The 83,959-nt window shown below is 63.8% G+C and carries 75 protein-coding genes and 1 pseudogene; 33 read left to right on the plus strand and 43 right to left on the minus strand.

Going from position 1 to position 83,959, the window contains the following annotated elements; translation table 11 throughout:
* Positions 1-58: 58 nt before the first annotated feature.
* Positions 59-877 carry an alpha/beta fold hydrolase gene (locus M3G19_RS07285; protein WP_259901953.1) on the plus strand — a complete coding sequence of 273 codons (819 nt, stop codon included), beginning with the start codon at positions 59-61 and terminating at the stop codon, positions 875-877.
* Here M3G19_RS07285 and M3G19_RS07290 read toward each other — a convergent pair.
* On the minus strand, positions 874-2,559 hold the full coding sequence (locus M3G19_RS07290; RefSeq protein ID WP_259902020.1) for a VanW family protein: 1,686 nt from the start codon (positions 2,557-2,559) through the stop codon (positions 874-876). The genes M3G19_RS07285 and M3G19_RS07290 overlap by 4 nt on opposite strands.
* Positions 2,560-2,613: 54 nt before the next feature.
* Positions 2,614-3,741 carry a glycoside hydrolase family 3 N-terminal domain-containing protein gene (locus M3G19_RS07295; protein ID WP_259901954.1) on the minus strand — a complete coding sequence of 376 codons (1,128 nt, stop codon included), beginning with the start codon at positions 3,739-3,741 and terminating at the stop codon, positions 2,614-2,616.
* 73 nt (positions 3,742-3,814) lie between these two features.
* Between M3G19_RS07295 and M3G19_RS07300 the strand changes: the two genes are divergently transcribed.
* Together M3G19_RS07300 and M3G19_RS11900 are read left to right on the plus strand one after the other, a co-directional pair.
* A complete protein-coding gene (locus M3G19_RS07300) occupies positions 3,815-4,030 on the plus strand; it encodes a DUF2613 domain-containing protein (RefSeq protein WP_210573934.1) in 216 nt (71 codons plus the stop codon).
* Positions 4,031-7,078, plus strand: a complete 3,048-nt coding sequence (locus M3G19_RS11900) for an alpha-(1->3)-arabinofuranosyltransferase family protein (protein ID WP_311198340.1) — start codon at positions 4,031-4,033, stop codon at positions 7,076-7,078.
* Positions 7,079-7,142: 64 nt separating this feature from the next.
* On the opposite strand, the pseudogene M3G19_RS07310 reads toward M3G19_RS11900, so the two are convergent.
* Positions 7,143-8,138, minus strand: a pseudogene (locus tag M3G19_RS07310) (acyltransferase family protein); the annotation flags it as partial.
* On the opposite strand from M3G19_RS07310, the gene M3G19_RS07315 reads away from it, so the two are divergent.
* Positions 8,095-8,736: a DUF3068 domain-containing protein gene (locus M3G19_RS07315; protein WP_259901956.1), complete on the plus strand. Its 642-nt coding sequence runs from the start codon at positions 8,095-8,097 to the stop codon at positions 8,734-8,736. The pseudogene M3G19_RS07310 and the gene M3G19_RS07315 sit on opposite strands and share 44 nt — an antisense overlap.
* Positions 8,723-10,267, plus strand: coding sequence for a hypothetical protein (locus tag M3G19_RS07320; protein ID WP_259901957.1), 1,545 nt, complete (start codon positions 8,723-8,725; stop codon positions 10,265-10,267). The genes M3G19_RS07315 and M3G19_RS07320 overlap by 14 nt, the downstream gene beginning before the upstream one ends.
* A 67-nt stretch (positions 10,268-10,334) precedes the next feature.
* Here M3G19_RS07320 and M3G19_RS07325 read toward each other — a convergent pair whose 3' ends face one another.
* The gene (locus M3G19_RS07325) at positions 10,335-11,417 is read right to left on the minus strand and encodes a glycosyltransferase family 4 protein (RefSeq protein WP_259901958.1); all 1,083 of its coding nucleotides are present in this window, start codon (positions 11,415-11,417) and stop codon (positions 10,335-10,337) included.
* 40 nt (positions 11,418-11,457) lie between these two features.
* Between M3G19_RS07325 and M3G19_RS07330 the strand changes: the two genes are divergently transcribed.
* Entirely contained in the window at positions 11,458-12,213 is a 756-nt protein-coding gene (locus M3G19_RS07330) for a methyltransferase domain-containing protein (RefSeq protein ID WP_259901959.1), read from the plus strand.
* On the opposite strand, the gene M3G19_RS07335 is transcribed toward M3G19_RS07330, so the two are convergent.
* Entirely contained in the window at positions 12,210-14,024 is a 1,815-nt protein-coding gene (locus tag M3G19_RS07335; protein ID WP_259901960.1) for a phosphoenolpyruvate carboxykinase (GTP), read from the minus strand. The two genes, M3G19_RS07330 and M3G19_RS07335, sit on opposite strands and share 4 nt — an antisense overlap.
* Before the next feature lie 299 nt (positions 14,025-14,323).
* Between M3G19_RS07335 and trmB the strand changes: the two genes are divergently transcribed.
* The 7 genes from trmB to M3G19_RS07370 are packed head-to-tail and all read left to right on the plus strand — an operon-like array spanning position 14,324 to position 22,357.
* Positions 14,324-15,130, plus strand: coding sequence for a tRNA (guanosine(46)-N7)-methyltransferase TrmB (gene trmB / locus M3G19_RS07340; protein WP_259902021.1), 807 nt, complete (start codon positions 14,324-14,326; stop codon positions 15,128-15,130).
* Positions 15,127-15,798: an NYN domain-containing protein gene (locus M3G19_RS07345; RefSeq protein ID WP_259901961.1), complete on the plus strand. Its 672-nt coding sequence runs from the start codon at positions 15,127-15,129 to the stop codon at positions 15,796-15,798. The genes trmB and M3G19_RS07345 overlap by 4 nt, the downstream gene beginning before the upstream one ends.
* A 29-nt stretch (positions 15,799-15,827) precedes the next feature.
* A complete protein-coding gene (locus M3G19_RS07350) occupies positions 15,828-18,122 on the plus strand; it encodes an MMPL family transporter (RefSeq protein WP_259901962.1) in 2,295 nt (764 codons plus the stop codon).
* A gap of 11 nt (positions 18,123-18,133) precedes the next feature.
* A complete protein-coding gene (locus M3G19_RS07355) occupies positions 18,134-19,153 on the plus strand; it encodes a YbhN family protein (protein ID WP_259901963.1) in 1,020 nt (339 codons plus the stop codon).
* A gap of 25 nt (positions 19,154-19,178) precedes the next feature.
* A complete protein-coding gene (locus tag M3G19_RS07360; RefSeq protein WP_259901964.1) occupies positions 19,179-20,636 on the plus strand; it encodes an FAD-binding oxidoreductase in 1,458 nt (485 codons plus the stop codon).
* A 9-nt stretch (positions 20,637-20,645) separates the two neighbouring features.
* A complete protein-coding gene (locus tag M3G19_RS07365) occupies positions 20,646-21,968 on the plus strand; it encodes a class I SAM-dependent methyltransferase (RefSeq protein ID WP_396121762.1) in 1,323 nt (440 codons plus the stop codon).
* 26 nt (positions 21,969-21,994) lie between these two features.
* Positions 21,995-22,357, plus strand: coding sequence for a DUF3054 domain-containing protein (locus M3G19_RS07370; RefSeq protein WP_259901966.1), 363 nt, complete (start codon positions 21,995-21,997; stop codon positions 22,355-22,357).
* Between the two features lie 18 nt (positions 22,358-22,375).
* Here the strand turns inward: M3G19_RS07370 and M3G19_RS07375 are convergent, their stop codons facing one another.
* The 13 genes from M3G19_RS07375 to M3G19_RS07435 form a co-directional block, all read right to left on the minus strand.
* Positions 22,376-22,801 carry a hypothetical protein gene (locus tag M3G19_RS07375; RefSeq protein ID WP_259901967.1) on the minus strand — a complete coding sequence of 142 codons (426 nt, stop codon included), beginning with the start codon at positions 22,799-22,801 and terminating at the stop codon, positions 22,376-22,378.
* Positions 22,802-23,103: 302 nt separating this feature from the next.
* Complete coding sequence (locus M3G19_RS07380) at positions 23,104-24,645, minus strand: acyl-CoA carboxylase subunit beta (protein WP_259902022.1); 1,542 nt, start codon at positions 24,643-24,645, stop codon at positions 23,104-23,106.
* Between the two features lie 10 nt (positions 24,646-24,655).
* Positions 24,656-29,455, minus strand: coding sequence for a polyketide synthase Pks13 (gene pks13, locus M3G19_RS07385; protein WP_259901968.1), 4,800 nt, complete (start codon positions 29,453-29,455; stop codon positions 24,656-24,658).
* A gap of 80 nt (positions 29,456-29,535) precedes the next feature.
* Positions 29,536-31,317, minus strand: coding sequence for a FadD32-like long-chain-fatty-acid--AMP ligase (locus tag M3G19_RS07390; protein ID WP_259901969.1), 1,782 nt, complete (start codon positions 31,315-31,317; stop codon positions 29,536-29,538).
* Positions 31,318-31,342: 25 nt separating this feature from the next.
* Positions 31,343-32,275 carry a cutinase family protein gene (locus M3G19_RS07395; protein WP_259901970.1) on the minus strand — a complete coding sequence of 311 codons (933 nt, stop codon included), beginning with the start codon at positions 32,273-32,275 and terminating at the stop codon, positions 31,343-31,345.
* Between the two features lie 26 nt (positions 32,276-32,301).
* Positions 32,302-32,790 carry a DUF732 domain-containing protein gene (locus tag M3G19_RS07400; RefSeq protein ID WP_259901971.1) on the minus strand — a complete coding sequence of 163 codons (489 nt, stop codon included), beginning with the start codon at positions 32,788-32,790 and terminating at the stop codon, positions 32,302-32,304.
* Between the two features lie 5 nt (positions 32,791-32,795).
* Positions 32,796-34,769, minus strand: a complete 1,974-nt coding sequence (locus M3G19_RS07405) for an alpha/beta hydrolase-fold protein (protein WP_259901972.1) — start codon at positions 34,767-34,769, stop codon at positions 32,796-32,798.
* A gap of 219 nt (positions 34,770-34,988) precedes the next feature.
* Entirely contained in the window at positions 34,989-36,002 is a 1,014-nt protein-coding gene (locus tag M3G19_RS07410) for an alpha/beta hydrolase family protein (protein WP_259901973.1), read from the minus strand.
* 98 nt (positions 36,003-36,100) lie between these two features.
* On the minus strand, positions 36,101-37,837 hold the full coding sequence (locus tag M3G19_RS07415) for a hypothetical protein (protein WP_311198341.1): 1,737 nt from the start codon (positions 37,835-37,837) through the stop codon (positions 36,101-36,103).
* Positions 37,838-37,910: 73 nt separating this feature from the next.
* Complete coding sequence (locus M3G19_RS07420; protein ID WP_259901975.1) at positions 37,911-38,894, minus strand: decaprenyl-phosphate phosphoribosyltransferase; 984 nt, start codon at positions 38,892-38,894, stop codon at positions 37,911-37,913.
* Entirely contained in the window at positions 38,891-39,415 is a 525-nt protein-coding gene (locus M3G19_RS07425; protein ID WP_259901976.1) for a phosphatase PAP2 family protein, read from the minus strand. Before M3G19_RS07425 ends, M3G19_RS07420 begins: the two co-directional genes overlap by 4 nt.
* Positions 39,405-41,342 carry a glycosyltransferase gene (locus M3G19_RS07430; protein ID WP_311198343.1) on the minus strand — a complete coding sequence of 646 codons (1,938 nt, stop codon included), beginning with the start codon at positions 41,340-41,342 and terminating at the stop codon, positions 39,405-39,407. Before M3G19_RS07430 ends, M3G19_RS07425 begins: the two co-directional genes overlap by 11 nt.
* 882 nt (positions 41,343-42,224) lie before the next feature.
* Positions 42,225-42,458: a three-helix bundle dimerization domain-containing protein gene (locus M3G19_RS07435; RefSeq protein ID WP_259901978.1), complete on the minus strand. Its 234-nt coding sequence runs from the start codon at positions 42,456-42,458 to the stop codon at positions 42,225-42,227.
* Between the two features lie 325 nt (positions 42,459-42,783).
* Between M3G19_RS07435 and M3G19_RS07440 the strand changes: the two genes are divergently transcribed.
* Positions 42,784-44,055: a glycosyltransferase family 87 protein gene (locus M3G19_RS07440; protein ID WP_259901979.1), complete on the plus strand. Its 1,272-nt coding sequence runs from the start codon at positions 42,784-42,786 to the stop codon at positions 44,053-44,055.
* A gap of 119 nt (positions 44,056-44,174) precedes the next feature.
* Here the strand turns inward: M3G19_RS07440 and M3G19_RS07445 are convergent, their stop codons facing one another.
* Positions 44,175-44,747, minus strand: a complete 573-nt coding sequence (locus M3G19_RS07445) for a TetR/AcrR family transcriptional regulator (RefSeq protein ID WP_259901980.1) — start codon at positions 44,745-44,747, stop codon at positions 44,175-44,177.
* Positions 44,748-44,821: 74 nt separating this feature from the next.
* Between M3G19_RS07445 and M3G19_RS07450 the strand changes: the two genes are divergently transcribed.
* Together M3G19_RS07450 and M3G19_RS07455 are read left to right on the plus strand one after the other, a co-directional pair.
* Positions 44,822-45,496: a GAP family protein gene (locus tag M3G19_RS07450; RefSeq protein ID WP_259901981.1), complete on the plus strand. Its 675-nt coding sequence runs from the start codon at positions 44,822-44,824 to the stop codon at positions 45,494-45,496.
* Between the two features lie 85 nt (positions 45,497-45,581).
* Complete coding sequence (locus M3G19_RS07455; protein WP_259901982.1) at positions 45,582-45,773, plus strand: hypothetical protein; 192 nt, start codon at positions 45,582-45,584, stop codon at positions 45,771-45,773.
* Positions 45,774-45,982: 209 nt separating this feature from the next.
* Here the strand turns inward: M3G19_RS07455 and M3G19_RS07460 are convergent, their stop codons facing one another.
* Positions 45,983-46,939, minus strand: coding sequence for an ATP-binding protein (locus M3G19_RS07460; RefSeq protein WP_259901983.1), 957 nt, complete (start codon positions 46,937-46,939; stop codon positions 45,983-45,985).
* Positions 46,940-46,954: 15 nt separating this feature from the next.
* A complete protein-coding gene (locus tag M3G19_RS07465; protein ID WP_259901984.1) occupies positions 46,955-47,254 on the minus strand; it encodes a hypothetical protein in 300 nt (99 codons plus the stop codon).
* A gap of 41 nt (positions 47,255-47,295) precedes the next feature.
* Between M3G19_RS07465 and M3G19_RS07470 the strand changes: the two genes are divergently transcribed.
* Positions 47,296-47,646, plus strand: coding sequence for a hypothetical protein (locus M3G19_RS07470; RefSeq protein ID WP_259901985.1), 351 nt, complete (start codon positions 47,296-47,298; stop codon positions 47,644-47,646).
* A gap of 212 nt (positions 47,647-47,858) precedes the next feature.
* Here the strand turns inward: M3G19_RS07470 and glf are convergent, their stop codons facing one another.
* Positions 47,859-49,046, minus strand: coding sequence for a UDP-galactopyranose mutase (glf, locus tag M3G19_RS07475; protein ID WP_259901986.1), 1,188 nt, complete (start codon positions 49,044-49,046; stop codon positions 47,859-47,861).
* Between the two features lie 143 nt (positions 49,047-49,189).
* Between glf and M3G19_RS07480 the strand changes: the two genes are divergently transcribed.
* Positions 49,190-51,322: an N-acetylmuramoyl-L-alanine amidase gene (locus tag M3G19_RS07480; protein WP_259901987.1), complete on the plus strand. Its 2,133-nt coding sequence runs from the start codon at positions 49,190-49,192 to the stop codon at positions 51,320-51,322.
* Here the strand turns inward: M3G19_RS07480 and glpK are convergent, their stop codons facing one another.
* From glpK to serS, 5 genes are read right to left on the minus strand one after another with little or no spacing between them, the layout of a single operon-like run.
* Positions 51,323-52,843, minus strand: coding sequence for a glycerol kinase GlpK (gene glpK, locus M3G19_RS07485; protein WP_259901988.1), 1,521 nt, complete (start codon positions 52,841-52,843; stop codon positions 51,323-51,325). It lies immediately after the preceding gene.
* A 21-nt stretch (positions 52,844-52,864) separates the two neighbouring features.
* On the minus strand, positions 52,865-53,686 hold the full coding sequence (locus M3G19_RS07490; protein WP_210574576.1) for an HAD family hydrolase: 822 nt from the start codon (positions 53,684-53,686) through the stop codon (positions 52,865-52,867).
* A 6-nt stretch (positions 53,687-53,692) separates the two neighbouring features.
* Positions 53,693-54,427 (minus strand): 1-acyl-sn-glycerol-3-phosphate acyltransferase, encoded by a 735-nt coding sequence (locus M3G19_RS07495; protein WP_259901989.1) that lies wholly within the window; start codon positions 54,425-54,427, stop codon positions 53,693-53,695.
* Positions 54,427-55,287, minus strand: a complete 861-nt coding sequence (locus tag M3G19_RS07500; protein WP_259901990.1) for a 1-acyl-sn-glycerol-3-phosphate acyltransferase — start codon at positions 55,285-55,287, stop codon at positions 54,427-54,429. The genes M3G19_RS07495 and M3G19_RS07500 overlap by 1 nt, the downstream gene beginning before the upstream one ends.
* A gap of 8 nt (positions 55,288-55,295) precedes the next feature.
* Complete coding sequence (gene serS / locus M3G19_RS07505) at positions 55,296-56,558, minus strand: serine--tRNA ligase (RefSeq protein WP_259901991.1); 1,263 nt, start codon at positions 56,556-56,558, stop codon at positions 55,296-55,298.
* A 60-nt stretch (positions 56,559-56,618) separates the two neighbouring features.
* Between serS and M3G19_RS07510 the strand changes: the two genes are divergently transcribed.
* Positions 56,619-57,710, plus strand: coding sequence for a septum formation family protein (locus M3G19_RS07510; RefSeq protein ID WP_259901992.1), 1,092 nt, complete (start codon positions 56,619-56,621; stop codon positions 57,708-57,710).
* Positions 57,710-58,057, plus strand: coding sequence for a metallopeptidase family protein (locus M3G19_RS07515; RefSeq protein ID WP_210574574.1), 348 nt, complete (start codon positions 57,710-57,712; stop codon positions 58,055-58,057). Before M3G19_RS07510 ends, M3G19_RS07515 begins: the two co-directional genes overlap by 1 nt.
* Here the strand turns inward: M3G19_RS07515 and M3G19_RS07520 are convergent.
* On the minus strand, positions 58,054-58,683 hold the full coding sequence (locus M3G19_RS07520) for a histidine phosphatase family protein (protein WP_259901993.1): 630 nt from the start codon (positions 58,681-58,683) through the stop codon (positions 58,054-58,056). The two genes, M3G19_RS07515 and M3G19_RS07520, sit on opposite strands and share 4 nt — an antisense overlap.
* Positions 58,677-59,603: a prephenate dehydratase gene (gene pheA, locus M3G19_RS07525; RefSeq protein WP_259901994.1), complete on the minus strand. Its 927-nt coding sequence runs from the start codon at positions 59,601-59,603 to the stop codon at positions 58,677-58,679. Before pheA ends, M3G19_RS07520 begins: the two co-directional genes overlap by 7 nt.
* Before the next feature lie 24 nt (positions 59,604-59,627).
* Between pheA and M3G19_RS07530 the strand changes: the two genes are divergently transcribed.
* Both M3G19_RS07530 and M3G19_RS07535 read left to right on the plus strand, forming a co-directional pair.
* Entirely contained in the window at positions 59,628-60,341 is a 714-nt protein-coding gene (locus tag M3G19_RS07530; protein ID WP_259901995.1) for a CPBP family intramembrane glutamic endopeptidase, read from the plus strand.
* Between the two features lie 236 nt (positions 60,342-60,577).
* Positions 60,578-61,915 (plus strand): LCP family protein, encoded by a 1,338-nt coding sequence (locus M3G19_RS07535; RefSeq protein ID WP_259901996.1) that lies wholly within the window; start codon positions 60,578-60,580, stop codon positions 61,913-61,915.
* Here M3G19_RS07535 and M3G19_RS07540 read toward each other — a convergent pair.
* The 3 genes from M3G19_RS07540 to M3G19_RS07550 are packed head-to-tail and all read right to left on the minus strand — an operon-like array spanning position 61,912 to position 65,026.
* A complete protein-coding gene (locus tag M3G19_RS07540) occupies positions 61,912-63,291 on the minus strand; it encodes an amino acid permease (protein ID WP_396121763.1) in 1,380 nt (459 codons plus the stop codon). The two genes, M3G19_RS07535 and M3G19_RS07540, sit on opposite strands and share 4 nt — an antisense overlap.
* Before the next feature lie 16 nt (positions 63,292-63,307).
* The gene (locus tag M3G19_RS07545; RefSeq protein ID WP_259901998.1) at positions 63,308-64,222 is read right to left on the minus strand and encodes a DUF5926 family protein; all 915 of its coding nucleotides are present in this window, start codon (positions 64,220-64,222) and stop codon (positions 63,308-63,310) included.
* Positions 64,223-64,246: 24 nt separating this feature from the next.
* Positions 64,247-65,026 carry a glycerophosphodiester phosphodiesterase family protein gene (locus M3G19_RS07550; protein WP_259901999.1) on the minus strand — a complete coding sequence of 260 codons (780 nt, stop codon included), beginning with the start codon at positions 65,024-65,026 and terminating at the stop codon, positions 64,247-64,249.
* Positions 65,027-65,214: 188 nt separating this feature from the next.
* Here M3G19_RS07550 and M3G19_RS07555 point away from each other — a divergent pair, with 188 nt between their 5' ends.
* On the plus strand, positions 65,215-67,152 hold the full coding sequence (locus M3G19_RS07555) for an alpha/beta-hydrolase family protein (RefSeq protein ID WP_259902000.1): 1,938 nt from the start codon (positions 65,215-65,217) through the stop codon (positions 67,150-67,152).
* A gap of 8 nt (positions 67,153-67,160) precedes the next feature.
* Here M3G19_RS07555 and msrA read toward each other — a convergent pair whose 3' ends face one another.
* Complete coding sequence (gene msrA / locus M3G19_RS07560; protein WP_259902001.1) at positions 67,161-67,802, minus strand: peptide-methionine (S)-S-oxide reductase MsrA; 642 nt, start codon at positions 67,800-67,802, stop codon at positions 67,161-67,163.
* A gap of 40 nt (positions 67,803-67,842) precedes the next feature.
* The gene (locus tag M3G19_RS11945) at positions 67,843-68,409 is read right to left on the minus strand and encodes a CGNR zinc finger domain-containing protein (RefSeq protein WP_396121764.1); all 567 of its coding nucleotides are present in this window, start codon (positions 68,407-68,409) and stop codon (positions 67,843-67,845) included.
* Between the two features lie 274 nt (positions 68,410-68,683).
* Here M3G19_RS11945 and M3G19_RS07565 point away from each other — a divergent pair, with 274 nt between their 5' ends.
* The 3 genes from M3G19_RS07565 (at position 68,684) to M3G19_RS07575 (ending at position 71,244) form a co-directional block, all read left to right on the plus strand.
* On the plus strand, positions 68,684-69,028 hold the full coding sequence (locus M3G19_RS07565; protein WP_259902023.1) for an HPP family protein: 345 nt from the start codon (positions 68,684-68,686) through the stop codon (positions 69,026-69,028).
* A 160-nt stretch (positions 69,029-69,188) separates the two neighbouring features.
* Positions 69,189-69,791, plus strand: coding sequence for a superoxide dismutase (locus tag M3G19_RS07570; RefSeq protein WP_259902002.1), 603 nt, complete (start codon positions 69,189-69,191; stop codon positions 69,789-69,791).
* A gap of 229 nt (positions 69,792-70,020) precedes the next feature.
* Entirely contained in the window at positions 70,021-71,244 is a 1,224-nt protein-coding gene (locus tag M3G19_RS07575; protein ID WP_259902003.1) for an MFS transporter, read from the plus strand.
* Here the strand turns inward: M3G19_RS07575 and M3G19_RS07580 are convergent.
* Positions 71,201-72,718 (minus strand): TM0106 family RecB-like putative nuclease, encoded by a 1,518-nt coding sequence (locus M3G19_RS07580; RefSeq protein ID WP_259902004.1) that lies wholly within the window; start codon positions 72,716-72,718, stop codon positions 71,201-71,203. The two genes, M3G19_RS07575 and M3G19_RS07580, sit on opposite strands and share 44 nt — an antisense overlap.
* Before the next feature lie 94 nt (positions 72,719-72,812).
* Here M3G19_RS07580 and M3G19_RS07585 point away from each other — a divergent pair, with 94 nt between their 5' ends.
* Together M3G19_RS07585 and M3G19_RS07590 are read left to right on the plus strand one after the other, a co-directional pair.
* Entirely contained in the window at positions 72,813-73,451 is a 639-nt protein-coding gene (locus M3G19_RS07585) for a DUF6474 family protein (RefSeq protein WP_210574451.1), read from the plus strand.
* A 109-nt stretch (positions 73,452-73,560) separates the two neighbouring features.
* A complete protein-coding gene (locus M3G19_RS07590) occupies positions 73,561-73,875 on the plus strand; it encodes an Lsr2 family protein (RefSeq protein ID WP_259902005.1) in 315 nt (104 codons plus the stop codon).
* Positions 73,876-73,893: 18 nt separating this feature from the next.
* Here the strand turns inward: M3G19_RS07590 and M3G19_RS07595 are convergent, their stop codons facing one another.
* Entirely contained in the window at positions 73,894-74,532 is a 639-nt protein-coding gene (locus M3G19_RS07595) for a response regulator transcription factor (protein WP_259902006.1), read from the minus strand.
* The gene (locus tag M3G19_RS07600; protein WP_259902008.1) at positions 74,529-75,803 is read right to left on the minus strand and encodes a sensor histidine kinase; all 1,275 of its coding nucleotides are present in this window, start codon (positions 75,801-75,803) and stop codon (positions 74,529-74,531) included. The genes M3G19_RS07595 and M3G19_RS07600 overlap by 4 nt, the downstream gene beginning before the upstream one ends.
* Between M3G19_RS07600 and M3G19_RS07605 the strand changes: the two genes are divergently transcribed.
* On the plus strand, positions 75,802-76,425 hold the full coding sequence (locus M3G19_RS07605; protein WP_259902009.1) for a DUF2020 domain-containing protein: 624 nt from the start codon (positions 75,802-75,804) through the stop codon (positions 76,423-76,425). The two genes, M3G19_RS07600 and M3G19_RS07605, sit on opposite strands and share 2 nt — an antisense overlap.
* Positions 76,426-76,435: 10 nt before the next feature.
* Complete coding sequence (locus tag M3G19_RS07610; RefSeq protein WP_259902010.1) at positions 76,436-77,590, plus strand: SGNH/GDSL hydrolase family protein; 1,155 nt, start codon at positions 76,436-76,438, stop codon at positions 77,588-77,590.
* 2 nt (positions 77,591-77,592) lie between these two features.
* Here M3G19_RS07610 and M3G19_RS07615 read toward each other — a convergent pair whose 3' ends face one another.
* Both M3G19_RS07615 and M3G19_RS07620 read right to left on the minus strand, forming a co-directional pair.
* Complete coding sequence (locus M3G19_RS07615; protein ID WP_210574440.1) at positions 77,593-77,745, minus strand: hypothetical protein; 153 nt, start codon at positions 77,743-77,745, stop codon at positions 77,593-77,595.
* Positions 77,746-77,748: 3 nt separating this feature from the next.
* The gene (locus M3G19_RS07620; protein WP_259902011.1) at positions 77,749-78,543 is read right to left on the minus strand and encodes a class E sortase; all 795 of its coding nucleotides are present in this window, start codon (positions 78,541-78,543) and stop codon (positions 77,749-77,751) included.
* An 83-nt stretch (positions 78,544-78,626) separates the two neighbouring features.
* On the opposite strand from M3G19_RS07620, the gene yidC reads away from it, so the two are divergent.
* Positions 78,627-79,865, plus strand: coding sequence for a membrane protein insertase YidC (yidC, locus tag M3G19_RS07625; RefSeq protein WP_259902012.1), 1,239 nt, complete (start codon positions 78,627-78,629; stop codon positions 79,863-79,865).
* Here yidC and M3G19_RS07630 read toward each other — a convergent pair.
* From M3G19_RS07630 to M3G19_RS07645, 4 genes are all read right to left on the minus strand, one after another.
* Complete coding sequence (locus M3G19_RS07630) at positions 79,853-80,491, minus strand: TetR/AcrR family transcriptional regulator (protein ID WP_259902014.1); 639 nt, start codon at positions 80,489-80,491, stop codon at positions 79,853-79,855. The genes yidC and M3G19_RS07630 overlap by 13 nt on opposite strands.
* 173 nt (positions 80,492-80,664) lie before the next feature.
* Positions 80,665-80,934: a GlsB/YeaQ/YmgE family stress response membrane protein gene (locus M3G19_RS07635; RefSeq protein ID WP_259902015.1), complete on the minus strand. Its 270-nt coding sequence runs from the start codon at positions 80,932-80,934 to the stop codon at positions 80,665-80,667.
* Positions 80,935-81,070: 136 nt separating this feature from the next.
* Entirely contained in the window at positions 81,071-81,973 is a 903-nt protein-coding gene (locus M3G19_RS07640; protein ID WP_259902016.1) for a universal stress protein, read from the minus strand.
* 100 nt (positions 81,974-82,073) lie between these two features.
* On the minus strand, positions 82,074-82,220 hold the full coding sequence (locus M3G19_RS07645) for a hypothetical protein (RefSeq protein WP_259902017.1): 147 nt from the start codon (positions 82,218-82,220) through the stop codon (positions 82,074-82,076).
* 106 nt (positions 82,221-82,326) lie between these two features.
* Between M3G19_RS07645 and M3G19_RS07650 the strand changes: the two genes are divergently transcribed.
* Both M3G19_RS07650 and M3G19_RS07655 read left to right on the plus strand, forming a co-directional pair.
* On the plus strand, positions 82,327-82,788 hold the full coding sequence (locus M3G19_RS07650) for a hypothetical protein (protein ID WP_259902018.1): 462 nt from the start codon (positions 82,327-82,329) through the stop codon (positions 82,786-82,788).
* A 321-nt stretch (positions 82,789-83,109) separates the two neighbouring features.
* Positions 83,110-83,871: a pseudouridine synthase gene (locus tag M3G19_RS07655; protein ID WP_311198342.1), complete on the plus strand. Its 762-nt coding sequence runs from the start codon at positions 83,110-83,112 to the stop codon at positions 83,869-83,871.
* Positions 83,872-83,959: the final 88 nt, after the last annotated feature.

An 83,959-nucleotide genomic window follows, 5' to 3' on the forward strand; every position in this document is an offset into this window, starting at 1 on the left:
TCGTCGCCGGCTCCAATTTTCGCTCCAGGGCTTGCACGTGCACCTATGCTGTGGGGGTGTGAGTAAGACGCAGCGCAGCACGCTTATCGACGGACCACTGTCCACCCTCTCCCGCTGGACAGAACCGATTTTCAACCTTCCCGAAGACGAACTGCCGTCCGGGGAGCAGCTGAACGGTACAGAACCGAAGCACGAGGTCCCGGTGCTGTATGTGCACGGGATCCACAGCCGGGCAAGCGGGTTCCGCCGCAGCGCGCGGCACCTGCGAGATAACGGCTACTGGGTGTGGGGTTTCAACTACGGGAAGATGTTCCTGCCTGGGCTGTACGGGACGGGAAGGTTGGAGGATTCGCTGGATCAGTTGCGGGCGGACGTCGATAAGGTGCTCGCGGCAACGGGGGCGGACCAGGTCGATATTGTCGCGCATTCGCAGGGCGGGCTGCTGACGAAGCTGTTCATCGCTCAAGGCGGTGCGAACAAAGTGCGACGTGTGGTGGCGATGGGCGCGAATTTCCACGGCACGGATCTAGAAGGTGCGGCCCCGCGCGTGCTCCGGCGGTTCGACCGGCATCCGGGTCTGACGAAGCTTCTTCTCAGCCCGAGCGTGCCTCAGCAACTGGCGGGATCTAAATGGATGCGCGAGAACGCTGATCCTCTACCGGATACGGACCCGTCGGTGGTCTATACGGCGCTGTATTCCAGGCGTGACACGTTGGTCACGCCGAATAGCGCGTCGACGCTCACCGCTGTCGACGGCGCTGACGTGGTCAACAGGGAGATTCCCGGCGCGCCGCTGCACCAATTGATGATGCGCGACGCGGAGATCATCGAGCTCACTCAGTGGGGGCTAGAACGCCCGACGAAAACCTCTGCTTAACCGCACTGCACGATCGGCTGCGGGTTGTACACCGTGGTCTGGGTTTCGCGGGAGAGCTCGTTGCCGGACAGGTCGCGGATGATGCGGGTGTCGGAGGTGGTGAAGCCCTGGGCACCGCCGGAGGGGATGCACTCGCCACCGGAGACGGTCTTCGGGCTCGGGGAGGTGTACGCCCAGCGCCCGCCGTTGACGGATTCGACTTCGCGGTCCTTGACGCCCTTGAGGCGGACGGTGATCTCGCCGCCGCCGAAGGCGGTCTCGATCTTCACCGGGTGCGGGGTGTCGTTTTTGAAGGCGAGGTCGATGGCGCCTTCGTAGACGGTAGCTTCGCGGCCGGCCGGGTAGCGGGAGATGTAGTAGGAGTGCGGCGTGTGGTCGACGTCAGTCATGCCCGCGAAGTAGGAGGCGTTGTACAAGGTGGTGGCGAACTGCGAGATGCCGCCGCCGACGGCGTTGCCGGCGCGTCCGTCGATGATGATGCCGGAGGACACGTACCCCTGGGCGGTGCCGCGGGGGCCGGTGTAGCCGTTGAGGGAGAAGGTCTCGCCAGGGCTGACGACGGCACCGTTGACGGTGTCGGCGACGATCGAGATATTGGTGCCGGAGGCGGAGCTGTACCCGCCGGTGGTGAATTCGCCGACGACGTCGTCGAAGGTGGCCTTGTTGGCCTGTTCGGTGGTGAACGTGGCGGGGGTGTCGCGGTAGGTGGCGTCCCAGGTGCGGGATTCGTCGCCAAGCACGCGCTCGCCGAAGTCTTTCATGGTGTCGTCCCAGCGGATCTCGATGCCGTCGACGGACGGGGTGACATCGCCGGACGCGGAGATCGTGGCGTTCTTGCCTTCTTTGACGGTGTCTTTGAGTTGCTCGGCGAAGATGCCTTGGGCGGCTTCAGCGTTGACTTCAGGGACGATGCGGTGCTGCTCGGGGTCGTTGCGGAAGGTCACGATGTCGCCGATGCGCTCGGAGTCGATGACGGCGTCGGTGTCGTCGCGGCCTTTCAGGGTCAGCGGTCCGTCGAGGGCGCGGGCGGCGGGGCCGTCGACGGCGTCTTTGACGAGTTTCTCGTTGATCGCGGGCTCGGTGACGGTGGGGTCGACCGAGACTCCGTCGGGGTTGAGCCAGTTGGAGCTCATGGCGCGTTTGAGCTCGTCAGCGGGGACGTCTTGGCCGGGCTTGGGGTCCTTGACGTCGGTTTTGCCGTCTTTGATGGCCACTTCACCGTCGGCGGGTTCGACGGTGAGGTCTGTGGCGACGCGCTCGACGGTGGGCGCCAAGGCTGCTTCGTCGGCGGTGGAGACGATGTCGACTTCTCTGGTGCGGAACAGGCCCATCAGGCGGGAGATGGGGTTGGGGGATTCGGTGCCGGCGGCGTCGATGGTGGCTTGCCAGTCGGGGCCGAGGCCGGCGCTAGCGGGGACGAATTCGGTTTTCTCGTCGCCGGCGGTGACGGTGACGGGGTCGTCGTTGACGTCGCCAAGCTCTAAGCTCAGCTTATCGACGGCCGCCGCAGGTGCCATCCCCCCGACTTCCACCCCACCGACGGCGGTGCCGCGGGGAACATTTCCCCGGTTGAACGCGAGATCTGCCAGGTAGAGCCCCAGTAGGAGGACGACGAGTCCGACGAAGAACCCGGCGGCGACTTTCACGCCGCGGCCGCTTCCTGTCCCGCGTTGGGCTTGCACACTACTCACGGGCATTAAGAGTAATGGACAACTGGGAAAAGGGAAGAATGCGGGCTAGCTGGGGCCGTCGATAAGCTGCTGCTGGACTCTGCGCGCGGCGTCGTCGATGCGCGCGGGCGGGATCTCCCCTGCTTCGACGGCGGCGACGGTGCCGTCGATGGCCTCGCGCAGCCCGGCGCCGGAGGACCACAGAGCCTGGTCGGCGCCAGCGGCGATGGCGTGGCGGGCGGCCTCAGGAGTGGGCATGAGGTCGGTGATGGCGCGCATGCCGGAAAGATCGTCGGTGACGACGACACCGTCGAAGGGCTGGCCGCCGGGGTAGTTTCCTTCGCGCAGCATGGCGTACGCGTTGGGGTTGAGCGAGGAGGGCGAACGCCCGTCGCCGACGCCGGGCACGACCATGTGTCCGACCATGACGGAGGCGTGCGGGAATCTCGGCAGGACGGCGGCGTACGGGGCGAGATCGAAGGAGTTCAGGTCCTGGATCGGCGGAGTGTGGGCAAGCGTCTGGTGGGTGTCACCGCTGGCGCGCCCGTGGCCGGGGAAATGCTTGAAAGTGGGGATGACGCCGGCGTCGACAAGCCCTTGCGCGAAGAGCACCGCGACTTCCGCGACGCGTTCGGGGGACGAGCCGAAAGCGCGGTCGCCGACGACGTCGAGGCCGGCCGCGTCGACATCGAGCAGCGGAGCGTAATCGACGTTGATGCCGTATTCCGCGAGGGTACGGCCCACGTCGTAGCCTTTGCCGCGGATCACCTCGGGCGGTTCTTGCGCGAGCTCGCGCGGCGTCGGGAACGAGCCGAGGACATCGGAATGCCGTTGCACGCGGCCGCCTTCAAAGTCGATTCCGACGGAAAACGGGCGGTCGAATTCCTCCCGCAAAGCGTTGATATTGCGGCCTTTTTCGGTGAGCAGCCCCGGGTCGGACCAGCTCGGCAGGAACAGCCCGCCTGCGCCTTGCTCGAGCGCGGCGCGCGCCTCGTCGTAGTTTGTCACGCCGACGACCATCAGCGATGCGACGCGTTCGCGCAGGTCCTCGGGCAAAGCGGGCGGCGGGGTCTCAGTGACGGTGCGCGTCTGCGTCACTTCGACGGTGACGGGTTCCGGCGCCTCGCGGGGTCCCGCGCACGCGACGCACAACACGCACGTCAGCGCGCCGACGGCCGCAGCGACAGCACGCATCGCGGGCACCCCCCTTCTTTTTGCTTATCGACGTCTCCTTCCAGATCCTATCCCCCTGGTACCCTCAATTCCCATGACCTCCGTAATCCGCTCCCGCCGCTCCGGCCAGTCCTGGTCCCGCCGCACCCTCGGCCCCGTGCTGGCCAGCTCGGTGACCGGCATCGTGCTCGGTGTCGTGGGCGTGGTGGGCATCGCGTCGTTCTCCGGGCAGAACCAGGTCCCGTCGGGCAATGCCGTGCCCGCCGATGAGGCTGTGCTCGGCGGACCGGAGTACGGCTCCCGGCAGTAAATGCCCGCGCTGCGCACCCCTTTTCGGCAACATCTGGTCGGCTGGGTCGCACTGACGCTGCTGGCGTTTTTGCAGGCGCCCGGGCGCACGGCCGCGGACACCAAATTCGACCTCACCGCCGATCCCGGCGCGTTCCTGGCCGCGGCGACGCACGCCTACACCGACCGCTTCACCCTCGGGCAGATCCAGAACCAGGCCTACGGCTACCTCTTTCCCCACGGCGCATTCTTCTGGCTGACGGAACCGCTGCCGGACTGGGTGGCGCAGCGGATCTGGTGGTCGATCGTCATGGGGATCGCCTTCTCCGGGATGGTGGTGCTGGGAAGGAGGATGGGGTTAAAGGGGGCGTCGATAAGCGTTGCTGCTTTTCTGTACGCGCTGAGCCCGCGCGTGCTGACGACGCTGACCGCGATCTCTTCTGAAGCCTGGCCCGTGGCCCTGGTGCCGTGGACGATCGCTCCGCTGCTCGCCCCGCGGCTGCGTCGGGGCGATATCGCGGCGGCCGTGATTCCTGTCGCGCTGATGGGCGCGGTGAACGCGACTGCGACGATGATGGCGTGCCTGCCCGCATTCGTGCTGCTCATCTACCGCTTAGCGTGGAAGCCGCTCGCCGGCTGGCTGCTGGGCGTCGCGCTCGTGTCCGCGTGGTGGATCGGCCCACTGCTCGTGCTTGGCCGGTACTCGCCGCCGTTCACCGACTTCATCGAATCCGCGTACGTGACCACGCGCTGGACGAACCTCGCGGAAGTACTGCGCGGCACGACATCGTGGGCGCCGTTCGTGGACACGGAGCGTACCGCCGGGCACCTGCTCGTTACGGAACCCGTGTTCGTGCTGCTCACGCTCGCCGTCGCTGCGTTCGGGCTCGCGGGCCTTGCGCTGCGGGACATGCCGTGGCGCGGGTACCTCGTCGTGCTGCTGTGCTGTGGCGTCGGGCTGCTCGCCGCCGCGCACGGGCCGCTCGGCACCGCGTGGCTTTCGCTTCTCGACGGCCCCGCCGCCCCCTTCCGCAACCTCCACAAACTCGACCCGCTGGTGCGCCTCCCGCTGGCGCTGGGCGCCGGATACGTGCTGAGCCGCGCGCGGACGCCAGTCATGGTGGCAGGAGTGCTGGTCACCGTGCTTGCGACCTCGCCCGCGTGGACGCTGCGCCTCGCCCCGGAAGGGACGTGGACGGCGGTGTCGTCGGACTGGGACGCCGCTGCTTCCTTCATTGACTCGAATGCCGCTGGGACCCGCACCCTCGTTGTTCCGCAAGCGCAATTCGCGCGGCAGACCTGGGGCTGGACGCGCGACGAACCGATCCAGGGACTGACCTCCACCCGCTTCGCCGCGCGCGACGCCGTCCCGCTCGTCGACCCCGAAGCGATCCGCGGCCTCGACGGGCAAATGGCGGCGCTTTCCCCTGAGGCCATGCGCGCCATCGGCGTCGGCGCTGTCGTGGTACGCGATGACCTGGCCTCCGGGCCTGATGCGCCGACGCTCGACGAATCCTTCGGCGAGCCCGAACGCTTCGGCGGCATCTCTGTCTACCTGGTCGAACCGCAACGCGACATGATGATCGCCGATGCCGACCTGCCCACCGTCGCCGGTGGCGGGGAGGTCCTGCCACTGTTGGACCGCACCTTCGGCTACTCGCCGCGGGAGATCGTGAGCGCGAAAGACGCCGACATCGTCACCGACACCCCCGCCTTGGCGAAGCGCAATTACGGTACTTTGACCGGCCCCAGCTCTGCTCACCTGCACGATCTGTCGGAGGGCGGCGAGATCCGCAACCGCGTCACCGACTACCCGTCTTCCGCCCGGCGCGTGGCTGTGGCATCTAAGGGCGGGAGCGTGCGGGCGTCGTCATCGGCAGCCGATGCTACGTCCTTCGGCGGCGCGAAACCGGCGGAATCGCTCACCGCCGCCGTCGACGGCCTCGACGACACCGCCTGGCACCCCACTCCCGGCGACCGCTCCCCCTGGATCGAAGTCTCCCCCGAGACACCTGTCCGCGAGATCACTGTCACCGCGACCGAGGATGTCGACGCCACCGTGAGCTGGCCCGGTGGTTCCCGCGAGGTCTCTTTCGACGCGGGTGAGCCTCTCACTGTCCGTGTCGGCGACGCTGCCGGCCCCATTCGCGTCGCACTCGATGAGCCAGCGGGCATCAAGGAGATCGACGCCGGCGTGACGCGCATCGTCGCGGTGCCCGGGACCGGCGACACGTATTTCTTCCAGCGGCTCCTGCCTGCCGACGATGTCATCCGCCGCGCCTTCACCACCGACCACGCCGCGACCTGGGAGTTGACCCACGCAGCCGAAATCGACGGCGAACATCACGACAAAGGCCCGGTCGAGCTGCCTGCGGGCGATCACACCATCGTCACCGACGCGGAGACAGTCGCACTCACCCGCTCCGAACACTCCGCCGCGTGGTCGCCTTTCGACGGCACCGTCGACCCCGCCCCCTCCGACCGCCTCATTCTGACCACCCGGTCCTTCAACGACGGGCTGCGCGGAACTGTCAGCGGCCCGGAAGGCAGCACCGACCTCGAGCCCGTGCGTGTCGACTCCGGCATGCAAGCCTTCCGCCTCCCCGCCGGCACCCACGGCACATTCACAATGAGCTTTGCCGGGGAGGGCTTCTTCCGCGCCAGTCTCATCTTCGGTGGCGCGCTCAGTCTGCTGGTGCTGGGATTGTGCGTGCTGTGGAGTTCGTGGAGCCCGCCGGCACCGCGGACGAGCGCGCGCCGCGGGGATGAGTCTCGGGATCGATCCGCGCTGGTCGTCTCGGTTGCAGCGGCCGCAGCTGTGATCGCTGCCGGCGGACTCGCAGGCGCAGCAGCCTATGCAGTGACGTTCCTGATCCGCCGGTTCACGCTGATCCCGCCGTGGGCGCTCGGCGCTGGTGCAGCGGGGGTCATGGGCCTGTGGTTGGCGCGGGCACCGTGGCCAGCTGCGAATTATGCAGGGGATTCGCTGGCGGTGACGGTGGCGGGGTGCGTCGCGGTGAGTTGTCTCGCCGCCAGTGGATGGCGGGGGACTCGACAAGCTCGTAACTGATGTAGCTCACGGCCACTGACACGGCGATGGTGAAGGCGAGCACCAGCGCGAAGTCGACAATGCTTCCGGTAAACAGTTCGCGGCCGAGGACCGGGAACGCGAATTCCAGCACGGCGACGTGCCACAGGAAGATGGAATAGGACCAGCGCCCTAACGCGCGCATGACAGGGCTAGCCAACACGCCGCGGCCCGAGCGCTGGGGAGCCAGCGCGAAGGGGACGAGCCACAAAGCAGCGAAGACGGTGCCCAAAATGATCCGGGCGTTGAACTCAGACGGGCTCGGGTGCGTCAATCCGCGCGGACCGACCCACTCCTGGCCGGCGAGCCACGCGACAGCCAGCGCGAGCAGCGGAAATAGCCAGCGCACTGGGCCGCCGATGCGGAGGCGAACACCGGCACGCTCAAGCTCGGCGCACCCGAGTCCGACGGCGAACCACGGAGCATACGACGGCGGGAAGATCTGGAGGTTGACTGGCGCGTCGAAGCCGCGAATACACCACGGCCACGCCAACCCGAACGAAACGGCAACGACGAGCAGGACCGCACGCCCGCGCTGCCCGAGCACCAGATACGCAGGCAAGACGATGTAGAACGCCACTTCGATGCACAGCGACCACATCTGCGTCAGCCCGGGCACCAGCCCGTCGGGGACGTAGATCTGCACCAAAAAGAGGTTGGCCAGCACCTGCCGCCAATTCAGCCCGGACAGGCTCGGCAGCGCAGCCATGACCACCACCACGCACACGAGGTAGGTGGGGAGGATGCGGGTGAGGCGGTGGGAGGGGTACGTCGATAAGCGTGCTTTTCCGCGCGCCAACAGGAAAGCCGATAGGGCGAAGAACACGGCGACGAAGAAATCAAAGCGCTCGAATAGCGCGCTGCCCAGCCCTGTCTGGAAGGAGACGTGCGTGACCACGATCCCGAGGGCGGCGACTGCCCGCAGGCCCTCGAGTTCGGGGAGGATTGGGTGATGCTGCTTGCTAGTGTTCGAGATACTGCAAGTGTAAAGGAGGGCCATGAAGCGGCTGTACTGGTGCGTCGCCGTGTTCGTCGTCGGCATGGTCCTGGGAACGATGGTGGCGCCGCCGATCGTCACTGCGATGAAACCGCTGGATAACCGCGTGACGTCGCTCGGCTGGACCGGGCCGGCAGACATCGCTGAAGAAATCGAGGTCAGCGGCGCGAAGAAGGACGCGACCATCACGGTGCGCGGCCCGGGCGGTGAATTCCGCGACGAGATCTCCCGCTACACAGCTGAGACGTCGCGCGGCCTGGTCTTTCTCTTCCCCTTCGAGCCGGACCGCCGCAGCTTCCGCGTCTACGACCCGGTGGGCGGCGCGCAGGGCACCGTCGATTACGTGGGCCCGGGCACAGTCGACGGCCTGCGCACCTACGAATTTCACGGCACTTTCGAAGGCGAGGACTACCACGCCGAGCGCACATTCGTGGTGGAGCGCCGCACGGGAACGCTCGTGGGCGCGACGTGGGAGACAGCTGACGGTTCATTCACGCTTGACGACGGCACGCGGGCCACCCAACTCGCCCTCGCCCACGACCGCGTGCGCGTGCTCAAATTCCTGCAATTCTTCGCGTTCCTGGGCGCGTTCATGGCAGTGCTCGCCGCGGCCGTGGGAGTGGTGATCTTTGTCCGGCGGTAGCTGGTGGTCGCGCACCGCGCTTTCCGCGTGGGGCGTCTTCCTCATCGGTGCGCTGACCTGGCCGTTCCTTCTGGCTTTCACCTCGCCCGGCGCGGCATTGGCGCTGCGCGACATGATGGTGCTACCCCACCCGGCGCTCACTCACGCGGCGGTGGGTTTCGGCGATTTACCGGCGCGGAGTGCGCCGCAGGACGGGGTGCTGGCGGTCGTCGGCAAGCTGGTGCCCGCGACGTGGTTCGTCGCTGCGCTCATGGTCGCGGGCGCCGGTGCCACGGCGTGGGTCGGCGCGCGCGTGGCCGACCGGCCGTGGACGCGCGCCGCCGCGATGACGGTCGCGGTGTGGAACCCGTTCGCCGTCGAGCGCCTCCTGCAGGGCCAATGGTCGCTGGCGCTGGCCGCGTGGCTGCTGCCCGCCGTCGCGCTCTGCCGCGGCCCCGCGCAACTGCTCGCCATCTGCGGCGCCTCCCTTACGCCAACGGGCGGGTTGTTCGCACTGATCACAAGCTTATCGACGACCCGTCGCACCCCCATCCTCTTCTCCCTTTCCGCATGCCTGCCGTGGGTGATTCCTGCCGTGCTCAACGCCGGCGCCGGCACTGGTCCGGGAACCGCGTCCGCCGCATCCGCTGCCGCTTTCGCCCCGCGCGCGGAGACCTTCACCGGCACCCTCGGTGCACTGGTCGGCATGGGCGGCATCTGGAATGCCGACGCCGTGCCTGCATCCCGCTCCGCCGGATTCGCTGTGGCTGGCATCGTGTTGTTCGTGGTGCTGTGCCTCGCGTGGCGGCACGTGCCGCTCCGTCTGCTAGCTCTCGCAGCCTGCGGTTTCGCTGTTCCGCTCATCTCGTGGCTGCTGCCCGGCGCGATGGCGTGGCTCGTGGCGACCATCCCCGGCGCCGGCCTGCTTCGCGACGCCCAGAAATTCGTCGCCCTCGCCCTCCCCGCCTTCGTCGTCGCCGCCGCGCGCCTCGACCGCGTGGATCTGCGCTTGCCTGCCGTTGCTCTGCTGCTCGCCGTCGTCCAGGTCCCCGACGCCCCGCGCGCTATCGCCGCTCTCGCACCCGTGCACGTGGCTGTGCCTGATATCGACCACCGCGGCCGCGACGTGTTTTTCGACTCCCGCCCCCACCTGCTCACCCGCCCCTCCGACGGCATTCCCATCGTCGACCCCGCCACCAAGGCGATGAATGTCGTCGAATCCGGCGAACTCATCGTCGACGGTGTCCGCGTGGACGAGCCGTCGCCGCGCTGGCGTGCCGCGACCGATATCTTCGGCACGACACCCCGCCCGGAGCTTCCCTCCGACGCGGACTTTTCGGTTCAGCTTTATTATTCGGACCCGCAGGTCGCGCTCGTCGTGCACCCCGACGGCACGGTCGAGGACACCGGCTACCCCGCCCGCGCTCTGCCCCGCACCGGCATCGCGCTGCTGGTGTTGTGGTTTCTGTTGCCGCTTTTCGCGTTCGCGCCGTGCTTGCGCCGTGCTTGCGCCGTTCTTCGCGCCTCAGATCGCCGCAGATGTGAACCCTAAAACTTAGTTACCCCAGGTCGTGGTTTGAGAGTCAATATTGCCGACCTGGGGAAACTAATTTTTGGGGTTAACATCCTGGCTGGCCGACGACTCGGCGAAGCAGTGAGGCGAATTTCCGGCCGGTTTCCGGCCAGGAGTAGTGGGCGGCGCGGGAACGGGCGGCGTCGCCAAGCGATGCGCGGCGGGCAGCGTCCGCGACGAGGGTGCGGACGGCGGCGCGGAATTCGGCTTCGTCGTCAACGAGGATGCCGGTCTCGCCATCGACGATGGAATCGCGCAGGCCGCCAGCTTCGCGATAGCCCACGGTGGGCACGCCGTGCTGGCCGGCCTCGACGACGGCGATGCCCCACCCTTCCTTCGCGGACGGCATGAGGTGCAGATCGGACCGGGCGAGCAGGGCGTGTTTGAGGTCGTCGCCGACGTGGCCGTGGAAGATCACGCGGTCGCCGAGGTCCGCGGCGTACGTGCGTAGCTGGTCTTCCCACCAGCCGGAACCGACGATGTCGAGCACGACGCCGGGCAGGTCGCGGACAGTGTCTATGGCCTGCTCGATGCGCTTGTGCGGCACGAGGCGCGACAGCACGACGAGGTGGGTTTTACCGTCGGGCTGCAAAGCAGGAAGGTCGGCGGGGACGGGGTCGACGCCGTTTTCAATGATGGCGATGTCGTCGCGGTTCACGCCGAGCGCGACTAAGTCCGCACGCGACGCTTCCGACACAGTCACGTACTGCGCACCGCGGTACACCCAGGGCGCCAGTTTCGACTCGAGGAACCAGCCCAATCGCCCGATCACGGGACCAGCGACGGGCCATTGCTCCTTGTGGCAATGGTGGGTGAGCAGCACGACGGGTTTGCGCGTGAACAGCCGCGCGAAGAACGGAATGCCATTTTGCGTATCGACGACCACGTCCGCCCCACTCCCCCACACCGCGAAAGGCGCACGCAGATAGACCGTGTATTTGCCGCCGAAGCGTTGGAAACGGATGCCGTCGCGAAGCGAGCGGTGCGGCGCGTCCGTGTGGCTGGCGGTGCGGTAGATCACCTCGTGCCCCTGACTGGCCAAGTACGCACCGACGCGCTCTAAGTAGCGTTCGCTGCCACCGCCTTGGGGGTGGGTGGTGTCGCGCCAGCACAGCAAGAGGATCTTCATCCCGGCTGATCTTACGCGGGCAGGTGTTAGTGTCACTGGAATGGACATCCGGCTGGAACGCACGCGCAGCTTAGCCACGTTGGAGCGCGCGGTAGGTCTGTTGCGGTCGTTTCGCCTCGAGCAGACACGCCCGGACATCTTCTACCGCGAGCTCGCGAAAGACACGCATGCGCTAATCGACGCTTTAAGCCGCGACCTCACCCGCACCGGCATCACCAGCAAACGGATCTTGGATGTCGGTGGCGGGCCAGGCTATTTCGCGGAGGCGTTCGGGGATAGCTGGTATGTGGGGCTGGAGCCGTCGATAAGCGAAATGTCGGCGGCTGGTTTGAGCGGCTACGGCGCGGTGCGCGGCGATGGTGCGGCGCTGCCATTCGCAGACGACGTGTTCGACGTGACGTATTCGTCGAATGTGGTCGAGCATGTGCCGGATCCTGCGGCGATGTGCGATGAGATGGTGCGGGTGACAAAGCCCGGCGGGCTGGTCGTCGTGAGCTACACCGTGTGGCTCGGGCCGTTCGGCGGGCACGAGACGGGCCTGTGGCCGCACTATGTGGGCGGCGATTTCGCGCGGCGGCGCTACGAGCGCACCCACGGGCACCCGCCGAAGAATGTGTGGGGAAAATCGCTTTTCGCGGTCTCCGCCAAATGGGGGCTGGACTGGGCTGCGGCGAGCGGGGCAGAAAAAATCACCGCGTTCCCCCGCTACCACCCGAGCTGGGCCTGGTGGCTCACCTCGGTGCCGGTGCTGCGGGAGTTCGCGGTGTCGAACCTGGTGCTGGTCCTTAGGGCTTAGATCATCGAGCGGGACTTCTCCAGCTCGTCGAAGATCTCCTGCGGGACGCGGTCGCCGAGGGTGCCCAGGTACTCCTTGCCTTCCTCGAAGTCCGCGGCGAATTCCTCCGGGTTGACGGCGAGTGCTTCGCGGACGTCCTCGACCGGGGTGTCCAGGGCGGACAGGTCGAGGTCCTCGGCGCGGGCGACGTGGCCGGCGACGGTCTCATCAGCCTCGACGCGGCCCTCGATGCGGTCGACGATCCACTTCAGCACGCGGGAGTTCTCGCCGAAGCCCGGCCACAGGAAGCGGCCGTCGTCACCGCGGCGGAACCAGTTGACCAGGAAGATCGACGGCATACGGTCGCCGCCCTCGTTGCCACGGTCGATCCAGTTCTGGAAGTAATCGCCCACGTTGTAGCCGATGAACGGCAGCATCGCCATCGGGTCGTGGCGCAGGGAGCCGACCTTGGCCTCCAGCGACGCTGCGGTCTGACCAGAGGAGAGAAGGGAGCCGATCATGGTGCCGTGGTTCCAGTCGCGGGCCTGGGTGACCAGCGGGATGGTGGACGGGCGGCGGCCACCGAAGAGGATCGCGTCGACCTTCACGCCGCGCCAGTCGTCGAATTCGTCGGCTGCGGACGGGCACTGGGGGATCGGCACGCAGTAACGGGAGTTCGGGTGAGCGGCCGGGGTGGTGGACTCCGGCGTCCAGTCGTTGCCCTGCCAGTCGATGAGGTGCTCCGGCGTCTCACCGTCCATGCCTTCCCACCAGACATCGCCATCGTCGGTGAGCGCGACGTTGGTGAACAGGGTGTTGCCCGGCTCCATGGAGCGCATCGCGTTGGGGTTGGAGGCGTAGTTGGTGCCCGGGGCAACGCCGAAGAAGCCGTTTTCGGGGTTGACGGCGTAGAGGCCATCGTCGGCAAGCTTGAGCCATGCGATGTCGTCGCCGACGACCTCGGCCTTCCAACCCGGGATGGTCGGGGTGATCATGGCCAGGTTGGTCTTGCCGCAGGCGGACGGGAATGCGCCGGTGACGTGGTAGGCCTTACCCTCTGGGTCGATGAGCTTGAGGATGAGCATGTGCTCAGCCATCCAACCCTCTTCCTTCGCCATGACGGAAGCGATGCGCAGGGCGTAGCACTTCTTCGCCAAGATGGCGTTGCCGCCGTAGCCGGAACCGTAGGACCAGATCTCCTTGGTCTCCGGGAACTGGGAGATGTACTTGGTGTCGTTGCACGGCCATGCCACATCCTCCTGGCCCTCCTCGAGCGGAGCGCCGACGGAGTGGAGGCAGTGCACGAAGTCGCCGTCCTTGCCGATCTTGTCCAGGGCTTCCTGGCCCATGCGGGTCATGATCCGCATGGACATGACCACGTAAGCGGAATCAGTGAGCTGCACGCCCAGCTTCGGGTCCGGGTCGGAGATCGGGCCCATGCAGAACGGCACAACGTACATGGTGCGGCCCTTCATGGCGCCACGGAAGTGCTCGGTCATCTCGGCCTTGAGCTCGTCCGGGGCGACCCAGTTATTGGTGGGGCCGGCGCCGTCGGCGGTCTCAGATGCGATGAAGGTGCGGGACTCCACACGCGCCACGTCGGACGGGTGGGAGCGGGCGAGGAAGCTGTTCGGACGCTTTTCCTCGTTGAGCTTGATCAGCGTGCCCTTCTCCACGAGCTCAGCAGCGAGACGGTCCCATTCCTCCTGGGAACCGTCAGCGAAAACCACCTGATCTGGCTGAAACAGTTCGACTGCTTCGTTGATCCACTCGATCAACTGCTCATTCTCGGTGGGCGCTTGGCCCGAAAGCCCCTTCACTGCAGCGGTCATTCCTACTCCTCTATTCTTCGGCGGTTCCTTTATTCAGCGTATCGGAGTACCCCCGTTTCTCGCCCTAACTTGTTAACCTCCCATTTAAGCGCACTGAAACTACAAAGGAGCTACCCCCAAAAGAGTGTGGGTAGTCCCCCACTATTCATGCTCGTTCCCGCGATTAAGCTGCCCTTACTCGCACATGCCCGAGCACTGGCGGGGGTTGTGTGAACAGGCCCCCGCGCAGGAATACGGAAGTCCTTTTTCTTCCCCTATGCGGGGGGCATCACGCGTAACGAGGTGAGCTGGTGGACAATATGATCGTGAAAGAAAACGATCGCAGCCACGAAAGCAGAGAAAGCGGAGAGGGCAGGGACGCTCTCGGCGAGCTTCCGGCCGGCCGCCCGCCGCAAACCGAATTCGACACAGGCTTGGATTACCCGCGCCTGGGGTCGGTCACGTTCCGCCGCGGCACGCTGACGGACAACCAGCAGGCGCTTTTCGACGAAAATTGGCCCCGCCTCGGCACTGTCCTCGCACACTCAGACGACGAACAGTGGATTGACTACGACGAGTGGTTCGGTCGCACCGGCCACCCGACGATCGTGGAGATCGGTTCGGGCACGGGAACGTCGACGGCGGCGATGGCACCGCTGGAGGCTGACACCAATATCATCGCTGTGGAGCTGTACAAACCGGGTCTGGCCAAGCTGCTGGGATCGGTCGTGCGCGGCGGCATCGAGAATGTCCGTATGGTGCGCGGTGACGGCGTTGAAGTCCTGGCCCGCATGATCGCGCCGGAATCGCTCGACGCCGTGCGCATCTTCTTCCCGGACCCGTGGCCGAAGGCGCGACACCACAAACGCCGCATCATCCAGTCGGGCACGCTCAATCTCATCGCCACCCGCCTCAAGCAAGGCGGTGTGCTGCACGTGGCCACCGACCACGCCGATTATGCGGAGTGGATCGACGAGCTGGTTGAGGCAGAACCGCTGCTGGAGTACAAGGGCTGGCCGTGGGACGAGGCACCGATTCTGACCGACCGACAAGTGATCACGAAATTCGAGGGCAAGGGCCTGGATAAAGAACACGTGATCCGCGAGTACCTGTGGGTGAAAAAATGACCGATCTGCACGTTGCCACGCACCCTTACACCGCCGGGGCTGAGGCTGGGCCCGACAATCTGCTGCTCGTGTGGGATGCACCGAATTTAGACATGGGACTCGGTGCGATCCTCGGTGGGCGCCCGACTGCGGCGTACCGCCCGCGTTTCGACGCGATCGGCCGTTGGCTGGCCATGCGCGCCGTCGAGCTCAGCTCCGAGACCGGCGACAAGGTCGAGCCGGAGGCGACCGTGTTCACCAATGTCACGCCAGGCAGCGCCGATGCGGTCCGCCCGTGGGTGGAGGCACTGCGGAATGTGGGTTTCGCGGTCTTCGCTAAGCCGAAGACGGACGAGGACTCGGATGTGGACGAGGATATGGTGGAGCACATCCGCCGTCGTCAAGCGGAAGGCGTTTTGTGTGGCATCGTCGTCGCGTCCGCTGACGGGCAGAATTTCCAGGAGCTCCTTTGCGAGCTTGCCGACGACGGCCTGCCCGTCACCGTTCTCGGATTCCACGAACACGCCAGCTGGGCAGTGACCTCGCAGACCATTTCATTCGTAGACTTGGAGGACATTCCCGGGGTGTTCCGCGAGCCGCTGCCGCGCGTCAACCTGGACAAGCTGCCGGAGAAGGGCGCGTGGCTGCAGCCCTTCCGCCCGCTGTCTGCGCTGCTGAATAAGAGATAGCCCGACAGCCGAGAAGACAAGGAGGGCCCGTGTTCTATAAGTGGGGCCAGTTTGCTTACCGCCACCGCCGGATCATTCCGGTGGTGGTCATCGCGATCATTCTGCTGATGCAGGTGTTGTGGGGCTCCAAATTGGGTGACCGACTCTCCCAGGAAGGCTGGGAGGACCCGGGTGCCGCTTCCACCACTGCTGCCAAGGTGGAAGAAGAGGTCTTCGGACGCGACAATAACGGTGACGTGATCCTGCTGGTCAGTGGCAATATCAACGACCAGACCGTGATGGCCGAGGCGAACCGGCAGATCAGTGCTCTCAAGGAGCAATACCCGGAGCAGATCGACCACATCACCAGCTACTTCGAAAAGCCGAATCCGCAGCTCCGCTCGGCTGACGGGACGAAGGCCTTCGCCGCGATCGGCCTCAAAGGCGACGGCGAGCAGACGCTGAAGGACTACCGCGCCATCGAGGACGCTCTTTATGACATCGAGCTTCCTGCAGGCGCGGAAGTCCAGGTCGCCGGCGCCACTGCGATCGCAGGCGCGCTGGATTCTGGCATGGCCGATGACATCGCACGCGCGGAGAAAATCGGCCTGATTTTCGTGGCTGTCATCCTGCTTTTCGTCTTCGGCAGCGTCGTCGCCGCTGCGATGCCGCTGGTGGTGGGCATCCTGTCCATCCTCGGCTCGCTGTCCGTCCTGTCGCTTTTGGCACAGGTGCAGCAGGTCAACGTCTTCTCCCAATCCGTGATCACGCTGCTGGGGCTGGGCCTGGCCATCGACTACGGCCTGTTCATGGTCTCCCGTTTTCGCGAAGAGCTGGACCAGCGCGGGGATTCGCCGGAGGAGATCCGGGACGCGGTGGCAGAAACTACCACGACGGCGGGCAAGACGGTGTTCTTCTCCGCACTCATGATCGGCGTGGCGCTGTCGGGTCTGCTGATGTTCCCGCAGGCCTTCCTCAAATCGGTGGCGTACGGCGCGATCAGCGCGGTGGTCCTCGCCGCGATCATTTCGGTGGCGGTGCTGCCGGCGCTGTTCAGCATGCTGGGGCGCAATATCGACAAGTTCTCGGTGCGCCGCACCAGCCGGAAGGCACGCCGGATCGAGGACACCGTCTGGTACAAGATCCCGGCGTGGGCGATGCGCCACTCCAAGCCGGTCATCGTCGGTGTCGCCGGCGCGCTGTTGCTGCTCACGCTGCCGATCGTGGGCATCACGTTCGGCGGCATCAACGAGTCCTACCTGCCGCCGGCCAACCAGGTCCGCCAGGCGCAGGACGAATTCAACGAGACATTCCCCGCCTACCGCACCGACCCGGTCAAGCTCGTGGTGGAAGGAGCTGACAACGACCAGTTCGTCGACATCGTCTGGCAGACCCGCGGCATCACCGGCCTGGCCTCCCCGATGGAAAAGACCAAGTCCACACCGGACGGAACATTCGTCCTGGCGGGAACGCTGGCGGACAGGAACGGTGGGGCGGACGTCGTCAAGCAATTGCGTGCGATTGAGGCGCCGGACGGTGTGAAACTCCATGTCGGCGGCACCCCGGCGATGGAGGTCGAGTCCATCGAAGCGTTGCTGGAGCGCCTCCCGTGGATGGCTGTGTACATGGTGCTGGCCACATTCTTGCTGATGGCGGTGCTGTTCGGCTCGATGATCCTGCCGGTGAAGGCTGTGATCATGAATATTCTCGGCATCGGCGCCACCCTTGGCTTTCTCACGCTCGTCTTCGTCGACGGGCTGGGCGCGGGCGTGCTCGGCTTCACCCCGGGCCCGCTCATGAGTCCGGTGCTCGTGCTGATCATCGCGATTTTGTACGGCCTGTCCACGGATTACGAGGTCTTCTTGGTCTCCCGCATGGTGGAAGCGCGCAACAAGCGCGCGACAACGGACCAGGCTATCAAGTACGGCACGGCGCACACGGGCTCGATCATCACGGCCGCCGCGCTGATCATGATCGTCGTCGCCGCGGCATTCGCGCTGAGTGAGATCGTGATGATGAAGTACATCTCCTACGGCCTCATCATTTCGCTCGCGCTCGACGCGACGCTGATCCGCCTGCTCCTTGTCCCCGCGATCATGCACGAGCTGCGCGAGGACAACTGGTGGGCGCCGCGTTGGATCAAGCGCACCGCGGAATCGTTCGGCGAGGGCGGCGACGCCACAAAGCAGGAGCTTATCGACGACTCCCCTCTCCACCCCCGCACCGGCGAGATCCCCGTCGCGGGAACCGTCCCGGCCAACCAGCACGCCCGCTCGGGTGTGAGCGTGGACCAGGACACGCAGCTCATCCCGTTCGATGAGCTGATGCGTCGGCTGAACAGTTAGGTGCCGCGGACATGACCAACGCCCGCGCGTGGATCCGTTGGCTGGCACCCGTGGTGGTGCTGGTCATCATCGGCGTGGTCTTCCGCGACCAGCTGCCGTTTCTCGGTGAGGCGTTTCAGGCGCTGCGCCACTCCTCGCCTGCACCTGTCGCGGCGGCGGTGGTGTGCGCGGTGCTGTCCATCTTGGCGATGGCGGCAGTCATGCGCATCCTGCTGACCGCCGAGGGCGTGCGCGTGAACATGGGCAACACGACCGCCATCACTCTTGCCAGTAACGCCTGGTCCACGACCATTCCGGGCGGCCCGGCGATCTCCGCATGGCTGACGTTCCGGGTGCAACGCTCCTGGGGCGCGTCGGTGGGCCTGTGTGGCTGGTTCTTCGTGATTTCGGGCGCGCTGTCGACGGTATGGCTGGTGGTCATCGGCATCGCCGCGGTGATCTTTTTCGGCGCGCGCCTGTCCGTGTGGGCGCTTGCCGGTTCCCTCGCCGTTGCCGTCGCCGCCATCGCGGGTGTGTTCTGGGCGATTTACAACCCGGATGTGCTTCGTCGTTGGGTGCGCTACCTGCCGCAGCGCGTGCGCGTGAAGGTCGTCGATGTCGTCGACCAGCTCGCCGCCATCCGCATGTCACCGGGCGCATTTGTCGCGGCCGCCGTGTTCTCGCTGTTGAACCGGCTGATCGATGTCGCCACCTTCTACTTCTCCGTCACCGCCGTCACCGGCGCCCTGCCCGGCCTCGAGGCCGGGCTGAACGAGACGACCATTCAAGGTGTCGCCCTCGCCTTCATCATGACCAAACTCGCCGGCGCCGCCCAGGTGACGCCGGGCGGCATCGGCACCGTCGAACCCATCGCCACCGCGTCGCTCGTCGCTTCGGGCCTCACGCTTGTCGACGCCACCGCCGCCACCCTCATCTACCGCATCATCTCCTTCGCCCTCATCACCGCTATCGGCTGGATCATCTACCTGTTCGCCTATGCCGGAAAAGGGTTCATGCTTGGGCGTCCGGAGGTTGGACACCTGCCGAACTGATTGAAGAGGTCTATCGTGGCCTTATATGAACGCATTGGGTCGCAGTGTTGATTGGCAACGGGTCACTCCCGTGGCGTGGCATGGGCATGAACAGGGCGTCGAAACGCTGGTGCGCTCATTCGCCGCTGTTCCGGAAGGGCAACGCGTCAGGTTGGCGAAGAAGACGTCGAACTTATTCCGTTCCCGCGAAGCCGCCGAGGCGGGCCTCGACGTGAGCGGCCTCGGCGGTGTCATCGAGGTGGACCCGGTGGCAAAGACTGCGGATGTGCAGGGGATGTGCACCTACGAGGACCTCGTCGACGCGACTCTGCCCTACGGCCTGGCGCCACTAGTGGTGCCGCAGTTGAAAACAATCACCCTCGGCGGCGCGGTGTCAGGCATGGGCGTGGAATCCACGAGTTTCCGCAACGGCCTGCCCCACGAATCCGTTTTGGAGATGGATGTGTTGGTGGGCACCGGCGACATCATCACCTGCTCCCGCGAAGAAAATGTGGAGCTCTTCCGCGCGTTCCCTAATTCCTACGGTTCCCTCGGCTATGTGGTCAGGCTGAAAATCGAGCTGGAGGACGTCGCTCCGTTCATGGAGCTTGCGCACGTGCGCTACAGCGACCTGGCACAATTCCAGGACGCGCTGGCCGCCGCGGCCGCCAACGGCACGTGGGAAGACCGGGAGATTCACGGCCTCGACGCTGTCGCTTTCTCCACGGACGAGCAATACCTCGTGCTCGCCTTCCAGGCGGACAATGCGCCCGGAACTTCCGACTACACGCACGACGCGATCTTCTACCGCTCGATCCAGCACCCGGCAGGCACGAAGCACGACTACCTGACTATCCGCGACTACATCTGGCGCTGGGACACCGATTGGTTTTGGTGCTCCCGCGCATTCGGCGCGCAGAACCCCCAGGTGCGCAAGATATGGCCGCGGCAGCTGCGCCGCAGTTCCTTCTATTGGAAGCTCGTGGGCTTGGACAAGAAATACGACCTCGAATACCGCTTCCTGAAAAAACCGAAGAACCTGCCGCGCACCGAGCGCGTCGTGCAGGACATCGAGGTAACCGATACGCACCTCGCGGCATTCCTGGAGTGGTTCTTTGCCGCCAGCGATATCGAACCCGTGTGGCTCTGCCCAATCCGCCTGCGCCCCGGTGTGGAAGAGCTCTCGGGCGTGGGGCTGCCCGAATCCGCGCCGTGGCCGCTCTACCCGCTGGATCCGGGAACTACCTGGATCAATGTCGGCTTCTGGTCTGGTGTGCCAGCCGACCATGTCTCTGCGGCGCAGGAGCCGGGGGCCTTCAACAAACTCATCGAGCAGAAAGTCTCGGAGCTCGACGGGCATAAGTCGCTGTACTCGGAAGCGTTCTACAGCGACGAGAAATTCAAGCAGCTGTACGGCGGGGACCTGCCGGAACAGATGAAGCAGAAATACGACCCGGACAGAAGATTTCCGGGCCTGTACGACAAAACAGTGAATAACGCGTAGGAGATGAACATGATCATCGGTGACCGCAGCACACACTTCACACCCATGACCGTCGCAGAGATTGTGGACACGCTATTCCCCGCCGGCAACCCGTTCCGCTGGGAGGCGTTCGACGGTTCGAGCACGGGACCCGAAGATGCCCAGCACACCGTACGTGTGACCAGCCCTGAAGGCTTGTCCTACATCGCCACCGCCCCGGGCGATTTGGGGCTCGCCCGCGCGTGGGTCACCGACGGACTCATCGTGGAGGGTGAGCATCTGGCCCACCCGTACAGCATCTTCGACCACCTACGCACCCTGTACGAGAATTTCTCGCGCCCGGACGCGGCCACAGGTCTGCGCATCGCCCGCTCCCTGCGCTCCATGGGCGCCATTCAAATCCAGCCGATCCCGGAGGCGGAGCAGGCGTCATGGCTGGAGCGCCGCGTGCGCCAAGGCCTATCCCGCCACTCTAAGCAGCGCGACGCGGACGTCATTTCCTCCCACTACGACGTGGGGAACGAGTTCTACGAGCTCTTCCTCGGCGAATCCATGGCCTACACCTGCGCCTACTACCCCACCCCGGACGCGACCCTCGACGAGGCGCAGGAGAATAAATTCCGACTCGTCTTCGAGAAGCTGAATCTGAAACCCGGCGACCGCCACTTGGACATCGGCTGCGGCTGGGGCTCCATGGTCCGTTACGCAGCGCGGCGCGGCGTGAAGTCTCTCGGTGTCACCCTGTCTAAGGAGCAGGCCGAATGGGCGCAGGCCAAGATCGAGGAGGAGGGCCTCGCTGATCTCGCCGAAGTGCGCTTCCTCGACTACCGCGATGTCGAAGAGGGCGATTTCGACGCCATCTCCTCCATCGGCCTGCTCGAGCACATCGGTGTCAGCAACTACCCGGCCTACTTCGAGTTCCTCTCCGAGAAGCTTCGTGACGGCGGCGTGATGGTCAACCACTGCATCACCTACCCCGACAACCACAAGACCCGCAGCGGTGAATTCATGGACCGGTACATCTTTCCCGACGGGGAGCTCACCGGGTCAGGCACCATCATCAAGAACATGCAGAACCACGGTTTCGAGGTCTTCCACGAGGAAAATATCCGCTTCGACTACATGCGCACTCTCCACGACTGGTGCGAGAACCTCAAGGCCAACTGGGACAAGGCTGTCGAGCTGGTCGGCCAGAACACCGCCAAACTCTGGGGCATGTACATGGCCGGTTCCGAGTGGGGTTTCGAGCACGATGTGGTCGAGCTGCACCAAGTCGTGGGCATCAAGCTTGACGAGAACGGCTCCCGCGCCGGTACCCCCGAGCGGCGCTGGTGGAACGACTCGGTGTTCTAAACCGCCGGTTCACTAGAATTCACTCTATGAAGATTTCCACGCCCGTCGCTATTGCCCTGGACACTCTCGCCATCGCCGTCTTCGCACTGCTGGCACGCATCGCGCACCAGACCGACGAAATGCCACTGAATTTCACCGGCTGGCTGTCCACCCTGTGGCCGTTTTTGGTGGGCGTTGCTCTGGCCTGGGTGATCGTCACCCTCACGCGCAAAGGCGAAGGCAAGGCGGGCGGCGCGCTCATCTGGCTGATCACCGTCGCTACCGGCCTGATCATCTGGGGCATAAGAAATCAGCAGCTGCCGCACTGGTCCTTCATTGTCGTGGCCAGCGTGATGTCGGCGCTGCTGATGCTGGGGTGGCGCGGGATCGCGCGCCTGATCAAGCGTTAAGGCTAGCGGCCGCCGGATTCAGCTTTGGGCGAGCAGCGAGCGTACTGCTTGATCGTCCGGCCCTTTGAAGAAATTCGGGCCGTGCTTCGCCAACAAGCCACGGCAGTATTCGGCGGCGTCGGCGTCTCCGCGTGCGACTCGGATGCGAGCCTCGCAGTGGTCCATTGGTATATCCCCTATCGGGTCTCCGGTTGAGACGACCGCGTACGCGTCTCGGCCCCGAGCCAACCAACGTTCGGCAAGCGCCCAGTCCTGGATCTCAACGGCGTAATCGCATGCGCTCATGGCGATACTCTGCGGCCAGTAGTTCCATTCCAGACGCGGCTCGGGCAACATTTCCCAGGCCTCTTCCAACTGGGCGGTGTAGCCCTGAGGCAGCTCGTACTCAAGGTGTTTTTCGATCTGGTTGTCCAGATCGGCGGGCAGATCAGGCAGGCGGGACACGTTTCCTCCTTGGCTCGACACCACGGTGTCAGGTCGGATACTTGAATACATATCCGAGGATATAAAAACACGGTCACGTCTTGCGCGACCGTGTCTGTATACCCTAGACGCTCTTAGAACGGCAGACGGCCGCTGGAGATCGCGCGGAATGCCCACACGAGGTAGTTGATGAGCTCGGAACCGAGATCGAGTGCGCTGCTGAGCATGTTTCCTCCTGTCATTACCTATTGGAGATCGTTCAACTTTCTGTAGGGCTTATCGTGACGATCCTCAGGCACGTTACACAATCGTTACGGACAGGATTACAGCGGGTGAATATTGTGCTTCTTCGGTAGGTCAGCGTCGTACTTGGTGGACAGCTGGCGTAGTGCACGGCGCAGAGTGCGGCGGGTCTCCGACGGCTGAATCATGGCATCGAGGTAGCCACGCTCGGTGGCGACGTACGGGGAGGTCATATTCTCCTCGTAGAAGTCCATGAACATCTTCTTCATGGCGTTGCGCTGCGCTTCGTCCTCGATGGCGGCGAGCTGCTTGCCCTGGATCATGACCGCGGCAGCGGCAGAACCCATCACGGCGATCTGCGCGGTCGGCCACGCGAAGTTCAGGTCGCCGGAGAGGTTCTTCGAACCCATCACGGCGTACGCACCGCCGTAGGCCTTGCGGACGATGAGCGAGATCTTCGGCACGGTGGACTGCACCACCGAGAACGCGAGCTTGGCGCCGCGGTGAATCAGGCCGACCTTCTCCTGGTCCACACCGGGCAGGTAGCCGGGGGTGTCCACGACGAAGATGAGGGGCAGGTTATAGGCGTCGCAGATCTGGATGAACCGGGCACCTTTATCGGCGGCATCGGCGTCGATGCAGCCGGCGAAGTGCATGGGGTTGTTGGCGACGAAGCCGACGGGGCGGCCGTCGATACGCCCAATGGCGCAGATGAGATTCGGGGCGTAATTCTCCTGGATCTCGAGGATTTCCTCGTCGTCGCCGAGCTGGACCAAAAGGTCCATCATGTCGTAGCCGGCGTTGGTGTCGTCCGGCATGAATTCGTCGAGGGCGGAATCGTCCAGATCCTCGTCGGCGGGCGCCCACACCACCGGCGGCTCGTCGAACGCACTGGTGGGCAGGTGGCCGAGCAGGTCGCGAACGAAGTCGAACGCTTCCTCTTCGCTCGGCACGGTGACCGAGACGTTGCCGTTCTGCTCCTGCTGCATCGCACCGCCGAGCTCCGCGGAGGAGACATCCTCGCCGGTGACCTCGCGGATGACGGCGGGTCCGGTGACGTACATTTCGGCCTGACCCTCGACCGCGACGATGAAGTCGGTGGTCACTGGGGCGTACACTGCGCCGCCGGCGGACTTGCCCAGCATGATGGAGATCTGCGGCGAACGGCCCGACAGGGGCAGCTGGCGGCGGGCGATCTCCGAGTACATCGCCAGCGAGGTCACCGCGTCCTGGATGCGTGCGCCGCCGGAATCCTGGATACCGATGACGGGGCAGCCGACTTTGATAGCCAGCTCCATCACGTCGACGACTTTGCGGCCGAAGGTCACGCCGACGGAACCGCCGTAGACGGTCTTGTCGTGGGCATAAATGGCGACGGGGCGGCCGTCTATACGCCCATAGCCCGTCACCACGCCGTCGGAATAGACCGCGTCGTCATCACCGGGCGTGCGGGCGAGCGCGCCGGTTTCGACGAACGACCCTTCGTCGAGAAGCGCATTGATGCGCTGACGCGGCGTGGTCTGCCCGGCGTCGTCGCGGCGCTTGCGTGCGCGCTCGGAACCAGGATCCTGCGCGCGTTCGAGGCGGTCGCGTAGGTCGGCGAGTTTCTCTTCGGTCGTCATCGTCATTGTTCTAGTTCACCTCAGCGATCCACTCGGCGATGTGCTTGCCCACGATCCCCACCGCGGGCTCGTCCACAACCGCCAGGTGATCGCCCGGCAGCTGCACAATAGTCAGGTCCTCAACGATAGCGCCCCAGCCACCGTCCGGGTCGATCTCGGCGTAGGCGGGCTCGAGCATGATCGCCCCGTCGTGCATGCGCTCAGCGCGGAAGAGCAGGACCGGTTGGTCCACTTCAGCCCAGCGTTGCATGTCCACCTTGGCCAGGATCTGGTTGTCCACGAACGATGCGCGCTGGTGCTCCAGCACGCCCGCAGCCAAACCGTGCTCGGAAGCATCGGTGGTGGCGAGGAAATCGGCGAGCATCTGCAGCATCGCGTCCTCGCCCGCGGTCTCGAGCAGCTCGTACGGCACCTCGAAGTCGAGGCCGTAGGTGTCTTTCGCGAATGCGGCGTAGCGCTCCCAGCGCTTCTTCGTCTCCTCCGGGGTGTCCGGCGTCGGGTTCGACGGCTGGGTGGTGTCCAGCAGGGCGATGAATTTCACCGGGATTTCAGCGTCGGTTCCCTTCCGGCTCTGCAGCTGGTGCGCGACCTCGTAGGCCAGCGCGCCGCCGAAGGACCACCCGGCGAGCACGATCGGTTGGCCGTTGGCAAGGCGCTCGATATCCGCGATATAAGCCGCGGCGCGGTCTTCCAAGGTGCCCTCAAGACGCTCGATGCCATAGACCGGCACGTTGTCGGGCAAGCGGCGGGTCAGTGGCTGGTAAACCACGCTGGATCCGCCGGCCGGGTGGAAGACGAACACGGACGGTGTGGTCTCGTCAGTGCGCTCGCGCAGAACGCGGATATTGCCCTCGACCGGGCTTTCCAGACCTTCGCGCACGGTGTTGGCCAGTGGCTCGAGGGTCTCGGCGGCCAGCACGTCGTCGGCGCTGACCTCGATGCCGGAGCGCTCTGTCAGGTGCACGGCGATCTTCTCGGCCTGCTCGCGGTCAATCTCCGGCAGTTGCGAGGTCACGCCAGCGGCTGCTTTGCCTGCGTGCTTGGCCCAGGCGCCGAAGACCATGCGCTCGGATGCGTCGCGCGGTGCGACGCCGACACCGGTGCCCGCGGGCGCGCCTGCTTCCTTCGCCTGCTCCACTGCCTGGGCGGGATCGCGGTTCGGATCGTTCTCCGCCATCGGCTGCGGCGCATCGGACTGCCCGGCGACGGCTTCTTCGACCATCGCGATCACATCGGCCACGGAGGCATCGCGCAGCGCTTGGACCTGCAGCGGTGGGATCTGGAAGTCATTTTCCACCCGGTTTTTGATGCGCATGCCCATCAGGGAGTCAAGGCCCAGGTCGATCAGGGGCAGCTCATCGGGAAGATCGTCGACGTCGTAGCCCATGGACTCAGAGACGATGGAGCGCAGACGCTCCTCGACGGTCTCGGTCGCCGGGTCCCAGCGCACGACCTCCACGTCGTCGGTGGCACCGCGGATCAGCTGCTCGCGCGCGGCTTTCACCTCCGGCGTGGGCTGCGGAGCATCGGTCACGCCGGGAAGCGTCGTCTGGCCCAGGTCCAGCGTGGACGCGAAGCCCTCGGCGACGAGGATCGCACCGTTGTAGACGCTGATGGTCAGCCCACCGAGGCCGCGGCGGACCATGGTGGTCAGCTCACCGGCAGCAGGCAGCGGCGCACGCTCCTCAGCGGCAATGACGCGGGCACCAGCATCCACCTCAGCGGCAGCGAGCTCGACGACCTGCATCGCGGAGAAGATCTGATCGGCGGGCGCCGCGTAGACGATCGTGCCGTCCGGCAGCGTGACCTTCGGGCCGAGCGGGCCGGAGCCAGACGAGCTCGGGCGCGCCGAGGTCCACAGGTCGTTGCGGTGCAGCGGCGTGTGCGGGACATCTGCGCGCGCACCATCGCCAGCCAGCGCCGCGAAATCGACGGGCATGCCGGCAACGTACAGCTTCGCAGCGAGGTCCAGCAGCGTAGCCACCTCGTTCTCCTTGCGCTTCAAGGCGAACAGCAGCTGCGCATCGGGCTTGCCCACGGTGAATGCGGTATTCATCATGCCCATGATCGCCACCGGGTTCGGAGAGATCTCTACCAGCGTGGTGTGGCCAGCGGCGAGCGCAGCCTCCGTCGCGTCCTGGAAGAGCACCGGCTGGCGGGTCATGCGGATCCAGTAGTCGACGTCGTGAATCGTCTCGCCCGCACGGTGCGTGCCGTCAACGGAACCGAAGTGCGGAATGCGCAGCGGTTTCGCCTCAATGCCAGCAATGTCGCCAGCGAGCTCACCCAAAATCGGGTCGAGCATGCTCGTGTGGCCCGCGCCACGCACATTCAGCTTGCGCGCGAATTTGCTCTCTTCCTCGAGCGCCGCGACCAGGTAGTCCACGGCCTTTCCGGGGCCGCCCACCGTGGTCATGCCCGGGCCCGCGTACACAGCAGGTTCGACGCCAGCAGCCTCAGGATGCTTATCGACGAAGGCCTCCAGCTCCTCCCGCGACAGCTCCACCACGGCCATCGCGCCTTCTTGGTCGGTGCCTTGGACGGTCTTCTCGCCCTCACCCATCAGTCGTGCGCGGGTGCAGGCGATGAGCATCGCATCCTCGGCGCTGATGCCGCCGGCGGCGTACGCGGCGGCGATCTCGCCCATGGACATGCCCATCGTGGCGGCCGGGGTGATGCCGTAGCTGGCCAGCAGATCAGTCAGCGCGATCTGGATCGCGGTGACGGTGACCTGGCCAGTCTCGGTGTCGTAGGTCTTATCGTCGTCGAGAATGATGTCCAGCATGGACCAGCCGGATTCGAAGTCGACGACCTTGTCCAGCTCCTGCATCCGCGCACGGAATGCCGGGGAGAGCTCCACCAGCGGCTTGACCATCTTGCGGTGTTGGGAGCCGAAACCGGAATAGACGAACACAGGACCAGACGTCGACGGCGAATCCGCCGACGCGACTCCCTGCGTCACCTTTCCTTCAGCGACATAGCCCAGACGCTTGCGCGCCTCGTCAACGGAGGACGCAGCGACGACCGCGCGGGAACGGCCGTGATTGCGCGCGGCGAGCGTGCGCGCGACAGCCCGCAGGTCCGACTTGTCGGTCAGCGACTCGGCAATGGTGCTGGCCAGTTCCCGGCGGCGCGAGGGCAGCAGACCGGAGACCGGCAGCAAGACCAAATCCGGGTCAGCCGGGTCGATGAGTCCGGCGGCCGGTTCACGCTCGGGTACCTCGTAGTCGGAGGCCTTGAAATCGCTGACCACGACGTGCGCGTTGGTACCACCGAAGCCGAAACCGGAGACACCGGCGACGCGTCGACCGGAGTATTCAGGCCACTCGCGCGGGTCTTCCACGACCTCGATCTTCGTCGCGTCGAAATCGATGAACTTATTGCCTTCGGTGAAATTCGCCGTCGGCGGGACGGTGCCGCGGCTGAAAGCTTCGAGCACCTTGATCATGGCCACGACACCGGCGGCGGATTCGGAGTGGCCGATATTGGACTTTGCCGAGCCGAGCAGCAGCGGGTCCGCATCCGCACGATTCACGCCGAGCACCTGACCCAGGGCGGTCGCCTCGATCGGGTCGCCGAGCGCAGTGCCCGTGCCGTGGGCTTCGACCAGGTCCACCGTGGCGGGGTCGATGCCGGCGTCGGCGTACGCGCGGCGCAGCACGTCCACCTGCGCCTCCGGGTTCGGGGCAGTCAGGCCGTTGGAGTGGCCGTCGGAATTGGTGGCCGAGCCCTTGATCACTGCGAGGACCTCGTCACCGTCGGCAATGGCGTCCTCGACGCGCTTGAGCACGATGAAGCCGGCTGCCTCCGCGCGGACGAAGCCGTCAGCGTCGTCGGAGAACGCGCTGATCTTGCCGGTCGGGCTGATCACGCCGAGCTCGGCGAATGCCGTGGAGATGAACGGGGAGGCGAGGATATTCACGCCGCCTGCCAGCGCCAGATCAGCTTCGCCGCCACGCAGCGCGCGCACCGCGTGGTGCACAGACACCAGCGAAGACGAGCACGCCGTATCCACATTCATCGACGGGCCGCGGAAATCGAAGGCGTACGAGATCCGGTTCGGAATCACCGCGCTCGACGTTCCGGTCAGCGCGTACGGGTGCGCAGATGCCGGGTCGGAAGTGATGAGCATGCCGTAGTCATTCGAGGACGAGCCGACGAAGACGCCGACGGACTCGCCGCGCAGCTCATTCGCGGGAATGTGCGCATCTTCGAGCGCCTCCCATGCCAGCTCCAGCATGATGCGCTGCTGCGGGTCCATATTCTCCGCCTCGAGCGGAGACAGACCGAAGAATTCATTGTCGAAGCTGCGGATATCGTCCAGGTAGCCGCCCTGGACATTCTGCTCGCGCATCTTCGCCGACATCACCGGGTCCTGCGAGTACTCGCTCCAGCGGCCCTCCGGCAGCGGGCCGGTGACGGACTGGCCAGCAACGAGCATGTCCCAGAATTCATCGACATTCGCCGCCCCCGGGAAACGCCCGGCGCGGCCGACAATGGCGATATCGCCAGAGCCCATACCTGCGCTGCGTCGGGCGGGGGAGGCAGAACCAAACGTCGATAAGCTCGGCGCGGAGCCTGCCGTCGGCGAAAGCAGACCGTGCGCGAGCGCTTCCACCGTCGGGTACTGGTACGCGACCGTCGGATCGAGCTTGATATCCAGCAGGCGCTCGAGCTCGCCGGAGAGCACGACAACATCGCGCGAAGAAAGCCCGAGGTTATCGAGCGGGACGGACGGATCGACCGTGTCAGCCCCCGTCGCATCCGCGATCCACGACTGCAACCAGGTGGTGAGCTCACTTTCGGTCATGCTTTAGCCCTACGTCCTTTTCTCGATCGATTGATTCCTACTGCCTATCTATCGGGCACCGCGGCCAACGCGTTAACGCGTTAGTTTTCTTGCAGGAACTTCCCGCGATTGACCACGCGAGCAATCTTGCCAGAGCTGGAACGCGCGATCTCGTTCGGCGCGTAGAAACGGACCACGTCGGGGCTGATGCCGTGCTTATTCGTCACCGCGCCGCGAATCGCGTCCTCGGCGAGCGCGTCGGCGCCCTCGTCAGCACCCTCGACGCGCTCAACGAGCAGAACAAGCTTTTCGACGTCCTCTCCCGGCACCGCGAACGCCGCCACCGAATCGGGGCGCACGTGGTCGGATGCCTCCATGACAGTGGCCTCGATGTCCTGCGGGTAGTGGTTGCGGCCCGCAATGACGACCAGATCCTTGATACGGCCGGTGATATAAAGATGGCCCTGGTAGAAGGCAACGAGGTCGCCCGTGGCCAACCATCCGTCCTCGCCGCGCAAGGTGTTGCCGAAGGTCTGCTTGGTGTCGTCTTCGCGCCCCTCGTAGCCAGCCGCGACGTTGTCGCCGTGCAGCCAGAGCTCGCCGATCGCTCCCTCCTCGACCTCCTCGTGGGTCTCAGGGTCGACAATGGCATAACGCATGTCCGGCACCGGCTGGCCGTTGGAGGCGAACGGGATGCCGTCTTCTGTTTCGACGATGCGGCCTGCGCCGATCTCCTCGCGGTCGAAGCTCTTGAACAACGGGCGCTCCTCGGTCTGCGGCGTGGAGACGATCAGCGTCGCCTCCGCCAAGCCGTAGGACGGGCGGATGACCTGCGGGTCCAGCTTGGAATCGCGGAACGCATCCACGAAGCTCTCCACCGCTGCCTTCGTCACCGGCTCGGAACCGACGAGCAGGCCGTCGAGCGCGGAGAGGTCGTAATCGCCCGGGTTTTCCGGCGCCGCGTAGCGTGCGGCGAGGTCGAGCGCGAAGTTGGGCACGACGGTGTAGATGAAGGTCTCGTCCTCTTCGTCTTGCTCGCGTTTGGTGATCTGGTCGACCCAGCGCTTCGGCTGCTGAATGAAATCGCGCGGACCCATGAGCTCGAATTCAATCCCCATGATCGTGACAAAGACAGTGAGGATAATGCCCATGTCGTGGTGCAGCGGCAGCCACGTGGACAGGCGCAGCGGCATCTTCAGCTCCACCGCGTCGTAAATCTGCAGGACATTGGTCAAAATCGCGCGGTGGGTGAGCACCACGCCCGCCGGCAGACGCGTCGAACCGGAGGTGTACTGCAGGAACGCGACCTCGTCGAGCGGGTCGGAATCGACCGGCTCCTCGGGGGCAGTCCAAGACTCAGCCAGCGAATCCGGCAGCGCATCGACGACGAGGATGCGCGGGCGCTCCGAGCACGGGACCTCTGCGAAGAATGTGCGAGTCGCCTTGGCACCGGCATTATTGGTCAGCACCGCCGCTGCCTTCGAATCCGCGAGCACCGCGGTGAGCTGCTCGCCGTGGCCCGGCTCATTCGGGTCGTACAGCGGCACCGGCACCTGGCCCGCGTAGATCGCGCCCATGAAAGCGAAAATGTACTCCGGCGAATTCGCCGCCATGATGGCCACGCGGTCGCCCGGCTGCCCGGTCTGCTGCAGGCGCGCCGCCACCGCCTTGATACGGGTGATCACCTCGTCGCGCGTGTAGTCCACGGCCACGCCGTCGCGGTCTGAAGAGAAGTCCCAGTAGCGCAGCTGGTGCACCTCGCCGGTGCCCATCTCGGCGCTGCCCTGGTAGAGCATCTCGCACAGCTGGAACAGGGACAGTTCCGGCGGCAGATCGATCTTGTCGTCGTCGTAGAACTGATAGAGCAGCTGCTCGAGATCCATGGTGTGTGCGCTCCTTGGCTTCTAGTTAGTTTTTGCTGTCAATACTTTCGCGAATCCACTCTACGGCCCATTGGCTCGCGGTGGAGCCAGGAATCACGTCTGGATTCGATGCGTACATGGCATGCACGCCCGTGGCTTCCACGAGCTCGCGCGCGCGGCCCAGCGCATTGCCCACGTCTTTCGGCGCGTCGCACACGGTGTCCGCGGGCGAACAGATCTCGATCGCCCGGTCGTTGAGTGCCCCAAAGCCACCGTCGCGCGGGCCTCGCATCGTCGCTCCTGGCACGACCGCCTGAACGACGCGGTTGAGCGGCTGCAGCGCGATCTCCGCACCGATGCCGCCGACCGGGTTGCCCGGGTTGATGCCCACACCGTTTTCGCGGCGTCCATCGGCAATCATGATCGCACCACGAACCTTCTCCGGGGCGACCACGCCACGATGGTTGCCGATGTCGCTGGCGATATCGCCCACGATCACCGCACCCTGGGAGAATCCGGCGAGAATGAACTCGGTGGAGGGGCACGTCTCGTCGATAAAGCGCAGCTCCGCATTCATCCGGTCCGTGCCCTCGTTGCGCGAGTCGTCGTAGCTCATCTCTTTACGGCCGTGGGAGGTCTGGATGTTCTTGAACTGCGCGGTGTACGGCAACGTCCACACACGGACATGGTTGATGTCGTACTGCTCCTGCAGCGGCTTCGTGATGGACAGCATGAAGCTCTTCGGGTTCGCCTGCGGCGCGAACGGGTCATCATCCTTCGACGACTCCCACGTGCCCGGCGCGGAGATGACCTCCACCGCCGGGCACCAGTCCGGCTCCTTGGCCTTCGTCTTCTGCGGGCGGGGAGGAAAAGGCGCTTGCGGGCTATCGCCCGTGCCGAGCCATTGGGCCGCGCCGAATGCAATGACGCCGAGGACGGCGAGCGCGGCAATGATTGTGAGAACTCTACGGGTACGCACGAGCGTGCGGCCCTCCTTCTAGCTGCTTAGCAGAGGTTATCGCGTGCCGCGGTCTCGATGAGCTCGGACAGCTCTTCGACGTCGAGTTCCGTAGCCTGCTGCTCGACGAGCTGCCCGGCCACGGCGTCACGCGTGACGGTACTTCCGTCGCAAATGGTACGAGCCGTACCTACCAGTTGCTCCTCATTTCCCTCGACGTTGACTCCGCCTTCGCGTAGAGCTTCCAGGAATGCTTCGTCCTTCTCCGGGCGCATCGGTGCGGCGTCGGGGGTGTTCTCCACCTCGCTCGCCGCACCCTCGCCCGCTGCCGGGTCGTCGGCCGGCGCGGCAGGTGCTGAGGAGCTGGACTCAGTCGATGCTTCCGTGCTCGTCGCAGTGGTCGTCTCTTCCGCGGAGCTCGGCGCCGCCGGAGACTGAGTCTCCGTCACGTCGTCGCTGTCCACAGTCGCGCCCCCGCATGCGGCGAGGGTGAGCCCCGCCGCCGAAAGGAGCGCTGCGATCGCTGTTTTGCGCATACCGTTTAGTTCTTCCGCTCGCGGACCTGGCCGAAGATCTGGTCCAGGGTGCCGTTCTCGAAGGAGATGGTCAGGCCACCGGTCGGGATCTCCTTCATATCGGAGGTCGGCCAACCGAACTTGCCCTGCTCCCAGCCGTTCTTGCCCCAGTAATCGAAGATCTCACCGTGGTAGATCACGTGGGCACCGGTCTTCGGCGACCAGTAGATATTGCCCTTCTCGAATTCCTGGAAGAAGCCGCCCTTGATCTTCTTCTCGTTGCCCTTCGGGAAGCCCAAGTCGGAGCGGGCGCCGCCCATCTCGCCGTACTTGGCGCCGATGGCACCGAAAACGAAGAAGTGGTCGGTCTTGCCGTCCTTCTCCGGGTTGCGGGTCAGGTAGCCCTTCTCGAATTTCTGGACGTAGCCGCCGTCCGCCGGCTTGGCCTCCTCGACCGGGTAGCCCAGGGAGCCCTTCTCGTAACCGGACTTGCCCCATGCGGCGAACATATCGCCCGGGATCGCCTGCGCGCCCGTATCCGGGGTCCAGTAGACGGAACCGTGCTCGAAGTGGACGAAGCGTCCCTTGCCGTCCGGGGTTTTAAGCTCGCCGGTCTTCGGGAAGCCGAGCCAGCCAGCCGGACCGCCGAGTGCGTTGTACTTGGCCAGGATGGCACCGAACAGGACCTGCGCCCCGGTCTCCGGGGACCAGAATGCGGTTCCGCCACGGAATTCCTCGGCCTTGCCCTTGCCGCCGGCAACGTCGTACTCGTTGGTGACGCAGCTGCCGATCACGCCGCTCTTGGTGGCCTCGGCGATGGCGCCGACCGGCGCACAGTCCGCGCCACGATCGATCTCGGAGACCTCGAGGGCATCGGCGATGTGCGGCCATGCCTGGGTCATCTCGAACTGCCAGTAGTCCCAGGCGTGAACACCGGACGGGCGGTACTGCGTGATGATCGGCACGCCCGCCTTCTTCGCGTAGCGCTCGAAGGTCTGGGTGGACATGCGGGAGATGACCTCCAGGCCCACACCGGCGGGCACGGCCGGGCCGGTGGCAACGGAACCCGGCTGGCCATAGTCGTCCTGGCCGGAGCCGGCGGAGACGTAGACGGTCTTGCCCTTGAGGTTCTCGATGCCCAGCTTCGGGTCGTGGTCGACCCAGTCCTGGGACCCCAGCGGGCCCCACATCGCCTCGGAGTCGTAGCCGCCAGCATCCTTCTGCGCCGCCTTGATAGCCAGCGGCATGCCGGTGGTGGTGGTGTCCAGGTAGCCGGAGAAGGAACCGACGAAGTTGAACAGGTGCGGGTTGCGCTCCGCCAGGTTGACTGCGGCGGTGCCGCCCATGGACAGACCGACGACGCCGCGCTTGCCGTTGGAGCGGTACTGGTTGTTCAGCAGCGGGACGAGCTCCTTGGTCAGGAAGGTCTCCCACTTGTAGTTCTTGCCGTTATTGGGCTTCTGCCAGTCGGAGTAGAAGGAGGACTCGCCACCGACCGGAAGAATGACGTTGACGTTCTTGTCAGCGTAGAATTGCTCGATATTGGTCTCGATGGTCCAGCCGGAATCGTCCTCACGTGCGCGCAGGCCGTCGAGCGCCCACACCTCAGGGAACTTCGCCTGCGGATTGGAGTGCCAGTCGCGGGCCAGCAGGATCTGCACCTGGATCGGCTTGTCCGGCATCGACGGAGAATTGATGAACACGGCGACGCGGCGCTGCGTCAGCCACTCAATACGGTCGACGGACACGCCCTCGGGCAGACCTTCGATCTGCGGGTGCTCGTCAACCTCGATCGGCGTGCGCGGCGGCGGATCGGACGGGCGCAGGCCATCGGAGATGCCTCGGCCAGAGGACAGGGAGCTGGACAGGTCGGAGGAGCCGTTCTGCGCGACAGCCGGCACGACTGCTACCCCGACAGCGAGAGCTGTGGGAACTGCGGCGACTGCGAGCAACTGGCCTTTGGTGACCTTGCGGGGAGAACGTCGGGGTGTAAAGCGCATGTTAGAGAGCCCTTTTATTGCTTGACGGTATGGCGGACTAACGGGCGCTCCGCCCTGGGGGTTCCCCTCCCCCAGGCCGGGCCCGGTCTTCGTGATGAAGTTTAAGTTTCACTTGAGACTTTACCGCAGGGACACGCCGTAAACACAGAAAAACCCTGGGAAACAATGACCACAGCTGTATCTGTAGTCACCGTCACCCAGGGTAAATCTAGCGGCGATTTACCACGCGTTCATGTGCGTGAGCACGCGGCCCTTCGTCTTGTGCAGCTGGCTGCCGAACTGGTCCCAATTGTGCAGACCCTGCGCCGGGTAGTCGGAGGTGACGCGCAGACCCTGCGCACGCGCCTTCGCCTCCCAGACGCGGGTGGACACCATCGAACCGAACTCGAGCGCCATGCCCGCAGCGCGGTGCTGCGGCAGGTACTTCGCATCGACCGCACCCGGGGTGCCGGAGCCGGCGGAGACGTACACGTCGCTGTTGCGCAGGCCGCCCATGTTCAGGAACGGGTCATTGGCGAAACGGTTCGGGTTGAGCAGGGAACCGTACATCGCGTTCAGGTTGTAGCCGCCCGCGTCGAGCAGCGACAGACGCAGCAACGTCTGCATGCCCGGCAACGTGGTGGTCAGGTAACCGGAGAAGGACAGGACCTGACGGAACTGGTTCGGGTGCTTGGCCGCCAAATTCATCGCCGCCGTGCCGCCCATGGACAGACCGATGATGGAGTTATTGGACGGCGAAACACCGAACTGACGCTGCAAGTAGCCCGGCAGCTCACGGGTCAGGAAGGTCTCCCACAGGTACGACTTGCCTTCGCCGTACTTCGGGTCGTACGCCCAGTCGGCGTAGAAGGAGCCCTCACCGCCGACCGGCATGACCAGCGTGATGTTGGAGTTCGCGTACACCGCAGCAGCGTTGACGTCCTTGACCCATGCGTTGGTCTTTTCTGTCGCGCGGAGACCGTCGAGCAGGTACAGGCCCGCATTACCGCCACGTGCGGCCGGCACGATCTGCACCGGGATGGTGCGCTTCATCGCCGGCGAGTACACATCGCAGCGCTGGACCCAGTACTTGACCGGATCCCAGGTGCAGTGTCCGGTGGCATCGCGGCGCAGCCAGCCGCGGTTATCGGCAGCCTTGGCCCCTTCCGGAGTCGCCACCATCAACGTCATTGCTGCGGCGAGCGCCATGAGCAGGGCCAGCAGCGAACGACGGAGAGACTTAGTCGCGTTCATGTGTCCACCAATCAGATAAGTCAAAAAGTTTTAGGATTACACACAGGTGTATCGCAAAGCGTTACCGTGATGTTATCAATCTCTGAGTTTTAACTCTACTAGTCCGCTGGCCAGGCAACTCGCTGTCCAGATAGACCGACGTCTTCGCCGCGCTCAATGCGAGCTTTAGTTTCCTCATCGAGGTACACAGCCGGGTCCGAGGCGATTTCCAGGGTGCGCCCCTTCGTCAGCGCGAATTTCATGTTCGCCATGAATCGTTCGGCGCTCATCGGCTCGCGCGAGGTGGCCAGCAGTTCAGCGATGTCAGGCGTGCGCAACGCCGCGCGCGCTTCACGCACTTTCTGCTTATCGTCGTCGTTCCCCAGCAGCCCTTCCACGTCCACCGCCGTGTCCGCGAATTTCCAGTGCCCCGGCAACTGTTTGTCGTGGCCGATGCGGCCGTCCTCGATGCGCGGTTGGCGTGCCGCAAGCGGGGTGGCCAGCCCGACATCGTCAAGCACGCGCATCTCCAAGTCGGCATTCGCGCTGATCATTCCCAGGTTGATCAGGTAAGCCGTGGGCGCGATATTCTGCAGGTCCGAATCCTTCCCCACGCGATCCAGCGCCACCCAGTCGTAGACGAACGGGTCCTTCTGCTTCAGAATGATCGCGAGCGCACCCGCATTCTTGGCTTCGGCTTCTTCGACGCCTTCCGTCCACCCGTTCATCAGGTCGCTGGCTAGGAAGTCCTCTTTATACCGTGGCGGATCGCCCGACTCGCGCAGCAGCACCGCCGTCCAGAACTCCCGCTCGTCGACGATGGTCAGATTCTCCGGGCCCGCCTCGAACGGTTCGAAACCCAACTCGTGACCACGCGCGACCACGATGCCCGCCCACAGCGCCAGAGCCGCAGTACAGATGCCGCCCACCAGAGTTAGCGGCACCACCGCGACCGGCAGCAGCATCGCGAACAGTGGCAGAAGCACCATGCGGCCGTGCATGAAATCGCCGCCGACCCGCACGACATAGAGCAGGTGCAGCAGACCGCAGCCGACCGCGACCGCCGCCACGAGCTTCTCCCGGGAGGACAAACGCAGCGCCCAGTAGATGCCGAGCCCGACAGCGACGATCACCGGTGCCCACAGCGCATACGGGCTGACCGTGTCCCACACGTAGCCTGCACCAGTACCCCAATGAGCACCAGATGCCGACTTTGCCACGGCAGTGTGCGGGGTGAGAAGGCCGTAATAGCCCATGCGGAAGATCTGGTAGGCAGCCGGCACCGGCAATGCCGCCGCCAGAATCAGGCCGATCCGCTTCCAGTCTGTTCGCGCCGTCGCGAGCAGCACGATCCCGGTGATGCCGCCGTACAGCGCCAGTTCGGGCCTGACCAGCCATGACAGCCCGGACCAGAATGCAAGCCACAGTTCGGCCCGCCCGCCGGCCGACCACTTGACCAGCAGCGCCCACCACACACCGATCCAGGCCAGGGACAGTCCCCATTCCAAACCGGAGGTGGCGAAGTCCCGTGCCGGCGGCAGCGCCAAGTAGATGAGCACGCCGAACGGCGCGACCAGCCCTGGGTGCACGCGCTGCCACAGTGTGCCCGACGCCACCGTCGCCGAAACCACGCCGATCACGGTCAAGATGAGCGCCAGCCACATGGCCACGTCCTCGAGGCGCAGGCCAGGTACCCAACTGAACGCCACGATCAGGTACTGCCACAGCGTCGACGTGTTCGTTTCCACGCGCTCGCCGATATTGAATACCGGGCCGTTGCCCGCCAGGATATTGCGCACCGTGCGCAGCACGATCAGGCCGTCATCGCTGATCCAGCGGCGGGCCCACCCGCCCACAAATGCAAAAACGCCCGCAAGAGCTGCCGATACAAGCAGCGATATGCGGGCGCGTTTTTCCATGCGCGATATATTAACCCATCGCTGGCGCGACGTAGACAGCCATCACGATCGCGAGGATCCACAGCAGGGCGAGCGCCTGCAAGACGCGGTCCTCGAGCGCGATCTCGTCCGGCGCCCCGCCGTTGCCGCTATCCACCTCTGCGGCGTAGCGCAGGATCGCGATGATGAACGGCACCATGGAAATCTGGTACCACAGGCCCTGGCCTTCCTCGACCCCGTCGCTAAGCGTGAAGCCCCACAGCGCGTACGACATGACCACGGCTGTCGCGGAGAGTGTCCACACAAAACGCAGGTACGTCTGCGTGTAGCCCTGCAGGGACTTGCGGATTTTCGCGCCCGTGCGCTCCGCCAGCAGCAGCTCGGCATAACGCTTACCGGACGCCATGAACAGCGAGCCAAATGCGGCGACCAGCAGGAACCACTGCGAGAGGTCGATTCCCGCCGCCACGCCACCGGCCATCGCGCGCAGCATGAAGCCCGACGAGACCAGCGCGATATCGATCACCGGGATGTGCTTCCAGCCGAAGCAGTAGCCGAGCTGCAGCAAGATGTACACCCCGACGACCGTGGCCAGCGCGCGCCCGTCCGTAGCCAAGAACGACAGGCCGATCGCGAGCGCGATGAGCACAACAGCCATGACGTACGCGAGGTTGATCGGCAGCATGCCCGAGGCGATCGGACGGAAGCGCTTCGTGGGGTGCTCACGGTCCGCGTCGACATCGCGCGCGTCGTTGACCAGGTAGATCGAGGACGCGCCGAAGCAGAACACGATGAACGCCAGCGCGATATCGATGAAGGTGCGCGACGTGAACGCGTCTGCGCCCGCGGCCAGCGGTGCCGCGAGCACCAGGACGTTTTTGACCCACTGCTTCGGCCGCAGGCCTTTGATCATCGCGTCCGGCAGGTTCTTCGGAGCCGTTTTCTTCCGGTTGTAATCGACGCCCTCGGTGTGGGGCTCGGACTTCAGAAACGGCTCGTCTACAGGCTGTGTCACGCTGTTCGCCTCTCAATGTTGATTGCGGCTCGTGCCACCCCGATACCGAGCAGCGCGCCGGCCAGGGTGTCCGTGGGGTAATGCACCCCCAGGACCATGCGGGAGGTCATCATAATTGGAATTCCGACGTACGGAAGTTTCGACCCGGTGATGTCGGCAAGATGAACCATCGCAGCGCTTGTCGACGTCGCGTGCGAGGACGGGAAACTCATCTTCGACGGAGTTCCCACACCGATTTTCACCCGCGGATCATCGGGCCGGTGCCGCCGGACAATGCGCTTGAGCACCACCGACGCCGCATGGGAGGTGAAGGCACCCGCGCCCATGGCGAGCCATTTGCGCTGCCTTTGCTTATCGACGGCCGCACCCGCCCCCGCGATCCCCATCCACCCCAGGGCATGCTCGCCAAAGTGGCTCATGCCGCGTGCGGCGGGGAGGACGCACGGGGCGTCGAAAAGCGTGCTCTGAATGCGCTCGAGGACTTCCGCTTCCTTGCTATCCCACGAGTTCTTATTGCTCATTGAAGATCTTCTCCCAGTTCTCGTGGCTGGTCAGCTGCGGTTTCGCCTCCCGGTACGCGTGGGTGAGCTCCGGCCACCGCTCCTTGATCTGCTTGTGCAGGGCGCGCGTTTCAGCCATCAGGTCATGCGCGAGCTGCTTGTCGCGCTTGCGGAACGCCACGCCCGTGCCGCCCGCCGTGGACACCGTCGCCGAATCCACGCGCGAGAGCGTGTACCAACGTGCTTCCTCAGCCGTGAGGTTGAGCTGCGGTGCCTCCCAATGCGCGCGGTCTTCGTCCTTGCGCATGTGCAGCAGCGACTTCACTGCCCACGGGAGTTTCTTGACTTTGGCCAACCGTCCGCCGAGCTTGTTCGTGGGCACGCCCGGCGCGCCCGTCGGCGCCGGCAGATCCGAAGCCGACTCGATGATCTGCGCGTCCGAGTAGTCTTTGCGCACCCCCTGGATGCGCGGCAAGGAGGTCTCGAGAATGTCGAAGAGCTGGTCCGGCCCCGCGAGGAAGTCCTTGATCGCCTCGATCTGGATCGCCATCGTCGAGTACTCCATGCACATGAAGTGCTTGTAGCTCGAGCGCAGCATGGACCTGAGCAGGCCGTTCGGCTCGCCGTCCAGGTACATCGACGCAACGATCAGGCGGTTGCGCATGTGGAAATACGCCTGCCAGTCAATCGCGTCGTCCTTATCCGCCCAGGCCATGTGCCAGATCGCGGCACCGGGCCAGGTGACCGTCGGAAAGCCTGCTTTTCCTGCGCGCAGCGAGTACTCCGTGTCGTCCCACTTGATGAACAGCGGCAGCGGCAGACCCATCTGCTCTGCGACCACGCGCGGGAAGAGGCACATCCACCAGCCGTTGAACTCGACGTCGATGCGCCGGTGCAGCGGGCGCGACGTGGTCTTGCGCGGGTCGAGGTCCTCTTCCTCCGTGCCCACGTAGCCGAGCGGGTACTTGGCGAAGTCGTGGTCGTACACCGCGTGCGGCGCCGCTCCCCACATGAAGTCCGCGCGCTTGACCTGCTCACCCGAGGTGCGCAGCTGGCTGCGATCCTGGAGGTTGAGCATCTGCCCGCCCACCAGGATCGGGCTCTTTGCATAGCGCGCCGCCTGCACCGCGCGCAGGATGGAATCCGGCTCAATGGCGATGTCGTCGTCCATGTACAGGATGAATGGCGCATCCGTCTGGTGCAGCGCCTCGTACATGATGCGGGAATAGCCGCCCGAGCCACCGAGATTGCCCTGGCTGAAGATCTTCAACCGGCCGCCGAGGTTCTCCTCCGCCTCCGCGAAGTCCGGCTCGTCCGCCGGGTGCTGGTTGCCCTGGTCCGGCATGAGCACATCCGTGATCGCGCCAAGCACCAGCGGATCTTCCGCCAGCGCATGCAGCGCGTTGACCGCGTCGCGCGGGCGGTTGAACGTCGGGATGCCCACCGCGACCTTCATTTCCGACGGTTCGATCGTCGTCCCATCCGGCAGCACCTGCGGATCCGGTTCCTGCGGCGAGCACCAGCCCGCATTCGCGATCGTCGCGTCCGACTCAGCGTTGATGTCGAACCACAGCCAACCGCCGTCCTCGAAATTGGCCAGCTTCAGCGGGATCTCCACCCGCTCGTCCTGCGCCTCCACGTTGGTCACCGCGATGCGCACACCGTCGTGCTTGGAGCGGTACACCGAGATCGTCGCCGCACCCTCGACATCCATGGCCAGCACCACCGTGTCCAGCTGCGACCAGCGACGCCAGTAGCTCGCCGGGAACGCGTTGAAGTACGTCTGGAACGAGACCTCCGCCCCTTCCGACACGGTCACCCGCGTCCGGTCGGGCCAGCTCGCCCTCTTCGTGTTCTGCTCGGACTCGATCAGGTAGAGCATCCGCACATCGTGCGGCTCACCCTTCCGGGGCAGCAGAATGCGTTGCAGGACATCCACGGCTTTCATCTCAGTCACGGACTCAACGTTAATAGCTGGGCCAGAAATGCACTCCCCCGGCGCGCGGGACCGAGACCGTAATAACGACTAAAACGGCTCTTCCGGTTTCGGAGTGCATAGCGGGGTGAAATAGAACACTGCGGGTTTAGCGGGTCACCCGCTGGATCTTGCAGCGCCTTGCTACTTTCATTCGCCGTAGGTTTGAGGCAAGCCGGTGACCAGCCGGGCATCTTGGAAATCTGGAAAAGGGGTCATCATGTTCAAAAAAGGGCTGGCGTGCGTGAGCGCCACGGTGCCCTGATGTTGGACTTCTCAGAACAATAGCCGAACGATGTAATCCGGGTGGGGGGGAGACGACTAACCACACAAACCCGCGCTAAAACAGCGAACATGTATTTAGGAGGATGGCATTGATGTGTAAACAGAAAAGCGCAGCCTACTGGTGGAGCGTTACTGTCGTTGTAGTTCTGTTCATCGCAACGCTTGTAATCAATTATCTAGCAGGACTAAGTGCTGATGAATCATACTTTGGAGCACATTGGTGGCATCGTCTGGCATGGATTACGCCACTGTTGTTCTTGGCTTCTTTGATTTGGGCCTGGTTCGAGCACAGGAAGGTGCATCGGTATCCGCATTGACCCATATTTAGTAGCGTCGGGCGTGAATGAGAGCGGCACAGACACCAGATCCACTTCTTCAAGCGCGATAGCTCGGATTCCGTCCCGGACAATCACTCCATTACTCACCGCTACAACTCGGTGAAGCCGCGCCCAAAGCGATAGGAGTGAGTCGACGTTGACTCGGCCTCCGATTCCGCGAGCGGGCCTGTCAATGGATGATACGAAAAAGCCCCGTGCCAGCTGGGCTGGGACGGGGCAGATTCGGATCGCTTTATGCGGCAACCAGGGATCCGGAGAAGTCACCGGTATCGAGGGTGCCGTCTGCGAAGCGCGAGAGCTTTTCAGCTGCATCGCGGCCGGCGAGCACGGGAACCCAATCGGTCACGTTCGCCCGCTGCAGGTGCTCGCTCAGGGTGTCGCGGAAGATCGTCTCGACGATGTGTCCGCCGAGCTCCTCATCGAACCGAGCGTGCAGGTCCTTGGAAATGTTGTTGATTGCGATCATGGCATCCTCCTTTCGTATTGCTGATTGCCATGAAATTGAAGGTGCGCCCGAGGGGAACCCCGGGGCAAGGTCTCGAGCCTTCGCCCGTTGTTAACCTGGCGTTAACTTTAGCAGATGGTTGGTGAGCAACAAGCATTGATAACCTTCAAACAAATAACCGTGCCCTATGCAGGCACAATAGCGTGAATAAAAATAGATCGAATGTTGCCGCGGAAGCTGTGTTCATAGGTCGTTCACTTAAGGGCTTCAAAATGAACGCTCCTGTTAACCTTATGGTCATTTTGCGGGGCTCATTACTCTATTTCGGCGTGCTAATCTCCCGGCTGTGCTTATCGACGACTCCCCTGCGACCCGCCGCGCCACCGAGGCCGCGGGCGCACCGGTTCACCGCATCGCAATCCCGCTGCTCTACACACTGATGGGTTTCGTGCTTCTCCGCTCGGCGTGCATGATCCCGCTGATCAATCCGGGCACGGACTTCACGCCGATCTGGACCGCGGCGAACAAGTATTGGGCGGGCGAGCCGGTGTTCAATTCGGATTACACCATCGATATGCCCCACTATCTCTACAGTCCGGCGGGCACCGTCCTGATCTCACCGGTGGCGTTGTTCCCCACTGAGTCCATGGCCCGAGCCGTAATGGCTTATTTGGGCGCGGCATCAATCATTGGTGCGATCGCATTGGCGTCGTGGATGGTTTCCCGCCGCTGGTTCCACATCGCGTTCCCGCTCACTGTGTCCTTCTTCTTCATCACCCCGGAGCCTGTCCAGTTCACGTTGGCACTGACCAATATCAACGGCTTCATGCTGCTGCTTGAGGTGCTGTTCGTGTGGCTTTCGTTGCGCCTGCGTGAAAAAGGTGTCGGGTGGAAGGGGCACTTCAACCGCCCGGAGGCGTGGGCCGCCGGCATCGTGGCCGGCATCGCGGTGTCGATCAAGCCGCAGTTCGGCGTCCTTTTCATCGTGTCGCTGGCGTTCGCACAAGTCGCCGTCGTCGCAGTGGCGGCACTGGTCTCCATCGTCACATTCGCGATCGGCTGGTTCACCATTGCCGAACCCGAGCTGTTTTTCACTAACCTCGTCCCCTACTTGAGCGAGCCTCGCCCCCGATTCAACGGTTCCATCGGCGGCCTCGCGATCGTGCACGGCTGGTCGGATGCGACGGTAATGGCACTGACGGTGTTGACGGTCGTGGGGACGCTGGCGGCCGTCGTCACGCTCTGGCGCTGGAAGGAAGTCGACCCGGTGATGTTCAGCTTCACGGCGATCGCTGTGTGCTTCGCCGGCGGCTTCATGGTCAGCGGGCTGATGCAGAACTACTACGCGATCTGGTTCATCCCGTTCGTGCTCACCGTGTGCCGCCCGCGCTCCCCCATGCATTGGCCGGTCACTGTCCTGGCGCTACTGTTCACCGTGGCCAACCCGCTCTGGCCCGCCACCGGCAACGCCACGATCGACGAAATGGTCACGCACATGCCGGGCTTCATGTTCATCGCGTTGCCGCTCATCGTCGCGGCGTGGGGCGCAGTCCAGATCCTCAAAGACCGCAGCGAACCAGAAGCGGTTGTTGAATCGGAGAGTTTGCGGCCCAACTAGTCGAGCACGGAGTCAGCATCAGCTGGGCTGTAGCACCACCCGCGGCAGCCTTGCTGCATTTCGACGATTGCCTGTCTCGCATCTCATGTGCGTGAATGCTTTTCGGCAACACAAGGAAGCTATCCACCGAGAATTAAGCGAAGGCCTTCGCGGAGGTCGCCGACGACACGATCTGCTTCCGACTCAGGAGCTCCCAGGTTGTCAATGGTCAAGCCATTCACCAACGCCGTGATTAGTCGCGCCTTCCGCTCGGCGTGGTCCACGTCGCCCAGCGCCTCTACGACCGAATGCTGGAAATCGCGAAGCACCTGGCCGTAAAGCTCAGCTATCCAGTCACGCGTTGCCGAAGCCGAACCGTAAGTGACCCAGATCGCCGCATCCTCGAGGCGCTCGCCACCGAGGGGGAGAAGTTCAGAAAGCCTCACAACCCAGGCCTCGAATTCATCGTTGGGCACTTGCGCCCCGACCACGCGGGCGTTTTGCCGCTGAATAGAGCGAATGAACGCGTGAGCCAGCAGGATCTCTTTATTCGGGGCGTGGTACTGCACGGATCCCGCAGCGAATCCGGACTCCTTAGCCACTTCGCGCACACTGACCGCGTCGAGGCCGCGTGACGCGATGATCCTGATGGTCGCATCCGCTACGGCAGCAGCCGATTCTGAGAACTGATGGTCCAGCGAAAAGTCATTCATGGTTGCACACAAGCCTAGCCTGTCGTACGTTCGTAAGAGTCCCTTACGAACGTACGATAAAGAAGGTTCCCGCCATGCAGTCCCTCCTTCCGCTCGTCGGTTTAGCTCTGCTCGACAGCTTGAGCATCGGCACGCTCGTCATCCCTCTGGCACTCATTCTCATGTGGCGAAACGTGCGCGTGCCCGCACTCGCCGCCTACCTGCTCACCGTCGCGGCGGTGTACTTCGCTCTCGGAGTCGCCATGCTCCTCGGCTTCACTGGCCTCGGCTCGTACGTAGAACGAATCACCGACACGCCCGTCTTCCCCTGGATCACCCTCGTACTGGGATCAATTCTCGCCATCTTCGGGATCTTCGCGCCCGACCCAGTCAAACCCGCCCCGGGCGAGCTACCGAAGCAGCTAAACAAGCCCATCCAAACCAGCCTGCCCAAGATGATCATCTTGGGGCTGGGAGCCTCGCTGACAGAAGCAGCGACAATGCTGCCTTATATCGCGGCGATGGGAATCATCAGCGACTGGGACACCCCGATGGCAGGACAGGTAGCAGCCATCGCCGCGTACTGCGGGGTCATGATCGCGCCGACCGTGATCTTGGCGGCGATCGCGCTCGTTGCGGGACAGAGATTCTTCCCTCGCCTTGAGAAGGCCATTCCCCGCCTTCAGTACGAGGCCAAGGTGACGCTCCTCTGGGTCGCGGCGATTGTCGGCATCTACATGGTCATCAACAGCGTGGGCGCTATCCGCTAACCCCTAGTGCCCACGCGGCTGATCGGTGTGCCGTCTGCACTCCCCCATACACTGGCCGGTCACCGTCCTGACACTGCTGTTCACCGTGGCCAACCCGCTGTGCCCAGCGACGGGCAACGCAATGCTCGACGAAATGGTCACGCACATGCCGGCATTAATGTTCATCGCGCTGCCGCTCATCGTCGCGGCGTGGGGTGCAGTGCAGATCTTCAAAGGCCATTGCGAGCCGGACACAGTTGTTGAATCGGAGGCCGCGGGCAGGCACGCGCTGGCATAAGCCTCGCGCCGGCAGAGCCAAATAGAAAAGATAGTAAGAGATAGTAAAGAGTGGGCATGCCTGCAATCGCGTGACGTTTTCTCCTTGGGCACCTCCGAAACGCAAAAAGCGCGATAACCGCTTAGACCTTTTCAAGGCAACAGCTGCGGCAGCTAAAGGCCACACTTGGGTTACCTCCCTTCTAAGCTGCGGTGCGCCGCGCGCCATTGCTACGGTCCCAGCGCCCCGATCGGGACCACCGTGACGCCATCGTTGCGTCGGATGGCCGGGCCACCAGAAGTGATGACCACCAACGCCGGATCGTCCTCTAGCTGGCCAGCGAACCGTTTGAGCGTGTCGGCGGCGTGATCGATTACCTCGGGACTGTAGCCGAGCTTCACCTCGACGAGCACGTCCCGACCGCCGACGTTCGCGACCGCGTCTACCTCTAGTTTCGTGTTCAGACGAGCGTGGTAGACCGTTCTGCCCGTGAGCGCTCTCAGTTCGTGAACTACGAGGGACTCAAAGAGTTGGCCGAAGTAGGCGGGATCGCGCAGCAGGTACTCCGGACCGCGGTCGAGTGCAGCCATGGCGAAGGAGGGGTCTGCGAGGTGGCGCTTTGGTGACTTCCGCAGCGTCGCCTTCGAGCGGAGGTGCGTGAACCACGCAGGCTGATCTACGGAGACGAAAATGCTCGCCAGTGCGCTGAGATAGTCCCTTGTCGTTTCACGCGAGGAATCGGAATCGGTCGCAATGGTTTGCAGCTCAAGCTCTGTGCCGACACCGCGGGCAAGCGAGCGGATCATCCGCCTCACACGCTCAGAGTCACGATTCACGCCGTCAGGAGCATGGATGTCTACGTCCGCGACAGTCTGTACGTAGTCTCGGACGTTCTCTAACGCGTCTTCGAGCGGTAGACCAACGTTGTACGGCAATCCGCCTCGGCACACACGTTCAGCGAGTTCAGGCAGCGTTAACGAGGGAGTGGAAAACGGCAGCGAATCACCAGCGACCACTGCGGCAAGAGAAACCGACCCGTCGGATTCCCCGGTCTCGAACAAGGTCATCGTCGACATAGTTATGCGGGCAAATCGGCCTGCGCCCGAGTGGCTCGTCGCGTCCGCCCCGGGTGCCGTCGAGCCGGTGAAGATAAATTGCCCCTTCGCCTGGCGCGTGCCGCGATCCATCAGACCAGGCTCTCACTACCGAGACAGTGGCCGCCCTCGGTCATCGAGCCCCCTCGCACGAAGGTAACGCCTGGTACGAATGCCAGTTCGGACGCCGAGGATCGAATTCACGACGAACAGGAGCGTGATCGCTGCGTACACCACCGGCTGCCAGGGATCTGCCGCGGCATCCCCCAGCGCTTGGACAATGAAGTAGCCCCCGACGAGCACGGCGGCCACTGCGATCGCCACGGATCCCCAGATCAGGGTTCCTGGCGACATGTCATTGTCGAGCGTGCGACCCTGTTCGTCTTCAGTCGGCCACGGCTGCGTCATCTTGTCCTCCTCCGCGCTCGTGAGCTGCTGAGCGCTCGCCCGTGATCGACGTTATCGGCGTCGTCCAGGGCCGTGAGGTCGTCGAGGCGCTCCTCGAGGTCGTCGTCTGTGTAGACCGCATCAACGACCTGGAGATCATGGTGCGTGTCCGGCTTGGCGTCCTGATCGTCGATCTCGGCGAAGGGAGCGCGCTGTTCATTGAGTGCCGCGCGAAATCCCAAAGAAGCGGTTGCAGCTGCCATTCATCGATTAGGCGCGGCGTCGCGCCCTCTAACAACAGCCGCGGGTCCGTATCCATGGCAAGTGAGACACTGGGATCCGTCTCCACGTTGAGGAAACTCGCAGCTTGCCGCTTCGCCGTCTCTGTCTTCCCGCAACCTTTCGGCCCCTGAATCAGCACCCCGCCCTGCCGACGGAGCGCTCGCTCCAATTCTCCATCCGCAAGACGCGGTAGATACTCGCCAGCCATGGATCCATATCGTAGCAGCTAGTAGAACCAGGTTGGCGTTTTGAAAAAGGATTGCTTGGCGTTTTGAAAACGGTTTGCTTGGCGTTTGGGAAATTGGCTTAGGGTGAACCGTCGATTAGCAAAAATGCTCTAGCGCTAGTGCCCGCGCGGCTGATCGATGGGCTTGCCGTCTTCGAAGTAGGTGCGGACGTGGTTGTCGAAGACGGACAGGGCAGCACCGATCGCCATGTGCATGTCCAGGTACTGGTAGGTGCCAAGACGGCCACCGAACAGGACCTTGTTGTCGCGGGATTCGGCGGCGGCGAGACGTCGATAAGCTTCTAGCTTCGAGCGGTCCTCGGGCGTGTTGATCGGGTAGTAGACCTCGTCGTCGTCCTCGGCGAAGCGGGAGTACTCCTTGACGATGACGGTCTTGTCGTCGCCGTAGTCGCGCTCCGGGTGGAAGTGGCGGAACTCGTGGATGCGGGTGTACGGGACGTCCGCGTCGTTGTAATTCATCACCGGGGTGCCCTGGAAATCGCCGGTGTCGAGGACCTCCTGCTCGAAGTCGAGGGTGCGCCAGCCGAGGCGGCCTTCGGAGTAGTCGAAGTAGCGGTCGAGCGGGCCGGTGTAGACGACCGGGGCATCGGGGCTCTCGGCGCGCAGCTCGTCGCGGACGTCGAACCAGTCGGTCTCGAGCTTGACGTCGATGAGGTCGGAATCGGCCATCTTCTCCAGCCACGCGGCGTAGCCGTCAACGGGCAGACCCTCATACTTGTCGTTGAAGTAGCGGTTGTTGAAGGTGTAGCGCACCGGGAGGCGGGAGATGATCTCCGGCGGCAGGTCGGTCGGGTCCGTCTGCCACTGCTTGGCGGTGTAGTGCTTGACGAATGCCTCGTAGAGCGGCTTGCCGATCAAAGCGATGCCGCGCTCTTCCAGGTTTGTGGCCTCGGCCGGGTCCTTGCCCTCGCGCTGCTCTTCGATGAGCGCCTTAGCCTCGTCGGGGCTGTAGTAGCGGCCGAAGAACTGGTTGATCAGGCCCAGCCCCATCGGGAACTGGTATGCCGTGCCATCGTGCATGGCGAACACGCGGTGCTGGTAGTCGGTGAAATCGGTGAAGCGATTGACGTACTCCCACACGCGGTCATTCGAGGTGTGGAAGAGGTGGGCGCCGTATTTGTGCACCTCAATGCCGGTTTCGGGTTCAGCTTCAGAGTAGGCGTTGCCGCCGATGTGGGCACGCTTTTCGACGACAAGAACACGCTTGCCCAATTCGCTCGCTGCTCGCTCGGCAATGGTGAGGCCGAAGAACCCGGATCCGACGACGATGAGGTCATAAGTCATAGGCCCAAGGCTAGCGGGGCGCGGTCGGTGGTGGATGGCGCACACGCGACACGCCATGAAATCACATTAACCACAGTTGTCACATTCGTCGCTTAGGATCTAGATTAGTCACAGCTGTCACTATTTACTCAGGAGCGTTCACCGTGAAACAACGACGTCGGCTGAATCCGTCTTCTGCCAGGAAGACCCCGGTCCTCGCGGCCGTCACCTCCGTCGCGCTTGTCGCCGCAGGCGCATTCGGCGGCAACGAGATCCTCAAGACCCAAGACGTGGGCGGCGGCGAGGTGAATGTCACCAGCTCGTCTGCGTCCTTCGGCGACGGCGAAAACGTCGTGGTGCAGGATGCAGCCATCGCGACACAGGGCGAGGGCGACGAGCCCCGCACGGTGAAGGAATTCACCCGCGACGAAGAATTCTCCATCTTCGGCCTCACGTGGAAAGGCGAGCACGACATCGCGGCGTACGTCCGCGCCGAGCGTGCCGACGGCACGTGGTCGGAGTGGTACCGCATGGACCCCGAGCCCGGCCCGGAAGGAACCGAGGTCCAGGGCACCGAGCCGATCTACGTCGAACCGACGAAGAAGATCCAGGTCTCGACCGCCAACGTCGACCTGGGCGAGACGAACCTCGACATGGCCGAGACCGTCACTGACCAGGACGAGATCCCGGACGTGCCGGAAGAGCCGGCGCTTAACGACGAAGCCCTGCCGAGCTCCGAGGTCGTCGACCTGCCGACCGTCCCGGATCCGGGCACCCCGGCAGCACTAGGCGATGTGCCTCGCGCGCTGCCGTCCAACCTCGGCGACATCGCACCTGTCGCAGATGTCGAGGAACTGCCGGAGGAAGTTCCGGCCGCACCGGCCGCACCGGCGGATGCGCAGCCAACCAGTGCTGATGACCTTGAAGCTGTGTTCATCAACGGCGGCGAGGGCACGGTCGACGGCGAGATCGCGCCGGCGCAGTCCAACGCCAATGGCATGCCGCGCGTTGTCTCCCGTTCTTCTTGGGGCGCTGGCCGCAGCAGCAACCCGACCTACACCGAGCCGGTCAAGGCCGCGACTGTGCACCACACCGCGGGCTCCAATAACTACTCGTCGGCACAGGCGCCGGGCGTCGTCCGCGGCATCTGGCAGTACCACGCCGTGACCCGCGGCTGGGGCGACATCGGCTACAACGCGCTGGTGGACAAGTACGGCAATATCTACGAAGGCCGCGCAGGCGGCCTGGACCGCGCCGTCGAAGGCGCACACGTCGGTGGCTTCAACCAGCACACCTTCGGCGTGTCCATGATGGGCGATTACAACTCGGCCACCCCGAGCCAGGAAGCGCTGCGCGCCATGGGCGAGATCATCGGCTGGAAGGCCGCAGTGGCCAAGTTCGACCCGACCGGCAACTCTTACCTGCAGGCTAACTTCAACTTCAGCGGCTCCAAGTACGGGGCTGGTCAGGGCAAGACGTTCCCGAATATCAACGCCCACCGCGACTTCCACTACAACGATTGCCCGGGCGACAACCTCTACGCGCAGATGGACACCATCCGCCGCTACGCCAAGGAAAAGTACGACAAGACCAACGGCGGCAGCACGTCGTCGTGGCAGCCGTCGCAGCCGAGCAGTGACTCGAATGACTCGAACACTTCTGATTCGAGCACCTCTGACTCGAACACTTCTGATTCGAACAACACTGGGACTGTCGCGAATGAGGACGGATCGACGACCACGATCAACAACCTGACTAAGACCTCGAGCGAGATCTCCTTCGAGAAGGTGCTCTCGGGTGACCCGGCAGCGATTGCCGCCGCTGTCGGCACCGTCGCCGGTGCGCTGCTGCTCGCAGCGGCCTCGAACGACATGCTGCCGAGTCAGGTGCAGCACATCGCGAACCTCGAGATCCTGCCCGGCATGACGCTGAGCAGCATGCGCCCCGTGGTGGGCCAGGTCATCAACCTGGTCGGCAGCGAGGAAGCCAAGGACACCTGGGGCAAGCTCGAGCCGACGCTGGGCAAGCTCGACGGAGTTATCCAGGGCATGGGCGGCGACCAGTACGGTTTCTTCGAGAAGGGCATCGCAATCCTGACCGGTGACGGTGAAGAGATCGTCATGCCGGAGAAGATCGCCAACGCATGGCTCAAGCAGGGCATGGATCTGGGCCCGTTGGGTCGCCCAGTCAAGAGCGACGGCGCGGCGAATAATGGTGACGCACGCATCGAATTCGAACGCGGCAACATCACCTACTCGGCGAACACCGGCAGCGTGGACGTGAACGTCGAGAAGTAATTAGGCGAGGTCGAGGGAGCGGGAGACCGCTTCTTCCCAATGCGCGATGAGCCGGTCCCGATCGGGGCCGGCCATTTTGCTTTCCCAGGTCGTTTCCCCGCCGAGGCTGAGAGGTTTGTCCGCGAAACCGGCACCAACGCATGCGGCGCTCGCGGCACCCATCACGGTGGTCTCCATATTGTCCGGGCGGACCACATTGGCACCGAGGGCATCAGCCTGCATCTGCATGAGCAGGTCGTTGCCGGTCATACCTCCGTCGACACGCAAACTGTCCACCGTTATCCCGGAATCGGCTTCCATGGCACGAACGACCTCGACTGTCTGGAGACAGGTCGCGTCGAGAGCCGCGCGGGCGATGTGGCGGCGATCGGTAAACCGGGTGATGCCGGTGATCACGCCGCGGGCATCGGGACGCCAGCGCGGGGCGAACAGACCGGAGAAAGCGGGAACGATGACGACCCCCGCTGAGTCGTCGACCTGCGAAGCGAGCGCTTCCGATTCAGCGGCGGATTTCAAGACCCCCAGCTGGTCACGCAGCCACTGAATGAGCGAACCGCCGACGGCGACGGAGCCTTCCAGGGCGTAGACCGGCGGCTTGCCCGCCTCCTGGTACGCGACGGTGGTGAGCAATCCGTGGTCGGAGAACTGCGCCTCGTCGCCGGTGTTGAGCAGCATGAACAGGCCGGTGCCGTACGTCATCTTCGCTTCACCTTCGCCCAGGCAGCCCTGGCCGAACAACGCGGCCTGCTGATCGCCGAGCACACCGGTGATCGGCACATCACGCGTGCCCTTCTTGCGGCGCATCGCACCGAAAGACCCGAAGCTGGGACGAATCTCCGGCAGGATCGCGCGGGGCACACCGATCTCTTTGCACAGTTTCTCGTCCCAGTCCAGAGTCTTTAGATCCATGAGCAGGGTGCGCGATGCATTCGTGACATCGGTGACGTGCTGCACACGGCTGCGGGAGGTAAATAGGTCGAACATGCCGCCCTTCTTCCCTCCGTGCGCGCCGCCGGTGAGATTCCAGATCAGCCACGTGTCCACGGTGCCGGCGAGCAGCTCACCCTTCTCCGCGCGCTCGCGGGCGCCCTCGACATTGTCGAGGATCCACGCCCACTTCGGCCCCGCCGGATACGAGTTGGCCAGCAGACCGGTTTTGCGCATGTAGCGGTCCTTCGGCGCATCCTCGGGACCGAATTCCTCGGTGCGGGTGTCCTGCCAGCAGATCGCGTTGTAGATCGGCCGGCCGGTCCGTTTGTCCCAGATCACGGCGGTTTCACGCTGGTTGGTCAGGCCGACGGCGTCGACGTCTTCGAGCTCCAAGTCGGCGTCGACAAGCGCCTCTGAAAGCGCGCGCCGCGTATTGCGCCAAATCTGCCGTGGGTCGTGCTCGACCCAACCTTCACGCGGCATGATCTGCTCGTGCTCGAATTGCGCGGTGCCCACCACGTCGCCTTCGGCGGTGGTGATGTAGCAGCGGGTCGACGTTGTGCCTTGGTCGATGGCGGCGATGAACGGCATGGGGCTATTTAACCGTACGGGCTAGAACCATTGCTCGATGACTCGGGCGAGACCGAAATCATCGTTCGACGCGGTGGTCGCATCGGCGGCATCGTGCACGATCGGCGCCGCGTTTCCCATCGCCACGCCCATTCCAGCCCACGCGAGCATTTCGATGTCGTTGGGCATGTCGCCGAACGCCACGACATCCGACGGGTCGATGCCCAGCTCAGTGGCCACGATCGACACACCAGCCGCTTTGTTGATGCCCGGCGCGCTGATCTCAATCAGCCCGTCATTCATCGAATAGGTCACGTGCGCACGCGCGGGGTCCACAGCCGGAGCGATGAGGTCGAACAGCTCGGCAGAGGTCATCGCTTTGTGGCGCACGAGAATTTTCGCGGCGGGCACGGACACGAGTTCGTCGACGCCGACGACGCCGTATCCGATATCCCACAAATCCGTGCTGTAACCAGGGGTGATCAAAAAGCACTGGTCTTCCGGGTCGAAAGCGGAATCGCCGACGCGCTCGACGCCGAAGCCGTAGTCGGTGTGGCCCGCAAGCACGTCTATCGCTGTGTTCGCGAGGTCCGCGAGAGTCTCGGGGTCCAGCTCGTGTCGGTGCAGCACGTCATCGCGCGACGGGTCGTAGACCACCGCGCCGTTCGCGCAGACGCACATCGGGGTGAACGGCAGCTGGTCGAGCACCGGTGCCAGCCACCGGTGCGGCCGGCCCGTGGCCAGCGCGACCTTCGTCCCAGCGCGCACGGCACGAGCCAGCGCGTCACGCAGACGGGGGCTCACGCGACCATTGCTGTCCAGTAACGTGCCGTCGATATCGCTCACGATCAGCTTCGGCGCCACCACGTTCTACCTCCCAGTTTCAAGCTCGGCGTACAGCTTCCGCGCTTCAATCAGCAGCTTATCGACGGCCCCTTTCAGCCGCTCCGTCGCCTCCTCCGCCGTGCCTGAGACATCCACCGGTTCACCGATGACCGTGACCACGGGCAGGTGCGCACGCCCCATTTCTTTGCGGCCACTTTTCACCCAGAATTTCTGCGTGCCCCAGGTGGCGATGGGAATCAGGGGTACGCCGGAGGCCTGCGCGATGCGGGCCGCACCGGTCTTGAAGCGGCCCAACTCCAGCGATTCGGACAGGGTTCCTTCGGGGTAGATGCCGATGAGCTCGCCCTCCCCCAACCGTCGGACGGCTTCATCGACGCTGGCGGCGCCCAGCGACCGGTCGACCTCCACGTGACCGACCGCGCGTGAGACGGGCCCCATGAACCAGTGGTCGAAAAGCTCCTTTTTGGCCATGTACCGCGTTGGACGACGTCCCCGCAGCAGGCCGGGCAGTGCCCCGGAGATGAAGTCGTAGTAGCCGATGTGGTTGCCCGCCACGATCGCGGGCCCTTCGGCAGGCACATGCTCCAGGCCGTGGACGTAGAACCGCGCGCCCTGCAAGCGCAGCACCGTCGCCACCGTGGTCTTGATCAGCCGGTACATGTGCTCGCGGCGCCACCCGGGCTGCACCGGTGTGACCGGGGCGTCTTCCGGGACTAAGAAAACGTGGCTGTCAGCGCGGTATCCCTGGAGCGCATTCATCAGGAACCGCCTTTTGCCTGCTTTTCCTGCTTAGCCTCTTTCCGCTTGCGCTTCTCTTCGCGCTCGCGGGCGAGAATCTCATTCGCCTCCTCGAGCGTGGGAGCAGAGCCACCGCGGGAAGCCGGCATCCAGGCCTGACCGTCCGGGAACGGGCCGAAACGGTCCTCGTACTCGTCCCGGTTGGCGTCGAGAAGCTCTTGCATGGCGTCCTTGACGCGCTGCGTATCGCGCTCGGGATCGCCGGTCGCGGTCACGGGCTCACCGTAGGAGACGATGATCGGGGTGTGCGAGCGGCCGAGGTTCTTCTTCAGGCCCTTGGTCAGCAGGCGTTGGGAGCCCCAGATCACCGTCGGGATCATCGGCACGCCGGCCTCGTGGGCGATGCGTGCCGCCCCTGTCTTGAACTCGGCGAGCTCGAAGGAGCGCGAGATCGTCGATTCGGGGAAAATGCCGACGAAACCGCCGCTGCGCAGCCACTTCGTGGCCTCGACGATGGATGCCGCGCCAGCCGCACGGTCGACCGGGACGTGCTTCATGCCGCGCATGAGCGCACCGACGATCTTCATATCGAAGACTTCTTTTTTCGCCATGAACCGCACGAGGCGGTTGCCACGCAGGTGCGGGCCGATACCGGCGATGATGAAGTCGTAGTAGCCGGTGTGGTTGATCACGAACAGCGCGCCGTCCTCAGTGGGGACATTCTCAGCGCCGTTGACGTAGAACTGCAAGCCCTGGGCCTGCATGATCTTCTTGAAGCCGCCGATGATTGCCTGGTAGAAGCGCTCTTTCGATTCCACCGGGTGCGGGGCGGGACGCTCGAAATCATCCGGGACATTAAACAAACGGTGGAACCTGCGCATGGTGTGTTTTACCCCTTCTTCGGCGTCAGAACGTCTTTGCCCACCCAGGGACGAAGTGCTTCGGGAACAGCCACGGAGCCGTCGGCACGCTGGTTGTTCTCCAGGATGGCCACGAGCCAGCGCGTCGTCGCGAGCGTGCCGTTGAGCGTCGCCGCAGTCTGCGTCTTGCCGTCCGCGTCGCGGTAGCGGGTGCCCAGGCGGCGGGCCTGGAATGTCGTGCAATTCGAGGTCGACGTCAGCTCGCGGTAGGTGCCCTGCGACGGCACCCACGCCTCAGTGTCGTATTTGCGGGCAGCGGAAGAGCCGAGGTCACCAGCGGCGACGTCGATAATGCGGTACGGCACCTCGACGGCGGCGAGCATCTCGCGCTCGAGGCCGAGGAGCTTCTGGTGCATCTCTTCTGCGTCTTCCGGCTTGCAATAGGCGAACATTTCGAGCTTGTCGAACTGGTGGACGCGCAAAATGCCCTTCGTGTCCTTGCCGTACGAGCCGGCCTCGCGGCGGAAGCAGGAGGACCAGCCGGCGTACAGCAGCGGGCCGTCGGACAGGTCAACGATCTCGTCGCGGTGGTAGCCCGCCAGCGCCACCTCGGAGGTGCCCACCAGGTACATGTCATCGCGCTCGAGGTAGTAGATCTCCTCGTCGTGCGCGTCGAGGAAGCCAGTGCCCGCCATGATCTCCGGGCGCACCAGCACCGGCGGAACCATGACCTTGAAACCTGCCTCGCGCGCCTTCTGCGCGGCCAGCATGAGCATGCCCAGCTGCATCCACGCGCCGTCGTCGACGAGGTAGTAGAAGCGCGCGCCACCGACCTTCGTGCCGCGCTTCATGTCGATGATCCCCAGCGCTTCGCCGAGATCCAGGTGGTCTTTCACCTCGAAATCGAATTCCGGCACCTCGCCGACATGCTCGAGCACGACGAAGTCTTCCTCGCCGCCAGCAGGGGCACCTTCCACAATGTTCGCAACGCGGTATTGGAGCTTTTCGACGTTCTCCTCTGCCGCCTTCTGCGCTTCTTCCGCCGCCTTGACCTTCTCCTTTAGTTCATTGGATCCCTCGAGGAGTGCGGGGCGGTCCTCAGGAGCTGCCTGGCCAATCTTCTTGCCGAATGCTTTCTGCTCGGAGCGCAGCTCATCAGCTTTCTGAATACTGGCGCGGCGCTCCTCATCGGCAGCCAGGAGCTGGTCCACCAGCGCCGGGTCTTCACCGCGGGCCTGCTGGGAGGCGCGGGCAACGTCAGGGTTTTCACGCAGAAACTTCAGATCGATCACGGGTATCAACCCTACCCCGTGGGATTAGGTCATGGCCCCAGATAAGGCATGATGGACACCATGGCTGCACGGAATTCCTCTCTGAGCACATCCGGCCTGCGCACCATTTTGGTGGCGACACTGGCCGGAGCTCTCGGCGTGGGCACCTACGCCGCCGCGGCAGGTTACGCTGTGAGCGACCAGGCGGGCGACGACCCCGCCGCGCCCGCACAGCAGACCTCCACGGTCGACGAAGAGCCCAAACCCACCTTCACCGCCGCCGACCGCGGCGCGTGCCTGACCTGGGATGTCGCCGAAGACGGTACCGTTTCTGGCTTCACGGAGACGGACTGCGAAAACGAGCACCGTTTCGAGGTCTCCTCCCGCGAAGACCTGAACACGTACCCGACGGCGGAATTCGGCCCGAATTCCGAGGCGCCGAATCCCACGCGCCAGGCGCAGCTGCGCGAGGAGCTGTGCCAGACGGCATCCGTCCGTTATCTGAACGGTCGCTACGATCCGACGGGCCGCTACTCCATCGCCCCGATCCTGCCCCCGGCTGAAGCCTGGGCGGAAGGCGACCGCACCATGCTGTGCGGGCTGCAGGAGACGGACACCGACGGCACCCCGATCCTCACCACGGGGCACGCCGCCGATCAGGACCAGGCCCGCGTGGCCGAGCCCGGCACCTGCGAAGTCACCGACGAGGCGAATAACCTGCGCGAGGTGGACTGCGCCGAGCCGCACCACATCGAGGTCACCGAGATCGTCGACCTCGCCCCCGTCTTCGCCGACCGCACCCCCTCACCGGAGGACCAGGACAAGCACCTCGGCGGGGTATGCGCCAAGGCTGCCGAGAATTACCTGGGCAACGAGGAGAACCTGTACCAGTCCACCCTGCAGGTGTACTGGGGCACCATCTCCACCCAGGCATGGGACGGTGGAAGCCGCTCCGTGAACTGCGGCCTCGTCGCGCCGAAGCACGATAAATTCGCCTCGATCACCGGATCGGCGAAGGACGGCCGCGAAGCGCTCAAGGTCGACGGCCAGACCCCGAAGGCCCCGCCGGCCCGCCGCCCGCTGCGCGAAGAGCAGAAGCGCCAGCAGGAGGCCGCGAAAAGCTCGACCTCGCCATCGCCTTCCGCATCGCCCGCACCTGCAGATCAGCCATGATGGATCCCGTCAGTGACGAAGTCTTCGAGGCAATGATCAACGATGCCCTCGATGAGATCCCCGAGGACTTCGCACGCCACATGACCAATATGGTCGTGCTGGCGCGGCCTTATAACGAGGACAACCCCGAGCTCCTCGGGCTCTTCGAAGGCGTCCCGCTGACCGAGCAGCACTCTAACCACACCGGGTTCCTCCCCGATGCGGTATTCATCTACAAAGATGCCCTCGAGGACCTCTGCGCTGACGAGGAGGAGCTACGCCACGAGGTGAAGGTCACCGTCTTCCACGAGGTCGGGCACTATTTCGGACTCGAGGAACACGAGCTGCACCACCTCGGCTGGGGCTAGTCGGGCAGCGGGTATTCCGCCCAGCGGACCACGCGCCACTGGCCGAAATCCTCCACCGCATCGCCGGTCGGACCCGCGGTCGGGTCCAGCACGACGTACTGGCAGTTGGGAAGGTAGCTCACCTCGGCGAATTCGGGGCTCACTTCGCAGGCATTGGCCGCGAATGCGCGGATCGCCCCGCCGTGGGACACAGCCACAGTCGTTCCCTCCTGCGAGGCAAGGGGGAGCAGACCGCCCTTGTAGCGGGAAAGGAAGATGTCGAGGGTATCGCCACCGTCGATAAGCGCCTCGAGCTGACGGCGGTAGAACCCGCGGAACGCGGTCAGGTACGCTTCGTGCGCCTCGCGCGAATTGTGCATCTCCCAGCGCCCGGCGTGAACCTCGTGAATGCCGTCGATCGCCGGGATGTCCGTGAAGCGCTCGCCGAAACCGATCTGCGCAGTCTGCTTCGCGCGGGTCGCCTGTGAGGAGACGACGCGGTCGACCTCGTAATTGGCCAAGATCTCTTCGCCCGCCGCCTTCGCCTGCTCGCGGCCGAGCTCGGTGAGCTCAGCGCCGGGAAGCACAGTGTCCAGCTTGTGGTCCACATTCGACGTGGTCTGGCCATGACGCAGCAAGATCAGCATGAGGTTCCTTCCCGGGCCGCGCGGACCCATTGTTCTGCCTGTTCCAGTCGTTGCGGGTCGACGATGCGCTCGTCCCCGCCGCCATCGAAGCGCGGCCACGAGCCCAAAAACGCGATGGTGGTGGCCCGCAACCACAGCGAGCGCAGCGCCTCCGCGACGGGGACATCGTCGATGTGGCCGACGAGGTCGACATAGAAGTTATAGGTATTCGCCGTCTCGCGCGTCGGCCGCGACTCGATGCGGGTGAGGTCCACGCCTCGGTACGCGAATTCCTGCAGCGCGCCGACCAACGTCCCCGGCTCATTCGGCAGCTGGAAGACCACCGAAGTGCGGTCGTTTCCCGTGCGCTTCGTGGGCACGCCCGTCGGCCCGGCCAGCACGAACCGGGTGCGCGCCCCGCTCATGTCCGCGATGCCCTCCGCGTGGACGTCCAGCCCGAACAGGTCCGCTGCCCGGCGCGGGGCGGCTGCCGCATCGGCCTCGCCCTCAGCCACAGCTTTCGCGGCGGCGGCATTCGACGACGCGGCAGTGAACTCAGCACCAGGCAGGTTGTCCTCCAACCAGCGACGGACTTGGCGGTGGGCCACCGGGTGCGTCGAAAAACGCGTTGCTTCACGCAACGGGAGACCAGGACGCGTCATGATGGCGAAGCTAATCGGCAGCTCCACCTCGCGGTAGATCATCACCCCGCCGCCTTCCACGAATGCGTCAGACGTGCTGGTCACTGCTCCATCGACGGAATTCTCAATCGCCACCACGGCATACTGCGCGCGGCCCTCACGCACCGCATTCAGCGCCTCCGACGGCGAATCGACAGGCAGCGGCGTGATCTCGCCTTCAATGTGGTCGCGGAACAGCCACAACGCTTCCTCAGTGAACGTCCCGGCAGGCCCCAGGTACGCAACGGTCGTCGTGCTCATGCTTCCACAGCCTACAGTTGACCCATGACCACCGACCGGCGCCGCCTCTCACTCGAGGTGCTCCTCGTCCTCACCGTCACCTTCGGCATGTCCGGCGTGCGCGCGGGACTCAAGCTTATCGACGCCGCCCTCTCCCCCACCCCTCTCAACCACCAGCGCACGGTGCTCAACGACGCCGCGTCGTCCCTTTCCTGGCTCGACATCGCTTTGCAGCTCGCCTCGGCCGCGACTCTCATGGCCTGGGGCGGTTTAGCGTTATATCTGCTCGGGACCCAATTGCAGCGGCCGCGCTGGCGTGACTGGGCCTGGGGCGCCGGACTAGCCGCGCTCATCGGCATCCCCGGACTCGCCCTCTACGTGGTGTCGCTGCAGATGGGGTGGACCAAAGAGATCGTTCCCGCCACCGACGCCGCCAAAGTCCCGCTCCTGCTTCTCTGGTCCGCCGCCAACGCTTTCGCCGAAGAGACCGTCGTGGTGATGTGGCTGCTCACCCGGTTAAAGCAGCTCCGCGTCCCAGTCTGGGCAGCCATCGCCGCGTCCGCCGTCCTACGCGGCACATACCACCTCTACCAGGGCTTTTCCGCCGGTGTGGGCAATCTCGTCATGGGCGTCATCTTCGCCTTCTTCTACCACCGCACCGGCGGCAAGGTCTGGCCACTCATCCTCGCCCACTTCCTCATCGACGCCGTCGCCTACCTCGGCTATCTCTTCCTCGACCTCGGTTGGTTGGGGTTGTGAAAGATCCATTTCTAGATGTGAACCCTAGATGTGAACCCCAAAACTTAGTTTCCCCAGGTCACGATTTTCGGCCGATTTTTCCGACCTGGGGTAACTCACATTTGGGGTTAACATCTTCGACTCGGGTCAGCGCGACGAAACCGCACCAACTACGCAGTGCATAGCGCCGTAAAGTTCCCTGCTGTTACAACCGTTAAATACTGTGACTAATGGGGGCGGGGTTTAAGATATATCCCATGTCGACGACCCCGCACTCCAACGACCCCCGGGACAACCCGGGGGATTTCCTCGTGGGCAAAGACGGGAAGCCGCTGATCGACAGGTACGGTCGCCCGATCCGGAAGCGGTCCGCGAGCCGGCCGCCACACGAGTCGCCGGAGCGAACGGTGCGGCCGGAGAGAAGCGAGCGCCCGGTGCGGGAAACTCTGCAGCCGAGACAGGCAGGAGAGCCAAGAGAGCAACGGCAGTCGCGACCCCGCCAGTACATGCCACAGGACACGGCGTACGAGCCGAGGCGAACACCGCTGGCCAATGAGCAGCGACGCAGGGACATCCGCTCGCCCAGGCGCGAGGAGCGCTGGGAGCCGGAGTTGGAGCTGTCACCGGAACGGCGTATTCGGGCGGAGCGTCCGGCCCCCAAGCAACAGAACCGTCCGAAATTTCGGGTGCCGCGACCGCGCATGGGCTGCGTGGGGTGCATCCCGACGCTTCTGTCCCTACTGATCGTTCTGGTCGTGGCTGGCGGACTGTTCGTGGACGCGCGACTGACCCGCGTGGACGCATTCCCGGATAATCCGGTGGCGAATACGGCGGGCACGAACTGGCTGATCGTCGGTTCAGACTCACGCGAGGGGCTGACTGAGAAGGACGTGGAACGCCTGGGCACCGGCGGCGATATCGGCACCGGACGCACAGACACGATCATGATCATGCACATCCCCAACGGCGGGAAAGCGACGCTGGTATCGATTCCGCGTGATTCGTATGTGGATATCCCGGGCTACGGCATGGACAAGATCAACGCGGCATTCGCATTCGGCGGGCCGAAACTCCTTGCCGAGACCGTGGAGAACGCGACGAATCTGCGGATTGACCATTACGCGGAGATCGGAATGGGCGGTCTCGCCGGCATCACTGACGCGGTCGGCGGCGTGGAGCTCTGCCCGAAAGAGCCGATCGACGACCCGTTGGCCAAGATCAATATCCAGGCCGGATGCCAGAAGATGGATGGCCCGACGGCACTGGGGTACGTGCGCACCCGCGCGACCGCGATGGGCGATCTCGACCGGGTGGAACGGCAGCGCGAATTCGTCAGCGTTCTCATGAAGAAAGCACTGTCACCGGCTGTGCTGCTCAACCCGTTCCGGCTTGTGCCACTGGTGCTGCGCGGAAGCAGCATGTTCATCGTGGGCGACGGCGACCACGTGTGGCACCTTGCGCGCATGGCATTCGCACTGCGCGGCGGGGTGAACACGGAGACAGTGCCGATCGGCGACTTCGTCGACACCGAAGTGGGCAGCGTGCTCGTCTGGGACGACGTCGCCGCAGAGCAGCTCTTCGCCGGCTTGCGCTAAGAGCTTTCGCTCACTGGCGTCGGCTGCTCCGGCAGCTTGTGGCGGCCGGTGATGTAGTACATCGCCACGCACACCACGCTGAACGCGAGGCCGACAAAGAATGCGCCACGGAACTCGGGCAACCAGACCATGATCCCGAAGGTGAACAGGATGAAGAAGATGGCGAAGTACTGGCCGTACGGGAACAGCGGAGTCTTGTAGTCCAGGTCGGCGACGTCCTCCGCGGTCATCGACCGGCGCGAAGCGAGGTGCGCGAGCAAGATCATCAGCCACACGAAGATCGTCGCGAACGTGGCCAGAGAGGCGACGATCTCGAAGATGCGATCCGGAATCAGCGTATTCGCGATGACACCGATGACCATGACGAACAGCAAAATCACCGTGGTCATGACTGGCACGTCACGGACGGTCCGGGCCATGATGCGCGGGGCATAGTGCTGCTTGGCTAGGCCGGTGAGCACGCGGCCGGCGCCGAAGAGGTCCGCATTGATGGCGGACAGAGCGGCGGTGATAACCACGAAGTTCAGCAGGCCAGCAGCCCAATTGACGCCGAGGGTGGAGAAGATCTGCACGAAGGGGGACTCGTCGCCGGTGATCGTGCGCCACGGGTTGATCATGAGGATGACCAGGATGGACAGCACGTAGAAGAGCAGGATGCGCACTGGGACAGTGTTGACCGCTTTCGGCACAGCCGTCTTCGGATCGGTGGCCTCGCTACCGGCAACGCCGATGATCTCCGTGCCGCCGAATGCGAAGAGCACGAGGATGAACGATGCGACCATGCCGGTGAAACCGTTGGGGAAGAATCCGCCGTCGTTGACCAAGTTCACCGGGCCGGTGGTCTCCGCGGTGGACAGACCGAAGATGAGCACAGCGGCACCGGCGAGAATCATGGCGACAACTGCGCCGACCTTGACCACGGTGAACCAGAATTCCAGCTCACCGAAAGCCTTAGCACTGGCCACATTGGCGGCGCCGACGATGAGCAGGGCTGCGACAATCCACACCCATCGTGAGACGTCGGGGAACCAGAAGCCCATGTAGATGCCGATGGCGGTGAGATCCGCCAAAGCCACGATGACCATCTCGAAGGCGAACATCCAACCGGTCAGGTATCCGGCGGCGCCGCCCAAGTAGGCGCGGGTGTACTCCGCAAAGGACCCGCTGACGGGATGCCGGACAGACATCTCGCCGAGCGCGCGAAGTAGGAAGTACACCACGGCGCCACCGAGCAGGTAGACCAGAAGTACAGACGGACCTGCTGCCTTGATCGCATCGGCAGAACCGTAGAACAAGCCGGTGCCGATAGCGGATCCGAGCGCAATGAAATTGAGGTGGCGCGTGCTCAGACCAGCGCGCCCTGACTGAGAAGCCAATGCTGACCTCGAAGCGTTAAATGGTGACCTGGCGCGACTTGATGTTCTCCAGCTGCTTGCGTTCATCTGCGGTGAGCTGGGCATCATTGTCGTATTCGGCTCCGATCGCCTCGTCGACCTTCTTCAGCGCGTCGCCGTAGGAATCGGCGGCGATGGACGGGTCGAGGTCGAAGACCGGCACGAGCAGGCCGTGGGTGCGGAAGGCACCGGCGAATTTGGTGCCCTCACCGAGGTTGAGCTCGCCGCGGGCGGCGATGCGTGCCAGGGCGTCGAGCATCTTGCGCTCATCTTCCTCCGGGCGGACCCAGCGGATGTGGGCCTTGCCGCCGCCCGGGTTTACCCACCAGATGGAGCCCGGCAAATCAGCGTCGATCTCTTCAGACGGCAGCACAGCGTCATTGGCGCGTGCCAGCGCCTGAGCGACCTGCGGGTTGCCGGCGGCGGACTCGGTGAACCACCAGTTGAAGTCGTCGTGGGCGGTGATGTCCAGCTCAGTGGACTCGTCCAGCAGGGTGTTCAGCTCCGGCTGGTTACCGTCGGCGGCAGTGGAACCCAGGGTGGCGCCCGGTTCAGCCTCGAGCACCCAGTTCAGGGCGTAGGCGAGGTCGCGGTTCGGGTTCTGGGAGTGGGACTGCACCTGGAGCGCGACGAAACGCTCGCCGCCGTCCTCCTCCGTGCGGCGCAGGGCTGCACCGGCACCGGGCAGGACGGTGACAATGTTGACTTCAGTGCCCTTGACATCCACCTTCGCCACTGCGGACGGAACGAATTCCTGCAGGGCGACAAGGTCAGTCTCGGCTTTGAACCCCTTGTACGGGCGGGGGTCTTTCTGGAGTGCTTCGCGTTCTGCGGCGCGGGCAGCGAGCTTCGCCTGGCGGCGGCTCATGCCCTCGGGCAGTTCTTCCTTCTTCTTGCGGTTCTTCTTGGCCATATCGACCAATCTACCGTGGTCAGGTCACATGGCCGTGTCTGGGGTGCGGAAAGTCTCCACTGCGATGTGCGGGTGGTCGGTGGCAAAGACGTTGACGCCGTTGTCCCTGCACCAGCGCATGTGCTCGGGCTCGTTGACGGTCCAGGTGTACGTCTTCAGACCGCGGTAGCCGAGCAGCTTCGGCTTGCCGCGCAGGTGAGCCAGGGCTGGGCCGACTCCGTAGGGGCGCGAGAGCATCGTGTTGGTGGGGTTCCACTTCTTCTCGCGGAGGCGGAACAGGTAGAACGTCTCCAGCTCCGGGACGACGTGGGTGAAATAGCGCATCGCGGAGTGGGAGAAGGAAATGAGGTGGACGCGCGGGTCTTCTTTCATTCCGCGGTACCAAAGGGTGCGCACGGTCTGCTCGTCTACTTCAGGCCCGAAGCGGGTGGGGTGCTTCGTCTCGATGTAGATGTGCTTGTCGGGATAATCCTGAAGGAGGTCCAACAGATCGTCGAGAAGCAAAAGCTCCTGCGGGTCGTCCTCGGTGCCGTAATTGAATTGGCGCAGCTCGGCGAGATCCATCTTGGCGATGCGCCCGGCGCCGTTCGAGGTGCGGTTGATCAGCGCATCATGGTGGACGACGAGACGGCCGTCGCGCGTGAGCCGGACATCGCATTCAATGCCGTGGACGCCGTCCATCTTCAACGCCTCGTCGAACGCACGGAGCGTGGATTCCGGGTGAAGGCCCGACGCGCCGCGATGAGCGACGATGAACGGGGTGGTGCTGGGTGCCGAAACCTGGGCGGAGGTGGCGATGGTCATGCCTGCGGAGTCTCCCCAAAAAACGCGTGCAAACTTGCTTTCCGACATTAGGCGCGGTTTCGCGCCCCTCAAAGCGCTAACCGCGGTAGACACTGAAGTATCACGCGAAGATAACGCGCCGTTCACCTCTCGTTGGTTTAAACGATTCCCGGCAGCGCACGGTTGCGATCTTTGCCACAATAGGGCGCATGCTGACCACTCCGCTCGAGTCTTCCTTCCGCACGCTACGCACTCGCGCCGGAGACTGGGCGGAAAGCGCGAAGGGCACCGTGAAGCAGTTGTGGCCGCGACGCACACACGCGGTCCGCGCGCCGCTGTATGCGGTGGAATTGTTGGCGGATCTCACGCCCGTGGTGCGCATGTCAGGGTTGCGTCGCCTGCCGGATGATTTCGCGGCGGGAATTCTGGGTGCGGAGGTCGCGGCGTGGAGCGCAATCTCACCATCGCTGCTCCCGCACCCGTGGTGGGTGACCACGGCGAATGTCGCGATCAGCCAGGCAGCTGGGCACACGGTGGGTGTCGGTGTGTCGAATCTGATTGCCGCGATCGCGTCCGCGCGCAACTGGACGTATCCGCGCGCACTGCGCCGCAAGACAGCAGTTCCCGTGCAGATCGCCATGGGCACAATGACGGTCGCCTCGTATCTTTCAGCAGCTTTACGACGATCCGAGCACGAGCGCCTCGTCGAAGACCCCACCCGCCTGGGGCCACTGCAGACACTGGCCGGAATCGGGCTGGGTTCCATCGGCTACGGCGCACTCCTGCTGGCAGGTGAGGGAATCCAAGTCACGGCCGACCGTTTCAACAATGAGCTGCGCCGCTGGATGCCGCCGGCAGTGTCGTGGCCGGTCGCGATTCTGGGGCTCAGCGCCCTCGGTGCAGTGCTGACCGACAAGGTGGTCATCCGCCAAACCCTGAACACCGCTTACCGCAATGCAGATGAATTGAACCGCGAATTCCTGCCCGGCGCGACGAAGCCGCACGAACCAGAACGCTCCGGTTCGCCGGACTCGCTGGAGCGCTGGAAGTACCTGGGCCGGCAGGGCCGCGCCGTTGTCGCAGGCGGGCCGCGCAAGGCTGACCTTGAAGAGGTGCTCGGAGTTGAGGCGAAGGAACCAATCCGCGTCTTCATCGGGTTGAAGGACCGCAGCCCAGAGGAGCAGGCAAAGATGGCGCTGCAGGAGATGGACCGCACGGACGCGTGGTCGCGCAAAGCCATCGCGGTGCTGTCCTCGGCGGGAACGGGGTGGATCAACGACTTCCACACCTCCGGCTTCGAATTCCTGAATCGCGGCGACTGCGCGATCGTGGCGCAGCAGTACTCGTTCATGCCTTCGGCCTACTCGTACGCCTCGGACCGCAGCGTGCCGGTGCGCAGCTCGCGCGTGCTCATCAATGCGATCAGGGAACGCCTCGCCGAACTGCCCGAAGACAAGCGCCCACGCCTCTATGTCGGCGGCGAATCCCTTGGCGCGTACGGTGTCGCCGATTCCTTCGACAGCGTCGATTCCCTGCTGGACAGCATCGACGGCGGTGTCTTCACCGGAACGCCGGGCTTTACCGCGCGGCACATCCAGCTGACCAAGAACCGCGACCACGGCAGCCCGGAGCACCTCCCCGTCGTCGACGGCGGCCGGCACGTGCGCTTCACCGCGCACCCGGACCACTTAGAGCACACCTTCGACGGCAGCGAGTACGAGCAGGAATGGCAATTCCCCCGCGCCGTGTTTGCGCAGCATGCCTCCGACCCGGTGGTGTGGTGGGACTGGTGGCTGTTCATCCGCAAGCCGGACTGGCTGCGTGAGCCAGGCTCACGTGGCGTGAAAGCGCCGGAAGCGCAGCACGTCGACGTTCTGCAAAATATGCGTTGGGTGCCGTTCATCACCGGCTGGCAGGTCGGTGTGGACCAGTTGACTTCGCAACAGCAGCCGGGCGGGCACGGCCACCAGTACCACAATGAAACGGTCGCCTATTGGAATGCGGTCCTAGATGCCGGCGCGGATAAAGACGAGATAGAGAAGATCTCCGAATGGATCCATGCGGACTCCACACGCATTCGCGCCAACGCCGCATCAGCGGCGAAGGAATCGGCGCAGAACACGTTTAGCCGGTCGGCGACCTCTTAGCCCCACCTTTAAATTCCGCAGGCCACCCCAGTGGAGTGATGGGGGCAATAGCCCTGCGGCACCTTGTGCAAGTACTGCTGATGCTCGTCCTCAGCCAAGAAATAGTCCACACCTGATTGCACTTCGGTGGTGATGGGGCCGTACCCGGCGTCGATAAGCGATTGCCCGTATTCTGCGACCCACCCGCGGATGAGCTCGGCCTCGTCTTCTGTGTCGGTGTAGAACGCAGAGCGGTACTGGGTGCCCACGTCGTTGCCCTGGCGGAAACCCTGCGTCGGGTCGTGCGCCTCGAGCGCGGCGCGGACGATCTCTTTGAGGCTGATTTCATTCGGGTCGTAGACGACCTCGACGAGCTCGACGTGGTTCGTCTGTCCGGAGCACACCTCGCGGTAGGTCGGGTTCGGCGTGACGCCGCCGCCGTAGCCCACCGATGTGGACTCGACTCCGTTCATATTCCAGTACATTTTCTCCGCACCCCAAAAGCAGCCAATGCCCACGAGCAGGCGTTTTTGGCCTTCGCGCCACGGCCCCGTAATCGGGGTGCCCAGCACCGCATGCGGCTGCGGGTTAGGCAGGACCGGTTCGGTGCGGCCGGGCAGCGCGCGGTCCGGGTCGACGAGTTGCGGTGTGCGTCCGAAGAAGAATGCCATGCCCTCATTAACGGCCGGCGCGGCTGAATGATTCCCTTCATCACCTTCGCGCATGTCGGGCAACCCGTGCCCGATTTCCACAAGTATTGCTACACCACTGTTGTCCGTCCCTCAGCTGGGTGTAATAAAGCACGCAATGGGGACCGTCACATTTTCGCAAACGCGAAAGATTGGGTGGCGTGATCGTGTCGGCAGTCGAAAACAAAAGTTCGGCGAGAAAGTCGTCTACGGCCGAATCCCCTGCAGAGAAGTGAACGTCTACACCTGCCCCAGTGGAAGCGAACGACGGCTCAACAGTGACCAATCTACCTAGCCGCGTGAGCCCATCCGCTGCACTTTGAAAGTCACCAGACACGGCGGCTTCGTAAACAGTGGAAACCAGATCCCGAGCTGAGCGAAGGTCAGCTAGTTGGGCGTCGGTAACCGTGCCCACGTTGACAACGTCTATTTCCCGAGCCATGACCCCGAACCACAACTGAGCGGATTCCGTCGATTCCAATAAGTCGACAATTTTTCGCCCGTCATAGAAACGAGAACTCAGAAAACGGGTGGCTGCCTGCTCAAAAGGGCGAACAAGAACCCCATCGGTGACGTACTGAGTCTTCATCCCACCCTCCGCTAAATCTTCCTAATTTCGCTGTACCAAGATTAACGTGAATCTAACTAATGGTATTCCCATTAGTGCTGCAGAAGCTTTGTTAAGCTAAGCGGGCAACTAACGCCATGCCCATTAGTAAGGAGTCTCCATGCTGTTCGCCACCCAAGCCCCACCGCGCCCGCCTTTACGCGCCATCACTGTTGCAACGATTTCAAGCTGCATAGCCCTAGCCGTTCTCACCTTTCTCACCGTCACCACCGGCCACCAATGGCTGATTCCCCCAATGGCTGCCTCGATGGCGCTAGTGATGGGAGTACCCAACCTGCCCCTAGCGCAACCTCGAAACGTTGTCGGCGGACAGACCCTTAGCGCAGCTGTCGGCGTCATCGTGGGTCTAGCCGGCGACTCTTTGTGGCTGGGTGCGCTAGCCGGTGGACTAGCGCTAGGAGCAATGATGTTCGCTCGCATGCCCCACTCCCCTGCCGCGGCGACAGCAATTCTCGGAGTCACAGTCGATAACGGCACATGCTTCGTACTTCTCGCTTTTCTATCGGCCGCCGTGCTTGTCTTAGTCGGCCTGCTCGGAAACCGGACTAACGGAGTCGACTACCCCACCTACATCTGGTGACGTGAAACCCCAGGAACTATGCAGCGCATAGCTGACACCGGATGACGCATCAGATTGCACCTCAGATTGCGCCGCAAAAACGAGACCTGGCGAATTTCCCTATCATGGGCGACGTACGGCGCTCAAAGGGGGCGCGAACAAATGAGAAAGGACACAGAACATGGCTGTTTACGAGCTTCCCGACCTGCCTTACGCATACGACGCGCTCGAGCCCCACATCTCCGCCGAGATTATGGAGCTGCACCACGACAAGCACCACGCGACCTACGTCAAGGGCGCGAACGCCGCTCTGGAGGCACTCGAGGCTGAGCGCAACGGCGAGGCTAACCCGGACAAGCTGCGTGCACTGTCCAAGAACCTGGCCTTCAACCTGGGTGGCCACACCAACCACTCCATCTTCTGGAAGAACATGAGCCCGAACGGCGGCAGCGAGCCGGCTGGCGAGCTGGCTGAGGCTATTAACCGCGACTTCGGCTCCTTCGAAGGCTTCCAGAAGCAGTTCGAGGGTGTCGCCACCTCCCTGCAGGGCTCCGGCTGGGCTGTCCTGGGCTACGACCACATTGCTGGTCGCCTGATCATCCAGCAGCTGACCGACCAGCAGGGCAACATCTCCGTGGACTTCACCCCGGTCCTCATGCTGGACATGTGGGAGCACGCTTACTACCTGCAGTACAAGAACGTGAAGGCTGACTACGCCAAGGCGTTCTGGAACGTTGTCAACTGGGACGACGTCGCTGAGCGCTTCGCTAAGGCTGCCGCCTAAGCGTTTCGCTTCACCGAAATCATAAGGGCCGCGCACTGACCCAGAAAACAGTGCGCGGCCCTCTTTTCGCTATCCGGGGCTGGAGGAACCCGGGTAACGCAACCTGATTTTCGTTGACGAGATGCGGTTTTGTTCCGCCCTCAAAACAGAGTATAGGTTAGGCTGCCCTTAGTGCGCAAGGGGGCCCCGTTGTGGCCCTCGTCACTGACACATGCTTGGATAGTTGAACATGGAGCCACACGCACGAGAAGGGATTCGCAAAGGCACCGCCGAATACAGGCGGGCGAGTATCGCGCTCCTTTTCGCTGGACTGGCTATCTTCAATGCGCTCTACACCACCCAAGCACTACTGCCCACCCTGACAGACGAACTTGGCATGACGGAGGGCGAATCTGCCCTGACGGTGTCCGCCACCACGGGCGGGTTGGCGCTGTGCGTGGTCCCTGCCTCGATCCTCTCCGAACGCTTCGGGCGCGGCCGAGTGCTGATCATCTCGGCGCTACTGGCCACATGCCTAGGCCTGTGCCTTCCCCTCGCGGCGACCGGCGGGCAGCTCATCGCCATGCGTTTCATCCAGGGCTGCCTCATCGCGGGCACCCCGGCAGTGGCCATGACGTGGATTTCCGAAGAGATCGAATCCGATGACGCGGCCGGAGCGATGGGGCTCTACATCGCCGGCAATTCCATCGGCGGGTTGATCGGCCGTCTTGTGCCAGCATTCATTCTCGAGGTGGCTAGCTGGCGGTGGGCACTATTCGGCGGTGCAGTCACGGCGCTGCTCTTCGCAGTGATCATGTGCATCCTGCTGCCGCAGCAGCGCCGCTTCGAGGCCAAGGCCCTCAAGCCCGGCAATGAATTCGCCGCGATGCTCCGGCATTTGAGCGACTGGCGGTTGGTCGGACTGTACGCGACCGCGTTCTTCGGAATGGGCATGTTCGTCTCGGTGTACAACATGTTCGGCTTCCGGGCGATCGACCACTTCGGGCTCCCGCCGGCACTGGCCGGCCTGGTGTACCTGATGTATCTCTCCGGCACATGGTCGTCAGCGCGCGCGGGCGTGTACGTGAAGCAGGCGGGCCGCGGCCGTGTCCTCGTGGTCGCGGCCGGCATCATGCTGCTCGGCGCCATCACACTGATCAGTGGCAATCTGTGGTTCACACTGGCGGGCCTGCTGCTATTCACTGCCAGTTTCTTTGCCATGCACTCGGTCGCCTCCGGCTGGGTGGGCCAGGTGGCTACGCGCGATCGCGCAGAGGCGTCGAGTACCTACGTGTTCTTCTACTACATCGGCTCGTCTGCACTCGGCGCGCTGACCGGGTGGCTGTTCCAGTTCACCGGCTGGAGTGGATTCATCGGGATCGTCGCCGGATTCCTCGTCGCACTGGTGTGCATCGCTGGTTGGTTGGCGCTCACAGTGAAGAAAGGCGCGGAATCCCCGGAGCACCAGCACTGAGGAAACGGCGCACCGCGGCGGTGGCACGGCAGTCGTCGCCGTTGTAGCGGATCAGCATCTCGCGGGCCGCAGCGTCACCCAGGCGAGCTTCGCGGCGCAGCGCAACAGAGCGTTCGCCGTCGACATCGTCGTCATCCCAGACGAACCCGGCCACGGGCGCGACCACTTTAAGGCCGAGCCCGTCCGTGCCCACGAGGTGGCGGCGGACATGAGAGAAGACATCCACCCACTCGTTAGAAGCGATGAACGCACGGACCTCCGCCTCGTCGATGGAATCAAAACGCCGGGCCGATGCCATGAGCCAGTGGTTCTCGCCGCCGGCGGCGTAGCAATAGGCGCGGAAGGTCTTCCCCGACTCGTGGGCCTGAGCCCGCGCTGATTGGAGCCAGGTCCAGAACGCGAGGAAATTCTCCTCTTCGGCCTGGTTATCGGCCCCGCCGACGTCCTCCCAGGTGGCGAAGGCATGGTAGCGGTCGCCGTCAAAGGCACCCCACAGGTAGGCACCCTGGTCGAGATAAGCCTCCATATCCACGTCGATTTCGACATCGGCGCGCAATTCCTGCGCAGGAATGAAGTCCTCCCGGGCGAGCACCGGAATTCCTTCGCGCCAAGCACGGGCGATCTGGCTGGTCTCCCCCATGTCTGCCGCGATGGTCTCTGCCACCGTGGTGATCCCGCGTTCGCGCAGTGGACGAGCTTTTTGGCCAGGGAAGACCAAGGAGATGTCGTCCATATTCTTCAGTTCCGGCTCGCACAACGCCCAATAGCGGCAGCTCGCACACTGCTTCAAGCGCAGCGGACGCGTCGGCGTGGGCTTCGCCAAGGCTTCGCGGAGCGCCTCGACATAGCGCGCGGCATCCCCCACGTAGGCGCGCTCGCGGTCCTGGCCGACGACGGCGCCGAGCGGAGACGCACAACCAGCATCGGCAAGAAGCAGGCAGGCCATCGCGACCCTGTAACCGTCCACGGTGTGGTGGCGCGGCTTCGCTGCCGTGTCCAGAGGCTTTCCCAGACCCAGACGGCGGGTGGGAATGAACTGCATGGTCGCGGTCTGGCTCGGCCGTGCCACACGGTGGTTGGACACGATCACCGGAAGATAGGTTCCGTCGTCCTGCCGGGCAAGGATATCGATCTCCGCAAGCACCGGCACCCCGTCGATGTCGCCGGTCAGTGCCCCGTCGACGATCAAGGTAGTGCGGTCTTTCATGGCCTTTCGCGTGCTCGCCTCGCGCTCGGCCACCGGGAGCGCCGGGTCGAGGAGAAGGCGGGAGAAGGCTTTGCCGCGGCCGTCGCCAAGCGCCCTGCGCTCCGGCAGCAACCCAAAGACAGCCGCACGCCCAGCATCGACCTGCGGCTGGCGCTCGAGTGCCTCGGGCAGCGGCGGGATTTCCGGGTGCGTCAGACGCTGGCGGAGGCGGTACCTGCACCCCACCAAGTCGCCTGCCCGCACCAGCGAAACATCATCGCTTTCCATTTCTTTCACCGAGCCCAAGCCTATCGGCTCAACACAGGTAAAGTTGAACGGGACAAATTGCGACGAAACGGAATTATCCAGGAGAACCGACACCATGGGACTGTTCGAATCGATCCGCGCTTCCCGCGCTAAGACCAAGGCAGAGATCAAGGCCGCCGAGGCACGCGCACGCCAGCTGGCGAAGGATGAGGCCAAGCAGGACAAGCGCACCGCGAAGCTCCTCGATAAGGCAGAAAAGCGCCTGCTCAAGGAAGAGAAGAAGGGCCTGAAGAGCAAGCAGAAGCACGAGAAGCAGCTGGCTAAGGCCGAACTGAAGAAGATCCAGGAAGCTGGCTTCACCAAGAAGAAGGCCAAGCAGTGGGTCGGCGCTTCCCGCATTCTGCTGCCCATTCTCATTCCGCTGGCGTACCGCGCGCTGACCACCTACCAGGAAAAGCAGGTCAACGACCGCGCCCGCGCCGCTGGGCTTACCGCCACGGAAATGTCCCGCTACTCCAGCCAGGGCGCGGAACTCAAGGGCCGTGTCCAGGCCATCCGCCACCAGGTGGAGGAAAATGACGCGCTGGACAACAAGTTCCGCCGCGATGCGCAGGTGCGTCTCGACGAATTGGATGCTGCCGTGAACAACGTCGAGCAGATGAACGACGCTCAGCGCCGCCTCGCGCACGAGACGATCGACCGCGACATCAACAAACTCACCGCGGAAATCCAAGAGAAGACCTTGCGTAACTAACTGTGCGCAGTAGTTTTTTGCCCCTTAGTTCGGCGGTTCAGTTTCAAGCAGCTAGTATGTTTATACAAATAAGTAAGTTGTAAAAACTTTTCCGTGAAAGGGGCTGGATATGGCGCGACGTGAAGTCACCCAGTTCTATGACGATCTCGATGGATCGCCGCTGTCAGAGTCTGACCATCAGGCTGTCCACTTCAGCTTCAACGGCACTGAATACGTCCTCGACCTCTCCAAGGAGAATGTGAAGCGCTTCCACGAGGCGCTCATGCCGTACATCGCGGCCGCACGCGAGGTGCCGGCTGACCCGCGCAGCCGCGTTGACGCATCACAGATCCGCGCATGGGCGCGAAAGAAGGGAATGAAGGTCGCTCAGCGCGGAAAGATTCCTTTCGAGGTCATCGACGCCTACCGTCGCGCCAACGCGTAACGCTGCTGAACCTTTCTTTTACAGCACTCCCTGCTCGCGGGCCGACGCCACCGCGGAGGTGCGGGAACGCACACCGAGCTTGTCGTAGATGTGCACGAGGTGGGATTTCACCGTTGCCTCGGAGAGCATGAGCTGCTGGCCGATCTCGCGGTTCGATGAGCCACCCGCGACAAGTTGAAGCACCTCGAGCTCGCGCGGAGTGAGCGAGGAGCGTGGGCTGCGGTCCCGCGTCTGCAGACGGTTGCGCACCATCGGCGACATTGCCTGGTCGCCTTTCGCGGTCGAACGGACCGCGGCGAGTAGCTCGCTCGGCGGGGCGTCTTTGAGCAGGTAGCCGACGGCACCGGCCTCTATTGCGCCGAGAATATCCGCGTCGGTGTCGTAATTGGTCACCACCAGCACCTTCGGCGGGTTCGCCATGGAGGAGCGGATCTCCGCGGTCGCCTCCGCACCGGTAGTCACCCGCGTGCCTTGGGCGCCGGCACCGAAGCGGAGGTCCATGAGGATAACGTCGATGCCACCCGCTTGGGCGGTCGCAATGGCCCCTTCGGCAGTGGCCACTTCACCGACGACGATGATGTCGTCGGCGGCCTCCAACACTGAGCGAAGGCCGAGGCGGACGATCTCGTGATCGTCGGCAAGCAAGACGCGAATCATTCTTCCTCCTCAATCTTTCGGTTGATCCTACTCTCCTTGTCGTCGGGCGCGGCCACCGACTCGTCCACGGGCACGGCGACCGAGACGGCAGTGGGCCCGCCCGGAGCGGATTCGAGGATGAGTTCGCCGCCCAATTCCCGCGCACGCGTCCGCATTGCATCCACACCCAAGTGGCCGAGCCCGACCGGCTTTTCCGGCAGCGCGTTCACATCGAATCCGGCGCCGTTGTCCACGACGTCCAGGCGCACCTCCCCCGGCGCGAATGTCAGGGTCACGCGGGCACGCGTCGCGCCAGAATGCTTGACGACGTTGCCCACCGCCCCCTGCGCGATCCGCAACAGCCCGGCTTCCACCCGCATCGGCAACTGATGTGGTTCCCCGTCCACGTCAACGTCAATGGAAATATCACCGGCGTGGGCGAAAGAGTTGGCGATCCGCTCCAGTGCCTCCGGGAGGGACGTCTCGGACAAAGGCGCCGGCGTGAGAGCCGCGATCATGGCGCGGGTTTCGGACAGATTGTCCGAGGCCGAATGCCGGGCCGTCTCGAGCCTGCCCAACGGGACCCGAAGCTCTTCCTCGCTCAACCCCGTACCGCGCAAATCCCGCTCCGCGGCATGGAGCAGCATCTGGATACTGGACAGGGACTGCGCCACCGTGTCGTGAATCTCGTGGGCGAGACGCTGGCGCTCCTGGGCGATGCCGGCCTCACGTTCCGTGGCGGCGAGCCGGTCCTGAGTACTCACCAGTTCGTCGATCAGTGCTGCGCGTTCCGCGCTCACCCGGACGATGACTTTGAACGCGTACGTGATCATCACGACCACGAGCGCGGAGACCGCCGGGCCCATCACACCGCCAAGGGTCAGCCCACGCGGGACCTGCATGAATACCGCGATGGCCAACACCCCCGTCACACCGATGATGCCGATCCAATTGTCGGCCGACCGCATGAACAGGAAGAACAGCGTGAACACCCAGTACACCGCGACGGGAGTGAAGATCATCGCCACGATCCACACGCCGGTCAGTCCGAGCAACCACACGAGGCGCCCGACGGTATTCAAGCGCGGCATATTCAGCGCACCGAAGGCGTACATGAAGCCGAAGACAACGATCAAGAGCACTAGCACCGCCGCTTGCTCGAGGCTCGCGCCGACGATTCCGCCGAAGGACACGAGCAGCAGCGAGAAGGTCAGCAGCGCGATACCGACATCGAGCGCCCGAGTGCCGGGAGCATCCTCCCCGTTTTCCCCTCTCGGTAGCATGGCTGTCATGCGAATGAGCGTACCTTCTGCCTGCACCCACGCCCGCACCACCGTCATCGGCGGTGCCCTCGCTTGCGCGGCAGCGCTCACACTCAGCGCCTGCACCCCCACTGTCGAACAAGATCCGCAACAGAAGCCGCCAGCCGACTCAACCACCGCGTCCGGGCAGGAAGTAGCCGCCCACGATTCCGGTCTCCCGGCTGAGGCGCGTCCCGAGGTCGCCCGCGACGGCGTTACCGACTGTCCATATTTGGAGACCCAATTCGTTGCGGAGACCAACGGCCAGAAAGTCACTGCGAGCGGTACCGACGAACGCTTCGACACCCCTGCCTGCGTATTTTGGTCGTACCCAGACGAGCCGCAGTTGCAGGTCATTGTCCGGCACACCGGCAGCGCTGAGGAGGCACGTGCGGTGGTGGACCACTTCGCGCCAGTGGACCTGACCGATCTGGCGGAAGATCCCGCGGGGTGGAGTGGCGGCCGCGCCGGAGGCGGCGTCATCCCCGGAGCAGTCGGCGGCGTCTACGCGGTGGCAAAGGATGCAGTTGCAATCGTTGTGCTGACCAACCAAAAGGAATCGGTGAAAGCGCAGCTCATCGCTGAGCAAGCAATAGCGAATCTGTCCCTTTAATATGTGGGGCATGAACCGCTTCCGCCCCCGAGACCGACGCACACGTCTCCGCGCCGCCGCCGTCCCGGCGGTAGCGGTGTCGCTGGTGCTCGCGCTCGCTGGCTGCGGATCGGACGGCGAATCCGAACGCGTCACCGTCGAGGTCCCCACCACTGTCACGGTGACTGCTGATCCGAAGGACCTGCCGTCCTCCTACGATTTGTATGTCGCACTTGGCGATTCGTATGCGGCAATGGGTTCGGCCGACGGTCCGTTCGAGGGGCCGGAATTCTGCGCGCGCAGCGAGGATAATTACCCGCACATGCTGGCGGATCTCTACCCGGGCATCAACGAGAAGCGCGGCTTCATCGATGCAACCTGCCAGGGCTCCACCACCGCGCACATCTACAGCGAGCGCGACATCAGCGACGCCCTCGACGCCGAAGAGGCGGAAGCAGCCGAGGACGCAGAAAAGGACGCCGAAAAAGACCTAGAATCAACAGCAGAAACCACTTCTCGTCCGACATCCAGCTCACAGCAGACCTCCGCCACCGCGCCAACGTCGCCGAGCAGCACCAGCACGGAGCCGTCGACAAGCGAAGATGCGGGCCCCGAGAAGAACCCGAGCGTGCTCGCAGCGCAGATCGATGCGCTGGAGCCCGACACGGACCTGATCACGCTGTCGATCGGCGGCAACGACCTCAGTTTCGGGCCGTGGAGCCGCTGCATCACCGGCATGCTCGAGAACCGTGGCGAGGAAGATTGCGACGAAGGGCTCTACGACGAATCTGCCCGCGCATTGCTCGACCTTCCGAGCAGGCTCGACGACATTTACCGCCGCATCCACGAGAAAGCGCCCGACGCGACCATCATCACCACCGGGTACATGCCGATCGCTTCGCTTCGCGACGAATGCGAGGCCACCGCCGATCTGCCCAGCGGCACCCTGAACTGGGCAGCCGGCCTCACGGTGACCATGAACGCGATAGTGCGCGACGCCGCCACCCGAAACGGCGCGCTCTACGTCCTGCCCGCCAATGCGGAATTCCACTCCGTGTGCGCGCCCGCCAACGAGCGGTGGACGGACCCCACCGGCGAGGAAACCAATTCCTTCCCCGCGCACCCCACGCCCGCCGGGCAGAAAGCAATGGCGGAAGCGATCGCGGACGTGCTGAAGAAGCTCTAGGGCTACACCGCCACGTCGTTGTACGGCATCAGCGGCGACAGCCACGGGAACACGACGTTCATCAGCAAGAAGAACACCGCAACCAGCAACGCGATGAGAATGAGCACCTTCACGGGAGTCGGCCCCGGCAGCGCACGCCACAAAATTCGGTACATGGTCTACGCGTCCTTTCCGCTCGTCATCGCCGGCGGCGGGCCAGCTGATTTATCCCGCGCGTCGGTCTGCACGGCGTGAATGATCATGCGCTCCGCATTCGAGAATTGCGGGTGGCACGTCGTCAACGTGATCATACGGCCAAGCCCGTTTGCGCTCGCCCCTTCAGCGCCGGGCACCGGAGCGAGCACCGACGTGTCGCTCGGCAACGTGATGTGGCGGCCGAGAACATGCGCGTAGCGCCCTTCCGTGACCTCAGTCAACATCGGTTCGGACAAACAGCTTGACGACGCCGCCGTGCGCCCTTCCTTCCCCTCCTCCATCGGGAGAACCCGGTAGGTGAACCACTGCGTCTGCGTTTCCACCACGATGGCATCGCACGCTTTCAGGTGGCCCAAGTCGTTGAATGGTGCGCCCTTGCCCACGCGGTGCCCCGCCAGCGCGAAATTGCCTGCCTCATCCGGCATCTGCGAGTCCGAATAATGTCCCGGTCCTGCCAGCAGCGTCTCATCGTCGGTACCTTCCAGCACCGCGTAGTGGTAATCCGTACCGAAGACGGGGATGTGCAGTTGCGCGAATGCCTCGCCCATTTCCGCGATGTGGTTGCCGCGGGGATTACGCCATTCGTCGTCAAGCTGTTGTTGCGCTTCTTTCTGCATCTCGCCTGACGTCAGATTCGTCCAGAATGCCTCGTAGAACGCGAAAAGCAAGAGAATAACACCGACGGTGATGAAGATTTCGCCGATCACTTCCCGCACTGTGACTCGGGCGCGTGCGGGAATTTCCACCGATGATGACATGGGCCTAACATTAACCCACAGCACGCCGCACACCGGCGTTTCTGCTCTGCTGCCGCATCATTCGAGAGGAGCCCGTTACACCCATGCTTCTGCTTCTCGAAGCATTCGTCTGGCCCGTCTCCGCCGTCATGAAGATGTGGCATTGGCTCCTCGCGCAGGTCCTCGGCGTCGCGCCCGACACCGCATGGGTGATGTCGATCGTGCTGCTCGTGATCACGGTGCGCGCACTCCTCGTGCCCTTCAACTGGCAGATGTACCGCTCCACCCGCATGATGCTGATGATGCGGCCCGAGCAGGAGAGACTCGAGAAACGCTACGGCGAATCCACCGAGGCAGAAGACATCGTCGCACACGATGAGGCTCTCCAAGAGCTGAATAAGGAATACGGCTACAACCCGATGACCGGCTGTATTCCGCCGCTGGTGCAGATCCCGTTCATCCTGGGCCTCTACCGCCTGCTCATGTGGATGTCCGTGCCGGAAAACGGCCGCACCAACTCGAATATCGGCCTGCTCACCCCCGAAGACATCGCCAGCTTCCTCGACGCTTCCTTCATGGGCGTGCCGCTACCTGCGTACGTGTCCATGTCCGCCGAGCAATTCGCCGCCCTGGGCACCTCGAACGAACAAGTGCGCGCCGTCGCGATTCCTTTGCTCATCTTCGCCCTGATCTTCACCACCGTGAACACCTTCGTCGGGCAGCTACGCACCCGCACCCACCTGGATTGGAGCTCCACGGTCCCACGCACCGTCTACAAGTGGATGTGGGGAATGATGGTCATCATTCCGATCATGCTCGGTTTCGCCGGAATGACCGGCCTCATCCCAGTGGCCCTTCTCATGTACTGGTTCCTGGGCAATCTGTGGACGCTGTCCCAATCCGTACTCATCTGGTACGTCCTGGCGAGGAAGTACCCGCTGCGCGAGGTGCACAAGGAGCAGATTCACACCTCCCGCGCCAAGGCCCTGGACGAACAACGCGAAGAGAAGCAGATCAAGAAGACTGCCAAGCGTTCCTGGCGCCGCCGGAAGCTCAAAGCACTCGCCCACCCGACGACCATCGTACAGGTCCGCCGCGACATCAAGGCCGAAAAAGCGGCCATGAAGGCAGAGCGGAAAGAAGCCAAGCAAGAAAAGAAATCTCTCCAAAAAGCCCGCAACAAGGTCCGCTCCGATATCCGCAAGACCGAGATGGAAAAGCGGTTTGAAGAGCGCAAGCGGAAGAAAGCAAAAGCAGCTGGGGATGCGAGCTCGGAAAACTGCGATAGCTCGGATAATTCCGATAGCTCCGATGGCGCCGCTGATTCCGATCAGATGGAGTAGTCCGCCGGCGGGGCGGACAGCATCTGCCGCGCCAAGTCCTTGGCAGTGAGCAGCGGCCCCACTTCGCGGCTGATACGGGCTCCGGTCATGCCGCCGTCGAGAAAGATCAACAGCTGGCTGGCCTGAGTGCCGGACGGGTATCCGTTCTTCTTATCCAGCAGCTCGGTCATCGTGGCATGCATCCAATTGCGGTGATCCACGCAGGCGGCGACGATATTGTGCTCTGAATCCGTCTCCGGGCGCGGGTATTCCGTCGCGGCATTGACAAAGGGAGAGCCACGGAAATCCTTGGCGGGCTCCTCCTCGATGGCCATGTCGAAGAACGCCAAGATCTTGGAGTCCGCATCCGTCATTGCGGCGGTGCGCTCGGACCACCGGTCCCGGTATTCGTCGTCAAGCTTCTGCAAATACGCGATGACCAGGTTGTCCTTGGAACCCAACAGGGAGTACAAGGATGCCTTTGCGACGTCGGCTTCGCGGAGAATCCGGTCGATGCCGATGACACGGATGCCCTCTTCCGTGAAGAGCTTCGTCGCCGCGTCCAACAGGCGCTGACGCGGGGCCGGCCGGTTCCGTCGACGCGATGCCGGCTTCTTCTTCGCGGTGGCGGCGCGATCCTGAGTCACCACATTTCTCCTTCTAGCTCGACCATCTCCACCACATAATAGACAAACCGGTACGTTCATACAACGCATGGATGCGCGCGCGGATGTGCGTGCAGGTGCGGCTCCGCGCATGAAAAAGCTCCCGCCCTCGCAGTGCGAGAAACGGGAGCTAGAGTCAGTGAGCCCGACTGCCTTTAACGACGGCGGCCGGTGACCTGGTTGACGATCCAGAGCACGATCACGGCGCCCAGGATGCATGTCAGGAAGCTGAAGAACCAGCCCTTGGACTCAACGTCAATGATAAGTCCGAGCAGTGCGCCACCGAGCAGACCACCGACGACACCGCAAGCGATGTTGGCGAGAATGCCCATGGAAGCGTCACGGTTCATAATCATCGAAGCAATCCAGCCGGCGATGCCGCCGAGCACGATCCAACCCAGGAAGCCCAGAGAAATAGTAGACATAATTTAATTTCCTCTCATTCTGAATGAAATACCGTACCTATTATGCCTTGTTAATAGGTCGCGTGGGCAACGAAAGCCCCACGGTTAGGTAACGTTTCACCAACCGTGGGGAACATTTTCGCGCCGCAACCTGCGGTTATTCCGGCAGACGCTCCGGGCGCACGACCATCATCGGGCACGGCGCCGCCTGCAGCAGAGCGCGCGACGTGGAGCCGAGCAGCATGCCCTTGAAGCCGCCACGGCCGTGGGAACCGGTGATGAGCAATTGGGCTTCCTTCGCGTGGTCCACCAGGGCACGCACCGGACGGTCCTGCGTGACCACCTTGGTCACCTTCACGTCCGGGTACTTAGCCTCAAGAGGTGCCAGTCCCTGCTCCAGCTTCTCCCGGCGCTCCTGCTCGAACCGCTTCCAGCTTGCGTCGCCAAGGATCGCACCTGCGACCGGCTCGTGCACCTGGTTCTCCAGGTAGGTGTGCACAGCGATGAGCTCCGCGCCGCGGGCCTGCGCCTCCTCAAACGCGACCTCGGTAGCCTTCACGGAGACATCGGAGCCGTCCACACCGACAACCACCGGGCCGTACTTCGTCTGTTCGGTCACCGCATTGTCCTCGCGGACGACAACCACCGGGCAGGAAGCGTGCGCCACCACAGCCGCGGAGACCGAACCGAGCACCATGCCGGACAGACCGCCGAGACCGCGGGAGCCCATGACGATCATGGTCGCGTCCTTGGACAGGCCGAGCAGCATGTCGATCGGGGAGCCCTCAGCGACGGTGTGCCCGATCTCCAGATCCGGGGCCACTTCCTTGGCGATCTCGCGAGCAGCATCGATCTTGCGCAGGCACTCATTCTGCAGATCGTCAAAGAGCTCCTGCGGCGGGACCATGCCTTCGGCGTACAAGAACTGCGGCATGGTGTAGGAAGAGGCGAGCTGCAGCGGGACACCACGCTTCAGCGCCGTGTTAGCAGCCCAACGGACCGCGTTGTTTGAAGGCTCGCCGCCGTCGACAGCGACGATGACCAAATCCTGGTTGCTCATGGGAACGTGCCTTTCCGTAACCTACGACGTGACGCGCCTAGAGGTGGTGGTCACCTGACACCTTCATTGTAACCCTGACGACACAGGGCACGGGCAGAGCTTATTTCGGGATTTCGATCGGGAAGGCGGCCTCTGCGTTGGCCGGGAACAAAGCGGTGTAGATCGCCCACAGGACCTCAGCAATAGACTTGCCGATGCCGTGGCTGGAGAATTCGGTGAGCTGGGCAGTGATTGCATCAAGATTCATGTGACCTAAGTTAATACATGTGACTCGATCTGGGAAATGTGCCGTCAGGGAAATCCTCACCGAAACCTCTACAGTCAACACTCGGCTCCGAGTAGAAAGTTGATCAATGAGTCGATTCGACCCCACCCACTGCTTGCAGGTGAACGGTTCATCGACCGACGAGATCTTGCCGATTGTGGACCCCGTCGAGACCGTCAAACGGGCGCCATCGCGCCTCGACGGTAGCACCACTTTCACACTGGCATTGTGGAAATTGCCGCCAGGCATGCGTCTGTGGGACGAGCTCCCCGGAGCGTGGCCCTATGAGTTCCTCCAAGCCATCGGGAGTAGGGAAGCGATGATTATCGAGATTAGCAGCGAGGACGCGTCAGGCGAGCTACACCTCTACCGGCTAGATCACCGTGCAGACTCATCCCACTCTGAGATCGTGCAGCTTAACGTGCGGGGCAGGATAGAACGGGTGCGCGCTTCACAACTGTTCGACTCAAAGGAAGCCGCGGAAGTTTTTGCGGACTATTACCGTAACGAGTCCGTTTCTTCGCGCTACACACTTGACCAGCTACAATAGCGCATCACGCGGTCTCGGCTCCGCCTCAGGATAGGGTCTGAAGTCATGCCCTCCTTTGAGAACAGACAATAGCTTTGGAACAACAACTGTGCTGGTGACCCAACTTTGACTGACCGTAGCAAGAGCATCCATCGCTCACGCCGCAAACGACGCCCTCCGCTCCCTCCGCGTGGAGGGCTTGGCGCCACGAGGGCGCGCGTTCCCGAGGGTGAGCCGATACGGGCGTGGGATCTCATCTGGCACCTCATTTCCACGCAACGCCACAGGCACCCAGAAGACAACGAAAGTGCCGTCAGTGAGCGCTTCGCGCGGGGCGAGGTAGTGCTTATCGACGCCTCCCCTGTCGCACCCGACGCCCTGCTCACCCCCGGGACCGATGTGTTCTTCTACCGCCGGCCCGCTCCTGAAGCACGCGTGCCATACGAAATCGACACAGTCTTCGAAGACGACAACATCCTGGTGGTGAACAAACCGCCCTTTCTGGCTACGATGCCGCGGGGATCGCACATCACGGAAAGCGTCACCGTTCGGCTACGCCGGGCGACCGGCAACCAGGAGCTGACGCCGGCGCACCGCCTCGACCGGGCGACATCCGGCCTGATTTTGCTGACCAAACGCGCAGAGTTACGTGGCGCATACCAGGAACTCTTCACCCGCCGTGAAGTAGACAAAATCTACGAGGCGATCGCCGACGATATTGGGCTCAACGCTCCCCTTAAATGGGAGCACCACATCGAGAAGACCGAAGGCGAGCCGGCCGCACGCATTCTCTCCGAGCGGAAGCCGAACGCCCTCACATACGTTTCCGATATCCAACCACTAACCGACCGCCCCGGCGCCGGGCGATATCTCCTTCACCCTGTCACGGGGCGCACCCACCAACTCCGGGTGCAGATGCTCGCCGCCGGCATCCCGATTCACGGCGATCCGATCTATCCCCGCATCCACGCTCTCGACGAGGAGGACTTCGCTACACCGATGCTGCTCAGCTCCGTAGGACTCAGCTTCACTGATCCTTTGAGCGGACAAAAGCGCCGATTCACCACTCCAGGGTTCTCCGGCTTCCCTATTCCACAACCATAGATTGCACCCAATTGTAAAGGGATACCTAGACACGACAAAAGACCGGCTCCCGTGCCCATCTTTGGGCAGGCAGCCGGTCTCATATGTG

This window comes from Corynebacterium sp. p3-SID1194, from assembly GCF_025144155.1.
Lineage (GTDB): Bacteria > Actinomycetota > Actinomycetes > Mycobacteriales > Mycobacteriaceae > Corynebacterium.

Excerpts from the sequence above, each read along its gene's own strand:
- M3G19_RS07295 (WP_259901954.1), bottom strand. The coding sequence starts at position 3,741 with ATGCGTGCTGTCGCTGCGGCCGTCGGCGCGCTGACGTGCGTGTTGTGC.
- M3G19_RS07300 (WP_210573934.1), top strand. The coding sequence starts at position 3,815 with ATGACCTCCGTAATCCGCTCCCGCCGCTCCGGCCAGTCCTGGTCCCGC.
- M3G19_RS11900 (WP_311198340.1), top strand. The coding sequence starts at position 4,031 with ATGCCCGCGCTGCGCACCCCTTTTCGGCAACATCTGGTCGGCTGGGTC.
- M3G19_RS07315 (WP_259901956.1), top strand. The coding sequence starts at position 8,095 with ATGAAGCGGCTGTACTGGTGCGTCGCCGTGTTCGTCGTCGGCATGGTC.
- M3G19_RS07325 (WP_259901958.1), bottom strand. The coding sequence starts at position 11,417 with ATGAAGATCCTCTTGCTGTGCTGGCGCGACACCACCCACCCCCAAGGC.
- M3G19_RS07330 (WP_259901959.1), top strand. The coding sequence starts at position 11,458 with ATGGACATCCGGCTGGAACGCACGCGCAGCTTAGCCACGTTGGAGCGC.
- M3G19_RS07335 (WP_259901960.1), bottom strand. The coding sequence starts at position 14,024 with ATGACCGCTGCAGTGAAGGGGCTTTCGGGCCAAGCGCCCACCGAGAAT.
- trmB (WP_259902021.1), top strand. The coding sequence starts at position 14,324 with ATGATCGTGAAAGAAAACGATCGCAGCCACGAAAGCAGAGAAAGCGGA.
- M3G19_RS07345 (WP_259901961.1), top strand. The coding sequence starts at position 15,127 with ATGACCGATCTGCACGTTGCCACGCACCCTTACACCGCCGGGGCTGAG.
- M3G19_RS07355 (WP_259901963.1), top strand. The coding sequence starts at position 18,134 with ATGACCAACGCCCGCGCGTGGATCCGTTGGCTGGCACCCGTGGTGGTG.
- M3G19_RS07360 (WP_259901964.1), top strand. The coding sequence starts at position 19,179 with ATGAACGCATTGGGTCGCAGTGTTGATTGGCAACGGGTCACTCCCGTG.
- M3G19_RS07365 (WP_396121762.1), top strand. The coding sequence starts at position 20,646 with ATGATCATCGGTGACCGCAGCACACACTTCACACCCATGACCGTCGCA.
- M3G19_RS07370 (WP_259901966.1), top strand. The coding sequence starts at position 21,995 with ATGAAGATTTCCACGCCCGTCGCTATTGCCCTGGACACTCTCGCCATC.
- M3G19_RS07380 (WP_259902022.1), bottom strand. The coding sequence starts at position 24,645 with ATGACGACCGAAGAGAAACTCGCCGACCTACGCGACCGCCTCGAACGC.
- pks13 (WP_259901968.1), bottom strand. The coding sequence starts at position 29,455 with ATGACCGAAAGTGAGCTCACCACCTGGTTGCAGTCGTGGATCGCGGAT.
- M3G19_RS07390 (WP_259901969.1), bottom strand. The coding sequence starts at position 31,317 with ATGGATCTCGAGCAGCTGCTCTATCAGTTCTACGACGACGACAAGATC.
- M3G19_RS07400 (WP_259901971.1), bottom strand. The coding sequence starts at position 32,790 with ATGCGCAAAACAGCGATCGCAGCGCTCCTTTCGGCGGCGGGGCTCACC.
- M3G19_RS07405 (WP_259901972.1), bottom strand. The coding sequence starts at position 34,769 with ATGCGCTTTACACCCCGACGTTCTCCCCGCAAGGTCACCAAAGGCCAG.
- M3G19_RS07410 (WP_259901973.1), bottom strand. The coding sequence starts at position 36,002 with ATGAACGCGACTAAGTCTCTCCGTCGTTCGCTGCTGGCCCTGCTCATG.
- M3G19_RS07425 (WP_259901976.1), bottom strand. The coding sequence starts at position 39,415 with ATGAGCAATAAGAACTCGTGGGATAGCAAGGAAGCGGAAGTCCTCGAG.
- M3G19_RS07430 (WP_311198343.1), bottom strand. The coding sequence starts at position 41,342 with ATGAAAGCCGTGGATGTCCTGCAACGCATTCTGCTGCCCCGGAAGGGT.
- M3G19_RS07435 (WP_259901978.1), bottom strand. The coding sequence starts at position 42,458 with ATGATCGCAATCAACAACATTTCCAAGGACCTGCACGCTCGGTTCGAT.
- M3G19_RS07445 (WP_259901980.1), bottom strand. The coding sequence starts at position 44,747 with ATGAATGACTTTTCGCTGGACCATCAGTTCTCAGAATCGGCTGCTGCC.
- M3G19_RS07450 (WP_259901981.1), top strand. The coding sequence starts at position 44,822 with ATGCAGTCCCTCCTTCCGCTCGTCGGTTTAGCTCTGCTCGACAGCTTG.
- M3G19_RS07460 (WP_259901983.1), bottom strand. The coding sequence starts at position 46,939 with ATGGATCGCGGCACGCGCCAGGCGAAGGGGCAATTTATCTTCACCGGC.
- M3G19_RS07465 (WP_259901984.1), bottom strand. The coding sequence starts at position 47,254 with ATGACGCAGCCGTGGCCGACTGAAGACGAACAGGGTCGCACGCTCGAC.
- glf (WP_259901986.1), bottom strand. The coding sequence starts at position 49,046 with ATGACTTATGACCTCATCGTCGTCGGATCCGGGTTCTTCGGCCTCACC.
- glpK (WP_259901988.1), bottom strand. The coding sequence starts at position 52,843 with ATGCCGTTCATCGCCGCCATCGACCAAGGCACAACGTCGACCCGCTGC.
- M3G19_RS07495 (WP_259901989.1), bottom strand. The coding sequence starts at position 54,427 with ATGAATGCGCTCCAGGGATACCGCGCTGACAGCCACGTTTTCTTAGTC.
- M3G19_RS07500 (WP_259901990.1), bottom strand. The coding sequence starts at position 55,287 with ATGCGCAGGTTCCACCGTTTGTTTAATGTCCCGGATGATTTCGAGCGT.
- M3G19_RS07510 (WP_259901992.1), top strand. The coding sequence starts at position 56,619 with ATGGCTGCACGGAATTCCTCTCTGAGCACATCCGGCCTGCGCACCATT.
- M3G19_RS07515 (WP_210574574.1), top strand. The coding sequence starts at position 57,710 with ATGGATCCCGTCAGTGACGAAGTCTTCGAGGCAATGATCAACGATGCC.
- M3G19_RS07520 (WP_259901993.1), bottom strand. The coding sequence starts at position 58,683 with ATGCTGATCTTGCTGCGTCATGGCCAGACCACGTCGAATGTGGACCAC.
- pheA (WP_259901994.1), bottom strand. The coding sequence starts at position 59,603 with ATGAGCACGACGACCGTTGCGTACCTGGGGCCTGCCGGGACGTTCACT.
- M3G19_RS07530 (WP_259901995.1), top strand. The coding sequence starts at position 59,628 with ATGACCACCGACCGGCGCCGCCTCTCACTCGAGGTGCTCCTCGTCCTC.
- M3G19_RS07535 (WP_259901996.1), top strand. The coding sequence starts at position 60,578 with ATGTCGACGACCCCGCACTCCAACGACCCCCGGGACAACCCGGGGGAT.
- M3G19_RS07545 (WP_259901998.1), bottom strand. The coding sequence starts at position 64,222 with ATGGCCAAGAAGAACCGCAAGAAGAAGGAAGAACTGCCCGAGGGCATG.
- M3G19_RS07550 (WP_259901999.1), bottom strand. The coding sequence starts at position 65,026 with ATGACCATCGCCACCTCCGCCCAGGTTTCGGCACCCAGCACCACCCCG.
- M3G19_RS07555 (WP_259902000.1), top strand. The coding sequence starts at position 65,215 with ATGCTGACCACTCCGCTCGAGTCTTCCTTCCGCACGCTACGCACTCGC.
- msrA (WP_259902001.1), bottom strand. The coding sequence starts at position 67,802 with ATGGCATTCTTCTTCGGACGCACACCGCAACTCGTCGACCCGGACCGC.
- M3G19_RS11945 (WP_396121764.1), bottom strand. The coding sequence starts at position 68,409 with ATGAAGACTCAGTACGTCACCGATGGGGTTCTTGTTCGCCCTTTTGAG.
- M3G19_RS07565 (WP_259902023.1), top strand. The coding sequence starts at position 68,684 with ATGGCTGCCTCGATGGCGCTAGTGATGGGAGTACCCAACCTGCCCCTA.
- M3G19_RS07570 (WP_259902002.1), top strand. The coding sequence starts at position 69,189 with ATGGCTGTTTACGAGCTTCCCGACCTGCCTTACGCATACGACGCGCTC.
- M3G19_RS07575 (WP_259902003.1), top strand. The coding sequence starts at position 70,021 with ATGGAGCCACACGCACGAGAAGGGATTCGCAAAGGCACCGCCGAATAC.
- M3G19_RS07580 (WP_259902004.1), bottom strand. The coding sequence starts at position 72,718 with ATGGAAAGCGATGATGTTTCGCTGGTGCGGGCAGGCGACTTGGTGGGG.
- M3G19_RS07585 (WP_210574451.1), top strand. The coding sequence starts at position 72,813 with ATGGGACTGTTCGAATCGATCCGCGCTTCCCGCGCTAAGACCAAGGCA.
- M3G19_RS07590 (WP_259902005.1), top strand. The coding sequence starts at position 73,561 with ATGGCGCGACGTGAAGTCACCCAGTTCTATGACGATCTCGATGGATCG.
- M3G19_RS07595 (WP_259902006.1), bottom strand. The coding sequence starts at position 74,532 with ATGATTCGCGTCTTGCTTGCCGACGATCACGAGATCGTCCGCCTCGGC.
- M3G19_RS07605 (WP_259902009.1), top strand. The coding sequence starts at position 75,802 with ATGCGAATGAGCGTACCTTCTGCCTGCACCCACGCCCGCACCACCGTC.
- M3G19_RS07600 (WP_259902008.1), bottom strand. The coding sequence starts at position 75,803 with ATGACAGCCATGCTACCGAGAGGGGAAAACGGGGAGGATGCTCCCGGC.
- M3G19_RS07610 (WP_259902010.1), top strand. The coding sequence starts at position 76,436 with ATGAACCGCTTCCGCCCCCGAGACCGACGCACACGTCTCCGCGCCGCC.
- M3G19_RS07615 (WP_210574440.1), bottom strand. The coding sequence starts at position 77,745 with ATGTACCGAATTTTGTGGCGTGCGCTGCCGGGGCCGACTCCCGTGAAG.
- M3G19_RS07620 (WP_259902011.1), bottom strand. The coding sequence starts at position 78,543 with ATGTCATCATCGGTGGAAATTCCCGCACGCGCCCGAGTCACAGTGCGG.
- yidC (WP_259902012.1), top strand. The coding sequence starts at position 78,627 with ATGCTTCTGCTTCTCGAAGCATTCGTCTGGCCCGTCTCCGCCGTCATG.
- M3G19_RS07635 (WP_259902015.1), bottom strand. The coding sequence starts at position 80,934 with ATGTCTACTATTTCTCTGGGCTTCCTGGGTTGGATCGTGCTCGGCGGC.
- M3G19_RS07640 (WP_259902016.1), bottom strand. The coding sequence starts at position 81,973 with ATGAGCAACCAGGATTTGGTCATCGTCGCTGTCGACGGCGGCGAGCCT.
- M3G19_RS07645 (WP_259902017.1), bottom strand. The coding sequence starts at position 82,220 with ATGAATCTTGATGCAATCACTGCCCAGCTCACCGAATTCTCCAGCCAC.
- M3G19_RS07650 (WP_259902018.1), top strand. The coding sequence starts at position 82,327 with ATGAGTCGATTCGACCCCACCCACTGCTTGCAGGTGAACGGTTCATCG.